The organism is Natrinema gelatinilyticum, assembly GCF_024266705.1.
GTDB classification, from domain to species: domain Archaea; phylum Halobacteriota; class Halobacteria; order Halobacteriales; family Natrialbaceae; genus Natrinema; species Natrinema gelatinilyticum.
Genome location: NZ_CP100756.1, coordinates 1935283 through 2048484 on the forward strand (window position 1 = coordinate 1935283; position 113202 = coordinate 2048484).

At 61.5% G+C, this 113202-nt stretch carries 109 protein-coding genes, 3 tRNA genes and 3 pseudogenes (2 of these 115 cut by a window edge); 62 read left to right on the forward strand and 53 right to left on the reverse strand.

Going from position 1 to position 113202, the window contains the following annotated elements:
• Window positions 1-458, reverse strand: the 5' portion of a protein-coding gene (locus tag NJU76_RS09420) for a 3-hydroxyacyl-CoA dehydrogenase family protein (RefSeq protein ID WP_254532449.1). It extends 433 nt beyond the left edge of the window; the window shows 458 of its 891 coding nt (coding positions 1-458); it begins with the start codon at window positions 456-458; its stop codon lies beyond the left edge, outside the window.
• A 401-nt stretch (window positions 459-859) separates the two neighbouring features.
• Here NJU76_RS09420 and NJU76_RS09425 point away from each other — a divergent pair, with 401 nt between their 5' ends.
• Window positions 860-2002, forward strand: coding sequence for a thiolase family protein (locus tag NJU76_RS09425; RefSeq protein ID WP_254527860.1), 1143 nt, complete (start codon window positions 860-862; stop codon window positions 2000-2002).
• A gap of 113 nt (window positions 2003-2115) precedes the next feature.
• Here NJU76_RS09425 and NJU76_RS09430 read toward each other — a convergent pair whose 3' ends face one another.
• Both NJU76_RS09430 and NJU76_RS09435 read right to left on the reverse strand, forming a co-directional pair.
• Window positions 2116-3255: an acyl-CoA dehydrogenase family protein gene (locus NJU76_RS09430; RefSeq protein WP_254527862.1), complete on the reverse strand. Its 1140-nt coding sequence runs from the start codon at window positions 3253-3255 to the stop codon at window positions 2116-2118.
• A 147-nt stretch (window positions 3256-3402) separates the two neighbouring features.
• The gene (locus tag NJU76_RS09435; protein WP_254527863.1) at window positions 3403-4956 is read right to left on the reverse strand and encodes a long-chain-fatty-acid--CoA ligase; all 1554 of its coding nucleotides are present in this window, start codon (window positions 4954-4956) and stop codon (window positions 3403-3405) included.
• A gap of 321 nt (window positions 4957-5277) precedes the next feature.
• Here NJU76_RS09435 and NJU76_RS09440 point away from each other — a divergent pair, with 321 nt between their 5' ends.
• From NJU76_RS09440 to NJU76_RS09465, 6 genes are all read left to right on the forward strand, one after another.
• Window positions 5278-6441, forward strand: coding sequence for an acyl-CoA dehydrogenase family protein (locus tag NJU76_RS09440; RefSeq protein ID WP_254527869.1), 1164 nt, complete (start codon window positions 5278-5280; stop codon window positions 6439-6441).
• A gap of 156 nt (window positions 6442-6597) precedes the next feature.
• Entirely contained in the window at window positions 6598-7368 is a 771-nt protein-coding gene (locus tag NJU76_RS09445) for an IclR family transcriptional regulator (protein WP_254527871.1), read from the forward strand.
• 241 nt (window positions 7369-7609) lie between these two features.
• Window positions 7610-8224: a rod-determining factor RdfA gene (gene rdfA, locus NJU76_RS09450; RefSeq protein ID WP_254527873.1), complete on the forward strand. Its 615-nt coding sequence runs from the start codon at window positions 7610-7612 to the stop codon at window positions 8222-8224.
• Window positions 8225-9487: 1263 nt separating this feature from the next.
• Window positions 9488-9850: a hypothetical protein gene (locus NJU76_RS09455; RefSeq protein ID WP_254527875.1), complete on the forward strand. Its 363-nt coding sequence runs from the start codon at window positions 9488-9490 to the stop codon at window positions 9848-9850.
• A 38-nt stretch (window positions 9851-9888) separates the two neighbouring features.
• Window positions 9889-10218 carry a hypothetical protein gene (locus NJU76_RS09460; protein ID WP_254527877.1) on the forward strand — a complete coding sequence of 110 codons (330 nt, stop codon included), beginning with the start codon at window positions 9889-9891 and terminating at the stop codon, window positions 10216-10218.
• A 531-nt stretch (window positions 10219-10749) separates the two neighbouring features.
• A complete protein-coding gene (locus NJU76_RS09465) occupies window positions 10750-11832 on the forward strand; it encodes a TrmB family transcriptional regulator (protein WP_254527879.1) in 1083 nt (360 codons plus the stop codon).
• Here NJU76_RS09465 and NJU76_RS09470 read toward each other — a convergent pair.
• Window positions 11823-14054, reverse strand: a complete 2232-nt coding sequence (locus NJU76_RS09470; RefSeq protein ID WP_254527886.1) for a glycoside hydrolase family 3 N-terminal domain-containing protein — start codon at window positions 14052-14054, stop codon at window positions 11823-11825. The genes NJU76_RS09465 and NJU76_RS09470 overlap by 10 nt on opposite strands.
• Window positions 14055-14327: 273 nt before the next feature.
• Between NJU76_RS09470 and NJU76_RS09475 the strand changes: the two genes are divergently transcribed.
• The 5 genes from NJU76_RS09475 to NJU76_RS09495 are packed head-to-tail and all read left to right on the forward strand — an operon-like array spanning window position 14328 to window position 20263.
• Window positions 14328-16058, forward strand: coding sequence for an ABC transporter substrate-binding protein (locus tag NJU76_RS09475; RefSeq protein WP_254527888.1), 1731 nt, complete (start codon window positions 14328-14330; stop codon window positions 16056-16058).
• A 20-nt stretch (window positions 16059-16078) separates the two neighbouring features.
• Window positions 16079-17083, forward strand: coding sequence for an ABC transporter permease (locus tag NJU76_RS09480; RefSeq protein WP_254527890.1), 1005 nt, complete (start codon window positions 16079-16081; stop codon window positions 17081-17083).
• Complete coding sequence (locus NJU76_RS09485; protein WP_254527891.1) at window positions 17070-18080, forward strand: ABC transporter permease; 1011 nt, start codon at window positions 17070-17072, stop codon at window positions 18078-18080. The genes NJU76_RS09480 and NJU76_RS09485 overlap by 14 nt, the downstream gene beginning before the upstream one ends.
• A 42-nt stretch (window positions 18081-18122) precedes the next feature.
• Entirely contained in the window at window positions 18123-19163 is a 1041-nt protein-coding gene (locus NJU76_RS09490; protein ID WP_254527893.1) for an ABC transporter ATP-binding protein, read from the forward strand.
• On the forward strand, window positions 19160-20263 hold the full coding sequence (locus NJU76_RS09495) for an oligopeptide/dipeptide ABC transporter ATP-binding protein (protein WP_254527896.1): 1104 nt from the start codon (window positions 19160-19162) through the stop codon (window positions 20261-20263). The genes NJU76_RS09490 and NJU76_RS09495 overlap by 4 nt, the downstream gene beginning before the upstream one ends.
• 181 nt (window positions 20264-20444) lie before the next feature.
• Here the strand turns inward: NJU76_RS09495 and NJU76_RS09500 are convergent, their stop codons facing one another.
• On the reverse strand, window positions 20445-20903 hold the full coding sequence (locus tag NJU76_RS09500; protein ID WP_254527897.1) for a universal stress protein: 459 nt from the start codon (window positions 20901-20903) through the stop codon (window positions 20445-20447).
• A gap of 233 nt (window positions 20904-21136) precedes the next feature.
• On the opposite strand from NJU76_RS09500, the gene NJU76_RS09505 reads away from it, so the two are divergent.
• Entirely contained in the window at window positions 21137-21370 is a 234-nt protein-coding gene (locus tag NJU76_RS09505) for a hypothetical protein (protein WP_254527898.1), read from the forward strand.
• Window positions 21371-21692: 322 nt separating this feature from the next.
• Here NJU76_RS09505 and NJU76_RS09510 read toward each other — a convergent pair whose 3' ends face one another.
• A complete protein-coding gene (locus NJU76_RS09510; RefSeq protein WP_254527900.1) occupies window positions 21693-24644 on the reverse strand; it encodes a glycosyl hydrolase in 2952 nt (983 codons plus the stop codon).
• A 572-nt stretch (window positions 24645-25216) separates the two neighbouring features.
• Between NJU76_RS09510 and NJU76_RS27020 the strand changes: the two are divergent.
• Window positions 25217-25459 (forward strand): annotated as a pseudogene (locus tag NJU76_RS27020) (helix-turn-helix domain-containing protein); the annotation flags it as partial.
• Window positions 25395-26018, forward strand: coding sequence for a TrmB family transcriptional regulator sugar-binding domain-containing protein (locus NJU76_RS09515; RefSeq protein WP_254527902.1), 624 nt, complete (start codon window positions 25395-25397; stop codon window positions 26016-26018). The pseudogene NJU76_RS27020 and the gene NJU76_RS09515, both read left to right, overlap by 65 nt.
• A gap of 1361 nt (window positions 26019-27379) precedes the next feature.
• Here NJU76_RS09515 and NJU76_RS09520 read toward each other — a convergent pair.
• A tRNA-Ile gene (locus tag NJU76_RS09520) sits at window positions 27380-27453 on the reverse strand.
• Between the two features lie 67 nt (window positions 27454-27520).
• Window positions 27521-28111, reverse strand: a complete 591-nt coding sequence (locus NJU76_RS09525) for an FxsA family protein (protein WP_254527904.1) — start codon at window positions 28109-28111, stop codon at window positions 27521-27523.
• 164 nt (window positions 28112-28275) lie between these two features.
• Between NJU76_RS09525 and NJU76_RS09530 the strand changes: the two genes are divergently transcribed.
• Both NJU76_RS09530 and NJU76_RS09535 read left to right on the forward strand, forming a co-directional pair.
• Complete coding sequence (locus NJU76_RS09530; RefSeq protein ID WP_254527906.1) at window positions 28276-29934, forward strand: DUF255 domain-containing protein; 1659 nt, start codon at window positions 28276-28278, stop codon at window positions 29932-29934.
• An 82-nt stretch (window positions 29935-30016) separates the two neighbouring features.
• On the forward strand, window positions 30017-30820 hold the full coding sequence (locus NJU76_RS09535) for a TrmB family transcriptional regulator (RefSeq protein WP_254527908.1): 804 nt from the start codon (window positions 30017-30019) through the stop codon (window positions 30818-30820).
• Here NJU76_RS09535 and mptA read toward each other — a convergent pair.
• Both mptA and NJU76_RS09545 read right to left on the reverse strand, forming a co-directional pair.
• Window positions 30817-31743, reverse strand: coding sequence for a GTP cyclohydrolase MptA (mptA, locus tag NJU76_RS09540; protein WP_254527914.1), 927 nt, complete (start codon window positions 31741-31743; stop codon window positions 30817-30819). The two genes, NJU76_RS09535 and mptA, sit on opposite strands and share 4 nt — an antisense overlap.
• A gap of 236 nt (window positions 31744-31979) precedes the next feature.
• Window positions 31980-32183: a hypothetical protein gene (locus tag NJU76_RS09545; protein WP_254527916.1), complete on the reverse strand. Its 204-nt coding sequence runs from the start codon at window positions 32181-32183 to the stop codon at window positions 31980-31982.
• A gap of 461 nt (window positions 32184-32644) precedes the next feature.
• On the opposite strand from NJU76_RS09545, the gene NJU76_RS09550 reads away from it, so the two are divergent.
• The 3 genes from NJU76_RS09550 to NJU76_RS09560 all read left to right on the forward strand — a co-directional run bounded on the left by NJU76_RS09550 (window position 32645) and on the right by NJU76_RS09560 (window position 35480).
• Window positions 32645-33565: a nucleotidyltransferase domain-containing protein gene (locus NJU76_RS09550; protein ID WP_254527917.1), complete on the forward strand. Its 921-nt coding sequence runs from the start codon at window positions 32645-32647 to the stop codon at window positions 33563-33565.
• A gap of 301 nt (window positions 33566-33866) precedes the next feature.
• Entirely contained in the window at window positions 33867-34637 is a 771-nt protein-coding gene (locus NJU76_RS09555; RefSeq protein WP_254527918.1) for a DNA-directed RNA polymerase subunit epsilon, read from the forward strand.
• A 171-nt stretch (window positions 34638-34808) separates the two neighbouring features.
• Window positions 34809-35480 carry a DsbA family oxidoreductase gene (locus NJU76_RS09560; RefSeq protein ID WP_254527919.1) on the forward strand — a complete coding sequence of 224 codons (672 nt, stop codon included), beginning with the start codon at window positions 34809-34811 and terminating at the stop codon, window positions 35478-35480.
• Window positions 35481-35491: 11 nt separating this feature from the next.
• Here NJU76_RS09560 and NJU76_RS09565 read toward each other — a convergent pair whose 3' ends face one another.
• Window positions 35492-36328, reverse strand: a complete 837-nt coding sequence (locus NJU76_RS09565) for an NAD(+)/NADH kinase (protein ID WP_254527921.1) — start codon at window positions 36326-36328, stop codon at window positions 35492-35494.
• 220 nt (window positions 36329-36548) lie between these two features.
• Between NJU76_RS09565 and NJU76_RS09570 the strand changes: the two genes are divergently transcribed.
• From NJU76_RS09570 to NJU76_RS09595, 6 genes are all read left to right on the forward strand, one after another.
• Entirely contained in the window at window positions 36549-36728 is a 180-nt protein-coding gene (locus NJU76_RS09570; RefSeq protein ID WP_254527923.1) for a hypothetical protein, read from the forward strand.
• Between the two features lie 101 nt (window positions 36729-36829).
• Window positions 36830-37120, forward strand: coding sequence for an amphi-Trp domain-containing protein (locus NJU76_RS09575; protein ID WP_254527925.1), 291 nt, complete (start codon window positions 36830-36832; stop codon window positions 37118-37120).
• 1 nt (window position 37121) lies between these two features.
• Complete coding sequence (locus tag NJU76_RS09580) at window positions 37122-37484, forward strand: hypothetical protein (protein WP_254527926.1); 363 nt, start codon at window positions 37122-37124, stop codon at window positions 37482-37484.
• A gap of 85 nt (window positions 37485-37569) precedes the next feature.
• A complete protein-coding gene (locus NJU76_RS09585; protein WP_254527928.1) occupies window positions 37570-38007 on the forward strand; it encodes a universal stress protein in 438 nt (145 codons plus the stop codon).
• Between the two features lie 160 nt (window positions 38008-38167).
• Window positions 38168-39727 (forward strand): hypothetical protein, encoded by a 1560-nt coding sequence (locus tag NJU76_RS09590; protein ID WP_254527930.1) that lies wholly within the window; start codon window positions 38168-38170, stop codon window positions 39725-39727.
• A gap of 105 nt (window positions 39728-39832) precedes the next feature.
• A complete protein-coding gene (locus NJU76_RS09595) occupies window positions 39833-40798 on the forward strand; it encodes a transcription initiation factor IIB (RefSeq protein WP_254527932.1) in 966 nt (321 codons plus the stop codon).
• A 777-nt stretch (window positions 40799-41575) separates the two neighbouring features.
• Here NJU76_RS09595 and NJU76_RS27025 read toward each other — a convergent pair.
• Both NJU76_RS27025 and NJU76_RS09600 read right to left on the reverse strand, forming a co-directional pair.
• Entirely contained in the window at window positions 41576-42037 is a 462-nt protein-coding gene (locus NJU76_RS27025; RefSeq protein WP_425604265.1) for a homing endonuclease associated repeat-containing protein, read from the reverse strand.
• A gap of 114 nt (window positions 42038-42151) precedes the next feature.
• Window positions 42152-42222 (reverse strand) — tRNA-Gly (locus tag NJU76_RS09600).
• 522 nt (window positions 42223-42744) lie between these two features.
• Here NJU76_RS09600 and NJU76_RS09605 point away from each other — a divergent pair.
• Window positions 42745-43539 (forward strand): NAD+ synthase, encoded by a 795-nt coding sequence (locus NJU76_RS09605; RefSeq protein WP_254527934.1) that lies wholly within the window; start codon window positions 42745-42747, stop codon window positions 43537-43539.
• Between the two features lie 23 nt (window positions 43540-43562).
• On the opposite strand, the gene NJU76_RS09610 is transcribed toward NJU76_RS09605, so the two are convergent.
• Together NJU76_RS09610 and NJU76_RS09615 are read right to left on the reverse strand one after the other, a co-directional pair.
• Window positions 43563-44102 carry a GNAT family N-acetyltransferase gene (locus tag NJU76_RS09610; RefSeq protein WP_254527936.1) on the reverse strand — a complete coding sequence of 180 codons (540 nt, stop codon included), beginning with the start codon at window positions 44100-44102 and terminating at the stop codon, window positions 43563-43565.
• 45 nt (window positions 44103-44147) lie between these two features.
• A complete protein-coding gene (locus NJU76_RS09615) occupies window positions 44148-44852 on the reverse strand; it encodes an enoyl-CoA hydratase/isomerase family protein (RefSeq protein WP_254527938.1) in 705 nt (234 codons plus the stop codon).
• A 60-nt stretch (window positions 44853-44912) separates the two neighbouring features.
• On the opposite strand from NJU76_RS09615, the gene NJU76_RS09620 reads away from it, so the two are divergent.
• The 3 genes from NJU76_RS09620 to NJU76_RS09630 all read left to right on the forward strand — a co-directional run bounded on the left by NJU76_RS09620 (window position 44913) and on the right by NJU76_RS09630 (window position 47526).
• Window positions 44913-45734 (forward strand): DUF7114 family protein, encoded by an 822-nt coding sequence (locus tag NJU76_RS09620; RefSeq protein ID WP_254527940.1) that lies wholly within the window; start codon window positions 44913-44915, stop codon window positions 45732-45734.
• A 99-nt stretch (window positions 45735-45833) separates the two neighbouring features.
• Window positions 45834-45905, forward strand: a tRNA-Thr gene (locus NJU76_RS09625).
• Window positions 45906-46260: 355 nt separating this feature from the next.
• Complete coding sequence (locus NJU76_RS09630) at window positions 46261-47526, forward strand: ABC transporter substrate-binding protein (protein WP_254527942.1); 1266 nt, start codon at window positions 46261-46263, stop codon at window positions 47524-47526.
• A 348-nt stretch (window positions 47527-47874) separates the two neighbouring features.
• Here the strand turns inward: NJU76_RS09630 and NJU76_RS09635 are convergent, their stop codons facing one another.
• The 7 genes from NJU76_RS09635 to NJU76_RS09665 form a co-directional block, all read right to left on the reverse strand.
• Window positions 47875-48699 carry an IS5 family transposase gene (locus NJU76_RS09635; protein ID WP_254527944.1) on the reverse strand — a complete coding sequence of 275 codons (825 nt, stop codon included), beginning with the start codon at window positions 48697-48699 and terminating at the stop codon, window positions 47875-47877.
• Between the two features lie 45 nt (window positions 48700-48744).
• Window positions 48745-49983: an RNA-guided endonuclease InsQ/TnpB family protein gene (locus tag NJU76_RS09640; RefSeq protein ID WP_254527945.1), complete on the reverse strand. Its 1239-nt coding sequence runs from the start codon at window positions 49981-49983 to the stop codon at window positions 48745-48747.
• 165 nt (window positions 49984-50148) lie between these two features.
• The gene (locus NJU76_RS09645; protein ID WP_254527947.1) at window positions 50149-50892 is read right to left on the reverse strand and encodes an ABC transporter ATP-binding protein; all 744 of its coding nucleotides are present in this window, start codon (window positions 50890-50892) and stop codon (window positions 50149-50151) included.
• Between the two features lie 3 nt (window positions 50893-50895).
• Entirely contained in the window at window positions 50896-51855 is a 960-nt protein-coding gene (locus tag NJU76_RS09650; RefSeq protein ID WP_254527948.1) for an ABC transporter ATP-binding protein, read from the reverse strand.
• Window positions 51852-53549 (reverse strand): branched-chain amino acid ABC transporter permease, encoded by a 1698-nt coding sequence (locus NJU76_RS09655; RefSeq protein ID WP_254527950.1) that lies wholly within the window; start codon window positions 53547-53549, stop codon window positions 51852-51854. The genes NJU76_RS09650 and NJU76_RS09655 overlap by 4 nt, the downstream gene beginning before the upstream one ends.
• A gap of 2 nt (window positions 53550-53551) precedes the next feature.
• Window positions 53552-55018, reverse strand: coding sequence for a branched-chain amino acid ABC transporter permease (locus NJU76_RS09660; protein ID WP_254527952.1), 1467 nt, complete (start codon window positions 55016-55018; stop codon window positions 53552-53554).
• A 222-nt stretch (window positions 55019-55240) separates the two neighbouring features.
• On the reverse strand, window positions 55241-56737 hold the full coding sequence (locus NJU76_RS09665) for a hypothetical protein (protein ID WP_254527954.1): 1497 nt from the start codon (window positions 56735-56737) through the stop codon (window positions 55241-55243).
• 375 nt (window positions 56738-57112) lie between these two features.
• On the opposite strand from NJU76_RS09665, the gene NJU76_RS09670 reads away from it, so the two are divergent.
• From NJU76_RS09670 to NJU76_RS09680, 3 genes are all read left to right on the forward strand, one after another.
• The gene (locus NJU76_RS09670) at window positions 57113-58333 is read left to right on the forward strand and encodes a CaiB/BaiF CoA transferase family protein (protein ID WP_254527956.1); all 1221 of its coding nucleotides are present in this window, start codon (window positions 57113-57115) and stop codon (window positions 58331-58333) included.
• A 668-nt stretch (window positions 58334-59001) separates the two neighbouring features.
• A complete protein-coding gene (locus NJU76_RS09675; protein ID WP_254527958.1) occupies window positions 59002-59604 on the forward strand; it encodes a hypothetical protein in 603 nt (200 codons plus the stop codon).
• 14 nt (window positions 59605-59618) lie between these two features.
• On the forward strand, window positions 59619-60263 hold the full coding sequence (locus NJU76_RS09680; protein WP_254527960.1) for a DUF2238 domain-containing protein: 645 nt from the start codon (window positions 59619-59621) through the stop codon (window positions 60261-60263).
• A gap of 38 nt (window positions 60264-60301) precedes the next feature.
• On the opposite strand, the gene NJU76_RS26545 is transcribed toward NJU76_RS09680, so the two are convergent.
• Window positions 60302-60433: a hypothetical protein gene (locus NJU76_RS26545; RefSeq protein ID WP_256565997.1), complete on the reverse strand. Its 132-nt coding sequence runs from the start codon at window positions 60431-60433 to the stop codon at window positions 60302-60304.
• A gap of 144 nt (window positions 60434-60577) precedes the next feature.
• Here NJU76_RS26545 and NJU76_RS09685 point away from each other — a divergent pair, with 144 nt between their 5' ends.
• The gene (locus NJU76_RS09685) at window positions 60578-60775 is read left to right on the forward strand and encodes a hypothetical protein (protein ID WP_254527962.1); all 198 of its coding nucleotides are present in this window, start codon (window positions 60578-60580) and stop codon (window positions 60773-60775) included.
• A gap of 41 nt (window positions 60776-60816) precedes the next feature.
• Here the strand turns inward: NJU76_RS09685 and NJU76_RS09690 are convergent, their stop codons facing one another.
• Window positions 60817-61077: a type IV toxin-antitoxin system AbiEi family antitoxin domain-containing protein gene (locus NJU76_RS09690; protein WP_254527963.1), complete on the reverse strand. Its 261-nt coding sequence runs from the start codon at window positions 61075-61077 to the stop codon at window positions 60817-60819.
• A 224-nt stretch (window positions 61078-61301) separates the two neighbouring features.
• Here NJU76_RS09690 and NJU76_RS09695 point away from each other — a divergent pair, with 224 nt between their 5' ends.
• Window positions 61302-61646, forward strand: coding sequence for a hypothetical protein (locus NJU76_RS09695; protein WP_254527965.1), 345 nt, complete (start codon window positions 61302-61304; stop codon window positions 61644-61646).
• 192 nt (window positions 61647-61838) lie between these two features.
• Here NJU76_RS09695 and NJU76_RS09700 read toward each other — a convergent pair whose 3' ends face one another.
• The 3 genes from NJU76_RS09700 to NJU76_RS09710 form a co-directional block, all read right to left on the reverse strand.
• Entirely contained in the window at window positions 61839-63470 is a 1632-nt protein-coding gene (locus NJU76_RS09700) for a preprotein translocase subunit SecD (RefSeq protein WP_254527966.1), read from the reverse strand.
• Window positions 63467-64339: a protein translocase subunit SecF gene (gene secF, locus NJU76_RS09705; RefSeq protein ID WP_254527967.1), complete on the reverse strand. Its 873-nt coding sequence runs from the start codon at window positions 64337-64339 to the stop codon at window positions 63467-63469. Before secF ends, NJU76_RS09700 begins: the two co-directional genes overlap by 4 nt.
• Window positions 64340-64478: 139 nt before the next feature.
• Window positions 64479-64952: a DUF5812 family protein gene (locus tag NJU76_RS09710; protein WP_254527968.1), complete on the reverse strand. Its 474-nt coding sequence runs from the start codon at window positions 64950-64952 to the stop codon at window positions 64479-64481.
• Between the two features lie 151 nt (window positions 64953-65103).
• Here NJU76_RS09710 and NJU76_RS09715 point away from each other — a divergent pair, with 151 nt between their 5' ends.
• The gene (locus tag NJU76_RS09715) at window positions 65104-66399 is read left to right on the forward strand and encodes a glucose-6-phosphate isomerase (protein ID WP_254527969.1); all 1296 of its coding nucleotides are present in this window, start codon (window positions 65104-65106) and stop codon (window positions 66397-66399) included.
• Window positions 66400-66559: 160 nt separating this feature from the next.
• Window positions 66560-67693: a CPBP family intramembrane glutamic endopeptidase gene (locus NJU76_RS09720; protein WP_254527970.1), complete on the forward strand. Its 1134-nt coding sequence runs from the start codon at window positions 66560-66562 to the stop codon at window positions 67691-67693.
• Between the two features lie 21 nt (window positions 67694-67714).
• Here the strand turns inward: NJU76_RS09720 and NJU76_RS09725 are convergent, their stop codons facing one another.
• Both NJU76_RS09725 and NJU76_RS09730 read right to left on the reverse strand, forming a co-directional pair.
• Window positions 67715-68173 (reverse strand): NOB1 family endonuclease, encoded by a 459-nt coding sequence (locus tag NJU76_RS09725; RefSeq protein ID WP_254527971.1) that lies wholly within the window; start codon window positions 68171-68173, stop codon window positions 67715-67717.
• A gap of 4 nt (window positions 68174-68177) precedes the next feature.
• Window positions 68178-68423 carry a PRC-barrel domain-containing protein gene (locus NJU76_RS09730; protein ID WP_254527973.1) on the reverse strand — a complete coding sequence of 82 codons (246 nt, stop codon included), beginning with the start codon at window positions 68421-68423 and terminating at the stop codon, window positions 68178-68180.
• Window positions 68424-68693: 270 nt separating this feature from the next.
• Between NJU76_RS09730 and infB the strand changes: the two genes are divergently transcribed.
• The 5 genes from infB to NJU76_RS09755 all read left to right on the forward strand — a co-directional run bounded on the left by infB (window position 68694) and on the right by NJU76_RS09755 (window position 74696).
• Window positions 68694-70493, forward strand: a complete 1800-nt coding sequence (infB, locus tag NJU76_RS09735) for a translation initiation factor IF-2 (RefSeq protein WP_254527975.1) — start codon at window positions 68694-68696, stop codon at window positions 70491-70493.
• Between the two features lie 378 nt (window positions 70494-70871).
• A complete protein-coding gene (locus NJU76_RS09740; RefSeq protein ID WP_254527976.1) occupies window positions 70872-71225 on the forward strand; it encodes a hypothetical protein in 354 nt (117 codons plus the stop codon).
• 545 nt (window positions 71226-71770) lie between these two features.
• Window positions 71771-73450 (forward strand): CTP synthase, encoded by a 1680-nt coding sequence (gene pyrG, locus NJU76_RS09745; protein WP_254527978.1) that lies wholly within the window; start codon window positions 71771-71773, stop codon window positions 73448-73450.
• On the forward strand, window positions 73450-74367 hold the full coding sequence (gene guaA / locus NJU76_RS09750; RefSeq protein WP_254527980.1) for a glutamine-hydrolyzing GMP synthase: 918 nt from the start codon (window positions 73450-73452) through the stop codon (window positions 74365-74367). The genes pyrG and guaA overlap by 1 nt, the downstream gene beginning before the upstream one ends.
• Entirely contained in the window at window positions 74364-74696 is a 333-nt protein-coding gene (locus NJU76_RS09755; protein ID WP_254527986.1) for a DUF7126 family protein, read from the forward strand. The genes guaA and NJU76_RS09755 overlap by 4 nt, the downstream gene beginning before the upstream one ends.
• 738 nt (window positions 74697-75434) lie before the next feature.
• Here the strand turns inward: NJU76_RS09755 and NJU76_RS09760 are convergent.
• On the reverse strand, window positions 75435-76022 hold the full coding sequence (locus tag NJU76_RS09760) for a MogA/MoaB family molybdenum cofactor biosynthesis protein (RefSeq protein ID WP_254527988.1): 588 nt from the start codon (window positions 76020-76022) through the stop codon (window positions 75435-75437).
• 103 nt (window positions 76023-76125) lie between these two features.
• On the opposite strand from NJU76_RS09760, the gene NJU76_RS09765 reads away from it, so the two are divergent.
• Together NJU76_RS09765 and NJU76_RS09770 are read left to right on the forward strand one after the other, a co-directional pair.
• Window positions 76126-77151, forward strand: coding sequence for a zinc-binding dehydrogenase (locus NJU76_RS09765; RefSeq protein ID WP_254527990.1), 1026 nt, complete (start codon window positions 76126-76128; stop codon window positions 77149-77151).
• A 105-nt stretch (window positions 77152-77256) separates the two neighbouring features.
• Entirely contained in the window at window positions 77257-77577 is a 321-nt protein-coding gene (locus NJU76_RS09770) for a DUF7977 family protein (protein WP_254527991.1), read from the forward strand.
• Between the two features lie 92 nt (window positions 77578-77669).
• On the opposite strand, the gene NJU76_RS09775 is transcribed toward NJU76_RS09770, so the two are convergent.
• Window positions 77670-77987, reverse strand: coding sequence for a DUF7853 family protein (locus NJU76_RS09775; protein WP_254527992.1), 318 nt, complete (start codon window positions 77985-77987; stop codon window positions 77670-77672).
• Between the two features lie 232 nt (window positions 77988-78219).
• Between NJU76_RS09775 and NJU76_RS09780 the strand changes: the two genes are divergently transcribed.
• From NJU76_RS09780 to NJU76_RS09790, 3 genes are all read left to right on the forward strand, one after another.
• Window positions 78220-79275, forward strand: coding sequence for a hypothetical protein (locus tag NJU76_RS09780; protein ID WP_254527993.1), 1056 nt, complete (start codon window positions 78220-78222; stop codon window positions 79273-79275).
• Window positions 79275-80000, forward strand: coding sequence for a class I SAM-dependent methyltransferase (locus tag NJU76_RS09785; RefSeq protein ID WP_254527994.1), 726 nt, complete (start codon window positions 79275-79277; stop codon window positions 79998-80000). Before NJU76_RS09780 ends, NJU76_RS09785 begins: the two co-directional genes overlap by 1 nt.
• Window positions 80001-80145: 145 nt before the next feature.
• Window positions 80146-80334 (forward strand): hypothetical protein, encoded by a 189-nt coding sequence (locus tag NJU76_RS09790; RefSeq protein ID WP_254527995.1) that lies wholly within the window; start codon window positions 80146-80148, stop codon window positions 80332-80334.
• 351 nt (window positions 80335-80685) lie between these two features.
• On the opposite strand, the gene NJU76_RS09795 is transcribed toward NJU76_RS09790, so the two are convergent.
• From NJU76_RS09795 to NJU76_RS09820, 6 genes are all read right to left on the reverse strand, one after another.
• A complete protein-coding gene (locus tag NJU76_RS09795; protein ID WP_254527996.1) occupies window positions 80686-80943 on the reverse strand; it encodes a DUF5789 family protein in 258 nt (85 codons plus the stop codon).
• Window positions 80944-81224: 281 nt separating this feature from the next.
• Window positions 81225-82280, reverse strand: a complete 1056-nt coding sequence (locus NJU76_RS09800) for a glucosidase family protein (protein WP_254527997.1) — start codon at window positions 82278-82280, stop codon at window positions 81225-81227.
• Entirely contained in the window at window positions 82277-82999 is a 723-nt protein-coding gene (locus NJU76_RS09805) for a class I SAM-dependent methyltransferase (protein WP_254527998.1), read from the reverse strand. Before NJU76_RS09805 ends, NJU76_RS09800 begins: the two co-directional genes overlap by 4 nt.
• Window position 83000: 1 nt before the next feature.
• The gene (locus tag NJU76_RS09810; RefSeq protein ID WP_254528000.1) at window positions 83001-84371 is read right to left on the reverse strand and encodes a glycosyltransferase family 4 protein; all 1371 of its coding nucleotides are present in this window, start codon (window positions 84369-84371) and stop codon (window positions 83001-83003) included.
• A gap of 254 nt (window positions 84372-84625) precedes the next feature.
• On the reverse strand, window positions 84626-85186 hold the full coding sequence (locus NJU76_RS09815; RefSeq protein WP_254528002.1) for an NUDIX hydrolase: 561 nt from the start codon (window positions 85184-85186) through the stop codon (window positions 84626-84628).
• Window positions 85187-85427: 241 nt separating this feature from the next.
• Window positions 85428-86375, reverse strand: a complete 948-nt coding sequence (locus NJU76_RS09820) for a diacylglycerol/lipid kinase family protein (protein WP_254528009.1) — start codon at window positions 86373-86375, stop codon at window positions 85428-85430.
• 54 nt (window positions 86376-86429) lie between these two features.
• Here NJU76_RS09820 and NJU76_RS09825 point away from each other — a divergent pair, with 54 nt between their 5' ends.
• Entirely contained in the window at window positions 86430-87137 is a 708-nt protein-coding gene (locus NJU76_RS09825; protein ID WP_254528010.1) for a PHP domain-containing protein, read from the forward strand.
• Window positions 87138-87207: 70 nt separating this feature from the next.
• On the opposite strand, the gene tsaA is transcribed toward NJU76_RS09825, so the two are convergent.
• Both tsaA and NJU76_RS09835 read right to left on the reverse strand, forming a co-directional pair.
• Window positions 87208-87699, reverse strand: coding sequence for a tRNA (N6-threonylcarbamoyladenosine(37)-N6)-methyltransferase TrmO (gene tsaA, locus NJU76_RS09830; protein ID WP_254528013.1), 492 nt, complete (start codon window positions 87697-87699; stop codon window positions 87208-87210).
• A gap of 260 nt (window positions 87700-87959) precedes the next feature.
• Complete coding sequence (locus NJU76_RS09835; RefSeq protein WP_254528015.1) at window positions 87960-88448, reverse strand: hypothetical protein; 489 nt, start codon at window positions 88446-88448, stop codon at window positions 87960-87962.
• A 227-nt stretch (window positions 88449-88675) separates the two neighbouring features.
• On the opposite strand from NJU76_RS09835, the gene NJU76_RS09840 reads away from it, so the two are divergent.
• The gene (locus tag NJU76_RS09840) at window positions 88676-89953 is read left to right on the forward strand and encodes an MFS transporter (protein WP_254528016.1); all 1278 of its coding nucleotides are present in this window, start codon (window positions 88676-88678) and stop codon (window positions 89951-89953) included.
• Between the two features lie 219 nt (window positions 89954-90172).
• Window positions 90173-90526, forward strand: a complete 354-nt coding sequence (locus tag NJU76_RS09845; RefSeq protein WP_254528018.1) for an AraC family ligand binding domain-containing protein — start codon at window positions 90173-90175, stop codon at window positions 90524-90526.
• A 178-nt stretch (window positions 90527-90704) separates the two neighbouring features.
• On the opposite strand, the gene NJU76_RS09850 is transcribed toward NJU76_RS09845, so the two are convergent.
• Window positions 90705-91112: a VOC family protein gene (locus NJU76_RS09850; protein WP_254528020.1), complete on the reverse strand. Its 408-nt coding sequence runs from the start codon at window positions 91110-91112 to the stop codon at window positions 90705-90707.
• A 512-nt stretch (window positions 91113-91624) separates the two neighbouring features.
• Between NJU76_RS09850 and NJU76_RS09855 the strand changes: the two genes are divergently transcribed.
• The 4 genes and pseudogenes from NJU76_RS09855 to NJU76_RS09870 all read left to right on the forward strand — a co-directional run.
• Window positions 91625-91825, forward strand: coding sequence for a hypothetical protein (locus tag NJU76_RS09855; RefSeq protein ID WP_254528022.1), 201 nt, complete (start codon window positions 91625-91627; stop codon window positions 91823-91825).
• Between the two features lie 194 nt (window positions 91826-92019).
• Window positions 92020-92730, forward strand: a pseudogene (locus NJU76_RS09860) (transposase); the annotation flags it as partial.
• Window positions 92731-92763: 33 nt separating this feature from the next.
• Window positions 92764-93933, forward strand: coding sequence for an ISH3 family transposase (locus NJU76_RS09865; protein WP_254528024.1), 1170 nt, complete (start codon window positions 92764-92766; stop codon window positions 93931-93933).
• A 172-nt stretch (window positions 93934-94105) separates the two neighbouring features.
• Window positions 94106-94237 (forward strand): annotated as a pseudogene (locus NJU76_RS09870) (IS5/IS1182 family transposase); the annotation flags it as partial.
• Between the two features lie 7 nt (window positions 94238-94244).
• On the opposite strand, the gene NJU76_RS26895 reads toward NJU76_RS09870, so the two are convergent.
• Both NJU76_RS26895 and NJU76_RS09875 read right to left on the reverse strand, forming a co-directional pair.
• Entirely contained in the window at window positions 94245-94493 is a 249-nt protein-coding gene (locus tag NJU76_RS26895; protein ID WP_345781949.1) for a type II toxin-antitoxin system RelE family toxin, read from the reverse strand.
• 217 nt (window positions 94494-94710) lie between these two features.
• Complete coding sequence (locus tag NJU76_RS09875; protein WP_254528026.1) at window positions 94711-95124, reverse strand: Lrp/AsnC family transcriptional regulator; 414 nt, start codon at window positions 95122-95124, stop codon at window positions 94711-94713.
• A 102-nt stretch (window positions 95125-95226) separates the two neighbouring features.
• Between NJU76_RS09875 and carA the strand changes: the two genes are divergently transcribed.
• Both carA and NJU76_RS09885 read left to right on the forward strand, forming a co-directional pair.
• Window positions 95227-96306, forward strand: coding sequence for a glutamine-hydrolyzing carbamoyl-phosphate synthase small subunit (gene carA / locus NJU76_RS09880; RefSeq protein ID WP_254528032.1), 1080 nt, complete (start codon window positions 95227-95229; stop codon window positions 96304-96306).
• A 292-nt stretch (window positions 96307-96598) separates the two neighbouring features.
• Window positions 96599-97126, forward strand: a complete 528-nt coding sequence (locus NJU76_RS09885) for a winged helix-turn-helix transcriptional regulator (RefSeq protein WP_254532450.1) — start codon at window positions 96599-96601, stop codon at window positions 97124-97126.
• Window positions 97127-97219: 93 nt separating this feature from the next.
• Here the strand turns inward: NJU76_RS09885 and NJU76_RS09890 are convergent, their stop codons facing one another.
• Window positions 97220-98239 carry an AI-2E family transporter gene (locus NJU76_RS09890; RefSeq protein ID WP_254528034.1) on the reverse strand — a complete coding sequence of 340 codons (1020 nt, stop codon included), beginning with the start codon at window positions 98237-98239 and terminating at the stop codon, window positions 97220-97222.
• Between the two features lie 117 nt (window positions 98240-98356).
• Between NJU76_RS09890 and NJU76_RS09895 the strand changes: the two genes are divergently transcribed.
• Window positions 98357-99094: a DUF547 domain-containing protein gene (locus NJU76_RS09895; protein WP_254528036.1), complete on the forward strand. Its 738-nt coding sequence runs from the start codon at window positions 98357-98359 to the stop codon at window positions 99092-99094.
• Window positions 99095-99214: 120 nt separating this feature from the next.
• Here the strand turns inward: NJU76_RS09895 and NJU76_RS09900 are convergent, their stop codons facing one another.
• Window positions 99215-99820 carry an amphi-Trp domain-containing protein gene (locus NJU76_RS09900; protein WP_254528038.1) on the reverse strand — a complete coding sequence of 202 codons (606 nt, stop codon included), beginning with the start codon at window positions 99818-99820 and terminating at the stop codon, window positions 99215-99217.
• A gap of 245 nt (window positions 99821-100065) precedes the next feature.
• Between NJU76_RS09900 and NJU76_RS09905 the strand changes: the two genes are divergently transcribed.
• Entirely contained in the window at window positions 100066-100875 is an 810-nt protein-coding gene (locus NJU76_RS09905; RefSeq protein WP_254528040.1) for an HNH endonuclease, read from the forward strand.
• 305 nt (window positions 100876-101180) lie between these two features.
• Here NJU76_RS09905 and NJU76_RS09910 read toward each other — a convergent pair whose 3' ends face one another.
• From NJU76_RS09910 to NJU76_RS09925, 4 genes are all read right to left on the reverse strand, one after another.
• Window positions 101181-101957, reverse strand: coding sequence for a nucleoside phosphorylase (locus NJU76_RS09910; RefSeq protein WP_254528042.1), 777 nt, complete (start codon window positions 101955-101957; stop codon window positions 101181-101183).
• Window positions 101958-102058: 101 nt separating this feature from the next.
• A complete protein-coding gene (locus NJU76_RS09915) occupies window positions 102059-102361 on the reverse strand; it encodes a HalOD1 output domain-containing protein (protein WP_254528043.1) in 303 nt (100 codons plus the stop codon).
• A gap of 140 nt (window positions 102362-102501) precedes the next feature.
• The gene (locus NJU76_RS09920; protein WP_254528045.1) at window positions 102502-103389 is read right to left on the reverse strand and encodes an ATP-dependent ribose-1-phosphate kinase; all 888 of its coding nucleotides are present in this window, start codon (window positions 103387-103389) and stop codon (window positions 102502-102504) included.
• 93 nt (window positions 103390-103482) lie between these two features.
• Complete coding sequence (locus NJU76_RS09925; RefSeq protein ID WP_254528047.1) at window positions 103483-103812, reverse strand: DUF5789 family protein; 330 nt, start codon at window positions 103810-103812, stop codon at window positions 103483-103485.
• Between the two features lie 619 nt (window positions 103813-104431).
• Here NJU76_RS09925 and NJU76_RS09930 point away from each other — a divergent pair.
• Together NJU76_RS09930 and NJU76_RS09935 are read left to right on the forward strand one after the other, a co-directional pair.
• Window positions 104432-105535, forward strand: coding sequence for an IS630 family transposase (locus NJU76_RS09930; protein WP_254528049.1), 1104 nt, complete (start codon window positions 104432-104434; stop codon window positions 105533-105535).
• A 192-nt stretch (window positions 105536-105727) separates the two neighbouring features.
• Complete coding sequence (locus NJU76_RS09935) at window positions 105728-106270, forward strand: hypothetical protein (protein ID WP_254528050.1); 543 nt, start codon at window positions 105728-105730, stop codon at window positions 106268-106270.
• A gap of 274 nt (window positions 106271-106544) precedes the next feature.
• Here NJU76_RS09935 and NJU76_RS09940 read toward each other — a convergent pair whose 3' ends face one another.
• The 4 genes from NJU76_RS09940 to NJU76_RS09955 form a co-directional block, all read right to left on the reverse strand.
• Window positions 106545-106892, reverse strand: coding sequence for an ArsR family transcriptional regulator (locus tag NJU76_RS09940; protein ID WP_254528051.1), 348 nt, complete (start codon window positions 106890-106892; stop codon window positions 106545-106547).
• A gap of 404 nt (window positions 106893-107296) precedes the next feature.
• The gene (locus NJU76_RS09945; RefSeq protein ID WP_254528052.1) at window positions 107297-107944 is read right to left on the reverse strand and encodes a helix-turn-helix domain-containing protein; all 648 of its coding nucleotides are present in this window, start codon (window positions 107942-107944) and stop codon (window positions 107297-107299) included.
• A gap of 402 nt (window positions 107945-108346) precedes the next feature.
• Window positions 108347-109168, reverse strand: a complete 822-nt coding sequence (locus tag NJU76_RS09950) for a DUF63 family protein (protein ID WP_254528053.1) — start codon at window positions 109166-109168, stop codon at window positions 108347-108349.
• A gap of 149 nt (window positions 109169-109317) precedes the next feature.
• A complete protein-coding gene (locus tag NJU76_RS09955; RefSeq protein ID WP_254528057.1) occupies window positions 109318-110424 on the reverse strand; it encodes a ribose 1,5-bisphosphate isomerase in 1107 nt (368 codons plus the stop codon).
• Window positions 110425-110495: 71 nt separating this feature from the next.
• On the opposite strand from NJU76_RS09955, the gene deoC reads away from it, so the two are divergent.
• Window positions 110496-111131, forward strand: a complete 636-nt coding sequence (gene deoC / locus NJU76_RS09960; protein WP_254528059.1) for a deoxyribose-phosphate aldolase — start codon at window positions 110496-110498, stop codon at window positions 111129-111131.
• A gap of 54 nt (window positions 111132-111185) precedes the next feature.
• Complete coding sequence (locus NJU76_RS09965) at window positions 111186-112670, forward strand: HPP family protein (protein WP_254528061.1); 1485 nt, start codon at window positions 111186-111188, stop codon at window positions 112668-112670.
• Between the two features lie 29 nt (window positions 112671-112699).
• Here the strand turns inward: NJU76_RS09965 and NJU76_RS09970 are convergent, their stop codons facing one another.
• Window positions 112700-113202 carry the 3' portion of an NAD-binding protein gene (locus tag NJU76_RS09970; RefSeq protein ID WP_254528064.1) on the reverse strand. It continues 682 nt past the right edge of the window, so the window shows 503 of its 1185 coding nt (coding positions 683-1185); the start codon falls outside the window, past its right edge; its stop codon occupies window positions 112700-112702.

Below are 113202 nucleotides of genomic sequence, written 5' to 3' on the forward strand. Positions count from 1 at the left end.
ATGACGATCTCTACCAGATCCATGAGGTGCGGCGGGTTGAAAAAGTGCAGCCCCACGGCCCGCTCGGGGCGTTCGAGAACGCTCGCCATCTCCGTCACCGACAGCGAGGACGTGTTCGAGCCGATAACGGTGTCCCCGCCTGTCGCATCCTCGACGTCGGAGAAGACGTCTTTTTTCAGGTCCATGTCCTCAGGCACCGCCTCGACCACCAGATCGGCATCCGCGACGGCCGCCTCGAGGTCGGTCGTCCCCTCGATTCGCTCGAGGGCCGCGTCCATCTCCGCCTCGGTGAACTTCTCTCGATCGACGCCGCCTTGCAGGTTGGTTCGGATCCCTTCGAGGCCGTTTTCGACGAATTTCGTCTCGATATCCCGCATGACGACGTCGTGGCCCGCCATCGCGGAGATTTGCGCGATTCCGTGTCCCATACTCCCCGCTCCCAGCACTGCGATTTGCATGTGCGAACCCTCAGTGGAAACGTTCAAAAACGTTCCCTTTCGGCCGACGAGCGACGCGGACGCTCGGACGATGACAGTCCCGGCGGCGTCCGGATTGTCCGGCCGTCTGATCGCCGGCATCTGGGCGGCCTCCTGCCAGCCTCGAAACGGACGACGGCCGAATCGGATTCGCCCTGTACGCGTCTCTCCGACTCGAGAATCGGCCCGTATCCGATCCCAATACCGTGGTTACGACCGCGACATTGACGCGATCTGCCCCGTCCGGATCGTGTCGTGACGGATCGTCCCGTCTGTATCGGATCGTCGCGGATTGTTCCCGGTCGGACTGTCCGACGTCCGTGCGCCTCGAGTCGCCGAGAACGGAGCTACTTTATCGGCGCGGTGCTAGCGAATGAGTACCAATGAGCGAACGGCAGCCAGTTATCGTACAGGCAGTGCGGACTCCACAGGGGAAACACGGCGGCGTCTTCGCCGAGACCGGCAGCGAGGAACTCTCAGTCCCGCTCGTCGACGAGATGCTCGAGCGAACGGGCCTCTCGGGCGCGGACGTCGACGACGTGCGGTGGGGCTGTGCCAAGCAGGTCAACGAACAGAGCAACAACATCGCGCGGGTCATCGCCCTCCTTTCGGAACTGGGTGAGGACGTTCCCGGGACGACGATCGACAGGCTCTGTGCGTCCTCCGCGGAGGCGATCATGAGCGCGAGCGACGCGATCCGGGCGGGCCAGCGCGAGGTCATCGTCGCTGGCGGCGTCGAGAACATGTCCCGCAACGAGCGCCGGAAGGGGATCGACTCCTACGACGGGATCGCCGACCAGTACGACGCGGCCGGACTCGCCATGGGCCAGACCGCCGAGACGGTCGCCAGAGAGTACGATATCGCTCGCGAAGAGCAAGACGAGTACGGCGCGCGCAGCCAACAGCGCGCGGTCGAAGCCACGGAATCGGGCCGGTTCGACGACGAGATCGTCCCGATCGACACCGGCGGGGCGGTCGTCGATACGGACGAAGGGATCCGTCCGGGCACCACGAAAGAGAAGATCGCCGGCCTTCCGCCCGCCTTCCGTGAGGACGGCACGGTCACCGCCGCCAACGCCTCGCAGATATCCGACGGCGCTGCAGGAGTCCTGCTCACGAGCGAGGCCTTCGCCGAGGAACGAGGCCTCGAGATCCTGGCCGAAATCGAGGATCACAACGTGGCCGGCGTCGATCCAACGGTCATGGGGATCGGACCGGTGCCCGCGGTCCGGGGGATCTGGGACCGAAACGGCCGCTCGGCTCCGGACTACGACCTCGTGGAACTCAACGAGGCGTTCGCCAGTCAGACACTATACTGTCGGGACGAACTCGGCTTCGACGACGAGACCTTCAACGTCAACGGCGGTGCGATTGCCATCGGGCACCCGCTCGGCGCCTCCGGCGCGCGCCTGCCGGTTACCCTGATCCACGAACTCCGACGACGGGGCGGCGGCCTCGGCCTCTCGACGATGTGTGTCGGCTACGGACAGGGCGCCGCGGTCGAGTTTCGAGTCCCGGACCAGTAATAGCAACAGTTCCGAGCCGAACTGGCTCGACCGATCCGCGGTTCGCGACTATTTTCGGATCGTGATCGGCACGAGAATCGATAGATTCGCCGGCCGGGCGGTCGCAAACCGACCTACAGTAGCTGGTCGGCGATGATGTTCTTCTGGATCTCGCTGGTTCCCTCGTAGATCTTCGTGATGCGGGCGTCGCGGTAGTAGCGCTCTGCGGGGTAGTCGGTGACGTAGCCCGATCCGCCGTGGATCTGAATCCCCTCGTCGGCGACTTCGACCGAGATTTCGGAGGCGAAGAGCTTCGCCATGCTCGAGTACTGCGCGGCGACGTCCTGGTTGTCCTGCTCGACCTGGGTCGCGGCACGGTAGGTCAGCGAGCGGGCGGCTTCGACCTTGGTTGCCATCTCGGCGATCTTGTGCTGGATAGCCTGGAATTCCGAGATCGGCTGATCGAACTGCTCGCGCTCGGTGGCGTACTCGATCGCGGCGTCCAGGGCGCCCTGGGCGGCACCGACGGCCTGTGCGGCGACGTTAGTGCGGCCGGAGGCGAAAAATTCCATCAACTGGTAGAATCCCCTGTCGACCTCGCCGATAACGTTTTCTTCGGGCACGCGGACGTCGTTGAGGATGACCTCGGCGAGATCGGAAGCGCGGATACCGAGCTTGTTGTCTATCTTTTCGGTCTCGAACCCGTCGAGGTCGGTCGGAACGAGGAAGGCGGTGATACCCCGGTGACCCTCGCCGAGGCTGGTCTTGGCCATTACGACGCCGACGTCCGCGACGGTGCCGTTCGTAATCCACATCTTGTTGCCGTCGATCACGTACTCGTCGCCGTCTTTCTCCGCGACCGTCTCCATCCCGGCGACGTTCGAACCGTGGGCGGGCTCGGAAATGCAGGAACAGGAGGCCGATTCGCCGTTGGCGATCTTCGGGAGCCACTCCTCTTTCATCCACTCGTCGCCGAATTCGATGATCATGTCCGACCCGAAGCCGGCACTGCCGACGGCGGAGCCGATTCCCGGATCGGCACGCCACAGTTCCTCGGTGACGATCGTCGTGGATATTTTGTCCATTCCGGCGCCCTCGTACTCGATCGGGATGTTCGGGGCGACGAAGTCGTATTCGGCGGCCTTCTTTCGGAGGTCGACGGGATACGTGTGCTCCCGATCGTGTTCCTCTGCGACCGGAACCATTTCGTTTTCGCCGAACTCGCGGACGGCGTCACGGATCGCCTCGTGTTCAGCAGATAACTGGAACGCCATAGTACGTCCTCAATGGCGTCTTACAAAGTAGCTTCGGATACGCCTGAAATTTGTTTTTGTTAATACAGTCTCGTATAAATATCCGATGTGGAAACGAACGACTCATTCGACGGTGGGCGAGCAGAAAAATACGATCCGCGGCGGCGATTAGTCGTCGCGTAGTTCGAACTTCTGGACCTTGCCAGTCGTCGTCCGCGGTAGTTCCCGCACGAACTCGACTTCCCGCGGATGTTTGTACTCCGCGAGGTTGCTCAGGCAGTATTGCTTGATGTCCTCGGGCGTCGCTTCGGCGTCGGGTGTCGGGACGACGAACGCTTTGACCGTCTCGCCGCGGCGCTCGTCGGGAACCCCGACGACGGCGGCGTCGGCGACGTCTTCGTGCTCGAAGAGAAGTTCCTCGACTTCCCGCGGGTAGACGTTGTAGCCACCGGTGACGATCATGTGCTTCTCACGGTCGACGACGTAGAAGAAGTCGTCTTCGTCCCAGTAGCCGATGTCGCCGGTGTGGAACCAGCGCGTGCCGTTTTCTTCGGTGAAGGCTTCCTCGTTAGCCTCGGGCAGCCCGTAGTACTCTTTCATCACGTTCGGTCCGTGAATAACGAGTTCGCCCGTAATCTCGTTGAGATCCTGCTCCTCTTCGTCGATCGGCCCTTCCTCAACCCGCGGCACCTCCTCGAAGTCCTCGGTGACGATCTTCGCCTCGACGCCCTCGAGCGGCTGGCCGATGCTCCCCTTCCGGCGAGCGTCGTTCGTGTTGACGTGGGTGACCGGACTGGTCTCGGTCAGGCCGTACCCCTCGTTGAGCTGGACGCCCCAGAGCGTTTCGAACCGTTCTAAGACCTCGAGTGGAAGGCTCGAGCCGCCGGAGTTCGCAAAGCGCAGTGCATCGAACTCGTACTCGTCAGCGTCGGGCTGATTGATCATGTCGTTGAACATCGCGGGGACGGCGAACATGATGGTGATCTCGTCGTCTTCGAGCTGGTCCATCACCGACTGCGCGTCCCATTCTGGGACGGGGTAGTAGGTGCCGCCGCTGTACATCGCGCCGTTCATCACGACCGACATCCCGTAGATGTGGAACAGCGGGAGGGTGCCGATGAGTCGGTCGGAGGCTTGGAAGCCACCCGGCGGAACGTCGGCGTTGGCCCGCGTCGTAAAGGCCAGGTTGTGATGGGTCAACAGGACGCCCTTCGGCGTGCCGGTCGTTCCGGACGTGTACGGCTGAACCGCGACGGCGTCGTCGGCACGTTCGACGACGGCTTTGGTGTCGTCTGCGAGGAACTCGTCGAACTCGGTCGCGCCGTCCACATCCGCGCCCACGCTGATCACCTGTTCGACGTCCGTGTCGTCTTGTACCGCGAGGACGTTGGGGACCAGGTCGGCCAGCGCGACGACCGCGTTCGCCTCGCTGTCGGCTAGCATGTGACTGATTTCGCGAGCCTTGTACTGCGGGTTCATCGGAACGACGATCCCGCCGGCGCGTAGGGTGCCGTAGAACGCCGTCACGAACTGTGGAAGGTTCGGCAGGTAGATGCCGATGCGGTCGCCCTCGCCGATCCCACGATTCTCGAGTGCCCGTGCGAACTGGCCAGTTCGCGTCCAGAATTCCTCGTAGGATAGTTCCAGGCCGTCGAAGGCAATCGCAGCCGAATCCGGGTCCGTCTTCACTGTCTCGGCGACCTCCGTTATAAGATTTGTCATGCCTTGCATAGGCCTCGTCTGACGATCACAAAAGAATTGTTACTCGCAGATTCCATTTATTTCAGTTGTTGGCGCGACCGGGGCTTGACAGCCTACGCGGTCGCGCCGATGGTCGGTCGGAGGTTCGATGTGTCGACACTGGACTCCGCGCGACCCTCGGTATAAAACTCAAATAAACCACATATTGGTTCGTATCGGAATACCATTCGCCGACGTTGGCGTGGCGAAATGCCGGGAGATGGGCGTCGAAATTCTGCCGACGAATTTTCACGTAACCGCCCGTACCGCAATACCTATTGTCCCCATCGAATAGGGCTAGGTATGCTGGATTTCGTTCAGCTCGAGGAGGATCTAGACCAGGAAGAGCGGATGATCCGGGACACGGCCCGGGAGTTCGTCGAGGAACACGTCAAACCCGATATCGGTGAGCACTTCGAGAACGGAACCTTCCCAAAGGAGCTCATTCCGGAGATGGGTGAACTCGGCTTCTACGCACCGAACCTCGAGGGCTACGGCTCGCCGAACGTCTCGGAGACGGCCTACGGGCTCCTGATGCAGGAACTCGAGGCGGGCGATTCAGGCCTGCGCTCGATGGCGTCGGTCCAAGGGGCGCTCGTCATGTATCCCATTCACTCCTACGGGAGCGAAGAACAGAAAGAGACGTGGCTGCCGGCGATGGGACAGGGCGATGCGATCGGGTGCTTCGGACTGACGGAACCCGAACACGGTTCGAATCCGTCCGCGATGGAGACCCATGCCGAACGCGACGGCGACGGCTACGTTCTGAACGGCTCGAAGACGTGGATCACGAACTCCCCGATCGCTGACGTCGCCGTCGTCTGGGCCCGTGACCGTTCGACCGAGGGCGAGCCGGTCCGCGGATTCTTGGTCGAGACCGACCGCGACGGTATCACGACGAACAAGATTACCGAGAAGCTCTCGCTACGCGCCTCTATCACCGGCGAAATCGGCCTCAACGACGTCCATGTACCCGAGGAGAACGTCCTGCCCGGCGTCTCCGGTATGAAGGGGCCGCTGTCCTGTCTCACGCAGGCCCGCTACGGGATCGCGTGGGGTGCCGTCGGGGCCGCACGCGATTGCTTCGAGGAGGCACGCCAGTACGCCAAGGATCGCGATCAGTTCGGCGGTCCGATCGGCCGATTCCAGCTCCAACAGCGCAAGCTCGCGGAGATGGGGACCCAGATCACGCTCGCGCAGCTCCTGGCCTACCGGCTGGCCGAACTCAAAGAGCGCGGTGAGATGCGACCGCAGCACGTCTCTATGGCGAAGCGAAACAACGTCCGGATCGCGCGCAACCAGGCACGGATCGCCCGCGAGATGCTCGGCGGCAACGGCATCACGACGGACTACTCGCCGATGCGCCACATGGCCAATCTCGAGACGGTCTACACCTACGAGGGGACCCACGATATCCACACGCTCGTTCTCGGTGAGGAGTTCACCGGCATCGCCGCCTACCAGTAACGATCCGGCCGGTCTGGCACGACTCACCGGTTACCACCGTTTTCTACTCCCGTCGACAATCGATTTGGGCTCGGAGTGGTCGACTGCTGGTTCGATTGACGGGACAACCGTTTCGGTATCCGAAATATTGATTGCGACTTGTGAACAGGTCCAACTATGAATCCGGAGCGGGACGAGGCGGAGACTGACAGCATCGGCGTGTCGACGACGCGGAAGACGTTCGCGCTCCTCGAGGGCCTCGAGGAGGCGGAGGGCGCGACGATAGCGGAACTCACACAGCGGACGGAACTCCCGAAGAGTACCGTGTATCGGCATCTACAGACGCTCACCGAACTTGGGTACGTGATCGAACGCGACGGACGGTACTACGTCGGGTTTCGGTTCGTCGAACTCGGCGAGCAGGCCAGATCCCGGAGGATGGGATACACGGCCGCCAAGCGGGCGGTGTTCGAACTCGGGCAAGACACCGACGAGCTCGCGGTCTTTATCGTCGAGGAGGACAACGAGGCCGTCTACGTTCACCGATACGGTAGCCTCTCGAACACGATGATCGGCCAGCGCCGGCCACTGCACTCGATGGCGTCCGGAAAGGTCATTCTCGCGGAGTGGGACGACGAGTCGGTCTCCCAATACGTCCGCGACGTCGGTCTCGAGGCGGTCACGTCGAATACGATTACGGATCCCGACGCATTGTTCGACGAGCTCGAGAGAATTCGCTCGCGGGGGTACGCGGTGAACGACCAGGAACACATGGACGGGCTTCGCGGTGTCGCCGTCCCCGTTTACACGCCCGATGACGACTTTCTCGGGGGGCTGTCCGTATTCGGCCCGACCAGCCGGTTTACCGACGACTACGTTCACGACAATCTCCCAACCCGACTCGGCGACAAGGCCGGCGAAATCAAGGTCACCCTCGCGTACAGCTAGCTGACCAGGATCGATCGGCTGACTCCCGACTTCGACCGGCGACCCGTCCGTTCACGCCACGGTTGGGGCTGGGGTATGCGGAACAGGACTCTGTCGGACCGATACCGCCGACCGGCGGGATCGAGCCAGATTCGGCATGCGGAATATACAGTCCGAATACTGAACTACCCGTTTCGGTCGGCGGTCCCTGACGATCGGGTGGTTCGAAATGTCTTTCCGTCACTCGATTCATCGTCGTACAATGACTACATCATCCGAGCGTCCGGGCCCGGACCCGAAGGTACTCCGCCTCATCCGAAAATACGGCCTCGAGGACGTCGGCGACGAACTCGAGGCTCGGTGGACCCATCCCGAGAACCGGACGAGCCTTCGAGAACTCGCAGATTCGTTCAACGAGCGACTCCTCCGGGCTGTCCTCGTCGACGCCGACGTCGAGACGCTCACAGACGACGTCAGTCGACTGTACGCCTTGCTATCCGGTACCGACGGAAGCCGCGGCGAGCAGACCGTCGCGACACGACGACTTGAGCGTGCCGGCGTCGACGTCGAGACGCTGACCGACGAATTCGTCTCCTACGGGGCGATCCGATCGTACCTCACCGGCTACCGGGACGCGTCGCTTCGGGATACAGACCGCGACGCTCGAGAGACAGTTCGCGGTACCATCGAGGGACTCCGACAGCGAACGGTCGCGGTGACCGAAAGCAAACTCGCGCGGCTCCGGGATACGGATCACCTCCAGCTCGGAACCCATCGCGTTCACGCCGACGTCCAGGTTCTCTGTGAAGAGTGCGGGCGGCAGTACGACGTCGCCACGCTCCTCGAGAGAGGGGCATGCGACTGTGGCAACCGATAGTGTGCCCGCTCGAGTGGAACTCGTTCGGAAGTCGTAACAATCGTACTCTTGTTATAGGTTTCGAGGAACTCCTCATCTCTCGTCCCTCGAATCGACATTATTGACAAATACAACATATATATTGAATATTGTCAGTACGGCCTATCCGAAGCCGTTCATTTCAGCATCGTCGGAGCTGATTTCGTGCGCCGGACGGTCGTACACCTGCTGCTCAATTTGGCGGAATTCGGTCGATATGAGGGCTGTATTCCTTGATAAAAGGTCGCAGATGACCGGAGGACTCGTCAGTCCGGCCGAACGCGTCCCATCCCAGTCGTGACCGTCCGACCCCTCGTTCGACGGTTGTGGCCCGCTGTACTCGCGCTACCCGCTCGAGTCGAGGTGAGTGAGACGATCGAATCACGGCCAGCATCGGCGTCAGCTCCGTCGAGAACTGTGTATCGATTACGGCGCGCCTTGGCCCGCTTTCGCAACAGCAAAACTATTATTTCGATAAATATTTGAGTACCTGAAAGCTACCAAACAGTTCGACCTGTGCGTTGCAAGTCGATTCGTCGGTTCGATCCTGATGTGTCATTTGTGAAGATCGCGGGACGACCGCTGGCAGAAAACGGTCGTCGAGACGGATCGTCGGAATGTCACGGTGTCCCGGACAGGACCGCTGTGACCCGATCCCGCGGGTTCGAAACTCCCCCAGTCGTTGCTGATGAGAACGAAATTTTCTCCCCCGACAGCTAGTGTGCCGAACGATTCGCAGTTCTCCTGTCGCGCGGTCGCAGTCGTGCTCCCAAACAGAGCGACTGACCTGACTACGGCGGCTGACCGGAGGAACGGCCGACGAGCTGTCCCACTCCGCTCTGTGGTCACCCCAGGCGCGTGATCCGTCCGGTCGCTATCTGCTGGGTGCTGTTGCGTGCTCTCGGTTTCTGGTGTGGTTGCGCCACCTATTTCGTCATGTGCGGGTGTGTTGGTTCGGCTGCTGGTGAGTCGTCCGTCGGCAGGTGGCCCGACGGTTCCTCGATTTCGTTCGATACTCCATCCCTTCGTGTCGATGGCTGGTCACTCATGCTGTATCGCGGTGCTCGAATCGTTGTCTGACACTACCAACACCCCATATCAAGTAACGACATTTTGACAATTAAACGCGAAATAAATATTTTTGCTAGCTCACAACACGTTATTTCGAAGTGTGTGAACGTGCCACAGTAGCCGGAAACAGCAAGTACAACGCGTAATGCCCGGCACCGCATTGATTCGAATACGATGGCGGAAACACCCACATCCGGAATCGGATCGGATCGGCCGGGGACGACCGGCCTTCGAGCCGCGTTTTTCAGCCTCTGGTTCGTCGATCTCGTCGCAACGATCCTGTTCTTCACCGTTCCATACGCGACCGAACTGAATCCGGTGACGGTCTTTCTGCACGATCTCCTCGGGCTTGCAGGCGTTGTTCTCGCCGCCCTCATCTATGCCGGTCTCGTGGTCGGCATCGGCTACGTTCTCTCGAGACCGTTCGACGCCGGCTTCGTGACGGCCGTCGTCGTCATGTACGTCGTCTTCGCGAGCAACAACGTCGTCCTCTTAGTCTCTCGCGAAGCGTTACTGGCTCTACTTCTGCCGTCGTAGACTCCTCGTGTCAATCGCGTCGGTACCCGACTGCCAGCATGTTCGCATCGTCCCCGTGTATCCTCTTCGTCGCGGTCCACGACTCTGGTCGCGTCGTAGCGATCAGTGACCGTGCCATCGAGCGTCTGGACGACGAATTTCTCGTCGCGGGCACCACCGCCGTTGCCGTCCTGACCAGCATCGCGGAGGATCATCCGGTCGCCGATCGTCTCGCGGAACTCTCGCCCGCCCTCTCGAACGATCCGCCGATCGCCCCCGCGTCGACGGTCGACGTCATCGCCAACGTTGCCGAGGACGATCTGACGGCTGTAACGCCGACGATCGATGACCTGCTCGAACGACTCGAGGATGACACGGCCGAGTCTTGACAATTGTATCGCTGCATCATGGTGTAGTTCGAAGCAACGCCCTAGATGACTTACAGCCATACGCTTGTAATCACTAGGCAAATGTGTGTTGCACTCGCCGACAGTATCGACGATGGCGCAGGTTCCAGCGGGTTGCACCTGGGAAACTACCGTTCGATATCGTCGGCATCGACTGCCGTCCCGTCGATCGACGCCGACGTCTCGCCATCGGCTCACTGCCAGACGCGGATGTGGTCTCCGGGCTGGCCGCCGCGCTGCTCGTGCCGATCAAAGCATAAGGAAAAATATTAATCCAGTCCCCACACAGCTATCTCCAATTTATAATATAGTTGTTACTTATTCGACTTCGATTTTCTAATAGCTGTCTGAAGCCACTAATAGCGCCTAAAAAACGAGTATTCAAAAATATTCCATGGGTCTAATAAATTGTACTTTTGTGGAATTGTAAATCTGTAATAATTTTCATACCACGGATCTATCGCACCAACGATCACAGTAAACCTTCATACACCTGGACGCAAGCTAGCGTGTATGAACCGTAGCACCCTCAAACAAGCGCTGGAAAACGCCGACCTCACCACCTACGAGGCTGACGCGTACCTGACGCTTGTCGACTATGGGCGGCTTCCCGCTGTCGACGTAGCGAAGAAATCCGACGTGCCAACGACCCAAGTGTACGACACGCTCCGTTCACTAGAGTCGAAGGGCTTCGTCGATACCATCGATCGGGACCGATTGCATGCAGAGCCATCGGATCCCGTCGACATCCTCGCTCATCTGCGCAAACGGGGAGAACTGTTTACCGATGCCGCCGAGGAACTTGAAGACCGATGGGAGCAACCGGAACTCAAAGACCACCGAGTGGGGGTCGTCAAGCACGCCGACACGGTACTCGAACACGTCCGGAATCAGATCCGAGAGACCGACGTCGCAGTCGAAGTCGCGCTGACTGCCGACCAATTCGAGTCACTGCGGACAGAACTCTACTCGGCGGCTGCCCGGGGCGTCATCGTTCACGTTGCTATCTACTACGAATCTGACCTGACCGAACGAAGTGAGTCCTGGGACCTCTCCAAGACGAACCTCGAAGTACGCCTCGTCAATATTCCCGGTCCGTTCATCTCCGTGCTCGACCGGAGCCGAACGTACTTCGCACCGAACTCGCGGGCCGCAGAGAACTACGGTATCCTGATCAACGACAATATCCTCTCGTTCATCAACCACTGGTACTACCAGACCTGCCTCTGGTATCCGTGGGAGCCACTGGTCTCACAGCAGGAACTCCCGAAACCGTATATCAGCCTCAAGGAGTTCATTAGAGACATCTCCTCGCTGCACCACAGCGGCGGAAACATCGCTGTAACTATCGCGGGCATCGATGTGGCGGCCGACGAGTTCCGTACAGTCACGGGGACAGTCACGGAAATCTACTATCCCGAGGTGATCAACGACGATTCGCCATCGCTCGAACAGCTTTCGACGTATGCGGTGGTGACCCTCGATACCGGGGGAGCAGAACTTACCGTCGGTGGATGGGGAGCGGTGTTCGAGGACATCGAAGCCCAAAAGATTACCTTGGAGGGGATTTCGTTCGACGACGTCGTTCAGTCGTAAATCGTCTCGATGGTAAGTTCGACCGTCTGGTCGCCGACGTGAACCGAATACGCGCCTGCCTCCGTCTGTCTGACCCCGTCAGCGCCGACCTGGCCCAGCTCGGCCGCGGCGAGTTCGATTTCCGCCATTACTTTCTCACCCCCGTCGAGCGAGACGCGCTCGAAGCCACGGAGTTCACGGACCGGCGTGACACGCGAACTCGCGTGGTTCGTGACGTACACCTGTACGACGTCGCTGCCCGATCGGTCACTGACGTTTGCAACCGGCACCCGAACTGTCGTCGTGTCGTGTGGCCCGATGGTCGACTCGGTTAGTGTGATGTCGTCGTACTCGAAGTCGGCGTAACTGAGTCCGTGGCCAAATTCGAACAACGGATCGTACGATGAGGGGTGTTCTTCCTGATCGATGGGGGTAGGGTGTGGGAAGTGGTTGAACCGCGTCTGCAGGTGCCCCTCGGACTTTGGAATCGAGACGGGGAGTCGGCCGCTGGGGTCGTTCTCCCCGAAGAGCGTCTCGGCAACCGCCTGTCCGCCCATCGTTCCGGGATAATATGCCATGAGGAGAGCTGGCACATGCTCGGCCATCCAGTCGACGATGAGCGGTCGGCCCGTGACCAAGACGCCGACGACAGGCGTTCCCGACTCGTGGATCGCCTCCACGAGCTCGCGCTGAGCGTCGGGAAGGTGGAGCGTGTGCCGGTTCGGGAACTCGTCGGGTTCGGTTCCGGTGTCGACGGTGGGGCCGAACTCGTGGAGGTACCACGGTTCACCGACGGCGACGACGGCAATATCTGCGTCTTCGGCTGCCTCGACGGCCGCATCTACATCCAGCGTGTCGTTCATCGTCGACCCCTGTTCATAGACGACGCTGCCGGACGTGATCGCCTCGATGCCGTCGCGAATAGTCACGACATCGGTTCCCTCGGGGTCGGGCACACTCCAGCCACCGAGCTGGTGGACCACGTCGTCGGCGTTCGGCCCGGCGACGAGGACATCCGCGTCCGTATCGAGCGGGAGGAGGTCGTCGTTTTTCAGGAGGGTCATCGAGTCGCGTGCGACGTCGAGAGACGCCTCGCGGTGAGCGTCGGCCCCGACCATATCACGTGCCTCGGTTGGGTCGACGAAGGTATCCTCGAAGAGCCCCAGTCGGAACTTCTGTTCGAGTACACGTTCGACACTCTCGTCGACGACGGCTTCGGCCACTTCACCGTCCTCGACGAGCGAGACGAGGTGTTCGGCGTGGTCGATCGCGTCGACAGACGCGATATCGAGGCCGGCTTCCCGGGTCTGGCGGACGGAGTCGCGGTGGTCCGCGGTTATCTTGTGGTCTTCGTCGAGCATCTTCACGCCACCCCAGTCAGACACCACGGTGCCGTCGAAACCAAGCGTGCCGCGGAGCAGGTCGGTCAGATAGCGCCGCGACCCGTGTGCGGGCTCTCCGTCGACGGCGTTGTAACAGGGCATCACTGACTCGACGTCCTCGTCCAGCACGTCGAGGAAGGACGGCAAGAAGACGTTTCGTAACAGGTACTGCGACACTTCGACCGGGGCGGCGTCTTCGCCACGCGCAGGATCGCTGTAGGCGGGAAAGTGCTTCGCCGTCGCGATGATCGACAACGGGTCTTCGATGCCATCACCCTGATAGCCACGAACTTTCGCGGCTGCCAGTTTCGCACAGAGGTAGGGACTCTCGCCGAACGTTTCGAACGTGCGACCCCACCGTGGGTCACGCGCTACGTCACAGGTCGGGGAGTAGTTCTGGTGTGCGCCGCTTCGTCGGACCTCAATAGCCGTGATGCTGGCGCTCCGCTCGACTGCGTCGGTGTCCCACGTCGCCCCGGCGCCGAGACCGTTGGGAAACGCCGTCCCTTCGGCAACGTAGGCGTGACCGTGGACGGCGTCGACGTTGAACAGCAGGGGGATACCGAGACGCGTCTCCGTGAGCGCGGCCTCCTGGATTCGGTTGACGTTCTCGACGATATCGTCCAATCGCATGTCCACGGCACCGCCCCAGCCGAACGACGCGACGGCCCCGACGTCGTGTTCCGTGACTTCCGTCACAACATCGTCGATATCTTTGAACTCGTCGAGGTGGCCCGCCCACGTCCCAACGAGTTGACCGACCTTTTCTTCGAGCGTCATTCGACCGAGCAAGTCGCTGACGCGTTCCGAGGTCGAGACAGTCGGATCCCTAAACAGCGGTTGCGTATCGCTAGACTGCATCGTGAGAACGATTCTATCACGTGCATTTATACTTTTGGATGGCCCTGACGAGGCCGGTCTCACACTCGTCGCGACGACGGTTCCGTCGGGACAGGCGCTGATACACAGTAGTCCGTATGAAGCTGACTCGCCGTGATGTGCCCGAATTCACGTGCGACTCCGACACGCCTCGGGATGCCACCGGTCAACCGGTCAGGGTGTCGGGAGACGGAGGGCGATTGCCATTAACAACCACAATATTTAATACGGGTACGTGAACGATAGTTGTACGCAATGTCACGAGCTACTGATGGCTATGGCGATGTGATCAACCGACGGCAATTCGTCAAACTGACCGGTGTCTCTGGAGCTGCAGCCCTCGCTGGGTGTATGGGCGGCGGGTCGTCCAGCGGCACCACCCTCACGGGCGCGACGAACTTGGGCGTCCCGACGAATATGCACTTGAATCCAATGGCGACCCAGAACTACGACTGGACTGCGGGCAACCACATCTTCGAGCGCTTCGCCGCCTACAACTTCTCTACACAGGAGTTCGAGTTGGCCGGTCTCGAGGACTGGTCCTTCGAAGACGAGACGGTCACGCTGACGCTGCGCGACGGCCTCAAGTGGGACACTGGTGATGATGTCACAGCAGGTGACGTCATTACGCAGTTCAGACTGATGAAAAAGACCGAGGCCACGCTGTGGGACTTCGCTGACAGCGTCGAAGAGGGCGAAAACGATAAAACGGTTGTCATCACGCTTTCGAACCCGTCGAACCCAGAGATTATCAAACATACTCTCGCGAACGGTGACCTCCGTATTCACGGGTATCAACCTGTCTACAACGAGTTCCTGGACAAAGACGCTTCGGCCGTCCAGGAGTTTAAGTGGGAAGAAGATGTCCACGGGAACGGTCCGTTCACACTCGAATCCAAGAACGACCAGGCTTGGACGCTCTCGCGTAACGAGCACTTCTACGACGCCGATAACATCACCTTCGACACGTACGAACTCCTGAGCCGACAGGAAAACACTGCCCTCCAGCAGGGGCTGATGGGCGGCGAACTCGACGTCGTCACGAGCATGTTCGCCCCCCCGAAGATCGTTGATAATTTTCCGGACCAGGTCGAAGAGGTCACCCTCCCGGCGAACTGGGGGTACGGGATCATATTCAACCACGACGACGAGGTCTTCGGCAACCGGAAGGTACGACAGGCAGTCGCACACGTTATCAATCGCCAGCAGGTCGCCGACAACGCCGGGCCGCGCACGAAAAACCCCGCACCGAAGGTCACCGGTATCCCACCGGCCGACCAGGAGTCGTGGCTCGGCGACGCCTACGACAGTTTCGAGAGCTACGGGGCGGAGGCTACGCAGTCCGAGGCGGCTGCCACGCTGCTCCGCGAGGTCGGCTACTCAAAATCGGGCGGGACGTGGCGTGACGACACCGGGAACGCTATCGGCGGGAGTTACCTGACGCCGGCCGGGTGGACCGACTGGACCACCGCGACTAATACCGTCGTCGACCAGCTGAACTCCTTTGGCTTCGACTTCGAGATTAGCTCGGTACCGGGTGGCGATTTCTTCGGTGCGTACACCGACTCCAACTTCAAGATGGGTGCGTTCTACTGGCTGCCCGGCGGCGCTCGATCGTCGTACCCGTACTTCCCGCTGCGCTGGCAGCTGACCATTCCCGACGTCGGTGGCGGACACAACTTCACCGAAGGCGAATACACCGTCCCGGCGATGGACGGCTCGGGCGAGATGACGTTGAACCCGTTCGAAGAGATACGCAGCGTCGCGACGATGCGGGACGAAGCGCAGGCCTCCGAGACCATAACGCGGGTCGCGTGGCACAACAACCAGAATCTCCCCGTCCTTGGCCTCGTCGCGAAACAGGACCAAGCCTGGCTCACCACCGACGAGTGGGACATCGCCTCGGCCGACGACTCTGCCCGCGGTGTCAAGTGGCCGTCGCACTGGCTCCCCAAGCAAGGCAAGCTGAACCCGTCTAATCGGTAACACCATCACAAGAGTACGAAATGGTCAACTACTACGTGCGCCGGACGGCCAGGGTGTTCGCCACCATCTTCATGGTGGCGTCACTGACGTTCGGCCTGATACGGTTGCTACCCGGCGGTCCGTATACGCAGTTGCGCGCCCAGTTACTCAAGCAGGGTGTGCCGGCTGCGGAGGTAGACGCCAGAATCGCTAACCTACAGAACATCCGTCCGGACGCACCACTCTGGCAGCAGTACATCGATTACATGTTTGCACTCGCCCGAGGTAACCTCGGGGAGTCGATCTCGCTCAACGAACCGGTCGTCTCGATACTCGCCAGTTCGGCCCCGTGGACTGTGTTCGTCGTGCTCATTTCGACGATACTCGTGTTCGCCATCGGCATCTTCCTCGGGGCGCTGCAGGCCTACTGGGAAGGCTCCCGATTCGACAAGCTGTTCTCGGGTATCTCGATTACCCTGATGTCGGTGCCGTTCTACGTCGTCGCCGTCCTGGCGCTGTACGTCTTCGCCTACCAGCTTCGCTGGCTCCCCACTGCGGGGACGATTGGAACGGGAGTCGAACGGCAACTCAGCATCCCGTTCGTTCTCAGTGCCCTGGAACACAGTGTGCTGCCCATCTTCTCGTACACGCTGGGCGCCATCGGGGGACAGGCACTGGCGATGCGCGGGAACAGCATTCAGGTACTCGGCAACGACTACGTGCAGGTGGCTCGGCTTCGCGGCCTCTCGGACCGTCGTATCGCGACTCGATACGTCGCCCGGAACGCCATCCTGCCGATGTACACTGGGTTCTTGCTTCTGCTCGGCTTCCGACTCGGCGGGACCGTCATACTGGAGCAGATTTTCTCCTACAACGGACTCGGCTACTACCTCATCTCCGCGCTGAATGCCAACGACTACCCGCTGATGATGGGGACCTTCCTCGTCATCACCATCGCGCTCGTCCTCGGCGTCTACGTCGCGGACCTGACGTACAGCAAGATCGACCCGCGAATCAGCGCAGGTGATTCAGATGAAGCCTACTGACACGGATAGCGTTGATTGGCGAAGCGAGAGCGCGTCGGCACCGGACGTGACGACGCGTGAACGACTCCGTGAGGTGTACGACGACCAGATACGCACCCCGCTGCTCGTCGCGTGGGCTGACTGGCGAACGCGACTCGGCTTCCTCATCATCGGTGGGTATCTCTTGATGGCGCTCGTTGCGGTACTGGGGCTCTGGCGGGAACCGTCGACGAGTCAAGCGCCGCGCTACCTCATGCTGTTCGAGAATATGAACTATCCCCTCGGCACGACCGCCTCGGGGACGGACCTCGCCGCGCTCATCATCCACTCGACGCCCGATATCCTGCTGATGATTACCGCCGGTGCGGTGTGGGCGACGGCCGTCGCCGTTGCGATTGGGACCGTCGCCGGCTACAAGGGCGGAAGCGTCGACAGAGCACTGATGTCGTTCTCGGACCTCGTCATGGCGATTCCGGGCCTCCCGCTCGTGATTATTCTCGCGGTGACACTTAATCCGGAGAACCCCATCCTGCTGGGCGTCGTCATCAACATCAGCTACTGGGCCGGTCTCGGCCGGTCGCTGCGCTCGCAGGTACTCACCATCCGCGAGAACGACTACGTGGAGGCGTCGCGAACCATGGGCGTCAGCACGCCCCGAATCATCGTGAAGGACATCGTCCCGAACCTGATGCCATACGTGACGGTCAACTTCGTGTTCGCCGCGCGGTACGTCATGTTCGCCTCCGTGGGGCTGTACTTCCTCGGTGTCTTGCCGTATTCGACGCAAAACTGGGGGGTAACTCTCAATTTCGCCTACAGCGGCGGTGCGCTCTTCTCGTGGAGCGCGGCCCACTGGCTGCTGGCTCCGATGGTCGCGATCATGGGTCTCTCGCTGGGCCTCATCCTGCTCAGCCAGGGGCTCGACCGGGTGTTCAACCCCCGCGTCCGAACTCGGATGTCTGGCGAGTCCAGTTCGACGGCGAGCGACGACGACGCTGGTGTGACGGAGGTGCTCTAAATGACACCGGATACTACAACACGACGACGGCACGGTGATCCGATGGCGGCAATTGACCCGATAATCGAGATGCGAAACGCCAGAGTCACGTACGACGACGGCAAGACGTTCGTCTTGGACGACGTGAGTATGGCCATCGAGCGCAACGAAGTGGTCGGCGTCGTCGGCGAGAGCGGGAGCGGGAAGTCGATGTTCGCGTCGGCGATGCTCGACGCGATTCCCGACCCCGGACGACTCTCGGGCGAAATCCTCTATCACAAAGCGGACGGGACGACCATCGACATCTTGGAACTCAGCCAAGAGGAGCTTCGACAGTTCCGATGGGAGGAGATTGCGATGGTGTTCCAGGGGGCGATGAGTTCGTTCAACCCGACGATGAAAATCGGTGGCCATTTCCGCGAGACGCTGAAGGCACACGACGCTCACGTGACCGAGGGGATGGAGTTCGCTCGCGAACTCCTCTCGGACCTGTATCTCGACCCCGAACGAGTGCTGGACTCGTATCCACACGAACTCTCGGGCGGGATGCAACAGCGCGCGCTCATCGCACTCTCGCTCGTGCTGGAGCCGAACGTCCTTGTGATGGACGAGCCGACGGCCGCGCTCGATCTGCTGATGCAACGGTCGATTCTGATGCTCCTGCAGGAGTTACAGGAAAAATACGACCTGACGATGGTGTTCATTACGCACGACCTGCCGCTGGTCGCCGCGCTGGCTGACCGGATGGCTGTCATGTACGCTTTCGATCTCATCGAGGTCGCCGCTCGGGACCAACTCATCGGTAATTCAGGCCATCCATACACGCGCGCGCTGCTCAACTCGACGCCGAACCTCGACGCCCCACTCGAAGAGATGCGCGCAATCGAAGGCCAGAGTCCGGCGCCCATCAACGTGCCGTCGGGCTGTTCCTACGCACCACGCTGTCCGCTCGCGACCGACGAGTGTCACTCCGACGACCCGTCGTTCTACGACACTGGACCCGGCCACAGCACGGCCTGTCACCGCTGGGAAGAAGCGAGAGAGACAATCGAGCTGAACTTCGACACCGAGTCGGTCGGCGCTGACACGGAGGATGCAATATGAGCCAGATAGACACCGTTCCCGACGCTTCTGTCCGAGACGACGACGATGCACCGCTCATCTCGCTCGACAACGTCGACGTCCACTTCGAGAAGAACCAGGGGTTGTTTGACTTCTTCGAGGAGCCGGACGTCGTCAACGCGGTCGACGGCATCTCGCTCGACATCGAGGAGAACGACGTTCTCGCGCTCGTCGGCGAGAGCGGCTGTGGGAAGTCAACGTTGGGTAAGACAACCATCGGGCTACAGCGACCTACCGGCGGAACTGTCCATTACCGCGGGCAGGACATCTGGGCGGCCAAGGACGGAACCGGCGAGGTCGATATCCCGTTCAGCGACATCCGTTCGTCGCTCCAGATCATCCATCAGGACCCCGGGAGTTCGCTGAACCCGAACCGTCGAATTGTCGACATCCTCGCCCAGCCCATCAAACAGACGCACCCCGACATCGGCCTCGGTGAGCGACGCGCGCGAATCTATTCGCTACTCGAACGCGTCGGGATGAACCCAGCGGCGGACTTCGCCGACCGCTATCCTCACCAGCTCAGTGGCGGGGAACAACAGCGCGTCGCCCTCTCCCGTGCACTGTTGATGAACCCCGATCTCATCCTCGCCGACGAGGCGATCAGCGCGCTCGACGTCTCCCTGCGCGTCGAGATGATGGACCTGATGTTGGACTTGCAGGCAGACTTCGACACATCGTTCGTGTTCATCTCACACGACCTCTCGAACGCACGCTACTTCGCCGAACACGGGGACGGGCGCATCGGCGTGATGTACCTCGGTGAACTCGTCGAAGTCGGGACAGCCGAGCAACTCATCGAGGACCCTGGACATCCCTACACCAACGTCTTGCGGTGGGCGACGCCGGACCTCGCGCTTCACGCGGCCGGCGCGGGTGAACCACCCATGCGGAAAATCGACATCCCTGACCCGGTCGACCCGCCGAGTGGCTGCCGCTTCCACACGCGCTGTCCTGAAGCGCGCGAGGCGTGTCGCGAATCTTGTCCAGCCCTCACGGGTGAGACAGACGGACACCGCACCGCGTGTTTCCGCAGCCAACCGGACCACGAGTACTGGGACAGCGCACCGCTGGAAGACTGAGCGGTCGGCCGTGACGGTGCTAATTATGGGCGGATCTCACCGGATCGGGAATCGCCTGCAAAGCGGATGCAGCCGGCCACGACGTGACGGTGTTCACCCGCGACGAAACTTCGCCGGTGACGTCCGATAGTTCATCTGACTCGTCAGCTGTCAGGCGCGCGTACGGACGACCGGCGCTCGCTCACTCGGTGACGAGCGTTGTGTAGCCGTCGAAGTTGAGGATGACCCGCTGTGCGAAGTCGCCGAAGACGGCCTTTCCAGCGGGTGACCGGGAGGTTCCGACGATGAACACGTGGTCACACGTGCGTTCGACGGCCGTATCGAGGACGTGCTGAGCGCGTGTTGTTTCCGAGTCGACGACGACCACGATTTCCGGGTCGATGTCCGTCTCCGACAGTACCGATTCGACGAATTCCGTCGCGTGCACCGCAGCACCCTCGACGATGGCCGAGTGGTCGTAGTCTACGCGTTCGACCCGCTCGACCGATTCGAGGGTGTCCACATCGGCATCGTATTCGCCTTCGTCGAGGTGCCATAGGACGACGAGTGTGCCGTCGGCTCCGGCGCACCACTCCGCTGCTTCCGCGAGGAGTTCGCGATGTGTCTCCGACTCTCTGAGGCTTACTAACCCGTGTTTCATACATTCAGTGCTCCCTCGCTCGGCGTATAAACCTACCGTTCATACGGACTGCTGTAACGATGTACCAGTGCAACCGCAGGACGGTCGCGATTGCACCGGCAGTGACTTACAGTAGTCCGTATCAGTGGGCTACAGGTCGGCAATCGATGCTGTTCAATCATCGCAATCAGGGTTACGGCCCGTCTGCCGGCGCTGACCGGGACGTTAATGAGCGTTCGGCTGAAAGAGATGATATGAGATTCAGAGAGGTCCTCATGGATGCAGTCTGCGAGCAGCGGGATCAAATACCGCTCCTGCTCGCGGTCGTCACCGTGATGGGACTACTACTCGCGTTCTCGTTTCTCTTTCTCCAGCCCGGTACCGCCGCGTACGTCATCGCACTTGTCGACCTGCTGCTCGTCGTCGGGTGTCTCGTCACGTTCGGCGGCACGTATTGGTACTGTACGAAGCGGGCGATGAATAACTGAGGTCGCTCTCCCAGATGCAACTTGCTGGCACGGATGGAATCCGTTCACTGCCGTAATTCGCAGGCCTGGTTCCTCGGACCAGCGATGGGGTGCTCGTTACCAGAGGCGGTACGATTCGAGGAACGCGGCCGTTACCGCCGTGAAGACCGCAATCTCGTCGTCGCCAGCAGCGTCGGTAGACCACTGATCGACCGGCGTTCTCTCGGAGCGCCAGCTTGGTTTTACTGGATCGCTGGCGAGTCCCCACTCGGTCGTACTACCGGAAACGATGGGGAACGTGGCGAAAAAGTGCGAAGCGATCAGGAACTGTCCGAGACCGACCTCAGGCCAACACGGTCTCCGTCTGTGTTTTCGTGTTGTCGGCGGCGTCGGTTACAGTCAGCATCACGTCGTAACTGCCCGATCCCTTCTTGTCGCGGACGTTCGTCGTATCGGACGCGCTCGATCCACTGACGCTGATCGTCTTACTGGCTTGCACACCGTTCTGTCGGAGTTCGACGACGACCGACGAGAGATCGCCGTCGGCGTCCGAAACGGTCCAATTTACGTTGAAGCTCGCCCAGCCACCGTTCGAGACGTTCGTGACGCTGAAGCTGTCGATGGTCGGGGCAGTTGATCCGGTCGACCCGGAGTCAGTCGTCACTGAGATCGTATTCGAGGCGCTTGACTCGTTGCCTGCACCGTCAACTGCCGTGACGTAGAAGTCGTAGGTGGTACTCGTCGAGAGATTCGAGACCGTCGTCGACGTGGTCCCGGCGGTGACTTCCTGGTCTTTCGTTCCGTCGATGTAAACGTTGTAGTGGTCGATTCCCGTGCCGTCGTCACTCGAGGGGTCCCAGGAGAGGTCGACTGACGTGTCCGTCTTGCCAGTCGATGTCAAGTTCGACGGCGCGGTCGGGGCAGTCGAGTCGCCCGACCCCCCACCGCCCGACCCAGTCGATGTGGCCATCGAGTTCGCTGGCACGTCGAGGGCCGTCCCATCGGAGAACGTGACCGTGACCGGCGAACTCCCGCCGTTGTACGCGATGTAGGTCTTGGCAGTGCCATCGTCGAACACGGCCGTTAGGGGATGGTCAGCTGTGATAGATGGATCGGGCGTCCCCATCCCGTCCATGTTGTAGATCCAGTGGTACGTGTGGGCCTTCGTCTCGCCGAATTCGACGGGATAGCTGCTCTTTTTGGCTTGCCACTTGTTCTTCGCGTCGGTCACGTCTGAGAACGCCCGGAACATCCACATGATGTCCGGCCAGTAGCTGAAGACCTCGCCGTCGACGTCGTTGGCGACGAGTTCGTCGTAGTTCGACTGGGCGTACTGGGTGTCCCAGCCGAGGAACTCCATGTGGGCACACATCGGCAGCATGTTGATGCCGTGGATAGCCTCGGTGTCGGTGGTCCACCAGGTGGTGTACTTGTAGCCGTTGCCCCACACCATCGCAGCGTAGTCGTAGTTCCAGCCCGACGGCTGGTTCTCGTTATCTACGTCGAACCAGTATTCCCGGACTGCGGAGAGTTCCTGCGTGTAGAGGAACACGCCAGCGTCGCGGATCTCGGTGTTGTTGGTGAACTCTCCCCAGAGGATCATCGACGCGTAGGCGTTGAGGGCTTCCGAGGAGGACTCCTGGTTGTTCCCCTCGACAAACGCTGACCCGCCACCGTCTGCCCACGAGTGTCCCTCGTAGGGACTGAAGTGGCGCAAGAACGGGAACATCGAATCCGATCGATCGGGATTCGCGAAGTCCCGAATCAGAAGATCGACCATGCCGCCCCAGTTCGAATCCTGGGCCCACGTCGGATCCTTTCGGGCGACTTCTGCCGCGCCACGGACGTAATAGCCGTAGTGGAAGTGGTGGTCGTTTATGTTTGCGCCAGAGCCGAACGAATCGTTGTACCCGATGAGCGTCCCCCAGTTCTGGTTGTAGTAGAACACGTCCTCCGAGGTGGTTTTCCCGCTCGAGTTGGCGTCGAACCAGAGTTCGAGGTCGTCTTTGAGTCCCTTCGTATTTTGATCGCCGTTGAGGAAGTAGTCCGCGGCGGTATCGTCACCCAACTGATCTGCGATCGGGATGATCTGGGCTAGTCGACCGTAGTTCTTGCCGGTCCAGTAGGTCCCATCGCCGGGGTTCTCCGGACCGGTGCGGACCAGCGTCCGTGAACTCTCCTCGTCGTCGACGTAGTTCTGTAGTTCCGTCTTGTCGTAGGTTCCCTCGTCGGGCAAGAATGGGAGGATCCCGCAGAACGAGTGCGTCGTGGTGAACGACACGCCGGTGACGGTTTGCATCGTCCCACGCGCGGATTCGTAAGTGTATCCCTCGAACGTCTCGCTCGTGTTCTTGTGCTGATGAGGGAACAGCGCCGAAAGCGTTCCTGACGTCGAACTTTCGGCTTTCGCGCTCGTCGAGACCGTGTACGTCGTGATGACCTCACTGGCTGTTTCGTCGTAGGTCCAGGATATCTGGGTATCGGTGAGGAAGTTGTACGCGTACTGTTCGAAATCTGCGAGTGCCGTGCTGGTCGCTTCCGGCAGTGCAGCGACCGTGAGGTACCCCGCACCAGCGAGGTCGGAGGTTAATTCGGTCGTTCCCTTCCCTGACCACGTCGTCCCGGAGGGCGCGTATAGGCCGTATGCGTGGCCGTTGATCGACACGCCCAGCACGTTGCCGTCGTCGGCAAAGACCGTCGGCGCCGAGGGGAACGAGAGAGCAGCGCCACCGCCGCTATACTCGCAGAAGACGTACGGTGATCCTTGGGCTAGGGTTATCGAGAGGCTCGTCGACGTGCCATCACCCCAGACGGCGTCGACAGACCAGTCGCTGTAGCCGTCACAGCGCACGTCCTCGAACGAGGAGGTCGCCGTGTGACCGATCGTCAGATCTGTCGTGTCGTCCATCATCGCGACGTTCCCCTGATGGGGATCGTTCGACGAGTCGGTCGTGTACGTCCACTCCGTCGGGTTACTGACGTCCAGCCCGACTCCGTTTGCGTCGAACGCGAGTGGGTGTGCGAACAGTGGTTCCGAATACGGGAACCACAGCAGTGTACTCCACCAGTCGTTCGTCGGCAGTGGTGCAGACACGTTCGACGTGGTATACTGTGTCGACTGGGGTTCTGATTCCCCTGCGGGAAGTGTCGTCTTGTAGCTTCCATTGCCGACCGAAACCGATGCCGCATTGGCGGTTCCAAGCGTTCCAAGCCCGGCTGCAAGCCCTAATGCAGAGACGTACGCTCGTCGGGAAAGCCGCTGCGAATTGCCAGAGTGATTGTTATCGTTTACCATGGATGTGTTGTCACTAGCGTACCAGCGTTGCGATCAATATGGTACTACGAACCACGCTAACGCCGATACGGTAGCCCACTAACAAATCGAACGTGTCTGTAATAAATCAATCGGTGATACCTATATCGAAATTTAATACATTCGGGAGACGATTAAAGTTAGGGGCTGGAGGCGTTTCTGTTTGTTCCGTGCACATCCAGCGACATCGATCGAAGAGCGACGTGACAGAAATTGGATACACAGACTATTTCTGTGCAGTTTCCCGTCGATACGCCTTCGATTCGATCGAAGCCGAACACGACGAAGAATTTGTATGTTTGCCAGTGAACAACGAAATGCTGACGAAAAATCGCTGTACTCGACTCTGATCATCATAGAAACAATCGCAATAAATATAAATCATACAAATTAATCATCTATCTGAACAATCCTCGTCGGACAGACGTTTTTGTACGTCCGGAGGGCAGTGAATAGTATGGACACGAAGACGCTCCGACGGGCGCTCGAGGGCGCCGGGATGGCCGGCCAGCAGGCGGAGGACTACCTGACGCCCCTCGAGTCGGGACCCGTCACCCGTCGTCGAAATCGCCAAGCAATCCTCCGTCTCGTCCGCACGAATCTACGATATCGTCCGCTCGCTGCAGGAAAAAGGGTTCGTCGAGACGCTCGAGCACGGCCGGTTCCACGCTCGGCCGCGCAAACCGGTCGACGTCCTCAATCGACTCCGTCAAAAGAGCGAGATGTTCGCGGATGCGGCCGACAATGGAGACCGCCGCCGGAAACGGTGTGTCGATCCAGATTGCGGTCTCCGATGACGGTACCGCCGATATCCCCGAAATCGATGGCGTTCTCGAGATTCGAAAATGTCCGATTCCTGGACCGTTTCTGTCGATCGTCGATCGACGGTACGCGTTCTTCGAACCGAACGTCCGCAGCGATCGCTCGTATGGGATTATGATCGGCGACGAGAGGATCTCGTTCATCATGCACTGGTATTTCTGGACGTGCCTGTGGGTACGCAAGGAATGTGTCCAACTCGACCGATCGCAGCCGCCGACGTACGTTCGCATCGATGGGTTCGTCCACGAAGCCGCGTTACTGCTCCACGACGACGTGACGATGGCGCTGCAGATACTCGGTCGCCGGATCGAAACTGGCGACCGGGTCGGTATTCGCAGCGACCTCGTTCGGGCCACCTGTGGCGACCACTGCGAAATCCCACGAAATCCGACGTATGCGGATCTCGACGGCCAGGTGACCCTCGTTCTCGAGACCGAGGACGACGTCGTCTCGGTCGGCGCCTGGGGTGCGGTCTTCGAGGACGTCGAAGCCGAAGCCATTCGTGTAGACGGGATCGACGTCCCCGAACTGTGAGTCCCTTGCTGATCGGCCAATCACATCGCGCGTGCTTTGTGGTTTCTGTTTTACAATCATATTGTTGTAAATCATTCCGCCCTCGAGAATTGTTTGTAGTCCTCCGATCCGTCCGTGAGAAACGCGTGCTGGGATGCTCCCGTTGAACCAGCGCTCCAGACGTGTCGTTGTCTCGTTTCCGGTGAGAGCGGCGCGTTCTCTGCCCCCGGTACATCTCGGTGACGCTCCCCGTACACAGATTGCAAAGGAGCGTATCGAATAGTTAGAAACATGTGTTAATCATATTTTATATCATATCGGTGGTGACACTATCTGCGACTGGTGTGGGGTGTGCTCGTCCTTCTCCAACCGGACCGAAACGCTATGCAAGGTCTTTCTCTGCCAATTCAGTTCGAACCGTCTTTCTTCGGCTCAGTTTCCGTACTCGAGAGAAACGCCTCTCTCCTGTGGGCCAACTATCCAGACTTTTGTCATCGTCGAAAACGTTTCCGTATTCGCCGGTCGTAACGGTGATTCACCTATACAATCGGGATACGTCGGTAGTAGTTTCCTCTCAATTTCCCATTCCCTGTCGCAGGCGTATTAGAAGCAAAACGGTGTCCCTTCCATCCTCTCAGAGAACGGATAACAGCTCTCGTAGTCGTGGTCAACTCGGAAGTGATCGGTGTACCGTCACCGGGAGGGACCCCTTCCTCTAAAGATAAGAAATCTAGCAGCTATATATTTATTTACGATTCCAAACATTTGTGGAGTCGATTTCATTCTCACACCTCGGTAGAGATACTCGAGTTCTTTCGTGGAGGTATCGTGTCGATTCACGATTTTGCTTCCGAGGGACGAGGACGGTCTATATTTTGAATCTTGAATAACTCCTTAAATCCCACGAAAATAATTATTTTCCAGTATCATAGTTGGGTAATAGGGAATATATTTATGATTTCGACATCTACTTCTCGGTCGCTCCGCTGAACGTCGTGTTTTGCTGGCGATCGGATTTAGTTCGTTTCCGTTAGGAAAACGATGATCAATTCGATCGAAGCAGGTATAACCGTTTTACTGAACTTTCGTGACGTGTATCTCTCTTTCTCGAATATAGTATCTAAGAATGATAGTATTCGCCTTCTGGGTCTCAGAACGCGCACTTGTGGACACCGCAAAATCGATGGTGCCACGTCGGTCGCCGTTGAGCGCGATCTCCAGTAGTATAGCTGCGTACGGACCGCTCACCAGTGAATGACCAACTCACATTCGAGTTTCCTGACGATGGTTTCACTCGCTTCGCTCGCGAGCGCGCAGTTCTCGGAGTCGTATCCGCGTTCGATCGATACGTGTGACTCGCGGATTGACACACCGTAAAAGGATGGGCCAACTCGGATTTGAACCGAGAGCCTCCACCTTATCAGAGTGGCGCTCAACCTGATTGAGCTATTGGCCCACTTCGCAATCAGTTCTTGCCGGGTGGTACGTTTAAACGTTTCTTTCTTCGGGGGCCGTGGGAACCGCTATCGGGCGTTGGGATCGTCGTCTCGCTCGTCGTCCGTGCGCTCGTCTCCGAAGTCGATTGTGTACGAATCTTCGGCGTCTCCGTCGCGGACGCTATAGGCGTCGGGACCGAGATCGTACGTCCCCTTGTCGGCCGATTCGGTGGCGTCGCCCGCCGACCCGCCGTCGGGAAAGCCGACCGTCCAGACGCCTCCGCTCGCGAGTCCACCCGTCTTCTTATCTGCATACGGAACGATCACGAACCGTTTGAGCGCGGCTCGGATCGGAATTCGCGTCAGCGGGACGGCGAGCAGAAAGCCGATGACGTCGGTCACCAGTCCGGGGGTGAGCAGGAACGCTCCGGCGGCGATCAACAGTCCGCCGTCGAGCAGTTCGTTGGTCGGCGGCGTGCCCTGGGCCATCGACCGCTGCATCTTCCTGATCGTCCGCCGTCCTTCCGCTCGAACCAATAGCATTCCGATCAGCCCCGTCAGGACGACGAGCAGCACCATCCCGATCCAGCCGATGAAATCGAACTGGGTGACGATGACCGCCAGCAAGACGGCATCGAGAAACGGGATGAGCAACAGCGCGAAGATCCACCAAAGCATAGCTTGACTAGGGCTCGAAGGTTGAAAATCCTTTACTCTCGTCCCACGACGGAGCCACCGCCGCCGCCTTGAGGTCGCACCGGCCGATACAGCGCGGGCCGGTGGTGGTCGCGTCCCTCTCGAGCGAACGAAGGGCTTACGCCCGGGACTCCCGACGATCAGATATGAACGATGGAACGCGTGTCGAGTGGCGCGAATGGGGACGAGCGGCCTTCGACGAAGCGTCGGCGGACGACGTCCCCGTCTTGCTCTCGCTGACTGCGACGTGGTGTGATCACTGCCACGAGATGGATGCTGAGACCTACGCGGAGCCTCGCATCGCGGCGAACGTCAACGATAGCTTCGTTCCGGTGCGGGTCGACGTCGACCGCTACCCGCGCATCCGCGATCGGTACAACATGGGTGGCTTCCCGTCGACGGTCTTTCTCGCACCTGACGGACGGGTCCTGACCGGTGCTGGCTATCTCGGCCCCGACGGAATGCGCCAGGTACTCGACAGCGTCCGGACCATGTGGCAGACGAACGGCAGCGGGGCCGCACGGATCCCCCGCCCGCTTCGGGAGGACAATCCGCCGGCCGGCGAGTTGACGGCCGACGTCGAATCGGCCATGCTCGGCCAGCTTTCGGAGACCTACGACGAGGTCGCCGGCGGCTGGGGTCAGAGCCCGAAGTTCCCGCTGCCTGACGCCCTCGAGTTCGCACTCAAACGCGACCGAGAGATGGCGCTCCGGTGTTACGACGCCGTCGGTGCGAATCTGTTTGACGAGTACGACGGCGGCTTCTACCGCTTCGCGTCGGAGCGCGACTGGTCGGGACTCCAGCGGGAGAAACTCCTCGACTCGAACGGGGCGCTCGTGCGCGCGTTCGCCAACGCGTACCTGCTCACGGGGAAAGACGAGTACCTCGAACCCGCCGAGCGGACGGTCGAGTACGTGACCACAACGCTGTGGAACGGCGACGCGAACGCCTTCGCGAACAGTCAGGCACCTGGTGAAGATGACGCTCACAGCCTCAATGTGACCGACCGGGCGAGTGCGGACGAGCCGCCGGTCGACGACGGCGTCTTCGCCGGCTCGAACGCGCTGGCGATCGAAGGGCTGTGTACCGTCTACGCCTACACCGACGATGACCGTGCGCGCCGGTATGCCGAACGCGCACTCGAGACGCTTCGTGGGGAGCTGCTCGTCGATGGCGTCATCCGACACGTGCTTGAGGGAGCCGATTCCGACCGAGATCGTGGTGATGCCGACGACCCCGTTTGTTTCCTCTCGAATCAGGCGCGCGCCCTGGCAGCGTTGACGACGGCCGCGAGCACCCTGGAGACGGACGTCCTCGACGATGCAGTGTCGATCGCCGAGGCGACTATCGATCGCCTCCACGACGGAGAGTCGTTCCTCGACGGCCCCACCGACGGAATCGGCTTGCTCGATCGGCCGCTGCGCCCCCTCGATTCGAACGTCGCGTTCGCCGACGCCCTGCTCGAGCTCGCCGTTCTCACTGGCACGGACCGGTACCGCGAGTACGCACGCCGGACGCTCGAGGCCTTCGCCGGGGCGAGCGACCGCTTCGGCATCCAGGTTGCGCGCTACGCGACGACCGTTTCCCGGCTGCTCGAAGGACCGCTGGTGATCCGCGTCGCGGCCGAGCCTGGGGCGGACCTCCATCGTGCGGCGCTTCGGCTCGCCGACCACGAGAAGATCGTCGTCCCCGATGCGGATGGACTCGAGGCGCGAACGGCGAGAGTCGAACGCGGCGACCGAGTGTCAGCCGGTGCCGAAACTCCTGACGAGTTGAGCGATCTCGTCGAGTCCGTTCTCGAGTGACGTTCGGGCCCGAGCCGCCCGTGTCCGACCTCGCGTCAAACTACCACAGCGTTTATATTACTCCAGTGGGATGGTTCCCGATATGGCCAGCCTCAGGGATCTCGGGCTTTCCGAGTACGAAGCTCGAGCCTACCGATCGTTACTCAACACCGGCCCCACAACGGCGAAGGAGTTATCACGAGCGAGTGACGTCCCGATGGGGCGCATCTACGACGTCTTGAACAGCATCGAACAGTACAATCTGGTCCGGAGTCAGACCGCGAGCCGGCCGAAGAAGTACGTCGCCGTGGAACCCTCGACGGCGCTCGATCGGCTGCTCGACGACAAGAAACGTGAACTCGAAGAGAAGGCGGATCAGTACGAGTCCATCGTCGACGATCTGGCAGACGAACTCGACGCGGCCGAGCCAGTCGAAGAACAGTTCTGGACCGCCGCCGTCGGTCCCGACGAGACGATCGATCTCCTCCTCGAGCGCCTCGCGGCGGCGGACCGCGATATCGTGATGGTATCCGCGGACCCGGCACCCCAGTGGGACATGCAGGCGGTCAGTGAAGACGTCAGTGCGCAACTCGAAGATGCACTCGATCGGGGCGTTTCGGTTGATCTCTTGATGACCCGCGAGATGGTCGCCTCGCTGTCAGAGGACGTGGGCCAGCGCTATCGGGATACCCTTCAGCAGCGTGATAACTTCGACGTGCGGACGAACGACGATATAACGGGTTCGTTTAACATCATCGACGGTGTCGAGGTGTGCATTCAGGTGCCGAACCCGCTTTCGTCGGGTGAGGCGTTTGGGATGATCGACCTGAAGGATCCGGAGTTCACCGCGAACGTCCGCGAGGAGTTCATCCCCCGGTGGGAAGAAGCGGAACCGCTCCAGTTCTAGGTCCTAATTTCGTCTCGCAGGGTTCCCATTTCGACGACGCGCTCGGCGTGGGCGTTGTGCTGGTGGATCGATTCATCGTTGGTCTGACTCATCGTGATCACCGCGTCGTCGGGCAGGTGGTCGAATTCGTCGACGACGCCCTCGGCCAGCGCGCGCACGCAGTCCTCGACGAACTTGGCGTCCGCGTGAGCCTCGTAGGTCATGTGGTCCTCGTCGGGCCGTTTCGCGAGGTTGTAGATCCGCGCGCTCATCGAATCTCGCGCGATGTCGATGATGTCGTTCAGGTCGACCGCGGGGTCGCCATCGGCTTCGACGGTCAGCGTTGCGTGCCCGCGTTGGGAGTGGCCTGGTTGGGGCACTTCTTCCAGAAACTCGGTGATCGTCTCTTCTCCGACGCCGAGGTCCTCGAGGGTCTGTTTCGCGCGGGCGGCGGACATGCCCTGCGAGCACGGGCAGACGGTCATGCCGGTGACCTGGGCGCCAATTTCTTCCCGAGTGCCCTCGTCCGTGGCGGTCGCCGAAGCGACGATGTCGACCATGTGCTGGGTCTCGCGGTCGCTCGCCGGCGTCCGCTCGCGACGCATGAACTCCGCTTCCATCGAAACCTCGGCTCTCGACGTGTAGTCGTGTTTCTCGAGCAATCGCTCGGCGGCCTCGCCGCAGACCTCTTCGACGCTGTAGGCCTCTTCTCGGGTGGCGTCCTCGAGGATCTCGTCGATAACCTCCATGTTGCGGCTCATGTCCGCACCCTTGCGCCAGGCGGGGAGGTCGACGAAGACCTCGAACTCGGCAGTGAGCACGATCGGGCGCTTTCCATCGCGGGCGAGTTTAACGAGCTTATCGACGCCCGTGACGCCGACCTGGCTCAAACCGACGGTGACGTCAGGTGACGTCGCCTGCACGTCCGGCAACTGATGACTCATTGGCCGCATTCGGGGGAGCGGGCGATTCAACCTTTCGGAACCAGTAGTCGCCTTCGGGCACGGATCGAACTGATACCGAGGACGGCTCGAGCGCTCGTTTCTTTAAGTATTTCTGGTCACAAGGTGTAGCTACGACGGGAGACGGGTCTTCTGTGACACCGTGGTTCGATAGTCACGACACTGCGTTTCGACCTCGTCATTCGGAAGCGAGCCCCGTCTCCGTACCGGAACACGGTTCACGAATCGCTCGAGCGAATCGAGAGACACTCTGCAACCGTCAGTGGGAGACGAAACCCGGACAGGAGGAGAAACGTCGCACCGACGGCGGTGACCCGTCCGTCCGTACCGTGTACCGCCAGGGCGACGGCCAGTATTGCGGTGACGTCGTTGTACGTTTCAGTCGGGCCCCACCCGAACGGTGTTGCATGGAGGTCGGTCATCGTTGCAACATACCCTGTCCGGATTGAAAACGTACTGGTCGAACGAGTTTCGCGGCTGCACCACGCGAGCGTTTCGGCCGGTCGAAACGCGGCCGGGTTCGCCACGAACGGTAACGGAGGCGACTGTGCGACGGTCCCTCGAAAGGCGCTCGCTGTCGGTCAATGGATCGATGCGCGACCGTCCCGACCGCGGTCGTTTAAGTGCTTCTGGTCACAAAGTGTAGCTACGACGGGAGGCCGTCGTTCTCGAGTCGGCTAAATTGGTGAGCGGCGGGTGCGTTCGCAACGAGCGATCGCCACGTTCGCCGCCGTCCGGTTTCGCCATCGACGGTGGATGGCCGGGTCGCATCCGGCCGCGGTTCTTTAAGTGCTTCTGGTCACAAGGTGAAGCTACGAAGGGCATTCGTCACCCGGTCGACTCACGTTTTGCGCCCTGATTTCGCTATCATCGAGTCGCTGCTATGGCGACAGTTCCCGACCACGTTCGAGAGACCGTCGACGACCATCTGACCGCGATCGAACGCGAGTACGATGTCGCGGTCGCGCTTGCCGTCGCTCGCGGGAGCCGCGCCTGGGGCGCGGCGAGTCCCGACAGCGATTACGACGTCGGCTTCGTCTACGCGCCGACCGATCTTCGGCGGTACGCTCACATAGATGGCGTGACCGAAGCGATCGAAGCGGCGGACGGCGAGTTCGAGTTCCAGGGCTGGGACGTGCGGACGTTCGCGGGCCTGCTCGCGGATTCGAACGATGGTGCGATCGATCTCCTTCGGAGCCCGATTCGCTATCGCGTCGTGTACGACCCCGCGGACCTCGCCACGTACATCGAACGAGCGTACAACCCGATCGACCTCTATCACGCGTGGCGTGGGATCGCGACGAGCAATTACCGGAAGTACGTCTCCCACCACTTGGTCCGCACGGATGACGAACTCTTCCCGATCGTCGATACGGACGGCGATAGCTACGTCGTCGAGACCGACGACGATACGATGACGGTCGCAGCCGACGACGACCGGTTCACGGAAACGGCGACCAAACCCACGGTGAAGCGAAACCTCACGGTCTACCGAGCGGCCATGTCCGCGCGCTATCTGAAAGAAACGGGGGAACGTGGCCACCACGACCTGCCGGCGCTCGCGTTCGATCGCTTCCTCTCGGAACAGGCTCCGGCGGTCTTCGCCGACGAGCGGATCGAGCGCGCGCGAGCGTTGCTCGAGCGGAAACGTGCGGGCGATGGGTCGGCTGTGATCGGTGATGCGGTCGGGTCCGAGTTCGCACGCCCCCCGCGGGATATCGACCCCGCAATTCACGCCCACGACGGCCCCAGTACGACTCGGTTAAACGCGTTCATCGACGAGCTAATCGCGGCGGTCCAGTAATCCGACCGCCCGGTTTTCGCCTCGTACTCGCGCGCTCGGTTTTTGCCCCATCCTCGTCCGCTCGGATTTCGCGCCGTTCTTTACGTGCTTCTGGTCACAAGGTGAAGCTATGAAGGATCTTTCGCGACTCCATCTGACTCGAGAGCGAGGCTACCCGCTGTCCGGCACAGGCCGGTTGTCCGCCACTGGCGCTCGTAACCCGTTCGAACCGCGCAGTTCCTGTCTGAATGCCTGATAGTCAGGCCGATGCGGTACTGAAAGGAGCGAGCCTTTTTCACGCTTCCCCTCCGAGCGACAGACGATGCAAGACGACGGTGCCGACCCTGGTCCACCCGCGGCGGGTGACGTGACCGCAGCGGACGGCGTCGAGCCTGACCCCCAACGCGAACGCCGTCTCGAGACGCGGCCCGGTTCCGGCTCGCTCTCACGGGCGGACGTACAGCGCGATTCGTCGGTTCGACGATGGGGAGTCGTCACGCCGAGTGCGACGGTCATCGGCCGCGCAGCGTCGCCCGACGCGGACCTCTCGGAGAGTGTCCGCCGCCTGCACGACGAACAGCATGCGGCGACGCCGGGCTACAGCGAACGCGCCCACCGGCTCGATCGACTCCGGACGACGCAGGCGCTGTGTAACGCCCTCGAGGTGACGCCCTGGCAGCGCGATCTGGCGCTCGGCGTCATGGACGAAATCGATCTCACCGAGTTCGGCAGCCAGCGTGCGATTCCGAAGGTCGCGCTCGTGGTGATTCGCCACGTCGTCGACGTCGACCGACAGCGCTATTTCGGGCTCGACGACATCGACGCGCAGTCACTGTCGGCCGACAGGATGGAAGAACTGTTCGCCCAGTACCGAGCCCACGACATCACCGACGACGGAACGTTCAAGCGACTCGCAGCGGACTACGGGCTCGACACCACGAGCCTGAACCGATTGCGGCGCGTCCTGAAATCGCAACTCGAGGACGACCTCCCAGCCTACGGTCGCAACCCGTACCGCGATCCGAACCTGCCGGACGTGACAGAGTCGGACGCTACGAGCGCGGACGCAGCAACGACCGGCGGACAGAGCTGAACGGGCGGGTACGGAGGCCCTGCGGTTCTCCGCTCGTCCCACGGTCCATCCCGTCCGCGATCCAGCCCTCCCCGTACGTCGTCCCGCCCGCGACGCGTTCCGCTCGAGGCACGGTCGGCGAGCCGTCTGCGGTGGCCGGTATCTTTTCCTTGGCGGCTCCCAACCGTCGGTATGGCCGACGCTGATACCGACGCTGACGGGACGCCGACCGGCGACCGGATTACGATTTACGCCGACTACGTCTGTCCGTTCTGCTTTCTGGGCACGCGCTCGCTCGCACAGTATCGGGAGCGCCGCGACGAACCGCTGGCGGTCGACTGGCACCCGTTCGATCTCCGGCACAGGAAGCGGAACCCGGACGGGACGATCAGTCGCGACGTCGACGACGGGAAAGACGACCGGTACTACGAGCAGGCAAAGCGGAACGTCCGCCGACTCCAGGAGGAGTACGGCGTCGAGATGAGTCTGAACATCGCAACGGACATCGATTCGTTCGACGCGCAGGTGGCCTCGTGGTACGTCACCCGGGAGTATCCCGATCGGTGGGACGCGTTCGACGAGGCGATCTACACGGGGCTGTGGCAGGATGGACGCGACATCGGTGACCGTCGAGTCGTACTCGACCTCGCCGAAACTGTCGGTCTCCCGACTGACGAGATCCAAGCGGCCATCGATGACGACGACTGGCGAGCCGAACTCGAGGAGCGATTTACGGACGCACACGAGGCCGGCGTCACCGGTGTTCCGACGTTCGTCTCGGACGGTCACGTCGCCCGTGGTGCGGTGCCACCGGCACAGCTCGAGGGCCTTGTCGAGGGCGTCGGCACCGATGATCCCCGATAGCCCTCGAAACGCTACTCGAGTTTGTCGAGGCCGTCGAAGAAGTTAGCCTGCGGACCGGCGAGCGTGACGGAGTCGTCCGCGAGCGTGATAGAAACTGTTGCGGGCGGCTCGAGGCGCCGTCGGCTTCGTCCATCGCTGATCGCGTAGGCGCTCTCGGTCCTGGAGACAGTGAGGGTGAGTTCGGTCGTCGGTTCGACGACCAGCGGTGGCATCGAATCGTCGGCGGCCATCTGTGTTACGACGAGCGCGTCGGCCGACGGGTGAACCAGCGGGCCGTCCTCGCTGAGATTGTAGGCGGTTGAACCGGTCGGCGTACAGACGAGCACGCCGTCGACGTGGCTTTCGGTGTACCGCTCTCCGTCGACCTGAACCTCGACCGTCGCGCCACCACCGGGGCCTCGGCGTGGTCCGTGGACGAGAATTTCGTTCAGTGCGGGCTTGAGCGTCCAGTCCTCGTCGACGCCCGTCGCTCGAAGTCGGGTTAGCTCGCGCCCGTCCACGGTGCCCGTTTCCTCGAGTTCGGCGACGAGATCAGTGACGACCGCGAGTGCGTCGTCCGGAACGACGGCGTTGAGGAAGCCGACCTCGCCGAGATTGATGCCGAGAATCGGTGTCGGACCGACCTCGCGGGCGACGAACAATAACGTCCCATCGCCGCCAATGCTCACGACGAGGTCGCGCCTCGCCATTGCAGAAACCGAGGCGGCGGTCGCCGTAATCTCCCCGCCGGTCGCCTCGTCGACGACGACGTTCGCACCCTCGCGTTCGAGGGCGTCGACGAGGTCCGCGGCGAGTTCCTGTGCACGCTCGTTGTCGCGTTGGGCGACGATTCCGACGGCGACGTCCATCGTCCGCGGCTACCCGCCCCGTCGTCAAAAAGCCACGCTTGTCCCGGCGGTGGCAACGAGGGTAGTCGGGCGAGGAGGATTCCGGACACGTGCACCCCCGACGATTCCGCCGCAGTGTCCAGTATGGCGTCCGTCCGCTTGAGTACGCGTCCGCTGCGTCGCCAGCAAGACTCCTCGTTGCGTTCGGCCGCGCCGTGGCGATCACCCGCAGGTGGTCGCCGTGAGTGACGATACCGGAGACTGGTTCGAACGCGTACTCGAGGTCGAAGACGGGGCCACGGACGAGACCAAGTCGACGCCTCTCGACGAGGAGGAGAGCGATTCGGGGGCCGAGAGCGTGTCGATGACGGTGATGACTCGCTGTTCGTGCTGCGATTTCGGGTCGCAAAGCCGATTCTAGTTCGGTGAGTGAACTGTTTCAGTGGCTTTCGCTCGGGTAACTCCGTGTTAGGACGACGTTCGTTGTCCATACTTTTGCGGGCAGAACCGCCATATTTCCGTATGGCGCAACGGACGACGGCCGACGAAACACTGCCTCGACAAGAACTCTCCGCGTACCTCCGTGACCTCGCCACCGAGTTCGAACAGGGAGGAGGAACGACGATACAGGGAGAGGAGCAGGGAGAGGAAACGGTACAGCGAGAGGAAACGATTACCGTTCCGGTCGGGAACAAGGACGTGTCGCTTCATCCGCCCCAGAACGTCGACGTTTCGGTCGAGGTCGTCGAACGGTCTTCGATGCTCCGGGGGGACCGCGAGACAATCGATATCGAACTCAGCTGGAAACCCTAACATGGCCGTCGCGGACTCCATCTTGATCTTCGTCCTGAGTTTGCTCGTTGGAACAGTCGCCATCCTCGCGGGCGCACGGCTCGTTCTAGACCGTGATGCGGGGTTCGTGAACGCGGCGGTGACGGCGCTGATCGGCGCCGTCGCATGGGGGCTCACGAGCTTCTTCGTTGGCTGGATCCCCGTTCTGGGTATCTTGCTGATGCTGGTCATCTGGATCGGCATCATCAACTGGCGGTACCCCGGCGGCTGGGGATCGGCCGTCGCGATCGGCTTCATCGCCTGGATCGTCGCGGTGGGAATCGTCTACGTGTTCGCGGCAGTTGGTATCGTCACACCCGACGTGCTCGGCATTCCGGGGATCTAGCCCGTCGACGGCCCGGGAATTTCCACCGGAATAGAACGTAGCAAACTCCTTTGTCCGTCCGCTCGAGAGGGCTACGTAGACAGCGATGTACGAGACGATCCTGTTTCCAACGGACGGCAGTGACCACTCGACGACCGTCGCGGATCACGCGATCGACGTCGCGGCAACGAGAGACGCGACCCTCCACGTCCTCTCCGTCGTCGACGATCGCGCCTTTCTCGTTCTGGACGAAGACCGCGTCGAACGCGTCCGCGAGGACCTTGAGGCGACGTCTCGAGCGGCGGTCGACGAAGCGGCCACCCGGGCTGCCGATCGCGGCGTGGAAACGGTGACGGCGGTCGACACTGGTCACCCGGCCGAGTGCATCGTCGACTACGTCGCCACCAACGACGTGGACCTGGTCGTCATGGGAACGAGCGGCGACGAATACGAACGCAACGTCGTCGGCAGCGTCTCCCAGCGCGTCGTTCGCGAGGCCCCCGTGCCCGTCACGACCGTCGGACCGAGCGTCAGATCGGAATGACGAGCCCGCCCTGGTGAGCGCGAGCGCAACGCATCCCTCGGACGTGACGGTCGGTCGACCGTTCGGACCCGATTCCGCCTCCCCGATCGCCGGTTCTCGAGCGAGTCTGTCGATTTCGTTACACATGGTTTGATGTGTTTCCCATCGCTAGTGATGGAAGATGCGTCGCTCGCTCGTCATCACCGCCATCCTGCTCGTCCTCGCGTTCGTGCTGATCGGCGGTCCGTCGATGGTGCTGTCGCTGTCGACCGGACAAATTACGTCCGAGGATACGACGAAAAAGAAGATGGTCGATCCGGACGCGGCTCCGGACGTCGTCTCGTTCGAGGACTCCGAGAGCGGCTTCTGGCGGTATCTCAGTCCGCGCCAGGGGTTCCAGAAGCGGAGCCCGATCAACGTGATCGTCCGCGGTGACGTCGACGACGTCGAACGGACCCTGACCGAAGCGGGCGACAGCGACTGGTCGGAAGTCAACGAGTCGGAGGAAGTGGCGCTCCCGGACACGTACGCTCTCTTCGGCGGCGGGAACGCCACGGAAAACGAGACCGCAGCGGGGAACGAAACGGTGTCCAACGAATCGCCCTCGAACGCCACCAACGAATCGCCCTCGAACGCCACCAACGAATCGCCCTCGAACGCCACCAACGAATCGCCCTCGAACGCCACCAACGAATCGCTCACCAACGTGACCGACGACGAGGGGGCGTCAGACCGACCGCGAGGCCCCATCCCCGATCTCGACTGGGGCGAAGCAGACGGTGGTGTCCGTTACGCCTATCTCGATCCCGGTCCGAACGAGCGCGGCTACTGGACGACCGAAACGCTCCAACTCGAGGACGGCGACTACTACGGCCAGCGATATCACATCCGGCTCTACGAAAGCCCGAACGAGGACGACGACTGGGTCGCCATGCAGACCCACACCGAACACTTCGACTGGTTCACCCTCCGACACCGCGTCGACGGCGCCAAAGCCGCACAGAAGAAGGTCGAATCCGAGTTCATGTCCCATCCGCGGGTCGACCCACAGGACGACGTCAGCCGCATCTACCTCGCCAACGGCGGTCCGTCGGATACCGACGGGTGGGCGACCCTCGTCGAATTCACCGGGTTGTTCGTCATCCCCACGCTGGTCGGCGTCCGTGCACGCGGGCACGGTCTCGATACCGTCAGCGGAACCGGCCGATCCACCGAGCGGATCAGCCAGCGGACGTCCACGGCCGTCGACGACCACCTGACGGACGTCGACCGGCGCCGGATCGCCGCGGCCTACGGCCGCTTCGAGACCGGTCACCTCCTGTTGCTGGTCACCGTTCTCGCCCTCTACCTCGGCGTCCGGATGAGCGGCATCTTCCTCGAGCACCGCGCCGAATTCCTCACGCCTCACCAGATTGCGGCGCTGCTCTATCCGATCATCGGGGTCGGAATTCCGGTGGCGACGTACCTGATCGCACGCGGGCTCACGCGCCGCCTCGACGCCGCCGTCGTCGCTGCGGGCTCGCTCGCGGTGGCGGTCTGGCTCGATTACGGTCTGCTCGGCGTCGACTCGCTCCCCATTGACGTCGTCGTCCAGCGGATGCTCGTCGTCGTCGCGCTCGGCCTGATCGCAGGCGGCGCGGCCAAACGAGCGGCTCGTAACTCGAAGTTCAACGACATGCTGCTGGTCGGAACCGCGATGTGGGTGCTGGTGCTGGTCGGAACCCTCTTCGGGTACCTGTGACCGTGTCGTATATTCTTTCGCACACTATCCGGCCCGGACCCGAATTCAATGCCGGTCCCTTTGTGCCAAGTCCTTAAGTTCTTGCACCGTCGTTACCAACACGAAATGGCTAGTCCACCTCGCCAACGTGAGCGCGATCCTGAAACGACCGAAGAAACACAGGACCCAATGGATCGTGAGCGGGTATGTGACGAGTGCGAGGGGGGAACGCTCGTCAAGAGCGAGGATCAGGGCGAGCTCGTCTGCGACCAGTGTGGCCTGATCGTCGAGGGGACGAACATCGATCACGGACCCGAATGGCGCGCCTTCAATCACTCCGAACGGCAGTCCAAGTCCCGCGTCGGCGCGCCGACGACCCAGACCATGCACGACAAGGGACTGACGACGTCCATCGACTGGAAGAACCAGGACGCGTACGGTCGCTCCATCTCCTCTGACAAACGCAACCAGATGCGCCGTCTGCGAAAGTGGCAGGAGCGCATCCGAACCAAAGACGCCGGCGAACGAAACCTGCAGTTCGCCCTCTCCGAAACAGACCGGATGGCATCGTCGCTGGCCATCCCACGATCCGTCCGCGAAGTCGCCTGCGTCATGTACCGGCGGGCGCTCGACGAAGACCTCATCCGCGGCCGCTCCATCGAGGGCGTCGCGACGAGCACCCTGTACGCCGCCTGTCGCATGGAGGGCATCCCGCGCTCGCTCGAGGAAGTCGCTGCCGTCTCCCGCGTCGAGCGCAAGGAAATCGGCCGCACCTATCGATACGTCGCCCAGGAACTCGGCCTCGAGATGGAGCCAGTCAACCCGAAGAAGTACGTTCCGCGCTTTTGCTCCGAACTCGAACTGTCCGAGGAGGTCCAGGCCAAAGCCAACGAGATTATCGATACGACGACCGAGAAGGGCCTCCTGTCGGGCAAGTCACCGACCGGCTACGCCGCCGCCGCGATATACGCCGCGTCGCTGCTCTGCAACGAGAAGAAAACCCAGCGGGAGGTCTCCGACGTCGCGCAGGTGACCGAAGTCACCATCCGAAACCGGTATCAAGAGCAGATCGAAGCGATGGGCATTCACTAGTCCGCTCGGTTTGTGCTCGGTTCGCAGGTCGGATTTCTTCTTTCGCCGGATCTCTTTTCCTGCATCGACGAGAGGCCGGACGTGGCCAGCAAAACAGAAACTCCGCTCTGGCGTGATACTCTAATCCGGTCGACTGAGAGCTCCTCTCGCCGTTCTAACGCGACACACGGTGACCTCGAAGGAGTGAACCGCCGACGAGGGAGTGAAACTAACGACGGTATCGTCGATCAGTCTTCGTCGTTCTCCGTCGATTCGGGGACGGATTCTCGATTTAGCTACCACTGTGGATATTCTGACTCATCTCCGTATTCTCCCGGTTGGTATGACTGCTCTTCGGCGGGCGGTCCGGTCCTGCCCGGAGTCAGCGGTGCGTCCGTCGTAACGCCTCCGTCCGATTCGGATGATTTCTATTTTCGCTCGTTTACCCGCCGCTCATTTGGATTCACCAGCCGGTATAACCGTTGGAAGGTGACCATGCTAGTCGCTAGCAGTGGCTAACCAATAAAACTATCAGTCGCCGTTCTGAACAACCGTTTCTGCATACGGCGCTCACGTAACTCGAGTATCCGCCCACCGAAAACATGCGCCGGCCGGGAGTTGAACCCGGCCTACGAGCTTGGCAAGTTCAGTGGCGCTACGCGGGACCGCACCGCAACGGCAGTTCTATCGCTTCGTGCACCGAATTCAAACTCACTCATTTTACTTCCTATCCGTCTCTGAGATTACCCAAAGTCATAAGATATTCGATAGATAGCTGACCTATAATTCCCGTAGGAATTACTCAAGCGTCACCTCGAAGTCTTCTATGAGAATATGGAGAGCAAGGTGTTGTCGCTTCGTCAATGCAATTATATTATCAGGGGTGTTCAACCACGGGATCGGCTTCTTATGGTGAATCTGCTTACCGTCTACTTTGTCAATTCCATGCTCAGCAACCGCGAGAAGGCGATGCACGCTAACCTCAACTTGCACCCCATTATGCGTGTGACCCCATCTCTCATAGCCGTTTGAATCCGGGTAGAGTGGAACGTGGTCATACGCTTCCCCGACTTGTTCATACGTCTCAATGCCTGCGGCGCGTTTCGCTTTGTTCCAGCCACCTACAATATCACAGATATGCGTCACACATGGCGAAAGACCAAGTTCCCGGTACTCCGCTTGTGTGGGTGACGTTTCCAATTTCCGTACGGCTTCTCGGAGTGACGAGATACAATCCTGCTTTGTGTAAACAGACGCCATGCGATACTGCTTCTCAGAGCAACATAAATAACATAACTATATGGATTTGAATTAAAAGACCAGACACCGCATTTTGCAAGATTTAGAGGTGGTTTTAAAGAATTTAGTGAACAATGCGCGGTCCGGGATTTGAACCCGGGCTAACTGCGTGGGAGGCAGTTGTCCTACCGCTGGACCAACCGCGCGCTCCGCAGCAAACGTTTCAGTTCTACAAATTTAAGCTCTCCGCTCCCCGTTCTCGGGGCGCGCTATTCCACACGATCGAGAGCGTTTCGTCGGTCCTCTACAGGCACCTGGTCGTACTGCACGTAAGTCTCAACGTTCTAGTGGCGGAGTTGTGCCTGAGCAGCCGCTGATTCCTCTTCTCGGGTCATGTAGGTACCTACGGCGGATTGTGTATCGACTCATCTTGCGACCTACTATGCAGGTTCCCGCATCATCGACCGAACCCACCCGTTGTATAAGATATCTGGCAGACAATCGAAGCTGAGTAGCAAAGCGTAGCGCCGTCCGACACCCGTTCTGTCGATAGTTCCGGTGGTTGGACGCGCCGACCCGTTCACCCGCTCCCGCTTGAGCCCGTCTGCCTCGAGCGCTCGCCGAACGGCGGTCGAACGCCCGGTGCACGATTCCGTGGAAACCGACCGCTCGGTCACTTTTTCCCGGAGAGGGGAGCCTATTAGACCGCTGCCTCCCAAGTGTCTCCCATGATCGACCTTCGCTTTTCGGAGGCGGAACTGGAACGCCAGCGCGAACACATCACGCAGTTCGTTCGCGATCAGGTCGCCGCCGCGAATGCCGACGGTGTCGTCCTCGGGTTCTCGGGTGGAATCGACAGTACGCTGACCGGCTATCTCACCGTCGACGCCCTCGGCACCGACCACGTCCACGGGCTCGTCCTACCTGGGACGGTCAGCAGCGAAGGGCACATGAGCGACGCCGAGCGGGTCGCACAGGATCTCGGGATCAGCTACGACGTCATCGCAATCGAACCGATCATCGGCGCCCTGCTGTCGGCGTATCCCGACGCGGAGGGAGACCACGAAGCGGTCGGTAACGCACGAGCGCGCGTCAGAGCGGTTCTGAACTATCTCGTCGCCAATCACGAGGGCCGGCTGGTCGTCGGGACCGGAAACCGCAGCGAGGCCGCCGTGGGCTACTTCACCAAGTACGGCGACGGGGCCGTCGACTGTCACCCGATCGGGAACCTCTACAAGCAACAAGTTCGTCAGCTCGCCTCTCACGTCGGCGTCTCCGAGGAACTCGTCGAAAAGACCGCTACCGCCGAATTGTGGGCTGACCAGACCGACGAGGAGGAACTGGGGATCAGCTACGAGACGCTCGACGACATCCTCGCGACCCACATCGACGGGCCGCTCTCGGTCGCCGCGACCTGCCGCCTGCTCGAGGTCGAGGAAGCGACCGTCGAGAAGGTCCGGCGGATGTACGAACAAAGCGAACACAAGCGCACCGTGCCGCCGGCACCGGAACCGCTCGAATAGCCGAATAGGCCGTTGGCGTCAGTTCAGCCATCCTGCTCTCGCCACTCGTCCTCGAGCAACCCGTACCAATACGCGTCCTGGTACTGGCCGTCGATGAATTCGACGTCACGGTGGACGCCTTCCTGCGTGAAGCCGGCGGACTCGAGCAACCGGCGGGACGGCTCGTTGAGTTCGAACACGCGAGCTTCGATCCGGTGGAGCCCGAGCTGATCGAAGCCGTACTCGAGGATCTGTTCCACCGCCTCGGTGCCGTAACCCTGTCGCTGGTGGTCGGATGCGACCCAGTATCCGAGTTCGGCCTTTTGCACCTCCCAGTCGATCCAGTTGAGCGCGATGGTTCCGACCGGTTCCGATTCGACGACGATCATGACCACCACGTTCTCGTCGCCACAGACGACGTCCTCGAAGAACTCCCGTTCCTGCTCCAGGTTGAGCGGCCTCGAGCGACCGATCGGCCGCCAGATTCGCGGATCGTTGGCCTGCGCCTGCAGGAACTCGAGGTCCTCTTCTTCGATCGGTCGCAGCGTACTGCGTTCTCCCTCTAGAAACACGGGGCCGGGCATACCAGGGACGTACCTGTCAACGTATATATTAATTCCGCTCGCCGCTCACTCGAGCAGCGCGTCGACGTCGTCCGCGTGGGCGGCAACGAGGTCTGCGAAGGCTCGGGCTTCGCGTCGCTCCTGCGTCGCGCGTTCGTCGTCGTCTCGAATCCGTCGTTTCAACGCGGCCAGCGCATCGATCGCGTTCGCGGCGATCTCTTCGGCGACCGATCGGGGCTCGTCCTCGACCCGCGAAATCAGTCCCATCCGACGGGCCTCCGCCGCGTCGATCGACCGCCCGGAGAGCGCGAACTCGAGCGCGTCGCCCTCGCCCAGGACGCGGGGTAATCGAACGGTTCCGCCCCAAGCGCCGAACAGACCGAAGCTGACGCCCGGTTCGCCGTAGGTCGAGCCCGGCGTCCCCACCCGGACGTCACAGGCCAGTGCGAGTTCCAGGCCGCCGCCGCGTGCGGGGCCGTCGATCCCCGCAACGACGACCGCGGGCGAATCCTCGATCGACCGGGCGACGCGCTGGCCCAGGCGTGCGAACTCGGTCGCGCGGTCGCGATTTCCCTCGAGCGCTGCGACCTCGTTCAGATCCGCCCCCGCAGAGAAGGCCTGCCCGCGTCCATGGAGGTAGATCACCGGCTCGTGGACTCCCTCGATCGCAGCCTCGAGGGCTTCGAGCCCGTCGATGGTGAGGGCGTTGCGCGCCTCGGGGCGGTCGAACGTAACGGTGCGAATCGAGCTGGTCGTGTCAACGTCGATCATGGCAGCAGTCGACCGGGCGTTTCCAAAGGTCTTTGGCTCCGCCCTCGTAACCCCCCGCTAATGGAGAAGGCCGACAGCTGTCGGCGTGCCGCCGTCGAGGCCGTCGCGGACGTCGAACCACCGCAACTGCACAACTACATCGAATCTATCCTCGATCGAGCGTCGATGGTCCCCGGGACACTCACACTCGAGAGTGCCGCGGCGATGGCAGCAGATGGGCACGCGCTCGAGGGCGATCTCCCTCGTCCCAGTCCCTCCGAGGCCGATCGAGACCGTGCATCCGACCAGAATACCGACCGTACTGGGGAGTGCGAACCCGACCGCGTCATCACACACTCGGCCGGAGTCCAGCTCATCTACGAGGGACTACGCCTGACCCGAACGCTCGCCCACGACGAACCCTGGACGGCGACCGACGGGACCGCCGCCGATGCCGATGCCGACGATGGCGATCTCGCTATTCTCGCCGCCGACATCCTCGTCGCCCGCGGGTTCTACCTGCTCGCACGTACGGAGGCCGCCGGCAAGGCCGTCCGGACCGTCCAGTCGTTCGGGCGCGATCAGACCAGTCGCACGGACCTCCCCGACGACGGCAGCGACGGCGACCCCCGGTCCGAGGGTCAGACTGGCGGTATCGATCCGACGGCGATCGACGCCAACCTCGAGCGCGACGTCCTCGAACTCGCCGTCCTCACCGGCGCCGTCGCCGTCGGCGAAACGCCGTCACCGTGGCTGTTCGCCGTCGCAACGGATCTCGCCGACGCCATCGGCCCCTCGTTCCCCCCGGCGAGCGAGTGTCTCACCGATCTCGAACCGTCGTTCCACGACCGGTCGCTCGAGGAGGGGCCGACCGATCGGGCGACGTCGGCGACCGACCCCTGACCACCGGTCACGACCGCGCGATCGGACCGAGCCAGACTGACGCACGGCCCGATCGAATCGAAACCCATAAAGACGACTCCGGTCAACGAACGAGTGCGCGCCTGGGTAGCTTAGCGGTAAAGCGCGTCCTTGGTAAGGACGAGAGCCCGGGTTCAAATCCCGGCCTAGGCTTGCTGTAACTTGGTTACATCCTGCGTATATAATGGTCCATAGTGACGATACCAACCAGCTGGAGGTGGTTGTGTGAGCCGCGACAGGTTAGCAAGTCGCGGCTGTCCAGTTGAGTTTTGTTTGGGGTGACCGCCCATCGTCCTGTTACTTGTTCTGGTTATCCCAGACTCGGTCCAGTCAAGCTGTTCCCAACCGTGGCTCTCGCCGTATTGAAATATAAGAAATAAATATATTCTGCTATTTCGACCGCTCCCGCTCAGACAAAAACGCGCAATAATATCATTATTTTTATCATCTAAAATCGTTAATATGTATACACAAATATTTTAAACTCGGCTACTAACGACGCAGGTGTATGGCAGACAAACACAAACAATCCCGGCGTAGCTACCTGAAAGCGGCGGGTGTTGCAGGTGTAGGAGGCCTTACTGCACTTTCGGGCTGCGTCGACAGCCTTACTGGTGGTGGTGGTAGCGGTCCCATCAACTTCGGATCCATTCTTCCCATCACTGGCGACCTCTCGGATTTCGGTCCGGGGATGCAGAAGGGTGTCAACATCGCAGTAAAGGACATGAACGACGCTGGCGGGCCGCTCGAACGCACTGTCAAGCACTTCGAAAAAGATTCCGAGACAGACTCCCAGAAGGCGAAGAACAAGTACGAGGTTCTCGTGAGCGAGAACAACATCATCGGGTTCGTCGGGGCAGCATCCTCCGGTGTGTCCGTTCCGCTGGCCAAGACCATCGCAAGCGATCAAGTGACGCAGGTCAGTCCGGCATCGACTAGCCCGGTGCTCAAGAATATCGGGTTCGGCGATTCAGACGAGACGAAGTACTTCGGCCGAACGGCGCCGAACGACTCCCAACAGGGCATCGTTATGGGAATGGCGATGAACGACTTCGTCGAGGCCGAGTCAGCTGCCTTCCTCCACGTCAACAACGCGTACGGGGAGGGACTGGCGAAGAAGGCACAGCAGGCTTTCAACGGGGAGACACTCCAGCTAGTCCCCTACAGCTCGAAGACGTCCGATTATACGTCAACGCTCGACAAACTGTTCGAGGGTAATCCGGATGCGGTCGGGTTCGTCGGGTATCCCGAATCCGGCCAGTCCATTCTTCAAACGTGGAGCGACGGCGGCTACGGTGGCCAGTGGGTTCTCAGCGAGGGGCTCAACTCCACGGACTTCTTTAACAAGATTCCGGATATCGTGAAGGATATGTACGTCTCCTCGCCCGACCCGAAGTCGACGAAGGGCGCTGAGAAGTTCAAGCAGGCGTTCGGTGCCGAACCTGCCGTCTTCTCGCCGCACTCCTACGATGCCGCATTCCTCATGGGACTCGCCATCCACAAGGCGGGTGAGGCGTCGGGAACCGCCATCGCGAAGAACATCCAGTCGGTTTCACAGTCTGGTGGCCAGACAGTCACTGTTGGCGAGTTCGACAAGGCGAAGAAAGCGCTGGACGACGACAAGTCCATTAATTATCAAGGTGCATCCAGTCCGGTAGATCTGAACGAAAACCTCGAACCACTCAACCGGTTCGCCATCCTGCAGGTTCAGACGAACGCGGAGGTGGAGTCGGTGAAGACAGTTCCACAGTCGTTCTTCAAGGGCAAGGTGTAGCCCGCGACTGGACGACTCTGTTTTCTTGGGCCGCCGTGACGCACAGCGGTAGCCTCGTCTAGGACGTTTGCCAACTGATTCATAGATCGGCCGGTCAGTGCCATTCATACGGACTACTGTACGTCATTGCCGGTGCAACCGCGACCGTCCTGCGGGTGCACCGGTACATCGGTACAGCAGACCGTATCAATCGTCGGAATCCTCCTTGCATTCGTGTAAGAAATTAGCAAGGGCGAGTGAACTACCCCGCCCTACTCGTCGCCTTTGGCGACTCCTTGAGGGCGGGGCTTCCTGCTTCGACGACGCGACTTGCAGATACTGCCGTGTTGAATAGCTACTGAATCATAGTTAGAGTGGCTCACAGAGCGGTTCTATATTGGCGATGGCGAACATGAGGACAATCTCACGAAACTGTCGATACCAGCCCAGCGCTCGCACGGCGTCGCCGAGCGAGCGCTTCGTCGTTGAGTACGAGGTTTCGGCCATCCAGCGCTGTGAGTAGCCTTTTGCCCGGATGAGCGCGTTATGTCCTACCGTGAGTGGTCTCGATCCACGTTGTAAGATGAGCGGTTCGACACCGAGCGCATAGAATTCGTACTTGGTGTGCCAGTTGTGGAAGGCTTTGTCAGCCGAGACGGACAGCAGGTCGTCCGCGTTCCGGCGGACGACCTGCGGCCCAGTCTTCGTATCGTGTTTCCACCGTGCTGAGATATGCACGTCGAGAACAGCGAGTGAGTCTACATCGGTTAATGTCGTCACTTTCAGCGTCTGCACGTCACTTCCAGACCGCTGGCGGTAGTACGAGGAGGCTGAGCGGCGGTCGAAGAACGTACTGTCGAGAGCTGCGTGACCAGACTGCGGGTGTTGCTGCGCTGAAACGCGCAGCAACGCCCGCCACACCCACATTTTGAGACGGTCGAACGATTTGTAGATCGTGGTGAACTCAGGAAGATCGTCTCGGTCTAAGCCGAGCACATCACGAATCTCGGTCATGTACTTCAGCCGATTCGGCGTTTCACGGTAGCTGTGGCCGTCTTCGAGCCGGAAACAGTGCAGAACGACGTGCACCCAGCGGGCGAACCCGCCGCTGGCGGGCTCGCCCGCGTGCTTCCCCAACGCTTGTTTGGCTAGGTGGCGACACTGCTCAACGAAGTCGAGGAGATCGACTTCCATAGGTCAGAATCGATTTCCTCGGCTTCGCCCTTCTAACCCGTGATATCAGCCGATTGGATCGCTATTCAACACGGCAGCAGATACGGGAACTGTATCCACAGCGGTCGCAGTCTCCACAGACGTTGCTTCGGAGTGAACCACTCCTAGGTTCTCCAGACCACGCGACTGGATATTCAACGCCGCGTTCCAATCCCTCTCCAACTCGAACCCACACGACGGGCAGGAATGTTCCCGAACCCACACCGGTTTCGCCGTCTCCACGCCACACGATGCACACTCTTTCGTCGTGCCATTCGGTTCGACTTCGATAACGTGACACTCGTTCTTCCGACCGTGATGTTTCAGAATCGTAATGAAGTTTCGCCAGCCGACTTCGGCCTTGTTCCGAGCGTTGCCACTGGCTTCGAGCATCGACTTCACGTTCAAATCCTCAACGAACACTGCCTCGTACTCGGTCGTGTAATAGTGTGCGAGCTTGTGTTTATAATCTCGCTTCTTGTTCGACATGCGAGCATGGACCGTCGCGACTCGCCGCCGTTGCGTCTCCCAGTTGTTCGACTCGTATTGCTTGCGAGAAAGAGCGTGTTGCTCACGTTCGAGGCGTTTTCGCTCGTCGGAGAAGTCAAGACGTCCGACGGAGCGTCCGTCCGAATCCTGGACGAAGGTGAGAACGCCGAGGTCGATCCCAACCGTGTCTTCCGGCTCAATGTCCGCTGGGTCTGGTTTCTCTGGCGTGTCGGTGCTGATGCAGAACGAGGCGTACCACGCTCCTGTGGGTTCTTTCTTCACCGTGACTTCCTTGATAGCATCGTGGTCGGGAAGGTCGCGGTGAAGGCGGAGTGGGATTTCGATGGTTTCACCACGAACTTTTGTGAGTCGGAGTCTCGCTCGGTCTCGCGGGCCACTCTTCGTGTCGAGTTCGAAGCCCGATTGCCGGTACGTGAAACTCCGATACTCACGCGGTGACTTCCAGTTCAACGAGCCAACATCGTAGCCCTTGGCTTTGAGTGTGCCAAGGTTGTTGATGTTGGTGCGGATACGCTCGACAGCTTTCTGCAAGACGGTGGAGTAGACCTGTTTGAGGTCAGTCCACTGTTGTTTGAGTTCTGGCAGTTCATCTCGGACGTGCCAGACACGCTGTCGAAGCGTCCCCTCGTCTTCTGGTATCTTGTTGAATTCGTGGAGGGCGTGGTTGTAGAGTTGTCGCACGGTGTCACGAGTCCAGTCGAGACTCTCCCGTTGGGTGGTGGTGGGAAAGAGACGGTATCGTGGACTGTACTCCATGCGACTTGCTTTCGTCTATGGAGTGTAATTTATTAAGTGTTTGTGAGTAGGGGTGTGTGACGATCGTGCAGGTACTGTATCCCCGCCCTCCTCGCTCCCGTCGGTCGCTCCTCGAGGACGGGTGCTTAGCACCCTCTCTTTCAGCTAAAAAATCGGTAAGTCTTCCTAATCTCCCCCGGTCGATTGGCTCTCCTCGTCGATTGATCCGCCGCCGAGATAGAGTTCAGCCACCTCGTCGTCGTCGAGCAGGGCTTCGCCGGTGTCCTCGAAACGGTTCTCCCCCATTTCCAGCACGTAGCCCCGGTCGGCGCGGCTGAGCGCCTTGCGAGCGTTCTGTTCGACCATGAGGATGGCAGTCCCTGACTCGTTGATGGAGTCAATCTTGTCGAACACTTCATCAACGAGGTCAGGGGCGAGTCCTGCTGACGGTTCGTCAACGAGCAACAGTCCGGGGTCGACCATCAGCGCACGCCCCATTGCGAGCATCTGACGCTGTCCGCCAGAGAGGCTGTCGGCGCGTTGATTCTTACGCTTTTCGAGAATAGGGAACTGGTCGTACACCTCGTTCAAGGTCTCCTGGGGAACGTGGTCGAGGATGTACGCCCCCATTTCGAGGTTCTCCTTTACCGTGAGGTTCGGGAAGACGTTCTCGTTCTGCGGGACGTACGCCATCCCCTTGCGCGTAATTTCGTCGGGACGGTTGTCAGTGATGTTTTGCCCGTCGTACGTGACGGCGCCGTCCCAGCACGGGATAAGACCGAAAATAGCCTTCATCGCCGTGGATTTGCCGGCGCCGTTCGGCCCGATGATGCAGACGATTTCGTTCGAGTTGACGTCGATCGAGACGCCATGCAGTATCTCGGCGTCGCCATATCCGCTGACGATATCAGCGGCTTCGAGTAGTGTCATCCGTCAGCCCCCCAGGTACGCGTCGATAACGCGTTTGTCTGACTGCACTTCGCTCGGTACCCCTTCCATTAATTTCTTGCCTTCGCTCATGACGATGATCGTGTCTGAAAGATTCATAATTACTTCCATGTCGTGTTCGACGATGAGAAACGTGTACCCGTCGGCCCTGAGGTCGCGGATACGTTCGAGGAGTTTCCGGGTCAGTGTTGGATTGACGCCGGCGACGGGTTCGTCGAGCAGGATGAGATCGGGCTCCATCATAAGTACGCGACCTAGCTCGACAAGTTTACGCTGTCCACCGCTCAAGTTCCCCGCCTCCTCGTTTGCGAGGTGATCGATTTCAAGGAACTCTAGCATCTGGTAGGCCTCTTGCTGGAGTTCTGCTTCCTCCTCAGCAACGGCTCCTTGTCTGAACCAGGCGTTCAGGAGGTTCTCGCCCGACTGTCCTTTCTTTGCAAGCATCATGTTCTCGAGGACGGTCATCCCCTTCAACTCGCGAGTAATCTGGAACGTCCGAACCAGTCCCTCGTTCGCCAATCGAAACGGGCGAGTATGGTAGTACCCGGCGGTCTCCTTGTATCGCTCCTGGCCGGCGTAGACGGCAGCACCGACACCGGCGCCGAGGATGGTCGCACCGGCAAGCATCGGGGATGTCAGCCCGTAGTAGGCGGCAGCCGACAGGGCGAATCCACCGAACGTCGCCCCCGAAGCACCGTACCAGATGCCCTTCTCCTCGCGACTCGGGCGCATTATCTGTTGCGTGTCGGTGCCTCGGTACTTGATGGCGCCGCTGTCAGGTTCGTAGAACCCGCTGATAAGGTTGAACGTCGTCGTCTTGCCGGCACCGTTCGGGCCGATGAGCCCGGTGACAGTTCCCTGGTCGACGCTGAACGATGCTCCGTCGACGGCGATGATGCCGCCGAACGACTTGTATAGGTCCTCGACTTCTAGTAGTGAGGTCATTCTGAATCCACCTCGATTGTCCGGTGTTTCTCACCCCAGATGCCTTCGGGGCGATAGTATAGGATGACGATGAGGAGCGCACCGATGATGACCAACCGAAGAGCCTGAATTGAGGATCCGGCAGCCGTCGGGAAGAACTCCGCAAGGTCGGACGTCATCCGAGAGAAGGCCCAGAAGATGACCGCCCCGAGAATCGCTCCTCGGTTGTTTGCTGTGCCGCCGATGATGACCATCAACAGGACGAAGAACGTTACATCGATGCGGAAGATGGACCACGTCAGCGACTGGAACTGGATAGCGGTGAGACCGCCCGCAAACCCTGCGATAGCGCTTCCGACGGCCATCCCCTGCACCTTGTAGGTGAATGTGTTCTTGCCGAGTGCTGTGGCGACGTCCTCGTCTTCACGGATGGCCTTCAGGACGCGGCCGAATGGCGAATTCACCGTCGTCTCCGAGAGATAGTACATCAGGCCAAGCGACGTGAACACCATCACGAATAGGAAGCGGTCGTACTCGATGCCGATGCCGAGGTTCGGGTCGAACTGCAGCAGCCAGATTAGGTTCTGGAACGTGTTGAGGAACACCGTACTTACACCGCCGGACTGTATCGACGTGACGAGAGACACCACGAAATAGCGGACGAGGAACAGCCAGACAGCACCGATGCCGACGATGGAGACCAGGTCAACGTTATCCGACCCGTAGTGGTTCCAGTTCCGACTGAGGTACACGAGTCCGTAGATGTACACCGCGAGGAACACAACAGTCATGAGCATGCCGATGGCACTGGTCGTGTCGTTCTGGTTGTTTCCGAGGACGACGAGCGGGGCGAGGGTGGCGAAGAATAGTGTCGTCAACCCAAGCCCGTAGAGCGCGTCGAACGCGGTCGCCTTGGAAAAGTAGCGCCGAATACGGACATACGCGTACGCCCACGTGAATAATGAGAACGCACCGACGAACACGAGCGCGACCAATTCGTTGGATACGTCGGGTGTCACAAGCGTCACCACCGTCGCGATGCCGCCAACGAGGAGGCTGGCGACGAGTACATCGAATGTATTGACATCCTCAGCGCCGGAGCGGGCGCGCCGGCCGAAGAGGTAGCCCACGCCGAGCGTGGTCAGTGCGAAAACGCCGTGAACGACTGCTTCTCGACCGCTGTCGACTGCCGTGATTTCTGACAGACGAGCGAGCGCGTATGTTGCAGCCATCCAGAATAGCACCACTAAGACGCCAAACACGATCGCGCTCCCCAGTGTATCACCGGGAACCGGGAACAGACTGTTCAAGGGGCGCTCGAATCCGGCGAGCGCACGCGGTCCGTTGGCCAGCCAGCGCTCAGATCGGAACAGTTGCTGTACGATAAACGCCATCCCGAGCAGCGTGATGGCGAGGTAATCCTCACGGAGACGGATTGCTGGAAGGGAGACGAGTGCTCCTATTGCCCCCGCGAACAACGATGCAAGAAGAATTGCGACGACCCACGGCAAACCGAGGCCGAGGATATATTGTTGTCCGGGCGACGATGGCGGCAACACCAACAGGGCGGTCATGTACCCGCCGAGCAGGTAGAACGCCACGTGCCCGATTTCGAGCAATCCGGTGTACCCGAACTTAATGTTCATCCCCACTGCGAGGATGCCGAAGATACCGACTGAGATGCCGAACGAAACGAGGCTTCCCGAAATCGCCATGGTTAGCTTCCCCCCACGATGCCTTCAGGCTTGACGAGCAGTACCATGAACAGGACGACGAACGCGATGGGGATGCGGTAGTTATTCCCGACCGGCAGAATCGTGAATCCGATGTCCATCGCTAGTCCGACGACAAAACTGCCAATGATGACGCCGTAGATGGAACGGATTCCCCCGAGGATGACTCCTGCGAACATCGGCAACAACAGGAAAAAGCCGATGTTGACTTGCACGCGCGACAGCGTTAGACCGAGCAGGACGCCCGCGATGCCCGCGAACACACCTGCGATAATCCACGTCGCCATCATCACGCGGTCGGTGTTGATACCGGTAACCTGTGCGAGGTTCAGATTACCCGATGACGCTCGCATCGCGGTTCCGAGCTTCGTCTCCTGTAACAGGACATGAAGCGACGCCATCATCGCAAGCGCGATGAGGATGATGAGCATCTTCAACGGGAAGATGCGCAATCGGGTCGCGTAGATGAAGCCGGCGGCGGTCTGGGGAACGGTTCGACTCCCGGCAAGCAGCCACCCGAAGACGGCCAGCGAGACGACGAACATGATGGCACCCGTGAGCTTCGGGCCGATCGTTTGAGCTTCCGTGTAGTCGGCCATACGCTTGCGGTAGACGTACGCGGCGACCGTGAGACCAGTAACCAGTAGCAACAGTACCACAACGAGCGGCCACGGATAGCCAAGGGTGAACACAGGTACGCTGTTGAGACCCTCCTGCGAGGTCGGTCCAGAATCACGGAACTGCAGGACGAGGCCCGACGCCGTGACATAGAAATCGAGGAACTTCGCGGCAGTCACGTATACTGTCGTCCCGAAGACATCCGAAACCGGAGGCAGCTCAAAGCTTCGCGAGCGTCCGCCGTAGATGGCTTGTGTTCCGAACCTGAGGATGAACGAGACGCCGAGCGAGACGATAAGCATCGTAGCGAGTTCGGCATCAGTCTCGCGGAACTTCCGGTACACTATTTTCTCGGTCAGCGGCGCGATAACACCGACAAGGACGGCCGCCAGCAAAATCCCTGCCCAGATCGACGGGACGCCAAATGCGATGACAGCCCCAACGACCACGGCCAGTAGGAGATGTACCACGAACGCGACGCTTGTAGGCGGTCGTCTCGGCCACCACGAACCGCGTAACGCATCTCGCCCGTCGAGGAGGTACAGTATCGCGAGTACTCCGAGTCCGCCCAGCAGAAATAGCGCGACGAACCCTCCGGAACTGACGGAACGCGCACCGGTCGTCCACTCCTGGAACAGCGGCACGGTGCCCGGTTTGTTCACGAACAGCGCGATGAACGCCCCGATCATGAGTAACTCACCGTGTGCAAAGTTAGGAACTTCTGCAATACTGTACACCAGTGCTAACCCGATTGCACCCATCGCGATAATACTGCCTGTCACAATACCGGTCAGTACTGCGTTAGGTATGCCAGTAGTAGGTGGAACTACCATATCACACCTCCTGCTTCCAGGGTTTTGTCGCAACAAATCATGACATTGAGTACCTTTCACAGTGTCTATTTGTGTGTTCCGGTTAAATTCAGCATTTTGAAATGTATTTTCTGTGAGTGGTTATTCATAACATTTAGCTAGTACTAAAAATTGAAGAGAGCAAAAGCACCGCGTTATGAAATTATATATTGATGACATTCTCCGATATATTCTGCTTCCGTACTAACTTCGGTACTCCTCGAGACCAGGACTCGAGTGTACGGACAAATACGCCACATCATTTTCCCCACCAGAACCGGTCCATAGCTGCCCGACGTCTCGAGCATCACAGTGGGTCAACTGAAGCACCTCCACCGACTCTCCCTCACCAAGATCGACACCACCATTGATCTCACAGTGATCAAGGACAATCCGATCCGGACTATCGCGAAGCCGTACCACCGAATCACACCCGGACTCGATGTAGCTCTCTCGAACCGTCACCGAACATCCATCCGCAGCCTCGAGGAACGCACGCGACTGCGTGTCGCCCTCATTTACGTAGCTCACCCCCTCAAGAACAAGATGGTCGCGCCAGGAGGAGACCGCAGCACCTCGAATTGCCGTATCACAGCGCTCACGAATCGTACAGTCCGTGATCCGAGCGATCGCCGTGTCATCACCATCCTCCCCGACACTCGCCCGAATCGCCCATTGATCGGTTTCGTTGACGATCTCCGTGCCGATCATCGTAAACCGGCCGGCGTCACCCCACGTCCGGACGAGATCATTTCTCCCAGTCCGAGCAATCGCCTTCCCGCCGATAACCATCGCCCCGTCACCATCACTCGCGAGGAGCGTCCCGAACGCATCCCGTCCACCTCCAACACCTTCGGGATAGTGATCGTGTTTCAGGTCTAGATCCCAGATAGATGTCGGCTCGATCGCCACATCACGAGCACCCAGCCGAATATTACATCGACCGCAGTTTTCCGCTCGAGGCGATAGTAATACGTTCACACCGTCGGGGGAATTCCGAATGTAGAAACCGTTATCCCAATGTTCGGCCACGTGGCAATTGACCCAGAGCTGTGTCCCAACGTGAGGCGGGTCCGCAGCGATCCCGATTGCGTGGCTGTGCTCGTCATCGCCAGTCCAGGTGTCGCCGTCCGGGAGACACACTCGTCGATGGATTCCAAGACCGTCCGGCGACGTGATACAGGCGAGATAGCTGTACTTGTCTCCGTGCTTGTTGTACCGATCGCGCCGACCGCGAAGGGAGACGTCCGAGACGTCCAGATGGTCGTCGACAAAGAACCGGCCAATGCCTGCATCGTGGCCGTCGAGGTCGATCTCGAGGTTCTCGAGGACACACGTAGAGATTCCGTTGCCCCAGCTCCCAACTCGGAGTGCCGCGTCGACGTCGTCGTGATCGACACGGAGACGAACCCGATCTGACGACGTCGTCCTGACGATGAGGTCGACGTCACTTGGAGCGATGTCAATCTCGGATTGCAGTGAGTACACAGCGCCGTCGAGAACGATCGTCTCGTCCAGGTGCTCGAGGATGAACTCCCCGATATCGCCTCCGCTTCCATCACCGGGATAGCCGTGATCGCTGGCGATTACTGCCTCATCGGGACTGTGATCGATGTCTTCGAGGTCGCTAACTCGTTCCTCTAGGTCGTCGATTTGTCGAAACGTGCTACTTACCAGCCGAATTGCATCGATGATATTCATGGCTGAATCGTTAGTCGACATATTGAACAATGCCGACGTTGGAAAAAACGCTCGAGTCGTAACACGTATACAGTGTCAATATCTGATTGTGGTCTGATTCCTGTCGAACATAATACCGTCGATAGTTTTACCAGCCGGTACGGATGATTGCGAGTTATGGAACAGTCATGGTGTCTCACTGCCTCTCGGCCAGATGACAGTTACGGATCTCGGTCTCGTGATATGTCTCCCCCCTTGCACGCGAACTCGAGCCGGCTGTCGACAGTCGCGCGTTTGCGAGCCGAAGCGACGAGACCGGTGCTCGAGACGGCCGCTCGAGAACCCGGAGCCAGCAATCGGCCGGTCGCGGTCGGTCTCACTCGGTGATCCAGAATCATGGGACACGACGATCGAATCTTGGACGGCATAACGGTTCTCGACCTCTCGACGTTCGTTACCGGCGGGTTTTGCTCCGCAATGCTCGCAAACCAGGGCGCGGAGGTCATCAAGATCGAGCAACCGGGATACGGGGATGCGATTCGTCACTCGGGACCGCCGTTCATCGACGGTGAATCGCCGTACTACTGGACGGTCAATTACGGCAAGCGAAGCCTCGAGCTCGATCTCAAGAATCCACGTGCCGTCGAGACGCTGTACGAACTCGCAGCGGACGCGGATATCTTCATCCAAAACTTCCGTCCGGGAACCGCCGAGCGTCTCGACGTCGATTACGAGTCGATCGCGGAACGGAACGAGGACATCATCTACCTCGCGGTTTCCGCGTTCGGACAGACCGGCCCCTGGCGGGAGCGGTCGGGATACGACCTGCTCATTCAGGGGATGAGCGGGATCATGAGCGTCACGGGCGAGCCCGACAGACAGCCGGTCAAGGTCGGGCTGCCGATGACGGATCTCATTACGGCGATGTGGGCCGCGTTCGGCGTCACGACGGCCCTCTACCGACGGGAATTGACTGGCGAGGGCGAGTACATCGATCTCGGAATGCTCGAGTCGGCGCTGCCGTGGCTCACCAAACAGGCCGGGCAGGTGTTCGCCGGCAACAAACCGCGGCGTATGGCGACGAAAGATCCGGTGCTCGCGCCGTATCAGACGTTCGAGACCAAAGACGGTTATCTCAACATCTGCATTCTCAACGAGAAACTCTGGTGGGAACTCTGTGAGGTTCTCGACCGACCGGATCTGGCGGAACACGAGCACTTCGAAACGAACGCCGACCGCGTCGAACACATAGAAGAGCTAGAAACCGAAATCGAAGCCACGCTCGCGGAGAAGACGACCGACGAGTGGATCGAGATCATCGCCGAGGAGGGCGGCGTCCCGGCGGGCCCCGTCTACGACGTCGAAGAGGCGCTCGACAATCCGCAGATCGATGCACGCGATGCGGTGACCGAGATCGACCACCCGGAACTCGGCTCCGTTCCCGTGATCGAACATCCGCTGAAGTTCGAGCACGCCGAGAGCGGATTCGACCTCCCACCGCCGCTGCTCGGGGAACACAACCGCACGGTGTTGCGGGAACTGGGATACTCGGACGCGGAACTCGACGAGCTCGAGGCGGTCGGCGTCTTCGGAACCGAATCCGACGCGGACGATTGAACCCGAACCGGCCAGGGCTCGAGTGCTGGCCGGTGTGAGGCGGCTTGCGGTTCGCGGTGCGGTTGTCGGCTCGAGGTGCGGATTGCGGCTGACGGCGCGGTTTGGAACGTGAGGAGTGGGGGCGGAATAGCGACCGTGCGGGCGAACGTCTCGGTGTATCTTTCAATCCGAGCATATCGGCTCGAGAGGGCTTCGGGTGGTAGTTCCGGGGCGTATCGGCAGACATCCTGTCGACGGGCTCCGGTGGATCGCCCTTTGTTCTATTACGGAGTGTGTGTGTGTGTGTGGTTCTTTCAGCGGCCTCGCATTCTGTGAGGGCTTCGGACAGGATACCGACCTACACGGCCGCTCGAGTCGCGTGTCGGAGGAGCTTCCCGTGACGGTTGTCGGAGTAGGCGGGGATCGAACTGGTCCGAGTCCGTCAGGAGCGTATCGATATCGTCGTCAGAGACGGTGTCAGCGGTGTACTGCTCCTCGTCGCCGTAGTGTGCAGCGCCACCAGTAGATCCGATCGAGTTTGCTCGTTACCGTGATTGTACGAATCGTCGATACTGAGGTTCTTTCTCCCTCGTCGTCGGGTAGAGACCTATGACCGATACGCCTTCGAAGGTACTCGATCCGATAGCTCCTAGTGGCCGTCAACCGTCGATGTACCGCCGGATATCACGATGAGCCGAGAGTTCGACCAAGAGTGGTTCGTCGTCGACACCCGAACGAACGCCGTGGTCACGTGGGCCGTTACTGGAATGCTCGCCAGCACGGTAATTACGTCCCTCTTCACGGGTTTCTTGGGTGGGGTCGCGTTCGCGGCAGTCGCAACGGCGGTTGCGTTAGTCCCACCACTGGTTGCACGTTCGTGGACCCACACGCTCCCCTGGCCGCTCCTCGTCATCGCATCACTGCCGCTCGTAATCTTCCCGCTTCGACCAACGTTCTTCGGCCAGTTCTTCGTCGGTATCGGTATCGGAACGCTCGCGATGCTCGTCGTCAGCGCGCTCCAGCTCACGACGTCGCTTCGCATGACGCCTGCCTTCGCCGTGGTCTTCGTCTGTATCGTTACGCTTGCCGTCGCCGGATTCTGGGCGGTCGGCTCGGCGTTCTCTTTGGAATACCTCGGTGGCACGTTCGTCTCGACGAACGACGAACTCATGCTGATCTTCACCGTTGCACTCCTCGCTGGGCTCTTCTCGGGCCTCGTTTTCTGGCTGTACTTCAGGTGGCGGCGCCGAAACACACCTCAATCACCACCACAACGGGTGAAATCGACGTGACAGTCCGCGAGCGATTGAGATTCACTACCGAGCGGGCCGCTCTGCTCGTCCGCGTTCTTCAACTCGTCATGTTCGCGATTCTCATAGCCGGGGTCTGGTATGGGAGGCCGGGCGTGGTCGTCAACGGGGGAGTCGCCTTGCTCGTCACGCAGCTTCCCGCACTCTTCGAACGCCGCTACGCGTTCACGATGAACGAGATGCTTGTCCTCTGGATCACGCTCTCCATGTTTCTCCACGCGTTCGGAACGCTCCCGCTGCCCGGTCTCGACTTCTTGACGCCGTATAAGGCCGTCTGGTGGTGGGATCACGTGACCCATGCGTTCTCGTCCTCGCTCGTGGCCGCCGTCGGGTATGCCACCGCGCGAGCCCTGGATGTCCACACCGACGCCGTTAATTTTCCGCCGGCGTTCATGTTCGTGTACCTTCTCCTGTTCATGATGGCGTTCGGCGTCATCTGGGAACTTCTCGAGTTCTACATCGGCGTCGTCTCCCAGATACTCGGGATACCGGGAATCCTTACGCAGTACGGGCTCGAAGACACCATCCTCGACCTCGCGTACGATACGGTCGGTGCCCTACTCGTCGCCACCATCGGATCCGCGTACCTCGCGGATGTTTCGGATCAGTTAGCCGAGCGACTGAGTCCTCGAACTCCCTGATCGTGACAGACTCCGCCTTTCGGCACCTTCGTCGGGATTCACTCGGAAACAGGAGGTGCGTACTCACTGAGCGGACCGAACGCTCTCGAGAGACGGCCGTGAAGGCGCTGGTAGGGTGCGACCGCGGCATCCACCTCTTGGACGCTACTCGAGCGTGTCGTCTTCGACATTCGACCGTGTCCTCCACCACTCGAGTGTTGAGAGCCGCAGTACCCGAGCCATCCGACGCTGATACTCACGACACATTCGAAAGATTAACAGAACATGTGTCCGCATAGAACGGCGGGGTGATGCCCTGCCCCCGGCGGAATAAAATGGTGGACCGTAGCGGCCCTCACCGAAGGCTACTGGCGGAAGGCGCACGACGAACCGGCGCGGCCGAGGACACGGCCGCCGTCGGCGGCGTCCGAGCCGAAACCGGTAGCCGACAGGTGTCGGTCGCCGGACTGTCACACAAGAAGCCCCCCGGGGCCACGCGGGACGCCGAGGCTCGGCAACAGGCACCGTGCTGAAGCCGCGTCGAAGAACTCTCGCGGATCCGTTTCGTCCGACATTACCCCGTTTTCGACTCGAGTGCGCTGGCGTCGAGTTCTTCGTTCACGTAGGCTTGGCCGTCGTCAGTGATGCCGTACAGACCTCGGGAAATCCGCTCGAGAAGCCCATATTTGGCGAGAACCGGGCATCTGTTACGCGCAAGACCGGCGCTCGGACAACCCAAATCCTCGATAGCCGTCGGAGTCAAATTCCCGTGCTCGCGAACGAGTTCGAGTATCTTGTCGTCAGACGGGACCATCCACTCGATATCCTGACGCATTTCGTTCACGAAATCGGAAGCAAGAGACATACGAGTGCTGATTACGAGTGATTTCTTGCTAGTAGTACCTATATGATTGTCGTACACAATTATTTACTGGTTACTAGGTAGTAAGTTATAAGCGAAATCGGGACAAATCAACTGTTGATCCGGCCCCCTAGCCACAGTGGCACAGCGTATCCTAGCACGCCGGAGTCGGGTCACCACCACAGAAGAGTCCGCCCATGCAACCCGAACGTTCCGAACCTGAAGACGCTCGTTCACCCACCGATAGCCGTATCGACGCCCGACCCTGCGTCCGCGACGGCTCCGAAGACGACCGGCCGTCACCGACCTCCTCACGCCGCGAAGCGGTACTCACAGACGGTGGGCGCAACCCCGGATCCATCGAGTCCTGCCTCGAGGAAATCGACAAACAGGTCGAAATCGTCCTCGAAACCGTCGACGAGCGGTGCCTCGAGGCGACTGCCAGGCGCGCCGTCGAGAGCTATCTCGAGACGATCCGATTCGAAATCGCGGCCGTGGACCATCTTATAGAGCACGGCGCACCGTCCAGCGACGAGACCTGACCCGCGCGACGTACACGATCGGTCCTTTCCGATCGGAGAGAGCTGATTTGGCGTCCCACCCACCGTCGTCTTTCGCCGCCATCTGAGCCGCTCGTGGGTGAGAGTGAGAACGCTCGAGGCGACAGTGACCTACTCTGGCGGCCGCTCGAGACCGATGCAATCGGGAGAACAGACGCCGACCGACGAATTCGGCTACCGGTCGGTCAGCAGGCGCCGCAGGATGTCACCGTAGGCGGGCCGGGTGATGATGACCCCGATGAACACCCCAAGGATGGTGATGATGGCGAACCCGCGGAGGTCCCCAAGGCTCAACACGGCCAGCGGCGAGAGGGCGACGATCGTCGTCGCAGCGGCCCCGCCGATCACCCAGAACGCTTTCCGGAACCGCGACTGGAAGACTCGAGCGGAGCTGACGTCGCCTTCGTCCATCACCTCGTCGGCGATGATCACGAGGTCGTCCACACCGGTCCCGACGACCGCGATGAACCCGGCGACGTGGGAGAGATCTAGCGGCATGCGTATCAGCGCGGCGAACCCGAGCAGGATCACCACCTCCGACATCGCGGTGACGATCATCGGCAGGGCGACGCGGGTGTCGGTATAGCGGGTGTATACGACGGCGCTGACGGTGACCACCGAAAGTAGCCCGATCAACAGTGAGTACTGCTTGAACTGCTCGGCGTGGGACGGTTCGATCGAGTAGACCTGGCTCCCCTCGAAGTCGAGCGGTGCGCGCAGGCTGCCGGCCCGGAGGTTGACCGAGAGCGACTGGGCGTCCTGCTGGGTCTGTGCGCCCATGAAGAACGACGGGTCGTCGGCCCAACTGCCGCTTTGCATCGAACTGGCGAGGTTCGGACCCATGCTGTGGGCGTCGACGACCTCTCCGTCGACCACGGTCAGGAGACAGTACTGCTCACCTTCGTGGTCGAAGCTGATGCTGTCGCCGCCGCGAAGGCTGCACATACCGACTCCCTCTCCAGTGAAGCCGAGGTCGTTCATCCGCTGTTGGAACTGCGGTGCGGCCTCGTCTTTGACCTGGACGGGGACCTGATATCCGCTCATTCGCTCGTCTTGCTGTGGCGGATCGACGTTCGCAATGTCCTCTCCTGTCAGTACCGTCTCGTTGGTCTGGTTGGTCTGGTTGGTCTGATTGCCGCTTTCGTTCGGGTAGTAGGCGACGACTTCGACGACCCCGCGTTCGGAGAGCAGGGTTCGAAGCTCGTCGGATCCCATGTTCGGCACTTCGACGACGATGTAGTGCTCATCGTCCACCGTCGAGGCCTCGTAGACCGTGCCGCCGGAGAGCCCCGCTGCGTTGATCTTGGTTTGGATCGTCTTGATCATCTGCTCGCGAGTCTGCTCGGTGACACCGTCTCGAATATCGTCCTCCGAGGCGTCGACGTTCGCCGCCTGCAACGCGGCCGCGAACTCGGCTTCGGTCACGTTCTCGGTGAACACCTCCGCGGTGACCGTTCCATCGTCCTGAACGTCGACGCTGGCGTCGGCCTGGTCGACGCCGAGCTCCTGGTACAGCGTCGTCTCGATTTCCTCGAGTCGCTCCTGATCGACCTCACCGTTGTCGCCGACCGCATTCGGCGCAATGTCTTCGGCCGTCATTCCGGTGACCGGGACTCTGATTCTCGTCCCGCCGTCTAAGCTGAGGCCGAACTCGAGGTTGGTGGCGCCGTTTTCGACGCTGTCCTCGGCGAGGCTGTCGTCGGCCACGATGCCGCCGGGGACGAACAGCGCGACGACGGCGAAGCCGATGAACAGGACGAGCAGGAGGACCCGCCAGTTGGATTTGATCGCGCCGATCGGGCTCATGATCGGATCCCCTCGAACTTGTACCAGCGGAGTAAGCTCAGGTTCAGCATGTAGGTGTTCATCAGGTCGGCCGCGAGGCCGACGAACAGGATGGTCCCGATCGACGACAGCAGGTCGATGCCGACCAGGGTCGCCGCGATGGCCATCACGAGCATCGCGGCCATCGACGTCACGGTCATCGTGACGCCGGTGCGCATCGCGCGGTACGTGCTCTCGTAGAAGTCACCGCTGCGGCGCAGGATGTGGTTGTTCAGTAGGATGTCGGAGTCGACTGAGTACCCGACCAACATCAGGAGGCCGGCGACCGTCCCGAGAGAGAGCGGAATGCCGGCGAGCGACATGAACGCGAGCGGGATCACCAGGTCCGAAAACGCCGAGATGATGATCGCGATCGAGGGGACAAACGTCCGAAAGAGCAGAAACGCGACGGCGCTCATGCCGACGAACGCGACGACGAGTCCCAGCAGGGCCGTCCGCTGGCTCTGCTCACCGAAACTCGCGGACGTCGAGGAGACCGACTGGACGATTTCGCTGTTACCGTTCGGCTCGAGGTTCTCCTCGGCCTGTCCGGAAAGTGCCTGGGAGTCCGTCTCCGAGAATCGGACGATGTACTCGTTGCCTCCGGCCCCCGTTACCGATTCGGGTTGCTCGTCGAACGCCGCCGGAATCTGTCCTTCCGGTGTCGTCGTCTGGACGGTCAACTCCGTCCCGCCGGCGAAGTCCATTCCAAGCGGAACCGGCGTCCCGTACATCAGAAACGAGCCGCTTAAGACGAGCAGTGCCACCGCGAGAACCGCGAGCGGAACCGCTGCGAGTTGGCGGTTACTGTACCGGGGATAATCGATCTCCGGTACGTCAAAATACGCCATATAGTTACCATCAAGCAGTCCTCCGAAGTAAGTTTTCTCAATTCCGACAGCATCTCGCGTCCGGCACGCGACGATTCACCCGCGAACGGATACCGATCGTGGCAGTAGTGACCGGAGTCTGGACGTGTCGCACTCGAGATCAGTCCGGCAGATACCGAACGCTCACCACCCCGTCGTCCGCCGAGCGCCGAACTTCCACGCGAACCGCTTCGAGTCGGGCCGCTCGAGCGATCGTCTCCTCGTCTTCGAGGACGTCACGAGCCGCGGCTTCGACTTCTCCTTCGGGGACGCGAAACATGTGGATCTCACCGGTTCCGGCCCGTTCTTCCTTGACGAGGTCGCCGATCTCGGCCTCGGCCGCGAGGTCCGCGGCGTGACGGGTCGGCTCGAGGTCGCTGTCGACGAGGTCGATCGCTCGCCGTTCCGCGACGTCGATCACCTCCCAAGTGACCTCCAGGGGCGGCTCAGGTACGACCGTCGCCTCGAGAACGTCGTGGACCTCGAGGCCGGGGTTCGACGCGAGGGTGTGGACCTGTGCGGTGTCGACGTCGCGGACGACCGCCGACTCGGATTCGGCGTGCGTGACGACGAACGTGCCCGTCTTTTCGGTCATGCCTGGTCCTATGCGGGGGGGCGGTTTCCGGGTTTCGTCTTTCGACCGCCACCGGGGCCGAGTCGAGATCCGAACGCGAACGACTGTCGCTGCCTCGATAGTCCGAGCGCGTCACGGAACGACTTTATCGAAGGCGGTCCCGTCCTCCCGTATGAACGTCGACATCGGTAACGCGCTCGCGTCCGTCGCGTCGCCGGGCGTCTCGAGGGAATCCCTCGAGCGACTGGACGAGCAGGTGGCGGTCGCCCACGAGCGCATCGAACGTGGGATGGCGAACGAAGAACACGGCTACGAAGCGTTGAATCTGCCGGAACGAACGGACCCGGACGAAATCCGGACGGCGATCGAACCGGTTGCCGATGTCGAGACGATGATCACCGTCGGCATCGGCGGGAGTTCGCTCGGCGCGGCGACGATCACGAACGCGCTCGAGTCGGAGACGGAAACGATCTATCTGGACAACGTCGACCCCGAGTGGGTCTCACGCAACCTCGAGCGCGTCCGCTTCGAGGACGCGGCGATCAACGTCGTGTCCCGATCGGGGACCACGGCGGAGACGCTGGCTAACTTCCTGGTCGTGCGTGACGCGTTCGAGTCGGCCGGCGTCGACTGGACCGAGCGGACCATCGTCACGACGGGCGAATCGGGGCCGCTTCGCGACCTCGCGGACCGCCACGACTTGCCCTCGCTGAACGTTCCTGACGGCGTCCCGGGACGCTTCTCTGCGCTATCGGCCGTCGGCATGGTCGCCGCCGCAGTCTGCGGCCACGACCTCGAGGCGCTGGTCACGGGGGCGGCGGCCGAAGCGGAGACCCTCACGGAATCGCTGTTCGACTGCCCGGCGTACGCCTACGGCGCAACGACCTACGCGCTGGACGGACGAGGGGCCGGCGTGAACGCCGTGATGCCGTACGCGGAGTCGCTCGAGACGTCCGCGGAGTGGTTCGCCCAGCTATGGGCTGAGAGCCTCGGGAAAGACGATCTCGGCCAGACGCCGGTGCGGGCGCTGGGGGTGACGGATCAGCACTCGCAATTGCAGCTGTATCGGGCCGGTCCACGGGACAAGCTCGTCACCTTCGTCACGCCGCGGGGCGGTGGCGACCGGCCGATCCCCGACACCGGCGTCGAGGAACTGGCCTATCTCGGCGATTCGACGCTGGGAACGCTTCTCGAGGCGGAGTTCGAGGCGACGGAGGCCAGCCTCGCAGCCGCCGGCCGGCCGAACGTCCGCGTCGAAATCGACCGGGTCGACGAGTACGAACTCGGCGGCCTGCTCTACGGCATGGAAGCAGCGTGCGTCCTCGCGGGCGAACTGTACGGCGTCAATACCTTCGAGCAACCGGCCGTCGAGTGGGCGAAAAAGGCGACTCGTGGATTACTCGGTGGTGGTGAGTTCGCGGAAGCCGAAGCCGTCGCCGAGAAGACGGAACTCCGAATCGAACGGTAGTTCGCTCGCACGGTCATTCACGGTGGCGGCGTCTGGCCGTCGTCTGATTGCTGTGATTTGCGGCGGGTCTGGGGACGATTGCCGTCGGTCCGGTAACTGGTCAGGACGGACTGCTGTCCGGTTGCGGTGGGCCTATGAGTCCTCGCACGAACACACCTATATGACTGAGACTGCACAGGCCGACGAGGCCGGACCGATCGCCTCCGACGTCGTTCCCGGGATCGGAACCACTCTCGCGGGGATCACGATGATCGCGATGCTCGTTCCCGTCCGCCGCGGTGTCGGCAATCCTGTCATCTGGGCGGGGGTTGCCTTCGCCGTCGCCGCCGTTCTCTCTTTTCTGGTTCGTCGTCACAGCGGCATCGAGCGCCGTATCGCCGCACCGATCGCCGCGGTCTCGAGCGTAGCCGTCGTCCTGCTCGCCGGCTACGCCCTGAACCAGGGTATCACGGCACACACCGCCGTACCGGCGATTCCGATATCGATACCGGTCGTCTTCATCGGCTTCGTCACGGCCGGACTGACCGCCGGCATCAGCGTCGCGGACTACTACGGAATCGGAATCACCGGTCTCAGACGGCGGACCCAACTGACGCTTACCCTTTCGGTCGTCGGGCTCAGCGGACTCCTCGTCCCACAGATCGTGATGTTCGTCCTCGCAATCCCGGTTTATCCGTTCCTCGAAATGCTTTCCGAGATCGAACGGCTCGTCGCGACCCAGATCGTCAGTCAGCTCGGCGTGATCATCGGAACGGCTATCGTCGTCGTCGCGTTCCTTCGGACGACGGATCGTGATCTCTCGTTCATCGACCTTCGACGGCCGACGCTGCGTGAGGTCGCCTGGACCGTCGCCGGGCTGCTCGTCCTCTTCGGGACGCTCCAGGTCATCAGTATCCTCATGCAATCGACCGGCGTCGAGAGCGCAGAGCACGCGACGGCCCAGCGGGCCCAGGAGAGTCCCGAACTGCTGTTGATCCTGGTCCCGATCGCTATTCTCGTCATCGGCCCGTTCGAGGAACTGCTCTACCGAAACGTGATCCAGAAATCGCTGTACGGAACGTTTTCACGGTTCGGTTCGGTGGCTGTTGCCAGCGTGATCTTCGCGGGGGTTCACGTGCTCGCGTACGCCACGGACGGCCTGGGCGCGGTGATCGCCAGTCTCGGTACTGTCTTCGGGCTCTCGATCGTTCTCGGGACGATCTACGAACGCACCGATAACCTGCTCGTCCCGGCGCTGATCCACGGCCTGTACAACGCGGCCGTCTTCGCGAATCTCTATCTCATCTATCGGTGAGAACGAACCTGCGACGCCCCGTTACGACGAGTTCTTTCGCGCCAGTTCCGACCCACAGATCGGACAGCGGTCTTTCTGTTCGTCGAACTCGCGGCCACAGCCCTGACACTGGAACGACCAGTGCCGCTGTTCATCGATACCCTCCCGGGCGATCACTTCGACGTCGACGTTCAACTTCTCCGCGACGTTTTGCATCGCGTAATCGTCCGTGACGAGGACGCCGTCGAGTTCGAAACTCGCCGCGACGAGGCGAACGTCAGTGTCGGAGAGGACGTCGAGGTCACCCGATTCGCGGGCCGCGCGCCGGACCTTTTCCGTCGTGTCCTCGTTGGGAATGTGAATGTGCATCCCGGAGCCCTCCATCGCGTCGTAGCGATAGGCGCTCTCGTCCTCGAGTTCGTCGCGGACGAGCGGGATAGTCGCAGTCTGTTCTGTCGTATGAAAGTCGTGGATAAAAGCCGAGGAGTCGAGAACGTACATACCGTTAGCGCTGGACGACGATGTAGTCTTTCACCGCTTGGACGCGGTTGACGGGGACGAGAAAGCGGTCGGCGTCGTTGAGCTCGAAGTCGACGGCGCGACGCGAAATCGCTTCGTCGGGTTCGATGACGAGGTCGTTGAGCGCGCCCGATTTGAGGTCCATCGTGATGTTGTAGAGCAATCCGAGCTCGGTTCCGTCCGATCCCATGACGGACTTCCCCGAGAGATTCTCAGCGAGTATATCGCTCATGCTATCCCGTACTTACTAATCGGTATTAAAAACCATGGAGTGTGTGCGAAACGGTGCCGTAATCCCGTCTCCATCGGCACGTGAGCCCTCGTACCGCTCGAATCGTTGCGAATTCGAAGTGGACGCCTCCGGGTCACGCGTCTCTCGTGGCCGTCTCGAACTGGAGCACGTCCGACCACAGCGCACCCACGGCGTTCGGAACGGGAATGACGATGGGTTTAACTACGGCGCTACGGACGATTTAGGTAAGACCTTCTCGGGTGGTTCATCATGTCGGACACGAACACACGCGACCCTACATCCCTCAGAACGCCGATCGTTGCCGTCCTCGGACACGTCGATCACGGTAAGACAAGTCTCCTCGACAAAATCCGCGGTTCGGCGGTTATCGAGGGCGAAGCAGGCGCGATCACCCAGCACATCGGCGCGACTGCCGTCCCGCTGGACATCATCTCCTCGATCGCGGGCGACCTCGTCGATCCCGACGATTTCGATCTCCCCGGCCTCCTCTTTATCGACACGCCCGGCCACCACTCCTTTACCACGCTTCGGTCCCGCGGAGGTGCGTTGGCCGACATCGCCATCCTCGTGGTCGACGTCAACGACGGCTTCCAGCCCCAGACGCTCGAGGCCCTCGACATCCTTCGGCGCTCGCAGACGCCGTTTATCGTCGCAGCCAACAAGATCGACACCGTCCCCGGCTGGAACGCGACGGAGGACGCCCCGATAACCGCCACCTACGAATCTCAGTCGGATCGCGTGCGCCAGCGCTTAGACGAGAGCCTCTACGAGATCATCGGCAACCTCTCGGACGAAGGCTTCTCCGCGGATCTGTACTGGCGGGTACAGAACTTCCAGCGAAACGTCGGCGTCGTCCCCGTGTCGGCGATGACCGGCGAAGGGGTCCCCGACCTCCTGACGGTCATGATGGGCCTCTCCCAGCGCTACATGAAAGAGGAGATGGAGATCGACGTCACCGGTCCCGGCGTGGGGACCGTCCTCGAGGTCAAAGAGGAGAAAGGCTTCGGGACGACGATCGATACGGTGCTATACGACGGGACGATCAGGGCGGACGACACGATCGTCGTCGGGGGAATGAACGAGCCGATCGTGACCGACGTCCGCGCGCTGCTCCAGCCGCGTCCGCTCGCCGAAATCCGCACCGAAAGCCGCTTCGAGAAAGTCGACGAGGTTTCGGCCGCGGCCGGGATCAAGGTCGCTGCCCCCGAACTCGCAAATGCGATGGCCGGCGCTCCAGTCCGAGTCGTCCGCGACCGTGACGTCGACGACGTCATCGACGAGGTCCAGGCCGAGCTCGCGGATATCGCCGTCGATACCGCCGAGGAGGGCGTCGTCGTCAAAGCCGACACGCTGGGCAGTCTCGAGGCGATGGCCGACGCGCTCGGCGATGCGGAGGTCCCGATCGTCCGCGCCGAAGTCGGCGACGTCGCACCCCGGGACGTCTCGGTCGCCTCGACGGCCGACGATTCGAAACAGAAGGTCATTCTCGGATTCAACGTGGACGTCCTCGACGATGCAGACGACCGCGCAGATATCGAGGACGTGACGATATTCACCGACGAGGTCATCTATCAGCTGATCGATGAATACGAAGATTACGTCGAGGGGATCGAACAGGCTCAGCAGGACACCATCCTCGAGAACATCACCCGGCCCGCTCGATTCCGCATCCTGCCGGACCACACCTTCCGCCAGAACGATCCGGCAGTCGTCGGGGTCGAGGTAAATTCGGGGACGATCAAGAACAACACGGCCGTCGTCAAATTCGAGGGCAACGAACCCGAGCGAGTCGGCCAGATCAAGGGGATTCAAGAGCAGGGTGAAGACGTCGACGAGGCCCGCGCAGGCAACCGCGTGTCCGTCGCCATCGACGGCCCGACCGTCGGCCGCCAGATCGAGGAAGACGACGAACTCTGGGCCGAAATCCCCGAGAAACACGCGAAGATCCTCGAGCAGGAACTCGCGAGCGAAATTCCGGGCGACGAACTCGAGGCGCTGAACATGTACCTCGACAATCAGCGTAGTCGCGATCCGTTCTGGGGAAAGTGACGGTGTGTCTGCGGTAGTCGTTCTCGCCGAATACCCCGTGCAGTCGAATTGCGCCCACTGATACGGACTACTGTAAGTCATTGCCGGTGCAACCGCGACAGTCCTGCGGGTGCACCGGTACATCGTTACAGCAGACCGTATGACGCCGCGTGTTCCTCTCACTGAGCGGAGTTCGGACCCAGGCCCACCCCTCGTTGCTGACGAGTTCGGCGTCGACCCGGTTTGGGCGTGTGATCGATGGTGAGTAGCGTTCAACCGACACGGGCACTCCCGCTGACGTGAAGCGGACGGACCCTCGCCAGCTTCGTCCGAGGTGAGACGACGACCCACGCAACTGCGGGTGTAAGCATTACGCCGCTGTTCGTCGTAGATCAGCCCATGCTCGTAGCGTTCCGTCAGTACAAACACGAGGAGGTCCAGTTCGACGATAATCGGACGACCGGCGAGTCGCAGACGGAAGACACTGTGAACCCGGATTCGGAGGAGTATTTCGGCGTGGACATGGATGACATGGACGTGGAAACGTGGGAGACGATCGAGTACGAAGGTGATCCGATCCAGCGCCGCATCGTCACGATTGACGGTGTCACCGCTGTTTCTGTCCCACAGGACGCGGGCGGCGAGGGCGATCCCGATCTCCCCGGACGGACGCTCCAGTTCCGTCTGGGCGGCGGCACAGAGCGCGTCGACCAGGCCGAAATCGTCGAAGTTCAGGACGACGACCCTCATTGACATCCTCCTCGCCGTGAACGACGAGAATTCCTTACGCGTGGCATCGAACCCGCTGATTCGAGCCACCGAAGGCAACTTCCCAACCGCGGTGGTCGGTCCCGGTTTGTGCGTGATACGTCGGGCCTCGAAGAGGCGTGGTATGCTTGGGTATCCGCTTGCACCGCACAGGCCGTGCCATCGACCCGACTCGAACTCGCGTTCGAGTCTCGCGTCGGGTAGGCTCGCGTTTTTGATGACGGGGGAACGCCAAACCACCCCCACTTTTCCCGAGCGAGTCAACCCAGAAAACGACGCCAGTGGAGCTAAATCTTGGTGTTTGCGTCGTCGAATAACGCGATTCACGCCCCCCGTTCACGGCGGGATTCTCTCGCTGTTAAAAGGTAGTCGGCATCCGTCGGGTGGAATCGGACGGATTTCCGAGTGGCCGCCGGTGGCGGCGACCCGCTGTTTTGCGGGGCTCGCGATGCAAAGCAGGGGGGTGACAACCTGTATCGGGGACAGTGCGCTCCCGAAATCGTTTTCAATCGGTCGCGCGCACACTCGGTATGCCGACGGAATCGGACACTCATTATGACCCCTCGCTGGGGAACAAATTCATCTTCGTCACCGGCGGCGTCATGTCGGGACTCGGCAAGGGGATCACAGCCGCGAGCACCGGCCGACTCCTGAAAAACGCCGGGTTCGACGTCACTGCGGTGAAAATTGACCCGTACCTGAACGTCGACGCCGGGACGATGAATCCCTACCAGCACGGGGAAGTCTACGTCCTCGAGGACGGTGGCGAGGTCGACCTCGACCTGGGGAACTACGAGCGGTTCCTCGACATCGACATGACCTCAGACCACAACATCACGACGGGGAAGACGTACCAGCACGTCATCGAGAAGGAACGAGCCGGCGACTACCTCGGGAAGACGGTCCAGATTATCCCCCACATCACCGACGATATCAAGCGCCGGATCCGCGAAGCCGCCGAAGGCACCGACGTCTGTATCATCGAAGTTGGCGGTACTGTCGGCGACATCGAGGGGATGCCCTACCTCGAGGCGCTGCGCCAGTTCGCCCACGAGGAACCCGCGGAGAACGTCCTCTTTACGCACGTCACGCTGGTTCCGTACTCGAAGAACGGCGAGCAGAAGACGAAGCCAACCCAGCACTCGGTCAAGGAAGTCCGCTCCATCGGGCTCCAGCCGGACGTCATCGTGGGCCGGTGCGACGACCGCCTCGACCGACAGACGAAAGAGAAGATCGCGCTGTTCTGTGACATCCCCACCGAGGCGGTGTTCTCGAACCCCGACGTCGACGACGTCTATCAGGTGCCGTTGATGGTCGAAGAGGAAGGACTCGACCAGTACGTCCTGGAACACTTCGGTCTCGCGGACGATGCGTTGCCCGAGGGCGAGCGGACGAACGACTGGCGCGAAATCGTTACGACCGACAAGACCGGCACGGTCGACATCGCGCTAGTCGGCAAGTACGATCTCGAGGACGCGTACATGTCGATCCACGAGTCGCTGAAACACGCCGGTTTCGAGGTCGGCATCGACGTCGACGTCCACTGGGTGGCAGCCGACGACCTGAGCAACGGTCACGACGGCCAGCTCGAGAGTGTCGACGGGATCATCGTCCCCGGTGGGTTCGGCATGCGGGGCTCCGAGGGCAAGATCGAAGCGGTCCGGTACGCCCGCGAAAACGACATTCCCTTCCTCGGGCTCTGTCTGGGCTTTCAGATGGCTGTCGTCGAGTACGCCCGGAACGTGTTGGGCCTCGACGGCGCTCACTCGGCCGAAATGGACGAGGACACGCCCCATCCCGTCATCGATATCCTGCCCGAGCAATACGAGGTCGACGACATGGGCGGGACGATGCGACTCGGTGAACACACGACGGTCATCGAACCTCAGACGCTGGCCTACGACCTCTACGGCGATACGTCCTGCTCCGAGCGACATCGCCACCGCTTCGAGGTCAACCCAGGGTACTTCGACCGGTTCGAAGACGAGCCGCTGGTGTTCTCGGGTACCGCCGGCAATCGGATGGAGATTCTCGAACTTGAGACGCATCCGTTCTTCCTCGGGACGCAGTTCCATCCCGAGTACACGTCACGACCCGGCCAACCGAGCCCACCGTTCCTCGGACTGGTCGAAGCGGTCCTTGAGCACTCCGGCGCCCACAGCGCTACCGACGGCACCGACGCGGACACAGAAACGGAGGTAACTCACTGATGGTAGACACAGACACGTTCGTTCCCGACGCAGTGGCAGAAATCGACGAAGAAATCGGCGACGCCAACGCCGTCATCGCTCTGTCGGGTGGCGTCGACTCTTCTGTCGCCGCCGCCCTGGCGTACGAGGCAATCGGCGACCGCCTGACCCCGGTTTACGTCGACACCGGGCTGATGCGGAAAGGCGAGACTGATCAGATCCGAGAGACGTTCGACTACATGGAGTCGCTTCGAGTCGTCGACGCGAAAGACCGCTTTCTCGAGGCCCTGTCGGGCGTCACCGATCCCGAGGAGAAACGCGAGATCATCGGCGAGCAGTTCATCCGCGAGTTCGAGCGCGAGGCTACGGACGCGAACGCAGATTACCTCGTCCAGGGGACGATCTACCCGGACCGGATCGAGAGCGAAGGCGGGATCAAGTCCCACCACAACGTCGGCGGGTTGCCCGAGGTCGTGGATTTCGAGGGTATCGTCGAACCGGTGCGGGACCTCTACAAGGACGAAGTGCGCGAGGTTGCGCGCCATCTCGGACTCGACGAACTCGTCGCAGAGCGAATGCCGTTCCCGGGCCCGGGGCTGGCAGTGCGGGTCATCGGAGAGGTCACGGAGGAGAAACTCGAGGTTGCCCGCCACGCCTGTCACGTCGTCGAAGCGGAACTCGAGGAGTACGATCCGTGGCAAGCCCTCGCGGCCGTCATCGGCAAAGCGACGGGCGTCAAAGGCGACAACCGGGTTCACGGCTGGGTCGTCTCCGTGCGCTCTGTCGACTCCCGCGACGGAATGACGGCTCGGGCTCAGGAAATCGACTGGGAGACGCTCCAGCGCATACAGTCACGGATCACGGGCACGAACGAGAACGTCGCCCGCGTCGTCTATGACGTGACCCACAAACCGCCCGCGACTATCGAGTACGAATGAGCTCGGTCACGACCGCAATCGTCGCCGGTCCCGACGAGAACGGCATCGCAGCGGCACTCGAGACCGAAGGCGTCGACGTAACCCGCCTCGACGGCGTCATCTCGCGCCCGCAACTCGAGGAGGCTGGGATCGTCGCCGCCGATCTGTACGTGCTGACCGATATCGGGCAGGCGACGACGATCCCGATCGTCTGCGACCTGAACGACGACGTCCGAACCGTCGTCTACGCCCACAGGACGGTCCCCGAGTTCGTCAAAGGCCAACTCGATCTGGCGATCGACCCTCAGCTCATGGACGCGAGCGTCGTCGCCGACGAACTCGTCGACTGACGCGCTCGAGCGGTCGGCCGACGGTCACGAGTGAGCGGCCGAAGTCCCGATACGGTTTCTACGATTCCAGTTCCGTGACCTGCTCGATCATTCAGACACTATAACCGGCGTATGAACAGTCTCGAGGCCGGTTTCGGTGGACTGAATTCATATTAAATTCGGCGGAATTCGGTGTAAGATCGGTATACCATCACCGCCGTTCAAGTAGCAGTCTCAGGTAGCGTCGGACGGAGGTCGACGGGCAGACCCCACCAATGGCACCCACCACCTGTACCCGCGACTTCCAGCAACCCCACCACAGCACCCTTCCCCCACTACTGCCAACCGATTCTCAGTGACGCGGGCTTCCCCCACCGGCTCGCGTCACACCCTGCAATTCTGGCAATCGGGACGCGGTGATTACGCCGCGTCCCGGGGATGGACCGCTCGGGGATCGTACTTCCTTTCCGTGAGTCCTACGACATCGCCAGTAGCGATGGTACACCCGTCTCGTCCTGATCGAGTTCTCGGACCCGAGCCAGACACGACACGGACGTTCATCGAGTCGCACGATACTCGCGTGGATCGAGTTCGGGACCGGCCGTAAACAGAGGTACGCGGCCGGTTCCGTCCGAACGCAGCGTCGATGCGGGTACTCGAGCGAAGCGGGCTGTCTCGTCGACGCGTCGATGCCGTCGCGAAGGGAGTGCCTAACGGACTGCTGCTCCCCGGGCCTCGCGTGTCAGCGTGCGGAGCGCCTCACGCTTCTCCGTCGGCTGCTCCCTCGTCGTTCTCTGCGCCGGCCTCGACGTGTTCGTCCTCGCGGCTCCGGTCGTCCGCCCGTGCGAGCTCCACTATTGTCTCTGCCTCGGAGATGACAATTTCCTCGAGCGCGAGGGCGGCCGTTTCGGCGGTGCCCGGTAGACAAAAGATTGGGGTCTCCTCGGCGATGCCGGCGAGCGTTCGGACGGCGACGACTCGCGTCCCAATCCGATCGTATACCAGTGTGGTGACCAGTTCGCTGAAGGCGGTCAGCTCTTTCTCGAGAAGCGGCCCGACGGCCTCGAGTGTGTCGTCGTCGGGTTCGACGCTCGTCCCGCCGGCAGTGATGACGACCTCCGCGTCCATGCGGTCGACGAGCCGCGAGACGATCGACTGTACCTGGTCGTAGTCCGAGTTGACGTGTTCTCGCACGGTGATCTCTGCCCCCGCACCCTCGATCCCGTCGATGATCGCCGTTCCCGCCGGGTCGTCCTCGAGGCTTCGATCGGACGAGATGGTGACGACGGCGACGCGGAGCGGTTCCGCTGTAGGCCCGTAACTATCGTCCACGTCCGGTTCGCTCATAGGCCATGTTCGAGGGCCGGCGAATAAAACCTCTGGCCGAAAAAGAGACATTGCAGGGGGATTGCCGAAGTGTTATACACCGTGTTTCCGTTGCCCACCGTACATGCTGGCAGTCAAAGTTACCGAACACGGCGACACGGACGTCCTCGAGTACGGTGAAGTTCCCGATCCCGAAGTCGGACGGGACGACGTACTGGTCGACGTCAAGGCGGCAGCGCTCAACCACCTCGACATCTGGACCCGACGGGGAATGCCGGGGCTGAACCTCGAGATGCCACACATTCCGGGAAGTGATGGAGCGGGAATCGTCGAGGAAGTCGGCGAGGACGTCACTCGATTCGAGGAAGGTGACCGCGTCGCGCTCTCGGCCGGTGTCGGCGACCTGCGGATGGACGATCCGACGCTCGATCCGCGCTTTCACATCATCGGCGAGCACGTTCCCGGTATCCACGCAGAGTACGCCGCGATATCCGAGGATAATCTGATTCCGGTCCCTGAGGACGTCGACTGGGAAGTCGCGGGCTCGAGCTGTCTGGTCTTCCAGACTGCCTGGCGAATGCTGATCGAACGAGCAGACCTCGAGGCCGGTGAATCAGTCCTCGTCCTCGGCGCGAGCGGTGGGGTCGGCCACGCCGCCCTCCAGATCGCCGATCACGCGGGTGCGGAGGTGTACGCGACCGGCAGTTCCGAGGAGAAACTCGACTACGCCCGCGAGCACGGTGCAGATCACGTCTGTAACTACGAAACGGAGAATTTTGCGGACTGGGTCCGCTCCGAGACGGGCGGGCGCGGCGTCGACGTCGTCGTCGAACACGTCGGTGCGCCCACCTGGCAGGACTCGCTCGCGAGCCTCACCAAGGGGGGCCGACTCGTCACCTGCGGCGGTACCGGCGGCGGCAACCCGGAGACCGACATCCCGCGCATCTTCTGGAATCAACTCGAGATCATCGGCTCGACGATGGCCACGCCCGACCAGGTCGACGACGTAATGAACCTCGTCTGGGACGGCACCTTCGAGCCGGCGATCCGCGAGGAATTGCCGATGAGCGAATCCCAGCGCGCCCACGAGATCATCGAGAATCGCGAAGGGTTCGGCAAGGTCGTCGTGCGTCCGGACAGCGAATTGTAACGGGTTGGCACGCTCGAGCGGCGCTGTCTGCGACCGGTCGACTCGCCGATTTCGTTTGGCTGTGGAATCGTGAGGGCTTTCACTGGGCAGACGAAACGGTCGCTCGTGAGTTCGAGCGACGACGGCGGCTACGTCCACGACCCTGCGGCGTTCGACGGCGGCGCGGACGACGAAGGGCAACTCGAGACGTCGGGCGACCGCGACCCAGGGAGTGGATCGCCCCACCCCGACGCGGCCGATCGCAGGTTCGACTGGCGCGGCTGGTTGCTCGTCGCCGTCATCGTTTTCGCGTTTCTCGTCGCTCCGACCGCCATCTTTCTGGTCCCACCCGGTGCCGAAGGCTATCGCTTCGCGCTGTTGATCCTGCCGCTTGCGCCCGCCGTCGTACTCGCGATTACGGCCGTTTGGGCGACGACGCGACCGTGACGACCGTGAAAACGGATCACGGTAGTTGACTCGGGTGGCTGACTAATCACACGAAAAGACGACTGACGATCCATCAATCGACGACCGGCGAACTACGCTTGCGCTTTGCGGACGTCCTCGAGCCGATCGAGGACGACCGATCCGTCGCTGACGTCCCGGTCCGGCGTCTCCTCACGGTCGACGTACGCGGTCACTGCGTCGTAGAGGCGATCGGCCTGTGCGCCGGTGAATCGATCCGTGTCGCTGTCGGTCTCGACGGTTTCGAGTATCTCGAGAACCCACTCCGGCGGGGTTTCGTCGTCGTCGAGCGCGTCGTCGAGGCGGTTCGATACGACGTAGTGGACGACCCATCGTTCGTCTCTAGAGAGCGTGACTTCGTACGTTTCGGTTTTCGGTGGTGAGGAGCTCATTTCGTCACACGGACCTGTTTCGTCGGTCCTCAAACAACGCTACGAACAGCGGTGTAATAAGCCTTGTTACCGTATGGCATAGTCGCGGACGAGACCCGACGGTATTCGTCAGACGGAGGGCTCACTCGAGTGCTCGAGGACGCCTCGTCCGTCACCACAGATAGAGAGGTAGTCGCACGATCAAAAGCTTCTAACAGAATCGCATCCAGAATTTAGATAGGAGCAGACGCCGATGGACTTTGCGACATTACCAGAGAAGATCGCGACCGGCCGTCTTGGGGTCGCACTTTCGCGATTCCTTCCAGCGACGCCCATCTGGGAGCGCGAGTGGGACGTCTGTTGTGTACTCGACGGCTGCCGCCTCGATCTCATGCGCGAGGTCGCGGCTGCGGGCCACGACGCGCTTCCCGAACCCGAGCGGGTCGGCTCTCTCTGGTCGGTCGGCTCGCAGTCCGCCGAGTGGATGGACCGGACCTTCAGCCCGGCGTACCGCGAGGTAATGTCACGGACCGCGTACGTGACCGGTAACCCGTTTTCGTCACAGCCATGTGAGCACCTCCTCGTCACCTCCGACGACGTCCTTCCCCTGACGAGCGACGATTTCGCTGTCTTTCACGAGGCCTGGCGGGACGACTGGGTCGACGACGACATCTCGACGATTCCCCCGGAATCGCTGACCGACGCTGTAATCGCAATCTGGCGCGAGCGCGAGGAACTGAACGTCGACCGCATCATCGTCCACTACATGCAACCGCACGCGCCCTTCCGATCGCGAGCGGAGTGGTTCTTCGGTTCGGCCGATATCGAACACTGGGGGCAGTTCACCGACGGTGACGGCGACCAGGACGACCTCGATCTCGCCGACCTCTCGCCGGAGGAACGCGAGGCGCTGGAGGCCATCGCCGAGGCCGAGGCCGAAGCCGAGGACGATGGCAATTCGATGAACGACCCCTGGCTACGCCTACGCGACGGCGACCTCTCGTTCGACGCGGTCTGGGGCGCCTATCGGGACAACCTCGAGTGGGTCCTCGACGACGTCTCTCGACTGCTCGCGAACTGCGACGGGACCGTCGCGATGACCAGCGATCACGGGAACGGGCTCGGCGAGTTTGGCGTCTGGTCGCACCCGCCGGGGGCGCCGATCCCCGCGCTCCGGCGGGTTCCCTGGGTGGTCAGGGAGGGACGGAACCGGGACACCTGCGATCCGGCCCTTCCCAACGCGATTCGCGAGGAACGGACGACGACCGACGACGTCGGGTCGCGCCTCGAGGCGCTGGGGTACCGGTGATGGGACTCGGGTCCGTTCGGGACGCAATCTACGCGCTCCGGAAGGCTCGACTGGGACTCGAGCGCCGCCGCCTCGATTACGGTCGAGAGACCCGCGAACGCGCCGACCGGCTGTCGGAGATTCTTCCGGCTACGGCCGCCGAACTCCGGGCGTTCGAACGCGAGTACGAGTCCCTCGAGTGGTTTCACGACACCTACGCGGATCGCGTCGTCGAAATTCACGAGGCCGGCGTCGCCACCGACACCACCCACTGGCGAGACGGCGTCACCGTCTACGTCGTCTGTCGCGCACTGGGGGTCGAGACCGCCGTCGAAACGGGCGTCCTCTTTGGCTCGTTCGACGCCCACATCCTCGCCGCGATAGTCGAGAACGGCGGCGGAACGCTTCACTCGGTGGACCTGCCCGGCGGCCCGCCGGGCCCGTTCGAGTACGGCCACCTGATCCCCGACCGGTGTCGCGACCGCTGGCACCTCCACCGCGGCGATGCACGCGAGGTAGTACCCGATCTGCTCGAGCGCGTCGGCCCCGTCGACCTGTTCCTCCACGATTCGGACCACCGGTTGCCGCACATGCGCTTCGAGTACGAGACCGCGCTGGACCACCTCGAGGCGGGCGGCGTACTCGCGAGCCACGACGTCCGGCTCTCCGCGCTGTTCGATCGGTTTTCGGACACCAACGGGCTCGAGTCGTGCGTCGTCTGTGATACGGGTATCGCGCGGTTGTGAGCCGGATGCCGTGGCCGTGGAACGGTCACGGTACGGGAGTCCGATACAGACATCGGCCAGGAAGGCGGTAGAGACACGTCACAGACTGTCGAACTCATCAGATCCTGAGATAGGCTATTTACCGCGGATTGGGATATAATAGTGTATGGAGCCACAGGCCGAACGAGTCTGTCATATTCTCATCGGCATTTCGTTAGTTCTGCTGACGATTGGCATCGGATACGATTTCATCGTCGGCACGCAACTGGCAGATTTCCTGGTGATAATCGGGGGACTCTTCCTCGGGTGGGTGGCGTTTCTCTACTGTCTGGGCAACGCAACGTTTTGGGGGTAATGCAGTCGTGTCTCCGGCCATTCGACCGTCCGACGGCGGACTCGAGAGTCACGATGGTCGATGCTCGAGCGTGCGAGAGGAAGTCAGGGACGAACCGAAGAAACACGCAGGATCTTTGCTCTGGGGGCCTTCTGTTCCTCCCTGTGAGATGGGGAATTCTATCACCGATACGCAATTACGTCTTTTCGAGTCATCCGTTGTTCCGTGCGATCACCGGCTTCTCAGACGCTCGTACTACAACAGCGGCTGAAATCCGCAAAATCAGTACACGGTTGAAGCCACGCGAACGGCAAACGGCCCCGTCCAACCGATCACAGTTGGTGTCCCGGCAGCAACTATGCCACCGATGATCTATCCTTCACCCTCGGATTGGTAGGGTTCACCGACTGAGTGCCGAGGGAGGAAGTTCATTACTTCCGTTTCCAAATCATCCGCGGATACAAATCTGTCATCGCTGGTTTGACTGATGATCTCCCCGAGATTTTCCGTTCCCTCGGCGAGTATCAACGTTATGTCCTCGGTCTGTGAAATGGCTTCGTCACGGCTAATGGGGTATTCAAACTCCGAGAGTACTGAATCGAGCTGATCGAGTTTGACTTCGGAGGCCATAATTCGAACCCCACCGTCCAAAGTGATAAAGGCACGTTCACTTCTTCCCAGAAAATCCAGATGCATATCGTATCACACCGTCGGAATCCCTCGAGAAACCGAAGGATGGCTGGCCCGCGTGTCACGTACTGACCAGGAACAAATATTCGCGCTTCAGCGCGGGGAGACGCGTCGTCGATGTTTGCTCCGACTCGTCGGTATCGCTCAGAAATGTACCGGGTACCCATCGCAGTTCCATTCCCGGCTTCCCCGGCTATGTGGACGTATCCGTCAGGAGTGGGTCAGTCGAATACCGCCTCGAGAAACAGCTCCCCCGCCGGCGACAACCCCGACAATGCATCCGCGGCCAGCACCGCCGCGGCGCCGGTCCACGTCGGGCGTTTGCCCGGCCAGAACTCCCCGTCCTCGAACTGATAGCCGGTCCAGAAGACACCGTCATCGTCAGTCCACTGAAAGAGCCACTCGTAGATCTCTCGAGCCCGCTTCGTCCGGCCGACCGCGGCCAGCGAGATGACCAGCTCACAGGACTCGGCGACGGTCACCCAGGGCTCGTCGTCCACGCAACGACACCCTCGCCCCTCCTCTACGAATCGATCCGTCCCGGCCTCGAGTCGCTGGCGGGCCACGTCGTCGGTCAGCACACCACAGAGGACGGGATAGAACCAGTCCATCGCGTACCGCGACTTGCTCTCCCAGGTGCGGTCGAACCGGTCGGGACGCGAGCGAATCGCCTCCCCGAGCCGGGTGCGGGCCTCGAGCCATCGATCTCGGTCGTCCGAATTACCGAGTTCATCTGCGATCGCAGCACCGCACGCGAGGCTCTTGTAAATCGAGGCACAACCGGAGACGAGCGCGTCCTCGTATACCGCGCCGTCCGCCCCGACGGTCCAGTAAATCTCGCCCGTGGCGGCCTGCTGGCGGCACGCGAATGCGAGGGCGTTACGAACCGTCGGCCAGAGTTCCTCGAGAAACGATCGGTCGCCGGTACAGCAGTAGTGGTGCCAGGCACCGACGGCGACGTAGGCGCTTCGGTGGGTCTCCTTGCGCGGTTCGTCGCTGGCGTGTGACCCGTCGCCGTCCTTCGAGTCGCCGTAGGTCGCCCACAGTGCCCCGTCGACGTGCTGTGCGTCGGCCACCCAGCGGTACGCACGGCGGGCGGCTTCGTTTCGGCCGGCGACGGACAGCCCCATCGCGCTCTCGACGTGATCCCAGGGATCGGCCGGCCCGTCGGGATACCAGAGAATGAGTCCGTCCGATCGCTGGACCCGTTCGATGTAGTCCACCGCGGACTCGAGGTCCCACGCGGTCAGCGTTTGCCGACCGGTCACGTCGCTCACAGTCGACCCTCCAGTCGGAAGTAATAGACGACGCTCTTGCCGACGAGTGGATCGAGCGCTCGTTCGAGCAACCGGACAGGCCGGGGTGACTTCAGGACGTCCCACTCGAGGAAGCGGTCGTAGATCCGGAGCGGAAGTGGCGGATCGCCGCGCTGGTCGCGGTCCCACCAGAGACACTTCAGCCACCAGTAGGGGGCGTGCAGCGCGTGGGCGAAGTGACCGTCAACCCTGCGGAAGCCGCGCCGTTCGATCGCAGCGCGCAGTTCTGCCCGGTCGAAGATGCGGACGTGGCCCCCCTCCACCTGATGATACTCGTCCGAGAGCGCCCAGCAGACGCGCTCGGGGCCGGCTCTCGGCACGCTCACCGCGAGCGTGCCGTCCGGCGCACAGACCCGCTGCAGTTCGTCGATCGCCACCTCGTAGTCGGGGAGGTGCTCTAAAACCTCGGTACAGAGCACGACGTCGAAGGCCCCGTCTTCGAACGGCAGCCGAAGCGCATCGCCAGCACAGAACGTGACCGGGACGTCGGTCGCCCCGGCGATGTACTCGTCGTAATCGTCGGCGGCGGCCGCCAGATTGTCCGGCCCGAGATCTAGCCCAACCACTTCGGCGACGTTCTCGAGGGCGGCGGCGTGGACGTGTCGGCCCTCGCCACAGCCGACGTCGAGGACCCGGGTTTCGGGGGTCAGCGTGAGCCGGTCGAAATCGATCGTCTCCATCTCAGGCCCCCTGACCCTGTGTTTCGATGGCGGTGTGATACGTTCGTACGGTTTCGCGGGCGGCCCGCTCCCAGTCGAACTCCTCGACGATGCGGCGTCGCCCTCGCTCGCCAAGGCGCCGACGGCGCGCGCCGTCCCCGAGCAACTCGCGGATGGCGTCTGCGAGCGCCGCTGGATCTTCCGGCTCGACGAGGACGCCGGCGTCGCCGACCACCTCGGGGAGACCGCCGCCGGTGGTCGCGACGACTGGGACGCCACAGGCCAGCGCCTCGCCAGCGGGGAGGCCGAAGCCTTCGTACAGGGAGGGGACGACCGCCACGTCGGCGGTCCCATAGAGGTCGACCATTCGATCGTAGCTGATCTCGCTGTGCGTTTCTATCGCGTCTCCGATCCCCAGTTCCGAGACCAGTCGATCGCAGTCGCCGCCGTCGTCGAACTCGCCGACGACGACGAGTTCGGCGTCGACGTCACCGCGAACGTCCGCAAACGCCTCGAGCAGGTAGCGCGCGCCTTTCAGCGGCACGTCGGCGCTGACGGTCGTCATCACGCGCGGCCGGTCGCGCGGCCTGTCCCGGGGTTCGAACAGGTCGGTATCGATACCGTTGTGGACGACTCGAATCGCGTCCGGATCGGCACCGAAGTCCGCGACGGTGTGCCGCCTGGCGGACTCCGAGACGGTCAGGACGTGGGGCAAATCCTGTACGACGTCGCGTTGCATCTCGAGAAACCGGTACCACCGACGGATCAGCAGGCGCTCTTTCCAATCGTCGGCCGCAGCGAGTGCGGCGTCTTGGTCGACGGTGATCGGATGGTGGACGGTCGCGACGACCGGGTGGCCCCGCTCGCGAAGCGTGTGGAGTCCGTGACAGAGCGACTGGTTGTCGTGGACGACGTCGTAGTCGGGTTGGTGATCCTCGAAGTAGTCGACGACGCGGCGGCCAAACGCGTATGGGTCCGGAAAGCCGCCGGTGAGGGCGCTCAGCCACTCGTAGAGCGCGAGCGGGTCGCGAAGATACGACAGTTCGAATTGTCCGAGTCGGTCGAGTTCGTCGACGACGTTCTCGCCGGGTAGTCGGATCAGTCCGACGTCGTTGTCGAGATCAGGGTACGGTTTCCCCGATATCACGTCGACGGAATGGCCGAGTTCGGTCAACGCTCGGCTGAGATACTTCACGTAGACACCCTGTCCCCCCGAGTACGGGTTCGACCGATAGCTCAGCAAACAGACGTTGAGTGGCTCGTCGGCGGACTCGCCCGCCTCGAGCGACAGCTCCGACTCCGCTGGCGCCCCCGCAGCGGTCGACCCCACTGCCGACACGGACGAGGTGATACTACTCCCCCGAAGAAGACGTCTGAACGTACCAGTGACCATCGCAGTTTATCCTGCATGTATGGTCACTCCCTCATAAACCTCTCGCTCGTGTACTGTTTCTTGACAATGTCCCATCCAGAGATGTGACTCCTCGTGCGCCGGGTGGCGAAGCGAGAACCGTCCATCCGTGCCCTCGAGCGGTCAGTATCCCTCGGCTCGCAGCTCCCTCGTCTCGCGGCCGCCGGCGCGAATCCGGTTGGCGTGCCGGCTGGTCCGCGGGCCTGCTCGCCAGTCGACACGTTCTGCCCCGGTCGCTACTCGGTGTCCCGACGCATGGCAATCTCGAACCACGGGCAGAGCCGAAGCTGGCGGTACCATTCCGGGTGCGCGTCGAGTCGATCGTACGGGACCCACATCAGCCCTGCGACCTCCGTTTCGTCGGGCTCGAGACTCCGATCGGACAGCGTTAGCTTGAGGACGGCACAGACCTCGTGTTCGACGCCCTCGTTTTCGAAGTAGCGCTTGTACTCGAAGCGGTCGGTCAACCGCAGGTCGTCGTACTGATCGGGCGTGATCCCGAGTTCCTCCTCGAGTCGCTCGCGGGTCGCCTCCTCTTGACTCTGCCCCTCGACGGGGTGGGACGCGACGGTGCCGTCCCAGAAGGTCCCCCAGAGACGCTTGTCGGGCGCGCGCTGGGCGAGTAAGATGTTTCCCTCGCCATCGAAGACGAGCGAGGTGAACGCGCGGTGGCGAATCCCGTCGCCGGTGTGGGCTTCGAGCCGATTGACGAGGTCGAGTTCGGTATCGTCGGCGTCGACGGCGATCACGTCCTGTCTCGCGTTCTCGTGTTCTATGTCCTCCTGGGGTGTACTCATATCCAGACAATCACATTGCCTCTTGAAACCAGTATCGTCTCGTCTCGACCGTTTCGAATCGAAATCACGGAGATTTCCGCGTTCGTTCGTATCGTCCCGTCGAAAGAACGGACGGTGTCGGACCCGATCGTCGATTCGATCCGTCTGCCCCTGGAACCGTCCGTGGCTGTGATCGACGCCCGTCTCGAGCGACGACATTCACGCGGTCTCGGCACAGCGGATGCAATCTGACGCCCGGCGGCTACAGCAATCCGTCGTCCGGATCGGGTTGATAGCCCTCCCCGACGGCGGTCCTGAGCGTCCGCGGATTCGTCTCGACCGTCAGGGATTCGGTTTCGAGCATCTCCCCGTCGAGACTGTACTCGACGGAGTCCCGCCTGCTCTCGATCACGAGCGACGGCGTTCGCCGGCGAACGATGTGGTCGCTATCGCGTCCGAACAGTTTCTGCATGGCTGCACCACCGAGCAGGTTCAACGCCGCGGCATCCTCGACGATCGTCACCTCGAGCAGGCCGTCCTCCACGTCGGCCTGCGCCGTTCGCGCGCCCGTGAACCGTCGACAATTCCCGATGAGGACGAACATGGCCCGTCCTTCCCACGCCCGGGTCCGTTCCCCGTTCGGCCCTTGTTCCGTCTCGACCCGGAGCGGGAGCGAGTCGAACGAGCCCATCGTCTTGAGCGTGTTCTTGACGTACGCGAGAACGCCCAGGTTCGCCTTACTCTCCGGGGTCGTGTTACTGCTCGCCTCGGCGGTGATGCCGCCGACGCAGGAGTTGAGGAAGATCCGGTCGTTCGCAATTCCGACATCGATCGACCGCCGTCTCCCCTCCTCCATCACCGAAAACGCGTGTTCGATCCCCTGGACGCCGATGTTCGTCGCAAAGTTGTTTCCCGTTCCCGCCGGGACCACGGCGAAGGTCGTCGTTTCGAGTGCATCCGCGGCCGCGAGTCCGTTGACCACGGCGTTTACCGTGCCGTCGCCGCCGACTGCGGCGACGAGGTCCGCGGTGGGGGCGACGTCGCGAGCGATTCTGTTTGCGTCACCGCCTTCCTCGGTTTTTCGAATCCTGAACCCGTGTTCGGTCCCTAATGCGACGACGTCGTCGACGTGGTCCTCGCTACCACTCACGGGATTGAGGACGATCACGCGGTCGTCACTCTGACCGTCTGTCGACCCCTCCGATTGCATGGCATGGGAAACGCCGGCCGAGGACAAAAGAGTCTGGCCGGCGTATGCGTTTCTGTGTATCGCGTCGACCTCCATACACACACGCGATTCTTCCACGGACACCGAGCGATCGGCGATCGGTTCGACCCCGTCGGCGTCCGCCTGCTCACAGAGATGGCCGACCGGCGCAGTCTCGACGGGGTCGTGACGACCAATCACGATTACTACACGGCGTTCGACCCGTCTCCGGACGTCGAAACGTTGCCCGGGATCGAGATCACGACGGACCGCGGCCACGTTCTCGTGGTCGGGCCCGACCCGCCCGCGGCGACGAAGCCTGGTGCCCTCTCTCCCCGCGAGGCGGTCGCGCTAGCACACGACCGCGGCTGTGCTGCCATCGTCGCGCACCCGTTTCGAAACAGCTCGGTCCGGGAACTCGATGACGTCCCGTTCGACGCGATCGAGGTCAACGGCAAACACCCCCGATCGAGACCGCTCGTCGAGGAACTGGCGGAAGACCGCGACCTGCCGCTCGTCGGCGGCAGTGACGCGCACTATCCGTTCGAGGTGGGGCGAGCGTATACCGTCATCGAGGCCGATCGGCTCACGCCCGAGGGGATCGTCGACGCGATCCGCGACGGTCGCGTGAGTGCGCGCGTCCACCGATCGTGGTACGATCGGTTGCTACGCAAAGGCTACCGGACCATCCACGACCGCAAGCGGGTCATCGACGCGCTCGAGCGGCCGACGCCCGGCGTCGGACGGCCACCGGGCGAGGACTGACGACCCGCAGCCGAGTTCGTTCGCCGCTCCTGATCGGGAGCGGTCGTCTTCACGATGCTCGATGAACTTGTCAAAGAAACCGTTCATCGGCTTGTTTCGATCGGATTGTTGACTTCGGTGCGTCGAGCCAGCCCGTGTCTGCATCACTCGGAACATCGAAGTCGGGGACGAACGGTTTGATATCCAGTAACGGCGTCTGATCGATGACGTCGATTCCCCGAACAGTTACTTTGTGATCTGTGACGGAATCGATCTCGACAACAGAGAGTCCGATCGGATTTGGACGCTGCGGTGCCCGCGTGGCGAAAACACCTCGTTTTTCGTCGTCGAGAAACGGCTCAACCTGCAAGGAAGCAGTGTCAGCAGATGCGTGAAAATGATACAGCAAGATACAGTGAGAAAACCCGTTCAGATCCTGCAACCCATCCGCGTATAACTCATATACCTCGACGATCCCGACTACGGCATCTGTCCCAACCGGTTGGATCGGCATTCCGTCCGGCGATTCGAACGGCGTCCGAATCACTCCAATCGACTCGTACTCGAACTGGTCTTCAGGCACGTCTCTCGTTTGGTCTTCGAGTGAGAAATCAGTGTCGTGACAGGCTCGGCCCCTTCCGTCCCGAATCGGTGCTCCCTCATTGAGTGAAAATCTGATGGGGTGAGGTGTCCCTTAAGAATCCGCCTCCGTTTTGTGCCGAATTGGTCGAGGACGCATTCGATCTACGGTTCGCGACAGCGGTTCGAGGATAGCGGCTCTTTGAGACCAATATTCGGTACGTATTCGCGGAGGAGCGACCGCCAGTGTACGGAACCGACCGGTCAGTCGTTACCGTCTGGGAAGCAGTTGAACTCGATGGTAACGAAGTCGATAGTTTCGCCATCCGTGTTCACTGCGACGACCCGATACCGACCGTGGAACGGTCGGTGGCCGAGCGATTGCTCGTACAGGAGCTGTCCCTCGTTTACGCCTACTTTGTTCGCCATCAGTTCGGCGTCCTCCGCCGCAACTGGAATCGTGTACGCCAGCGCGCCGGACGCGTCGTACACGTCAAGGCTGTCGATATCCTTTTCTCGGACGTCGTCGACGGACAGTGGAACCGCGAGCCTCACGTTGTCGTCTTCGACCGTCCCGCGAGCGCCATTGTTGAGAACGTCCCCGTCGCCGTGAGCAAGGGCGTTCGTATGACAATCGACCGTGTCGAAACTACCGACCGTGTTGGAGCCACTCGATGCCGATCCGCTACAGCCGGCCATTCCGGCGACGGCCGCACTGCCGACGATGGCCAGCAATCCTCGTCTCGAAGACATACAGTAAACTTCTAATTTGACAGGAAATATATTTCGGTTCCGCTAACTCGGAATACTTGATTTGTGTAGCGACTGCGGCGCGAGAGACACGCTCGCTATGCAGCAAGCACACCGCTACGTATCGGTATTCTCGGGGTGCATTCGCCGATCACGTTCCAGGAACGGAGAACGCGGCGAGGAACATCCCGATGGGCAGAGTTTAATCCGTTCGTCCGGAGATTCCGGATATGCCGGTCCGCCGAGTTCGTGACGCGGTCGACGCTGTCCCGAAGCAGACGGCGCTGGTCGTCGGGCTAATCAGCGGCTCGCAGTTCGCTAATCACGCGTTTCTCGTCCTCCTCCCACCCATCCTCCCGCTCCTCTCTTCGGACCTCGGCGTCTCCATCGCGATGTTAGGAGTGGCTCTCGGCGCGCAGGCGCTGGTCAACACCGCGTTCCAACTTCCGTTCGGATATCTGGGGGACCACTACGACCGGACGATCGCACTCGCGCTCTCGTCAGTGTTGGGCGCGGCTGGCGCCATCGTCACGGCGCTCGCAACCAATTTCCCCGAACTCCTCGTCGGTCAGGTCGTCCTCGGCATCGGCGTCGCTGGCCATCACCCCGCCCACTATCCACTGCTATCTGATGCGACGACGGAGGACACGCGCGGCCGCGCGTTTGCTGTATACAACTTCGGCGGTAGCCTCGGGTTCGCGACGCCGCCAGTATTCATCACGGCGATCATCTCGATTCCGGGGTTAACGTGGCGCCACGCCATCGGCACGCTGGGCCTGATCGGCCTCGTGTACGCGGTAGTCATCACGGCCGTCTTCGCTTGGCGTGTCGACGACGATATCTCTGCCCCGAACGTCGAGCCGTCGGCGGCCGAGGACCCACTGACCGATCGAATCCGTTCAGAGCTTCGGACGCTCGTCTCCGAACCGGGTATCCTCGCGGTGGCGGTCCTCGCGCTATTCGCGTCGACCGCCAACTGGGGTGTGACCTCCTACGCCGTCGTGTTCCTGACGGACGTGTACGGCCTGTCGCTGGGTCTCGCGAACCTGACGCTGACGGGTCTGTTCGTCGTGGGGGCGGGCGCAATCCTTGCCGGCGGATATCTCACCGACCGGTTCGGCGGTGGCCGGGTCCTCATCGTCAGTTTCCTCGGCTTCACGGCTCTGGTAGGCCTCATCGCAGCACGCCTCGTCCCCGCAACGGTCGCAGTCGGGTTGTTCCTCGTGCTGGGCGCCGTGCGGAGCATGGCCGGCCCCGCTCGAGACGAACTGACCGAACGGCTCGCCGCCCGAGGGACCGTCGCGAAGAGCTTCGCCATCGTTACCATCGGTATCATGCTGGGAAGCACGATCGCGCCACCGGCCTTCGGCTACATCATCCAGTGGATCGGCGTCGAGGCGGCGTTCGTCGCTGTGGCTGGCGTCGGCCTCGCGTCGACTGTCGTCACGCTGTTCGTCGTCGCCGAGTTCGCCGACGCTCGACGGGGGACGTCGGCGGCCGGAGACTGATCGGGACGTTCGGAGCGAGACAGAGAGCAGGTACGTTGTGACGGCGAATACAGGGACACCAATACCCGCAGTCCCGAAGAAACGGCGGTAACAACTGTCGTTGAGAGGGGGATAGACGAACGGACGGGGTGCTGTGAACTCCGTTTATAGATAGTTCCATTCCCGAGTTGAATAGCGTTTCAAGACACCGGACCGCAACAGTCGGACCGGGCCCGAACGATGGACGTGACAAACGCCGCCGAAAAGACCGAGTGGGACCATCCAGCTCAGGTGACGAGGACACCGCTCTCAGAGAGTGTCGAGAGCGTGTTCGACGGGAATACCGTCCGCTCGGCCGAAGTCACGTTTCGATCGGGCGAACGAACCACGTTCCACACTCACGGCGGCATACAGGTGCTGTCCGTCACCGAGGGGGTGGGAATCGTGGCGACGCGTGACGAAGAGCACGAGGTATCGCAAGGTGATCTGATCGTCTTTCCTCCGGCGAAGAACACTGGCACGGGACCGAAGAAGACGCGACGGCTCCGTTCAGCCACGTCTCTTTCCTCGCAGAATCGGGAGCCGGTCAGCTGACGGTTCTCGAGTCTCCGTGAGCCCGGAACGTAGGCGTTCGACTGAAACGGGGGAGTCGCCAGCGACCGAGACGCGCCACCTGTTCAGCAGTAGCTAAGCGTTCTATTCGGCTACTGTCACGACCTGAGTGCTGAGTACTGGGGGTGAGTTCATCAAACAGGCCCGTCAGAAAACTCACTCATCTATCCGGCGGTGACTGCACGCAGAAGCCGTTCCCCTGGGGGTCGCGCATGACCGTCCAGGTCTCGGTGTACGGTCCAGTCGTTTCGGTATTGGTCTCGACGACTGATGCCCCGAGTTCTGTGAGCCGTTCGACCTCGCCCTCACGGTCGCCAGCATTGAGGTCGAGGTGGATCGGGATGTGGTCTGGCGACGAGCGGGGCATTTTCTTGAAATATAGTCGGGGACCGTGGCCCTCTGGGTCGATGGCCGCCGCGGCCGCGTTGACGTCCCCGTCTTCGGCCTCGATAGCCTCGAGCAGTCCTGGCGGGGCCTCCTGGATTTCGTAGCCCACTGCTGCCGCCCAGAACTCGGCAAGGCGTCCAGGGTCGTCACAGGCAAAGGTGATGTTGGTGAGCGTTGCCATGGTCTATAGTCGGTGTTCACCTCGATAACTGTTCACCGCGGACGATTTCTTTTGAGAGTAGTGCTGATAGAAGACACTGTCAGATACGCGTCCTGTATGTAGCACGAATCTATCACAACTACAGTTACCTGACAGAGGTGTCAACGTCAGGTCGACACAGCTCCCTCCTGGCTGTTTCGGGAACCGATTCCGAGACTGAATATCTCGAGCGTGTTATCACAAAGCCGCCACAATCGAGGCCAGCACGTTCTCTTCCAGAGTACTAACAATAGATATAAGTATCGACAATTCGAATCGAAGACTGGAAGTCAATCTCCAGTATAGGGGACGTCATCGAAACGTCCCGGGTGATAGGAGCACCCGAGACTCGGCTTCCGCCCCACGGAAGGAACGGTTGCCATGATTCCGTTGATTCTACCGGGATATAAACGTCCCGCACGGCAGTCGAATCGCCAGCCACGACCGGCCTCGAGTCCGGTGTCGAACCCAAACCGAATCGTGAGGGTCGGTCGATGAGTAGCGACCCCACAACGGATGATCGCGCGGCGAGTGGTCGCGACGGAGGCGACGACTCGTCGTCGGTGCTCCTCGAGTGTCCGACCTGTTACGATCCGGTCCTGTTCGCCATCGTCACGGGCCGTCAGAGTGGCACCGTCGAACCTTGCGGCTGTGGCGTGCCGCCGGACCTGTTCGACCGCATACGGGAGGAGTAGGCGGGCCGGGGCTCGAGCGGCTTGCGCACGCCCCCACGTCTCGACCGCTTCGTCAGTCGTCGGCGGTGTAGGCCCCGCTTCGATGTTCGATTCGGTGTACCTCGAGGACAGAAGTATCTGCCGTGTTGAATAGCGATCCAATCGGCTGATATCACGGGTTAGAAGGGCGAAGCCGAGGAAATCGATTCTGACCTATGGAAGTCGATCTCCTCGACTTCGTTGAGCAGTGTCGGCACCTAGCCAAACAAGCGTTGGGGAAGCACGCGGGCGAGCCCGCCAGCGGCGGGTTCGCCCGCTGGGTGCACGTCGTTCTGCACTGTTTCCGGCTCGAAGACGGCCACAGCTACCGTGAAACGCCGAATCGGCTGAAGTACATGACCGAGATTCGTGATGTGCTCGGCTTAGACCGAGACGATCTTCCTGAGTTCACCACGATCTACAAATCGTTCGACCGTCTCAAAATGTGGGTGTGGCGGCCGTTGCTGCGCGTTTCAGCGCAGCAACACCCGCAGTCTGGTCACGCAGCTCTCGACAGTACGTTCTTCGACCGCCGCTCAGCCTCCTCGTACTACCGCCAGCGGTCTGGAAGTGACGTGCAGACGCTGAAAGTGACGACATTAACCGATGTAGACTCACTCGCTGTTCTCGACGTGCATATCTCAACACGGTGGAAACACGATACGAAGACTGGGCCGCAGGTCGTCCGCCGGAACGCGGACGACCTGCTGTCCGTCTCGGCTGACAAAGCCTTCCACAACTGGCACACCAAGTACGAATTCTATGCGCTCGGTGTCGAACCGCTCATCTTACAACGTGGATCGAGACCACTCACGGTAGGACATAACGCGCTCATCCGGGCAAAAGGCTACTCACAGTGCTGGATGGCCGAAACTCAGTACTTCACAAAGCCGTTAATTGAGAAGTCCGCTTGCTGAGTTGTGTCCAAGCAAGCAAAGCAAGCGGACGGTTCAATCCACGAGGACCAGCTCCTTAACTTCCTCGTCAACTCCATTGACGAGGAAGTCGATCTTGACCTCGGCAAGAATGCTGAGGTCGACGCAGAAGACATCTACGAGGTCCTCGTCGGCGCATGCGCCGACGGGACCTCGGTCTCCAAACTCTGTGAGAACAGCGCAGACTCGCCCCACGAAAACACGGTTCTGTACCACCTCCGCGAGAAATTCGAGCTCAAGTCGGTTGAACGAGCCGGGAACGCGCTCCTTCAGAAGAACGTGCTTGAGGTCCTTCCTGAGCAGGTGGAGGTCGTCGCCGACCTCCACCTGCGGCCCTACTATGGTGATGAAAACGACACAGACGGTCTCTATCACTCGGAAGCGAAACGTGGAACCACTGCGTTCCATGCCTATGCCACTCTCTACGCGCGTGTACAGAACAAGCGCTATACGCTGGCGGTGCGTCGTCTCACCGACGGCGACACCGCCAGCAGCGTCCTTGCTGAGTTTCTCGGGATTCTCGACGGCCTTGACCTCAGCGTCAAGGCCGTCTATCTTGACCGTGAATTTTACGATAGCAAGTGTCTCACGCTGCTTCAGGCGCACAACCACGCCTACGTGATGCCGATCATCCGTTGGGGACAGACGATCAAGCAGGAACTCTCGGAAGGTTGGAGCCGCGTCATCCAGCATGATCTGACGGCGAAACTCGACGGTCACAGCTGGACCGTCGAGTTTCCCGTCTACATCGACTGTTCCTACCAAAACGGGCGGTACGACGAACATGGGGTGGCGCGTCACGGCTACGCCGCTGACGCGCCGTTTATCGACTCACCACGCGACGCCCGATACCACTACGCGAAACGCTTCGCTATCGAGGCGACGTACCGGCTCTCCGAGCAAAGCATTGCAACGACGACAACGCAAAATCCGGTGGTTCGGCTGTTGTACGTCGTGGTGAGTCTGCTGTTACAGAACGTTTGGCGGTACTTGCACTGGGAATATGTGGCGACGCCCCGCCGTGGCGGGCGTCGCCTCTGGTCCTGGTCTTTCAAGGAGTTCATCAAGATGGTGTGCCGGGCAGCATGGACGGCCCTCGCGGTGCGTCGGGCCGTCCCTGCAAATCGGCCACCGGACGATCGGTTCCACCGCTAACGCTCGACCGAGCCAGCCTCTCTGCGAGTGGCAACGCCGTCGCGTCGGCGGCTGACCGCCGCCGACAGCGACGACTCTGTTCAATCTTCGGTCAGAACTACCGTTAATCACTACCGATCAGGACAAAACTGCGGCTTCAGCCTGAGTGAGCAGGGACGCTTTGTGAGGTACTGAAACTTCCTACTCAACGACGAAGCGCTCGCTCGGCGACGCCGTGCGAGCGCTGGGCTGGTATCGACAGTTTCGTGAGATCGTCCTCATGTTCGCCATCGCCAATATAGAACCGCTCTGTGAGCCACTCTAACTATGATTCAGTAGCTATTCAACACGGCAGAAGTATCGTCGCTGAGGATACACGCGAGGCGATACTGTCCGATTCGAAGTTTTGAGAAGGGACCGCCGGTCAGCGACTCGAGAGAGTCGTCCGGATCACGCCGTTCTGCGTCCACGACTTCGTCGAGTTTCGAGACGATGCGGTCCTGGACGTGCGGATCGAGTCCATCGAATTGATCGGCGGCACGGTGCGTGAATTTCCAGGTCCAGTCCCCGTCACTCGTCAGCCTCGTCCCGATTCATCATCTCGATAACGTCATCTCGCGAAACTAACCTCCGAAGAACTCGAGTCGAGCGCGTTCGTATTTCCTCGCTATCATTGTCACTAGTAGCACACTTTCTGATTATTCTCCCGTCGCCGACTCTCTATCATTGCTTCTCGAGGGTAGCGGTTTCTCTGTATCGAGCAAGAATGCGGGTTCGGACGCGGGTCCGGGAGTCGATCTAGCCGAGTTCCTCGTCCAGGATCAGCCGCGTCTTCGTGCTCACGACCTCGTCCTGGTCGCGGGCTTTCGTGATGAGATCGTTGACCCCGCGCGTGTCCGCGGCGTCGACGACGAGGACGATGTCCTGTTCGCCCGAGACCATCCAGACGAAGTCGACCTCCTCCCACTCGGCCATCCGTTCCGAGACCTCTTTCGTGTCGACGTCGACCGCGACACCAATCTCGAGCATCGCCTGGACGTTCCCCGTTCGGGTCGAGATGGTAAAGCGCTCGATGACGTCTTCGTCCATCATGCGCTCGACGCGGTTGCGGACGGTCCCTTCGCTCGTCCCGACTACGCTTGCGATCTCTGTGTACGGCGTCCGGGCGTCCCGCCGGAGAACATCGAGGATCTGTCGGTCCAGGTCGTCCATGGGGATGCGTACCTACGTGTGACGTGCACTTACCGATTACGAAAATCGTAACTGAGCTTCGAAGACAACACTTATGATGGTCCAAACGATACGTAGTTCGTAATGACGGAAGCCTACGTCGCACTGGAAGGCGGCCATGTACTCGAGGGTCGTGGTCGTGCGTCGGGAACGGCTCGTGGGGAACTCGTCTTCACAACAGCGTATTCGGGCTACGAGGAAAGTCTGACGGATCCCTCCTACGAGGAGCAGATCCTGACCTTTTCGTACCCGCTGATCGGTAACTACGGCGTCCGCGAGGAACGATTCGAGGACGATCGCGTTCACCCGCGTGCCGTCCTCGCGAAGGAACTCACGGATGACGTCGCCGAGTGGCTCGAAGGCGAGGGCGTTCCGGCCGTCGACCACCTCGACACTCGCGAGGTCGTCACGGACATCCGCGACGGCGGTGCGATGAAGTGCGGGATCGCCGTCGGCGAGGATGTCACGGAGGAGGACGCGCTGGCCGAACTCGAACAGTGCAAGGCGATGAGCGACCACACTGACATCGGCGCGCAGGTCAGCGTCGACGAACCGACCGTCCACGGCGCGGACAACGACGGCGAGACGGTGGCCCTGATCGACTGCGGCGCGAAGGGCTCGATCGTCGACTCGCTGCTCGAGCGCGAGGCGACCGTTCACGTCCTGCCCTACGACGCGTCCGTTGCGGACGTCGAGGCCGTCGACCCGGGCGTGCTGTTCATCTCGAACGGCCCCGGCGACCCGGTCAACTTCGAGGAAGCGATCGAACTCGTCGAGGCGTTCGTCGAGGACACGCCCGTCGCCGGCATCTGTCTCGGCCAGCAGATCGTCGCCGAGGCGCTCGGCGGATCCACGGAGAAGATGACGTTCGGCCACCGCGGCGTCAACCAGCCCGTCCTTGATCTCGAGTCCAAGCAGGTCGTCATGACCACCCAGAACCACGGCTACACCGTCGCCGACCCCGGCGACCACCTCGAAGTCACCCAGATCAACGTCAACGACGACACGCCCGAAGGGATCGACGGCATCGAATACGACGTCATTACCCGCCAGTATCACCCCGAAGCGAACCCTGGCCCCGAAGACACCCTCGACTTCTTCGACGACGTTCTCGCCATGGCTTCCGGCCGAGAAAACGCTCGAGCGGTCCCCGCCGACGACTGATCGTCGGCGCTCGACTGCGGAGTCTCGATTTCTTCTGCGAGTCGCCGTTGGCGGAGTCCATCGTCCGTCTTTAGGTCACTGTTGGCGGAGTCCATTTTCTGCGCCACGCGCCTGTCGGAATCGTCCACCCATTCCTCGAGCAGGCGGGACACGCAGAATTGGCTGCTCGAGGAGTGTCGGTCGCGCCTTGAACGATATCAATTCTCGATTGCTGGGAACGCGGGACACCCGTTATATGCGCGCCACGACTAGCACCGAATACGTCCACCGACAGGACGACCACGAGCTACCGATGACTGAAACGCGCCAGAAGATCAGAGCGCACGTCGGTTCGAACGCCGGCGTCCACTTCAACGAACTCGTCAGAAGATCCGACTTCGCACCGGGGCAGATTCAGTATCACGTCCGGCGGCTACTCGAGGAGGACCGCCTCGTCCGCGAGGAGTTCTACGGCCGGACCCACTACTACCCGCCGGAGTACGACGAGTGGGAGCGGGCCGCACTGGCGCTGTTCCGCCGGGAAACCGCCCGCGAAATCGTCGTCTACCTGATCGAACACGAGCAGGCCGCACCAGCCGACGTCGCGGATGCGATCGGGATCGCTCGCAGTACGCTCGAGTACCACCTCGACCGGCTGGTCGACCACGACATCGTCGAGAAGCGCTACGCCGAGCGAAACCGCGTCGTCCTCGAACTCGCCACTCCCGAAGCGACGGGCCGACTCCTGACGACGGTGACGCCGACCGTTCCCGACCGGCTCGTCGATCGGTTTTCCCGACTCGTCGACGACCTACTCGCGGGCACGCCCGACTCCACGTAGCCGACGCTCGACCGGTCTTCGGACCGCAGTTCGCCGATCGCACGACCACGATCGATCCGTTCTCTCCGGCGCAATTCGTCGGCCCGCGTTCCGTCACCGCATACCCGGAACATCCTCGAGTTCGTTGTAGTGGTTGCTCATCACGTTCAGCGTCGCGATCAGCGCGCCGAGGACGACGGGGCCGTAGAACAGACCCATGATGCCGAACGCGTAGACGCCGCCGAGGACGCCGAGAATGATGACGGCGGGGTTCAGGTCGGCGTAGCGATCGACGAGAATCGGTCGCAGGTAATCGTCCGAGAGGCCGACGACGACCGTGCTGTAGGCGAACAGCGCCACGGCGAGAAACGGCTCGCCCGTCGTAAAGAGGAAGATAACGGCCGGTCCCCAGACCAGAAACGAGCCGACCAGCGGAATCAACGAGAGGATGATCATAATCACCGTCCAGAACGCGGCGTTCGGCACGCCGGTCGCGACCAACCCCAGACCGGCGATGGTCCCCTGAATAATCGCGATCAGGACGTGACCCGCGAGGACGGCCCACATGACCGCATCTAGTTCCCGGTAGAAATCGTTCTGGGCCTCGTCCGGCAGCGGCGTCAGATCCCGAATCCAGGAAAGCAGCGCGCTCCCGTCTTTGAGCAGGTAGTAGAGCAAAAAGATTGCAACCCCGAGCCCGATCACGGTGTGGGTGAGCACGCTGAACCAGGCGGTCGACTGTTCGAGGAGAATCCCGCCGACCCCCTGTGCCGACTCGGCGAGCGTAGCCGTCAGGTCGACGCTCATACCCGTTCGCGCCTCGATGAACCGTTCCAGTTCGGCGGTCTGGATCGCGTCCGCGTCAGCATTCTCGATGAGTCGCCGGGCGTCACTCGCGACTGCCGCGACGATGACGATCAACGGAACGACGACGCCGGCGACGGCGAGCAAGACGAGTGCGAGCGCGGCGATCGGAGGCGAGGCTCGCCGCTCGAGGCGCTCTTGGACCGGATAGAGGACGTACGCGACGAGGATGGCGCCGAGGATGTACTGACCGAACGGGAGGACGAGAAGCAGCGAGAGATACGCGAAGATCCCGACGAGGACGAGGAGAAATCCCTTGCTGAGATTCACACCGATAATTTTGACGCTCGAGGGAATAAAACCACTCCTTAAACCTATCTGTCTGTTGGATTGTCGTCAGAAGCCGTCACACGGCTTCAAGGGCTTGGTTAGTGAACTCCTATTCGAATGTCGACTCAGCTCGATCCCCTTTCGCTCTCGGCCGATCTCCTCTATACCGTCAAGACCGAGGGCGACGCCGATCCGCTGCGGGAGCGCCTCGCCGCCCTCGAGCGGTCACAGCTAAAGCGGGCGATCGACAATCGCGAGGGAAAACTCGCGTTCTGGCTCAACTGCTACAACGCGTACGCCCAGCTCATTCTGGAAGACGAGGAGACCGAGCTGCACGAAGGCGGACTGCTCGATCGCTGGAAGTTCTTCGTCCGCGATCGGGTCCCCATCAGCGGGGTCTGGCTGAGTCTCAACGACATCGAACACGGGCTGCTCCGAAGTTCGAAACACCCGTGGGGATTCGGCTACCTCCCGCGGCTGTTCCCCTCCTCGTTCGAACGGGAGTTCCGCCTCGAGGAGTGTGATCCCAGGGTACACTTCGCACTGAGTCACGGCGCCGAACACTGCCCGCCGATCGCAGTCTACTCGCCGCGTGACGTCGACGAAGAACTCGACATCGCCATCGAGTGGTTTTTAGAAGAGAACGTCACCTACGACGTCGAAGAAAACGTCGCGACGGTCCCGCGGCGCTTCTGGCAGTACCGTGGCGACTTCGGCGGTGCCCGCGGCATCGTCGCGTTCCTTCGGGAGTACAACGCTGTCCCGACCGACACGACACCCTCGCTCGAGTACGAGCGGGTCGACCGATCCGCAGACCTCGACGTGGACATGGACGGCGACGATATTCGGCCCTAGTTCGTCTCGCGGCGGGCCGCGGTTCCGGTTCGCAGCCGAATCGTTCGGGCCCAGAGCCGCGCCATTTCAGTTCTCTCGGTTGCACGATCCCGATGGCTCGGCTTCGTGGTCGCCGGAATCTCAGTCACGTCGCTCTATCGTCGCCGTCGACGCGCTTCGGATCACGCTCCGTGCGGCCCGCTCGGCGTTCGATCGCGACACGTATCCCTCGCCGCTGTCGGCGACGATGTTTCCGTTCCAGTGGACGAGCCGCCAGCGCCACTCACCCGCGTTGTCCTCGTAGACCTCGAAGCGGCTGGTCCGCCCGGCTTCGCTCGTCCGGTCTGTCTCTCCGGCGTCGGATTGCTCCACCGCCGCCGTCTCGGCCGTCACGTCGATGACGGTCGGCTCGTCGGCTTCCGCCGTCTCATCAGTTGCATCTCGGTCGGCAATCTGGATGCTCGAGCCCTCGACGTCGTCCCACTCCAGGTCGAGTTCCAGTTTGGCGAGCGATGGCGTTGCGGTCGGGTCACGCGCTGCGCCGACCGCGACCGTGACTCGCTGCGGGAGTATAATGCTGGCAACCCGGTCGTCGCTGTCCAGGCGAACGGGCCGTCCGTCCTCGAATGCGGTCGCTAACTCGCGGAGGTCGGCGGCGAATTCTTCGCGATCGTACGCGCACTCGAGGTCGAACCAGTCCGCGCCCGACTTTCCCCCTCTGTCCCTGTCGTCCGGTGCATCGACCATGCCGAAACTACGGGAGCCGCGGGCTTGTAGTTCCTGCCCTGTTCCCGGAAACTGCCGCCGAATTCGCGCGACCGCTCGAGCGCGGGCGGTGGGCTCTCGATCGGCACGCGATGGACCGTCGACAGCCGATCGCCGGCGGGCGGCCCATCGGCGCACGATGGGTCCCGGTCCCGCCTCGGGATGTGGTCGATCGAACCATCGGGGTAGTCGGAGCGTTTTTGCCGCAGCGCTGCCTTCGCTCGCCCGTGACTTCCCGCGACTGGCGTGCCGACCGGGCGTTCGTCTTCGACCGCGACGCGTTCACCTGCCGACACTGCGGCACCGTCGGCGAGGACGAGCCGACGAGCCTCCGGTCCTATCCGGTCGGCGACATCTCTCTCGAGGGCGATGTCCACGAGAGTGCGCTCGTGACGGTCTGTTGCGCCTGTTTTACCGTACTCGAACCCTCGCCGTCGACGGAAACGGTCGCCGGAGGAGACCTGTTCGACTTCGTCCGCGACACCACGCGCGTCCAGGGCGGAACGATCTCCGACGTCGCCGACTTCGCATCGGTCGCGACGTCGCTTCCCGACTCGCTCGAGTCCGCCGTCGACGACGAGACGGACGTGGACCTCGATGCCTCGGTCGCGAAGTACCGCCGCGCCCGTCGAGACGTCGTGCTCGCACTCGACCTCGTCGACGCCCGCCTCGAGCGCCTCGCCGCCTCCGAGACCGCCGTGGATTCCGACGTTCGGCCCGCACTCGCTGCGTTTTCCGAAACTGCGGCGCAGCTGCAGCGAACCCTCCGCGAGGTCGTCGCGTCGAGCGAAACCGTCGCGACCGGGCTCGACCGCTGTCACGGGTGTTTCGCCTCCCTCGAGCGGAGCGAGGACGAGACCTGCCCGAACTGTGGACTCGTCGTTCACCAGACGGTCGACTGGGAGCACGACGACGGAACCGTCGCCTTCGACCGACTCTTCGCGACGATCAACGAGACGCTTCAGGGGGCGTCCCAGACGACCGAGACGCTGACCGACCGGACGATGACGCTGGCCGAGCAGTTGGTCGACACGTAACGACAGCTGCGACGACGAGTGTCTCGACGGTCATCGCTCGAAACGGAGCGTCGGTGGTCGCGTGGCTCAGCGGAGCCACGATCCGTGGCGTCGCCGACTGACGATGCCGGTTCCACAGAGCGAGACCAGAGAGCGTACAATCACATGTGGCGGCCTGCCACAACCGCCCCGATTTCCGCCAGACAAGCACCAAAGAGGACCGCACAGACCGGAGTACCCGCCCTGAGGTGGGGTACCTTCGGGGCTTCAACACCGAGTTGAAATCCCCACCGGAGGCATCCTCCCCCTTCAGGGGTGGAAAGAGGTCAAAGGCCCGTCGCAGCCTCAAGTGCGATATCGATCGCCCGGCCGACGTTGTTCTTCGCCTTGTCGGGGAGTTCGTCGTCCTCGGTGTCGGTTCCCTTCTGGGTGCCTTCGACGAGATTGCCGTCGACGGTACAGATCGCACCGGCGCGCAGCCCCCGCCGGCGAGCGAGCGTGAAGACGGCTGCGGCTTCCATCTCGACCGCCAGCAGGCCGGCGGCTTCCCAGTCGTCGACGGCCGCATCGGTTTCGGCGTAGTACGCGTCGTCGGAGGCGATGGGGCCGACGTGAACGTCTTCGTCTCCGCCCACGGTTTCACCGTTTGCGCTGTTCGCGGCCCACTGGGCCGCGTGTTCCTCCGCCGAGTCGACTAGCGCCGACAGCACCTCGTAGTCTGGAACTGCGGGATACTCGACGGCCTCGTACCGCTTCGAGGTCCCCTCGTTCTTCGCAGCTCCGGTCGCCACGATCATATCGCCGATTTCGAGTGCCGACTGGAGCGCACCGGTCGTCCCGACACGGACGAACGTCTCGACGCCGACGTTGGCCATCTCTTCGATGGCGATGGCGGCGGAGGGACAGCCGATCCCGGTCGAGCAGATCGTCAGATCACGGTCCTCGTAGGTGGCGTTGACGACCTTGTACTCGCGATTGCGAGCGATCGTCTCCGATTCGTCGCAGTGGTCTGCGATGCGATCGACCCGGCCCGGATCGCCCGGGATAAGTGCGATGTCCGTCAGTTCGCCGTCGTCGACCAGCAGATGTGGCTGCGTCGCCATACTGACGCGTTCCGTGGGCGGTGAGAAAAAAGGTTCGAGGAAGGGTCGAGACGCATTGGCTCTCTCGACGCCACACCCCGTTCCCTGTGTTCGACCGGCGACTATCCGCTCGAACGCACTTCGATGCGGTCGGGTCTGATAGTGACAACCGCGTCTTCAATCTCGAATTCGACGGTTCCCGTCGCTCGGGACTCGCCACGATTCGTCTCCGCGAAGAGGTCGTCGAGTGCCTCTGGATCGATGTAATCGTATAGCTGCGTGCTAGCTGCAGTGACGTCGTCACCGTAATACTGAGCCAGCGCCATCGCAGTGGCGATACTCGGCGGTTCGTCCGCACGTCGCTCGTACTGGATGCGACGTCCGAAGCCACATCCGTTTGACTCATTTACCCTTCCTTCCGTCATGTCTCTCAGTCACAGGATCGTGACTGTCTATTCGTCTGGGCAACGGCGCCGCCCATATAACTACCGTCAGACGACACCCGATGAGAACCGCACGACTGCGAGACGGCGACGTCACGAACCGGGTCGTCGATCGGCCCCGATCACGATCGACATCCAAGGACCGTTTCGACCGCAGTCGACGTCGGTGCACTCCGCGCGCCATTCTGGCTCGCGGTAAGCGCGCCACAGGCGTTCCCGTACGCGAGAGCGCGGTCGATATCGCCATCCCCGAGCCACCTCGTGAGGAATCCCGCGGCGAAGGCGTCACCCGCACCGGCCGTGTCGACCGGGTCGACGTCGAATCCCGGATGAACGACGGCGCCGTCCGGTGCGTACGCTTCCGCCCCGTCGGCACCGCAGGTGACGACGACGATCCGACCGTCGCCCGGCTCGTCGAGTCGGTCGGGCCCGAGCAACGCCGTCGCCTCTCGATCGGTCACGAAGACGATGTCGGCGAGCGCGAGCGCCTCGTCGAAATCTCGGTCGGCGACTCGACGGCCCGGATCGAAACTGACGGACAGGTCGGCTTCGCCGGCGATCCGTGCGATCGCAGCGGCGGTGTCGGGGCGCTGTCCCGTGAGATGCACGTGGTCCGCCGCTCGGATTCGAGCCGACTCGAGGTCGTCCGGTGTGACGGCCTCGTTGACGCCGTCGGTCCCGAGGATCGCGACTTCGCCAATCTCGTCGACGAGCAGGTACTTCACGGCCGTGTCGGCCCCCTCGACGACGCGTACGCCGGCCAGGGAGACGCCCGCGGCCTCGAGTTCGTGACGGGCGAGCAGTCCGTTGTCGTCGTCGCCGACGCTGCCGATCAGCCCGGCGTCGACGCCGAGGCTGGCGAGCGCGGTGGCGACGTTGGCGGCGCTCCCGCCGCCGGATTGGCGCTGCGAGCGAATCGAGGCCTCGCCGTCGGGCTCGGGGAGTCTGTCGACGCGAAGGGTCACGTCCCAGTTGATGTGCCCGGCCGTGAGTACCGTCACCGAATCCATTCGACGATATCGGGAGGACGGTGTCGGCCGGCAAAAATCTAGTGACGGGCGGTGGTGGTCGTTCCCGTACGGCCGCGGCCCGCCGGGGTATGATCAAAACGATTCGGTCGGTCCCTCGGTCCGTTCTCCGAGCGCCGGCGGCGTACGGTCGCTGTAGCCTTTCCGTCCGATGGCGCCTTCGGCGACGTTGCCGAAGATGGCGATACGAGCTTCAGTCGCGGAGTCGAACTGTTCTTCGTACACGAGGTCCAGCACCTCCTCGAGCGTCTGTTCGCCGTTCTGGAACTGGAGGACTTCGCTGCCGTATGCCTCGACCAGTTCCTCGCACGTCGCCGGATACTCGTGTTGCTCGAGCTGCTGAGCGAGCGGACCGAATTCGACCCCGAGTTCTCTGGTTCGGTGGCTCTCGGTATGGACGGTCATCGTAGCATTTGTACATCATCGACCATTATAAACTTCGTGCGTGATTCAACGATTTGTTCGACCGATGAATTTCCGATCCAGTGAGACGTGACTCCGACGCGGTATCTGTGCCGGGTGTGGTCCCTTCCCGTCTTGAGGGGTCAGACGGCGTCCGACTCTCCCGCAGTCCGTCTCGGAGGACTGCCGGTCGCTCGCTCATCGCGACGATCCGTGGGCGGTCCATTGCAATTTTAGCTGTAATTGAGGGCGCTAAGCCCCCTTCTGCTCACGGCAACGCCGTTCGCATGGTCAGCGGGACCGACGGTCCCGCGCTATCCTCAGCGAGCGCCGAAGGCGCGAGCAGGGAGGGGATACAGCGCCCGCACGTCTTGTTTTCGTGTGAATCGGCACCCTTATTATCCCTTCGGCCGAAGGTGAGAATAAGATGCTCACCACGTTTCCGGCGGTGTTCAAACGCGACAACAAGCGTGCATCGTCGGTTGTGGCCGAGTGTCCAACCGGTAGGAGCGGGACACTCCGAACAACCTGTAAAGGGAAGCCGCCTGCGGAGTCTGGAACCGTCCGCAGAACGCCGTAATGAGTGACGGAAGTTATGGGCATAGACTGAGACGGGCGAGTAATGGGAGGAGACCGGCGAGGCGATCTTGTTCGTCATCTAAGTGAGCAGGAGTTGGATCGTCTGCTGGACGAAGCAGACGATCCAAAGATCATCAAGCGACTCACCTTTGTCAAACGTCTCTACAAGGGAGCAACGTACGAGGAAGCAGCCGACGACGTTGGCAAATCTGCGTCGACTGGAAGTCGCTGGGCGCGTCGATGGAACGATGGCGGACTTGGTCAGTTGACACCGAACTTCGGGGGCGGAAGGCCCCCGAAGCTCGGTGACGAGGAACAAGAGCGTCTGTTAGAACTTCTCCGGGAGGGGCAACCCTGGAAAGCACAGGAAGTTCATCAGCTCTTGGACGAAGAGTTCGGTGTAGAGTACCATCCGGATTATCTCGGTCGATTCCTCCGGAATCTCGGACTGTCCTACGCTAAACCACGTCCAAAGCGCCCCTCTCGGCCAGAAAACGCAGATGAAATCCTCGAAGAACGCGTCGCAGACGCGTTCGACGAGGAGACAGAGACGGCACATAACAAGCGTCCTGATGATGAGGACGAAGGATGGGTCCTCGACGACGATATTTGCACGGATGGGGGAACTGTCGTCGGTTTTTGTGATGCTTCGCATCCACAACCATACGACAATTCGCATCGACTGTGGTACGTTGATGATCCGACACTGGAACGACCGCTGGTGAAGCTTGACGAACCAGCGGTCGGATGCTATACGCTCAACGGCAAAAGTGTCCTGACGTTCCCTGAAGATCAATCGAAAGAGAACATCTGTGCGCTCTTGGAGCAAGTCCGCGAGCAGAATCCGGGAACGCGGATTCTGCTCGTCTTGGATAACTTCTCGTCTCACATCTGTGAACACACGCGCAAACGCGCACATCAACTCGGTATTGATCTCGTCTTTCTTCCGGTCGGCTCACCGCATCTCAACCCGATTGAACAGGTTTGGAAAGTACTCAAACGCACTGCCTCGCCAATCGTGGTGGCGAGCGAGAGCGCGTTCCGAACTCTCGCTCGCCGTCTCTTCGACACCCTTACCGATCGACTCGGATTTGCTAAGTCCTGGATCGATCAATTCCTCAGTCCATATTTGCAAAAGTTATCTTGATCATTAATGGCGTTCTGCCGGGCCGCACGAGACGCGGAGCGTCTTGTGGACGCTGTGGGATCTGTTCCTGCACGTTCCGACACAGAAACAGGACGCTCCGTCCGCACCAAGCGAGGGCCGGGGAGGCCCGAGCGCGGTCGGGCGGAATAGTTCACCACGAACTTTTTGTATGCCGTGTGGAGTATGGGCGATATGGCCAGCAACGGTGGCGAGGAGGGCTCACCGACGGATTCGAACGCGGGAGTCGATCCGTCGGAACGGCGACCCGATCCGGGAGACACCGGTTTCGAACACTCGGTCGATTCGGACACGAACGACGGTGTCGTCTCGTCGACCGTCGAGGACGCAAGCAAATACGGGCTATCGCTGACGCTGATCGGCGGCCTCCTGCTCGCACTGGGGTACTACGGATACGTCGCAGTGACCGGCCCGCAGGCGCTCGGCCAGGCAATCCCCGGACCGTTCTATTTGCTCGCGTTCGCGCTCCTGTTCGTCCTCGAGTTGTTTCGGAGCCGCAAGCGCGGGGCGATGGCGCTGGTTCGGGCGACCGCCCTGGCGCTTTTCTACGGCGGCCTCACCGCGTTCGCGATCGAGGGCAGCGTCTACCTCTGGTACAATCCCGACGCGGCACTCGACGGGTTCGTCGGGATCACCGTGCTGGCCGTGTCGCTGATCGTCGCGGGGCTGGCGTACTTTCTCTATCTCGCCGTACTCGAATCGTATACGTCCGGCTAGTGAACACGGCTCGTCGTTCGAGGGCGATCCCGATCCGGAGTCGAAGGGCTTCTCTCGGGTCACTCTTCGCCTGTGTCCGCTGCGGAAGAGGTCTGCTAGCAGAGACAGAGGGAGCGTATCGCTCGTCAGAAGTCGCCGATACTGACACAGGTGGGGACGCTCTGCGCACATCGTCTCGACACGATTCCGAGTTGGACGGCGTCTCAGCGCGATTCGCACCGCGATCACTTCAGACGGATGGACCTGAACGAGTCCAGAGCGATGGACATCTCGTTCAGTCGATCCACCCGTCCGGGAGTTCGTCGGCGTGGTCGTGCATTAGTTCAAGTAGTGGCTCGATTTCCTCGAATCGCGGCCCCTTCCGGATAACGTTCTCGTTTCGATTCCGCTCGATGAGATCGGCTGCTTCGAGTTTCGGCAGGTGGGCATGATCGATTGCGATTTTTCGATCTTTCTCCTCCCCATTCTCGGTCGAAATATCGACGGCCCTCTGCGCGTCGTAGCCCTGCGGGTTGTGTTCCAGCAGTGCGATCAGCAATCGGCGACGATATTTGTCCGCTAGAACGTCGAGAGCACCGTCCAGCGATAAATTGTCCGGTGGTGGGGTCGTCTCCTCTCCCATGGCGTAGGAGTACTGGTGGTGAGAGATGTATTTTGGGCGTTCGTATGCACTCTTTTTATCTGTAGTTGACGGCGCTCAGACCCTTCTGCTCACGGCGACGCCGTTCACATGGCCGGTGGAACCTTCGGTCCCACGCTGTCCTCAGCGAGCGTCATCAGAACGCAAGAGTGATCGGGGTTTGGTTTGAATACTCGTTTCGGAAGCGTACGCTCGAGTTGCCGGATTCGAATAGCGTACCGACGCAGCCACGATTCAGAAGTGACGCAGACCACTCACGCGTTCTGATTGGCAGTCAGAAAACTCCGTTTTCGGACGACGCCCGGAGGCCCAAGCACGGTAGGTCGAGGTAGTTCACTATTGCGGCACATATGAAAATTTATTGACTATTTCCGTTCGTACGTGGCCTAGACCTCCGCCATGACCGTGTCGGTGAGAATAGCGTGAAGACCTCGACTCAATCGTCGCGAAAACGACTGCCGAGTGATACCGACGACGTCGGCCAACTCAGTGAGGTTCGTCTTCGATGGCACGTCGAAATACCCTTCGGCGAAGGCCAGTTCGACTGCTTCGCGTTGTTTGTCCGTTAGTCCATATGGATCGCTGTTCGATCCGTGTGGGTTCCAGACGGCCTTGACGGTGCTTCGAATTCCGTTTTCGATCAGCACCTCTCGGAACGCCGAGAGGTTATCATGGTCGGGTCCTCGCAGTCGAAATTGCCACTCGTCGGACGTCCCGACCGCTTTCTCGACCACGAGATCGTGCGTTCTAAGCGCGCGAATAAACCCGTCGAGATCGGTCGCCCATGTGACTCGGTAGAGGTACTTCTTCGGTCCATCTTTGAGCCGCTCCAACTGACCTACTCGCTCGTCGCTTCGGACGGCGTCCTCGAACGACGCGGGGTCTGCGGTTGCAACCCAGAAGTACGGCACGAACATATCGCCCGTCGGAACGAACTGCGTGAGTTCGATTTGCACGTCCGGCCCGTCCTGGAGAATCTGACCGAACTCGAGGTGCTCGCTCGGGATCGACAACCGAGTCGTGACGATACTCACTGCGGTACCCCACTCGGTTGACGGTCCGAGTAACGACGCGATCGTGAGACCGCCCGACGCGTTTTCGTCGTTCGCTCGGCGCTTGGTGCAGAATGGCTGTCGTGTGATTTCATGGCTGAACCGTCAACTTTTCAACGCTATGGCCGTGTGATGTGTTCCGCCTAGCCGCCACACGAAGAGAACGGGGCGTGTCGAACGACCGCGGTGCCCGATTCAAGTGACCCCTTTGGAATCAGGGTCGAACACAGAGTGCGTCGGCGTGATCACGTCGCGCAAATTGACGGCACCGATACGCAAAAAGGATCGCATTGGTCGGATCGAGTACGTCTTCCGATGAGCGACAGGCCGTTTACGTACTGCTGACCCAAAGTCGAAACCGTATCTACGACGCTCTCGAGGCGGTCAGGCCACGGCGAACAACAGCGTGTTGTGAACGGCCGGTCCGAGACCGACTGCGGCGACCAGTGCGAGGACGGTCCGCGCCTGCTGGGGTTGTTCGTCGACGTATTCCCGGAATAATCCGAGGATGACCAGCGCGAGGGCGACTTTGACGAGGACGAACAGCCAGCCGGCACCGATGTACTCGGCGGTGGGCAGCGATCCACCGGCCTCGAGGATCACCAGTGAGAGCGGGACGTCCTCGCCGGCCCCGAGGACGTCGTAGCCAATCGCGGTCGTGACGCCGTCCAGCGTGTGTGAAAAGACTACGAGCGCCCCGGTCGCGCCCGTAGTCGCGGCCACGTCGGTAAACCAGAGACTCAGCGCGACCCAGGCGACGGCTGCGACGATGCCGGCGACGACGACGCTGATGACCGACCAGAACGGTTCGAAGGTTCCCGCCTCGACACTGCGAACGATGGCGAACATCGTGAAGACAGTAAAAAACGCGGTACCGGTGATCCCGACGAATCGGTGAACCGCCGGCTGGCGGCCGCCGACGTGGAGAAAGATCGCGCCGAGCCAGACGGTCCCTGCGACGACCGCCGTCACTGCGTAGACCATCGGCGCGCTGAACAGGGGTGCGATACTCGCCGGAAACGCGTCCAGCTTGTACAGAACGTGGAGACTCGAGCCGAACATCATCCACGGCGCGAACGCCAGAACCGTCTGATCGGTCACCGGTGGCTCGATCGTCCACAGGAGCGCGATGACGCTTCCGAGAATCACGACAGTAGGAACCAGCAGGTACCACGGCGGGACGACGAACCCCTCGGGTAATACCATAGAGTGCAGTAGGATAGACCAGTGACTAACACTTTCCGATTATCGAAGTAATCAGTCACAAGATACGTAATCTGACGAAATTTCGTGACCACGGTGCGGACGACGTACCGGTGATACCCGGCTCTTTTCGGTCTCGTACCCCGTTTTCGTCAGACTTCCCACGGTTCGCCTGTCGTCTCGCCGAACAACTCCCGCATGAGTGTCACGATGCTCTCCGGTGGGAACTGACCGTGTTCGGTAACGATCGCGTCGACGTATCGCGGCGGCGTAACGTCGAAAGCGGGATTCTCAACCATCAGATCGGCATCGGGCTCGATCTGTTCGTCTGCCTCGAGCGGACGGTCGTCGACGTTGGCGTTCACGCCGGTCTCCGATCGATCGCCGTCCTCACCGACCCCCGCCGTCGTGGCACGTCCCGTCTCGTTCTCCGTCTCGATCCCGACGCTGCCCGTGATCGCGCCCCGCTCGGCGTCCGAGAGGACCTCCGTTTCGTCGCGCATCTCTATCTCTACGCTGTGACCCGTCATCGTGTCGGGGTGAAGTTTGATCGTCTGGGCCGCGACCATCACTGGCACGCTCCGTTCGCGGGCGTTGACCGCCAGTCCGCTCGTTCCGATCTTGTTGATCACGCTGCCGTCCGCCACGATGCTGTCGGCTCCGACGAGCACGTGATCCGCGTCGTCAAGATATCGGCGTGCAGCGTTGTCGACGATCAGCGTTACCGGAACGCCCCACGCTCGTAATTGACGCGCCGTGATGTGGCCCTGCTTTCGAGGTCTGGTCTCCTTGACGATTGCCTCGAGGGCCTTTCCGTCCTCGAGCGCCGCCTCGATACACGCGAGGGCGTCCGTCGAGTGACAGTGGGTCAGGACGGTGTCGCCGTCTCGCAGCCGGTTCGCGCCGACCTCGCCGAGCGTGTCCTGGGCCTGCTCTAGATCACGCTGGAACGCCTCGGCGCGGGCGATCGTCGAGGCCCGGAGTTCCGTGACGGTCTCGCCGTCCGTCCCTCGAAGCACGTACCGGAGGGCGTTCGGCAAACTGACCGCGGTCGGACGCGTTTCGTAGAGCGTCCTCGCGGCGGCTCGAAGTTGGCTCCGGAACGTATCCGGCCGGTCGGCTGCGGCGTGTTCGGCCTGGGCGGCCAGCGCCGCAGCGGCCGCGTCAGCGATCGACGCAGCGCCGCGAATCCGCATGGCAGCGATGTCGTCGGCGGTGGATTCGACGGCCGAAACGACGCCCGATTCGGCGTCAGCCATGCGCGAAGGTTACACACCACCGGTAAAAAGTGAACGGGCGATTTTTGCCCGTTCGGTGAGTCGGCCGAGATATGGATCGCAGCGAACTCGCCTCTCTAATCGATCACACCGTCCTCGGGCCCGCGACGACGCCGGTCGACGTTCGGGACGTCCTCGATGCGGCCCGACAGCATGGGATGAACGCCTGTATTCCGCCGTACGCAGTCGAGGAGGCGGCCACGTACGCGCCGGACGTGACCCTCGCGACCGTCGTCGGCTTTCCACACGGGCAGAATACGAGCGAGACGAAACGCCGCGAGGGTGTGACCGCCTGGCAGGCAGGCGCCGACGAACTCGATGTCGTGATCAACATCGGCCGCCTGCGGGCGGGCGCGGACGACACCGTCAGAACCGAACTCGAGGAACTGGTCGCGGCGGTACCGATTCCGGTCAAGGTGATCGTCGAGACCGCACTGCTGACGGACGCGGAGAAACGCCGCGCCTGCGAAGCCGCCGCGGCCGCCGACGCGGCGATGGTCAAAACGTCGACGGGGTTCGAAGCGGGCGGTGCGACGGTCGACGACGTCGAGCTCATGAGCGAATACCTCCCGGTCAAGGCGAGCGGCGGCATCGGTAGCTACGACGAGGCCATAGCCATGCTCGAGGCCGGTGCCGAACGGATCGGCGCGTCGAGCGGGGTGGCAATCCTCGAGGGAGCGCCCGAGTAGCCTGCGCAACGACAAATGTTTTGGTCGATCCAGAATCATTGATTACTAGGATCAATGCTCGAGGGAATGCGAGCGCGGATACATGCGCTCGCGAGACGGCTTCGGCGGCTTGAGCGACGGGAGCTCGACGCGTTCTTGCGGTGGATCGAGCACACGGGAAACCTTCTGCATATTTCGGTGCTGGTATTCGTCCCGCTTTTGATCGCGACGGTGACGTGGCTCGCGAACGTGACCGCGGTAATCTCGTTCCTGCTGTTTCCGCCGCTTGCCGCCGGGACGTACACCCTCTTTTCCGACCCCGAAGGCAAGTACGCAACGCCCTGGAAATTCGTCGGCGGCATGACCGTCGGCGCCTGCTGTGGCTGGCTCGCCCTCGCGCTGACGACCGCGGTCGGGCTGAACGGCGGCGGGATCAGTGCGTCCGGGGCCGCGCTCAGTGTGCTTTTCACCGGCGCCTGCACGTGGGCGCTGGATCTGGAGGAACCAGGGGCGTTTTCGACCGCACTGCTCGTCCTCGTCACCGGGAACGCGCAGTTCGCGTACGTCCTCGGGATCGTCGTCTCGAGTTCGTTCGTCGCGGTTTCGTTCGTCGTCTGGCGGGCTCGCTTCTACGAGCAGCGTGCCAAGTACCTCTACGGGACGACCGGCGGGGACGATCACGTCCTCGTTCCGATGGAAAACGGCGACGAGACGGTCGCCCGCTTCGCCGCGTCAATCGCGAGCGCACACGAAGCCGGAAAGGTCGTCCTCTTCGACGTCGTCGACGAGGCGGCGGCCGAGCGAGGTGCCGGCGAACAGACGGCGAATGACGAAGGCGATCGATCCGCCGCGAACCTCGAGACCAGCACGGGCACGGGCGCCGAGGCCGACGGCGGAGCCACGGCAACTGCCGCGGAACGCGCGGCCAGCGACGTCGGGAATAGCCTCGAGTCCTTCGCGGCTGACCTCGAAGCTGCCTACGGTATCCCGTGTGAGGTCGTCGTCGCGGCGGACGGCGGCTTATCGGCGGGAATCGTCCTCGAGACCGCGCGCCGACAGAACTGCGACCTCATTGTCACGCCGTACGCCGAGGACGATCGCGGTGCCCTCTCGTCGTTTATCAGGGGGCTGTTCGACAGCGAAATCGACGTGATCGCGTTCCGCTCGAACGAGGGCCGCCGGCGGTGGCAACACAGTCTCGTGGCCGCCCGCGGTGCTGGTGACACCGCGCGTGCGATGCTGGACTTCGCGATCCGGGTGACGGAGACCGGCCGCACGATCAGCGTCTGTACCTGTATCGACAACGAATCGCAACGGCGCACAGCCGAGAGCACGCTGGCGGATCTCGTCGATGCGTTCTCGGGCCGCTTCGAAACCCACGTCGCCAATGCGGCGGTCCAGACCTACCTCTCGCGGATCGCACCCCGGTACGACGTGCTCTTCGTCGGCTCGAGTACCGACCGGTCGGCCGCCTCGCGGTTCGTCTCGCCGCCGACGTTCAGAAAACTTCGCGACCTCGAGTCCGATGTCGCGATCGTCCACCGTGGTCGCCATCGCTAGGCCGCAGTCTGCGGCGAGACGAACTGTGGTCACTCGCTCTCGAGAATTCGATCGACCAGGGCTGTTTCGTCGCTGCCCAGTGCCGATTGAACGAGCAGATGCCCGCCGAGTTGGGCCGGACTGATCACCGCATCCGCGCCGGCGCGCTCGAGTTTCTTGATGTTCTCGCGGTCGGTCGCGGCGGCGACGATGCGGGTGTCCGCCGCGAGTTGGCGCGCCGTGAGGACGGTCAGCGCGTCCTCGGCGTCGTGGTTCGTCGCGACGAGGATCGCGGCCGCACGATCGATTTTCGCGCGATGGAGTGGCTCCTCGTCGCTGGGATCGCCGGTGACGACAGCGATATCCCGGTCGGCGAGCATCGTTGCGGCATCGCGGTCGGTGGTAACCACGACGTATTCCCGGGCGCTGTCCGCGAGTTCGTCGACGATCGGTTCCGTCAGTTCGCCGTAGCCGAGCACGAGGATGTGCTCGTCGAGTAGCTGAAGTTGTGATTCTGTCATTTTTCCGAGCGTTTTCGAGATGCGGTCCTGGA

Excerpts from the sequence above, each read along its gene's own strand:
- NJU76_RS09425 (WP_254527860.1), top strand. The coding sequence starts at position 860 with ATGAGCGAACGGCAGCCAGTTATCGTACAGGCAGTGCGGACTCCACAG.
- NJU76_RS09430 (WP_254527862.1), bottom strand. The coding sequence starts at position 3,255 with ATGGCGTTCCAGTTATCTGCTGAACACGAGGCGATCCGTGACGCCGTC.
- NJU76_RS09435 (WP_254527863.1), bottom strand. The coding sequence starts at position 4,956 with ATGACAAATCTTATAACGGAGGTCGCCGAGACAGTGAAGACGGACCCG.
- NJU76_RS09440 (WP_254527869.1), top strand. The coding sequence starts at position 5,278 with ATGCTGGATTTCGTTCAGCTCGAGGAGGATCTAGACCAGGAAGAGCGG.
- NJU76_RS09445 (WP_254527871.1), top strand. The coding sequence starts at position 6,598 with ATGAATCCGGAGCGGGACGAGGCGGAGACTGACAGCATCGGCGTGTCG.
- rdfA (WP_254527873.1), top strand. The coding sequence starts at position 7,610 with ATGACTACATCATCCGAGCGTCCGGGCCCGGACCCGAAGGTACTCCGC.
- NJU76_RS09455 (WP_254527875.1), top strand. The coding sequence starts at position 9,488 with ATGGCGGAAACACCCACATCCGGAATCGGATCGGATCGGCCGGGGACG.
- NJU76_RS09460 (WP_254527877.1), top strand. The coding sequence starts at position 9,889 with ATGTTCGCATCGTCCCCGTGTATCCTCTTCGTCGCGGTCCACGACTCT.
- NJU76_RS09465 (WP_254527879.1), top strand. The coding sequence starts at position 10,750 with ATGAACCGTAGCACCCTCAAACAAGCGCTGGAAAACGCCGACCTCACC.
- NJU76_RS09470 (WP_254527886.1), bottom strand. The coding sequence starts at position 14,054 with ATGCAGTCTAGCGATACGCAACCGCTGTTTAGGGATCCGACTGTCTCG.
- NJU76_RS09475 (WP_254527888.1), top strand. The coding sequence starts at position 14,328 with ATGTCACGAGCTACTGATGGCTATGGCGATGTGATCAACCGACGGCAA.
- NJU76_RS09480 (WP_254527890.1), top strand. The coding sequence starts at position 16,079 with ATGGTCAACTACTACGTGCGCCGGACGGCCAGGGTGTTCGCCACCATC.
- NJU76_RS09485 (WP_254527891.1), top strand. The coding sequence starts at position 17,070 with ATGAAGCCTACTGACACGGATAGCGTTGATTGGCGAAGCGAGAGCGCG.
- NJU76_RS09490 (WP_254527893.1), top strand. The coding sequence starts at position 18,123 with ATGGCGGCAATTGACCCGATAATCGAGATGCGAAACGCCAGAGTCACG.
- NJU76_RS09495 (WP_254527896.1), top strand. The coding sequence starts at position 19,160 with ATGAGCCAGATAGACACCGTTCCCGACGCTTCTGTCCGAGACGACGAC.
- NJU76_RS09500 (WP_254527897.1), bottom strand. The coding sequence starts at position 20,903 with ATGAAACACGGGTTAGTAAGCCTCAGAGAGTCGGAGACACATCGCGAA.
- NJU76_RS09505 (WP_254527898.1), top strand. The coding sequence starts at position 21,137 with ATGAGATTCAGAGAGGTCCTCATGGATGCAGTCTGCGAGCAGCGGGAT.
- NJU76_RS09510 (WP_254527900.1), bottom strand. The coding sequence starts at position 24,644 with ATGGTAAACGATAACAATCACTCTGGCAATTCGCAGCGGCTTTCCCGA.
- NJU76_RS09515 (WP_254527902.1), top strand. The coding sequence starts at position 25,395 with ATGCGGCCGACAATGGAGACCGCCGCCGGAAACGGTGTGTCGATCCAG.
- NJU76_RS09525 (WP_254527904.1), bottom strand. The coding sequence starts at position 28,111 with ATGCTTTGGTGGATCTTCGCGCTGTTGCTCATCCCGTTTCTCGATGCC.
- NJU76_RS09530 (WP_254527906.1), top strand. The coding sequence starts at position 28,276 with ATGAACGATGGAACGCGTGTCGAGTGGCGCGAATGGGGACGAGCGGCC.
- NJU76_RS09535 (WP_254527908.1), top strand. The coding sequence starts at position 30,017 with ATGGCCAGCCTCAGGGATCTCGGGCTTTCCGAGTACGAAGCTCGAGCC.
- mptA (WP_254527914.1), bottom strand. The coding sequence starts at position 31,743 with ATGAGTCATCAGTTGCCGGACGTGCAGGCGACGTCACCTGACGTCACC.
- NJU76_RS09545 (WP_254527916.1), bottom strand. The coding sequence starts at position 32,183 with ATGACCGACCTCCATGCAACACCGTTCGGGTGGGGCCCGACTGAAACG.
- NJU76_RS09550 (WP_254527917.1), top strand. The coding sequence starts at position 32,645 with ATGGCGACAGTTCCCGACCACGTTCGAGAGACCGTCGACGACCATCTG.
- NJU76_RS09555 (WP_254527918.1), top strand. The coding sequence starts at position 33,867 with ATGCAAGACGACGGTGCCGACCCTGGTCCACCCGCGGCGGGTGACGTG.
- NJU76_RS09560 (WP_254527919.1), top strand. The coding sequence starts at position 34,809 with ATGGCCGACGCTGATACCGACGCTGACGGGACGCCGACCGGCGACCGG.
- NJU76_RS09565 (WP_254527921.1), bottom strand. The coding sequence starts at position 36,328 with ATGGACGTCGCCGTCGGAATCGTCGCCCAACGCGACAACGAGCGTGCA.
- NJU76_RS09575 (WP_254527925.1), top strand. The coding sequence starts at position 36,830 with ATGGCGCAACGGACGACGGCCGACGAAACACTGCCTCGACAAGAACTC.
- NJU76_RS09580 (WP_254527926.1), top strand. The coding sequence starts at position 37,122 with ATGGCCGTCGCGGACTCCATCTTGATCTTCGTCCTGAGTTTGCTCGTT.
- NJU76_RS09585 (WP_254527928.1), top strand. The coding sequence starts at position 37,570 with ATGTACGAGACGATCCTGTTTCCAACGGACGGCAGTGACCACTCGACG.
- NJU76_RS09590 (WP_254527930.1), top strand. The coding sequence starts at position 38,168 with ATGCGTCGCTCGCTCGTCATCACCGCCATCCTGCTCGTCCTCGCGTTC.
- NJU76_RS09595 (WP_254527932.1), top strand. The coding sequence starts at position 39,833 with ATGGCTAGTCCACCTCGCCAACGTGAGCGCGATCCTGAAACGACCGAA.
- NJU76_RS27025 (WP_425604265.1), bottom strand. The coding sequence starts at position 42,037 with ATGGCGTCTGTTTACACAAAGCAGGATTGTATCTCGTCACTCCGAGAA.
- NJU76_RS09605 (WP_254527934.1), top strand. The coding sequence starts at position 42,745 with ATGATCGACCTTCGCTTTTCGGAGGCGGAACTGGAACGCCAGCGCGAA.
- NJU76_RS09610 (WP_254527936.1), bottom strand. The coding sequence starts at position 44,102 with ATGCCCGGCCCCGTGTTTCTAGAGGGAGAACGCAGTACGCTGCGACCG.
- NJU76_RS09615 (WP_254527938.1), bottom strand. The coding sequence starts at position 44,852 with ATGATCGACGTTGACACGACCAGCTCGATTCGCACCGTTACGTTCGAC.
- NJU76_RS09620 (WP_254527940.1), top strand. The coding sequence starts at position 44,913 with ATGGAGAAGGCCGACAGCTGTCGGCGTGCCGCCGTCGAGGCCGTCGCG.
- NJU76_RS09630 (WP_254527942.1), top strand. The coding sequence starts at position 46,261 with ATGGCAGACAAACACAAACAATCCCGGCGTAGCTACCTGAAAGCGGCG.
- NJU76_RS09635 (WP_254527944.1), bottom strand. The coding sequence starts at position 48,699 with ATGGAAGTCGATCTCCTCGACTTCGTTGAGCAGTGTCGCCACCTAGCC.
- NJU76_RS09640 (WP_254527945.1), bottom strand. The coding sequence starts at position 49,983 with ATGGAGTACAGTCCACGATACCGTCTCTTTCCCACCACCACCCAACGG.
- NJU76_RS09645 (WP_254527947.1), bottom strand. The coding sequence starts at position 50,892 with ATGACACTACTCGAAGCCGCTGATATCGTCAGCGGATATGGCGACGCC.
- NJU76_RS09650 (WP_254527948.1), bottom strand. The coding sequence starts at position 51,855 with ATGACCTCACTACTAGAAGTCGAGGACCTATACAAGTCGTTCGGCGGC.
- NJU76_RS09655 (WP_254527950.1), bottom strand. The coding sequence starts at position 53,549 with ATGGCGATTTCGGGAAGCCTCGTTTCGTTCGGCATCTCAGTCGGTATC.
- NJU76_RS09660 (WP_254527952.1), bottom strand. The coding sequence starts at position 55,018 with ATGGTAGTTCCACCTACTACTGGCATACCTAACGCAGTACTGACCGGT.
- NJU76_RS09665 (WP_254527954.1), bottom strand. The coding sequence starts at position 56,737 with ATGAATATCATCGATGCAATTCGGCTGGTAAGTAGCACGTTTCGACAA.
- NJU76_RS09670 (WP_254527956.1), top strand. The coding sequence starts at position 57,113 with ATGGGACACGACGATCGAATCTTGGACGGCATAACGGTTCTCGACCTC.
- NJU76_RS09675 (WP_254527958.1), top strand. The coding sequence starts at position 59,002 with ATGAGCCGAGAGTTCGACCAAGAGTGGTTCGTCGTCGACACCCGAACG.
- NJU76_RS26545 (WP_256565997.1), bottom strand. The coding sequence starts at position 60,433 with ATGTCGAAGACGACACGCTCGAGTAGCGTCCAAGAGGTGGATGCCGCG.
- NJU76_RS09685 (WP_254527962.1), top strand. The coding sequence starts at position 60,578 with ATGGTGGACCGTAGCGGCCCTCACCGAAGGCTACTGGCGGAAGGCGCA.
- NJU76_RS09690 (WP_254527963.1), bottom strand. The coding sequence starts at position 61,077 with ATGCGTCAGGATATCGAGTGGATGGTCCCGTCTGACGACAAGATACTC.
- NJU76_RS09695 (WP_254527965.1), top strand. The coding sequence starts at position 61,302 with ATGCAACCCGAACGTTCCGAACCTGAAGACGCTCGTTCACCCACCGAT.
- NJU76_RS09700 (WP_254527966.1), bottom strand. The coding sequence starts at position 63,470 with ATGAGCCCGATCGGCGCGATCAAATCCAACTGGCGGGTCCTCCTGCTC.
- secF (WP_254527967.1), bottom strand. The coding sequence starts at position 64,339 with ATGGCGTATTTTGACGTACCGGAGATCGATTATCCCCGGTACAGTAAC.
- NJU76_RS09710 (WP_254527968.1), bottom strand. The coding sequence starts at position 64,952 with ATGACCGAAAAGACGGGCACGTTCGTCGTCACGCACGCCGAATCCGAG.
- NJU76_RS09715 (WP_254527969.1), top strand. The coding sequence starts at position 65,104 with ATGAACGTCGACATCGGTAACGCGCTCGCGTCCGTCGCGTCGCCGGGC.
- NJU76_RS09720 (WP_254527970.1), top strand. The coding sequence starts at position 66,560 with ATGACTGAGACTGCACAGGCCGACGAGGCCGGACCGATCGCCTCCGAC.
- NJU76_RS09725 (WP_254527971.1), bottom strand. The coding sequence starts at position 68,173 with ATGTACGTTCTCGACTCCTCGGCTTTTATCCACGACTTTCATACGACA.
- NJU76_RS09730 (WP_254527973.1), bottom strand. The coding sequence starts at position 68,423 with ATGAGCGATATACTCGCTGAGAATCTCTCGGGGAAGTCCGTCATGGGA.
- infB (WP_254527975.1), top strand. The coding sequence starts at position 68,694 with ATGTCGGACACGAACACACGCGACCCTACATCCCTCAGAACGCCGATC.
- NJU76_RS09740 (WP_254527976.1), top strand. The coding sequence starts at position 70,872 with ATGCTCGTAGCGTTCCGTCAGTACAAACACGAGGAGGTCCAGTTCGAC.
- pyrG (WP_254527978.1), top strand. The coding sequence starts at position 71,771 with ATGCCGACGGAATCGGACACTCATTATGACCCCTCGCTGGGGAACAAA.
- guaA (WP_254527980.1), top strand. The coding sequence starts at position 73,450 with ATGGTAGACACAGACACGTTCGTTCCCGACGCAGTGGCAGAAATCGAC.
- NJU76_RS09755 (WP_254527986.1), top strand. The coding sequence starts at position 74,364 with ATGAGCTCGGTCACGACCGCAATCGTCGCCGGTCCCGACGAGAACGGC.
- NJU76_RS09760 (WP_254527988.1), bottom strand. The coding sequence starts at position 76,022 with ATGAGCGAACCGGACGTGGACGATAGTTACGGGCCTACAGCGGAACCG.
- NJU76_RS09765 (WP_254527990.1), top strand. The coding sequence starts at position 76,126 with ATGCTGGCAGTCAAAGTTACCGAACACGGCGACACGGACGTCCTCGAG.
- NJU76_RS09775 (WP_254527992.1), bottom strand. The coding sequence starts at position 77,987 with ATGAGCTCCTCACCACCGAAAACCGAAACGTACGAAGTCACGCTCTCT.
- NJU76_RS09780 (WP_254527993.1), top strand. The coding sequence starts at position 78,220 with ATGGACTTTGCGACATTACCAGAGAAGATCGCGACCGGCCGTCTTGGG.
- NJU76_RS09785 (WP_254527994.1), top strand. The coding sequence starts at position 79,275 with ATGGGACTCGGGTCCGTTCGGGACGCAATCTACGCGCTCCGGAAGGCT.
- NJU76_RS09790 (WP_254527995.1), top strand. The coding sequence starts at position 80,146 with ATGGAGCCACAGGCCGAACGAGTCTGTCATATTCTCATCGGCATTTCG.
- NJU76_RS09795 (WP_254527996.1), bottom strand. The coding sequence starts at position 80,943 with ATGGCCTCCGAAGTCAAACTCGATCAGCTCGATTCAGTACTCTCGGAG.
- NJU76_RS09805 (WP_254527998.1), bottom strand. The coding sequence starts at position 82,999 with ATGGAGACGATCGATTTCGACCGGCTCACGCTGACCCCCGAAACCCGG.
- NJU76_RS09810 (WP_254528000.1), bottom strand. The coding sequence starts at position 84,371 with ATGGTCACTGGTACGTTCAGACGTCTTCTTCGGGGGAGTAGTATCACC.
- NJU76_RS09815 (WP_254528002.1), bottom strand. The coding sequence starts at position 85,186 with ATGAGTACACCCCAGGAGGACATAGAACACGAGAACGCGAGACAGGAC.
- NJU76_RS09820 (WP_254528009.1), bottom strand. The coding sequence starts at position 86,375 with ATGCAATCGGAGGGGTCGACAGACGGTCAGAGTGACGACCGCGTGATC.
- NJU76_RS09835 (WP_254528015.1), bottom strand. The coding sequence starts at position 88,448 with ATGTCTTCGAGACGAGGATTGCTGGCCATCGTCGGCAGTGCGGCCGTC.
- NJU76_RS09840 (WP_254528016.1), top strand. The coding sequence starts at position 88,676 with ATGCCGGTCCGCCGAGTTCGTGACGCGGTCGACGCTGTCCCGAAGCAG.
- NJU76_RS09845 (WP_254528018.1), top strand. The coding sequence starts at position 90,173 with ATGGACGTGACAAACGCCGCCGAAAAGACCGAGTGGGACCATCCAGCT.
- NJU76_RS09850 (WP_254528020.1), bottom strand. The coding sequence starts at position 91,112 with ATGGCAACGCTCACCAACATCACCTTTGCCTGTGACGACCCTGGACGC.
- NJU76_RS09855 (WP_254528022.1), top strand. The coding sequence starts at position 91,625 with ATGAGTAGCGACCCCACAACGGATGATCGCGCGGCGAGTGGTCGCGAC.
- NJU76_RS09875 (WP_254528026.1), bottom strand. The coding sequence starts at position 95,124 with ATGGACGACCTGGACCGACAGATCCTCGATGTTCTCCGGCGGGACGCC.
- carA (WP_254528032.1), top strand. The coding sequence starts at position 95,227 with ATGACGGAAGCCTACGTCGCACTGGAAGGCGGCCATGTACTCGAGGGT.
- NJU76_RS09885 (WP_254532450.1), top strand. The coding sequence starts at position 96,599 with ATGACTGAAACGCGCCAGAAGATCAGAGCGCACGTCGGTTCGAACGCC.
- NJU76_RS09895 (WP_254528036.1), top strand. The coding sequence starts at position 98,357 with ATGTCGACTCAGCTCGATCCCCTTTCGCTCTCGGCCGATCTCCTCTAT.
- NJU76_RS09900 (WP_254528038.1), bottom strand. The coding sequence starts at position 99,820 with ATGGTCGATGCACCGGACGACAGGGACAGAGGGGGAAAGTCGGGCGCG.
- NJU76_RS09910 (WP_254528042.1), bottom strand. The coding sequence starts at position 101,957 with ATGGCGACGCAGCCACATCTGCTGGTCGACGACGGCGAACTGACGGAC.
- NJU76_RS09915 (WP_254528043.1), bottom strand. The coding sequence starts at position 102,361 with ATGACGGAAGGAAGGGTAAATGAGTCAAACGGATGTGGCTTCGGACGT.
- NJU76_RS09920 (WP_254528045.1), bottom strand. The coding sequence starts at position 103,389 with ATGGATTCGGTGACGGTACTCACGGCCGGGCACATCAACTGGGACGTG.
- NJU76_RS09925 (WP_254528047.1), bottom strand. The coding sequence starts at position 103,812 with ATGACCGTCCATACCGAGAGCCACCGAACCAGAGAACTCGGGGTCGAA.
- NJU76_RS09930 (WP_254528049.1), top strand. The coding sequence starts at position 104,432 with ATGGGAGGAGACCGGCGAGGCGATCTTGTTCGTCATCTAAGTGAGCAG.
- NJU76_RS09935 (WP_254528050.1), top strand. The coding sequence starts at position 105,728 with ATGGCCAGCAACGGTGGCGAGGAGGGCTCACCGACGGATTCGAACGCG.
- NJU76_RS09940 (WP_254528051.1), bottom strand. The coding sequence starts at position 106,892 with ATGGGAGAGGAGACGACCCCACCACCGGACAATTTATCGCTGGACGGT.
- NJU76_RS09950 (WP_254528053.1), bottom strand. The coding sequence starts at position 109,168 with ATGGTATTACCCGAGGGGTTCGTCGTCCCGCCGTGGTACCTGCTGGTT.
- NJU76_RS09955 (WP_254528057.1), bottom strand. The coding sequence starts at position 110,424 with ATGGCTGACGCCGAATCGGGCGTCGTTTCGGCCGTCGAATCCACCGCC.
- deoC (WP_254528059.1), top strand. The coding sequence starts at position 110,496 with ATGGATCGCAGCGAACTCGCCTCTCTAATCGATCACACCGTCCTCGGG.
- NJU76_RS09965 (WP_254528061.1), top strand. The coding sequence starts at position 111,186 with ATGCTCGAGGGAATGCGAGCGCGGATACATGCGCTCGCGAGACGGCTT.